General features: G+C 61.1%; 104 protein-coding genes, 1 tRNA gene and 1 pseudogene (2 of these 106 running past the window's edge). 51 read left to right on the top strand and 55 right to left on the bottom strand.

Going from position 1 to position 113774, the window contains the following annotated elements:
- From nuoE to HU773_RS16370, 13 genes are all read right to left on the bottom strand, one after another.
- Positions 1–389, bottom strand: the 5' portion of a protein-coding gene (nuoE, locus tag HU773_RS16430; RefSeq protein ID WP_057441399.1) for an NADH-quinone oxidoreductase subunit NuoE. 109 nt of this gene lie to the left of the window's left edge; the window shows 389 of its 498 coding nt (coding positions 1–389); its start codon is at positions 387–389; its stop codon lies beyond the left edge, outside the window.
- Between the two features lie 2 nt (positions 390–391).
- On the bottom strand, positions 392–2176 hold the full coding sequence (nuoC, locus tag HU773_RS16425; protein ID WP_033896875.1) for an NADH-quinone oxidoreductase subunit C/D: 1785 nt from the start codon (positions 2174–2176) through the stop codon (positions 392–394).
- Positions 2177–2248: 72 nt separating this feature from the next.
- A complete protein-coding gene (locus HU773_RS16420) occupies positions 2249–2923 on the bottom strand; it encodes a NuoB/complex I 20 kDa subunit family protein (RefSeq protein WP_012724951.1) in 675 nt (224 codons plus the stop codon).
- A gap of 10 nt (positions 2924–2933) precedes the next feature.
- On the bottom strand, positions 2934–3347 hold the full coding sequence (locus HU773_RS16415; protein ID WP_003219575.1) for an NADH-quinone oxidoreductase subunit A: 414 nt from the start codon (positions 3345–3347) through the stop codon (positions 2934–2936).
- Positions 3348–4018: 671 nt separating this feature from the next.
- Complete coding sequence (gene aceA, locus HU773_RS16410) at positions 4019–5344, bottom strand: isocitrate lyase (RefSeq protein WP_003219577.1); 1326 nt, start codon at positions 5342–5344, stop codon at positions 4019–4021.
- A 509-nt stretch (positions 5345–5853) separates the two neighbouring features.
- Positions 5854–6579 (bottom strand): secretin N-terminal domain-containing protein, encoded by a 726-nt coding sequence (locus tag HU773_RS16405; RefSeq protein WP_057960015.1) that lies wholly within the window; start codon positions 6577–6579, stop codon positions 5854–5856.
- Between the two features lie 240 nt (positions 6580–6819).
- Positions 6820–7242, bottom strand: coding sequence for a GNAT family N-acetyltransferase (locus HU773_RS16400; RefSeq protein WP_128593587.1), 423 nt, complete (start codon positions 7240–7242; stop codon positions 6820–6822).
- Positions 7235–8404, bottom strand: a complete 1170-nt coding sequence (locus HU773_RS16395; RefSeq protein ID WP_115128480.1) for a ribosomal protein uL16 3-hydroxylase — start codon at positions 8402–8404, stop codon at positions 7235–7237. The genes HU773_RS16400 and HU773_RS16395 overlap by 8 nt, the downstream gene beginning before the upstream one ends.
- Before the next feature lie 84 nt (positions 8405–8488).
- Positions 8489–9859 carry an adenylosuccinate lyase gene (gene purB, locus HU773_RS16390; protein WP_038441746.1) on the bottom strand — a complete coding sequence of 457 codons (1371 nt, stop codon included), beginning with the start codon at positions 9857–9859 and terminating at the stop codon, positions 8489–8491.
- 125 nt (positions 9860–9984) lie between these two features.
- Positions 9985–10608, bottom strand: coding sequence for a high frequency lysogenization protein HflD (hflD, locus tag HU773_RS16385; RefSeq protein WP_005789104.1), 624 nt, complete (start codon positions 10606–10608; stop codon positions 9985–9987).
- Entirely contained in the window at positions 10605–11729 is a 1125-nt protein-coding gene (gene mnmA / locus HU773_RS16380) for a tRNA 2-thiouridine(34) synthase MnmA (protein WP_169990596.1), read from the bottom strand. The genes hflD and mnmA overlap by 4 nt, the downstream gene beginning before the upstream one ends.
- Positions 11730–11788: 59 nt before the next feature.
- Positions 11789–12235, bottom strand: a complete 447-nt coding sequence (locus tag HU773_RS16375; protein WP_128593586.1) for an NUDIX hydrolase — start codon at positions 12233–12235, stop codon at positions 11789–11791.
- Between the two features lie 212 nt (positions 12236–12447).
- The gene (locus HU773_RS16370; protein WP_169990005.1) at positions 12448–14673 is read right to left on the bottom strand and encodes an NADP-dependent isocitrate dehydrogenase; all 2226 of its coding nucleotides are present in this window, start codon (positions 14671–14673) and stop codon (positions 12448–12450) included.
- A 495-nt stretch (positions 14674–15168) separates the two neighbouring features.
- Between HU773_RS16370 and icd the strand changes: the two genes are divergently transcribed.
- Positions 15169–16425 (top strand): NADP-dependent isocitrate dehydrogenase, encoded by a 1257-nt coding sequence (gene icd, locus HU773_RS16365; RefSeq protein WP_057441442.1) that lies wholly within the window; start codon positions 15169–15171, stop codon positions 16423–16425.
- Positions 16426–16504: 79 nt separating this feature from the next.
- Here icd and cspD read toward each other — a convergent pair whose 3' ends face one another.
- Positions 16505–16795 carry a cold shock domain-containing protein CspD gene (cspD, locus tag HU773_RS16360; RefSeq protein WP_057960026.1) on the bottom strand — a complete coding sequence of 97 codons (291 nt, stop codon included), beginning with the start codon at positions 16793–16795 and terminating at the stop codon, positions 16505–16507.
- A 223-nt stretch (positions 16796–17018) separates the two neighbouring features.
- On the opposite strand from cspD, the gene clpS reads away from it, so the two are divergent.
- Positions 17019–17387 carry an ATP-dependent Clp protease adapter ClpS gene (clpS, locus tag HU773_RS16355; RefSeq protein ID WP_029293391.1) on the top strand — a complete coding sequence of 123 codons (369 nt, stop codon included), beginning with the start codon at positions 17019–17021 and terminating at the stop codon, positions 17385–17387.
- A gap of 29 nt (positions 17388–17416) precedes the next feature.
- Positions 17417–19687 carry an ATP-dependent Clp protease ATP-binding subunit ClpA gene (gene clpA, locus HU773_RS16350; protein ID WP_057445275.1) on the top strand — a complete coding sequence of 757 codons (2271 nt, stop codon included), beginning with the start codon at positions 17417–17419 and terminating at the stop codon, positions 19685–19687.
- A gap of 211 nt (positions 19688–19898) precedes the next feature.
- On the opposite strand, the gene infA is transcribed toward clpA, so the two are convergent.
- From infA to aat, 3 genes are all read right to left on the bottom strand, one after another.
- Complete coding sequence (gene infA, locus HU773_RS16345; protein WP_002553999.1) at positions 19899–20117, bottom strand: translation initiation factor IF-1; 219 nt, start codon at positions 20115–20117, stop codon at positions 19899–19901.
- 100 nt (positions 20118–20217) lie between these two features.
- Positions 20218–20925, bottom strand: coding sequence for an arginyltransferase (locus HU773_RS16340; protein WP_120733463.1), 708 nt, complete (start codon positions 20923–20925; stop codon positions 20218–20220).
- A gap of 55 nt (positions 20926–20980) precedes the next feature.
- Positions 20981–21661 (bottom strand): leucyl/phenylalanyl-tRNA--protein transferase, encoded by a 681-nt coding sequence (aat, locus tag HU773_RS16335; RefSeq protein ID WP_057441414.1) that lies wholly within the window; start codon positions 21659–21661, stop codon positions 20981–20983.
- A gap of 521 nt (positions 21662–22182) precedes the next feature.
- On the opposite strand from aat, the gene HU773_RS16330 reads away from it, so the two are divergent.
- Genes HU773_RS16330 through cysG form a run of 6 tightly spaced genes read left to right on the top strand, consistent with a single transcriptional unit; the run spans position 22183 to position 29671 of the window.
- Entirely contained in the window at positions 22183–24591 is a 2409-nt protein-coding gene (locus HU773_RS16330) for a DNA translocase FtsK (protein WP_057441416.1), read from the top strand.
- Positions 24592–24648: 57 nt separating this feature from the next.
- A complete protein-coding gene (gene lolA, locus HU773_RS16325) occupies positions 24649–25272 on the top strand; it encodes an outer membrane lipoprotein periplasmic chaperone LolA (RefSeq protein WP_057960009.1) in 624 nt (207 codons plus the stop codon).
- Between the two features lie 10 nt (positions 25273–25282).
- Entirely contained in the window at positions 25283–26608 is a 1326-nt protein-coding gene (locus tag HU773_RS16320) for a replication-associated recombination protein A (RefSeq protein WP_186625902.1), read from the top strand.
- Positions 26605–26979, top strand: a complete 375-nt coding sequence (gene crcB / locus HU773_RS16315) for a fluoride efflux transporter CrcB (protein WP_057441422.1) — start codon at positions 26605–26607, stop codon at positions 26977–26979. The genes HU773_RS16320 and crcB overlap by 4 nt, the downstream gene beginning before the upstream one ends.
- A 16-nt stretch (positions 26980–26995) precedes the next feature.
- Complete coding sequence (serS, locus tag HU773_RS16310) at positions 26996–28276, top strand: serine--tRNA ligase (RefSeq protein ID WP_057441423.1); 1281 nt, start codon at positions 26996–26998, stop codon at positions 28274–28276.
- Complete coding sequence (cysG, locus tag HU773_RS16305) at positions 28277–29671, top strand: siroheme synthase CysG (protein WP_128593585.1); 1395 nt, start codon at positions 28277–28279, stop codon at positions 29669–29671.
- A gap of 66 nt (positions 29672–29737) precedes the next feature.
- On the opposite strand, the gene HU773_RS16300 is transcribed toward cysG, so the two are convergent.
- The 7 genes from HU773_RS16300 to HU773_RS16270 all read right to left on the bottom strand — a co-directional run bounded on the left by HU773_RS16300 (position 29738) and on the right by HU773_RS16270 (position 33948).
- Positions 29738–30733 (bottom strand): glutathione S-transferase family protein, encoded by a 996-nt coding sequence (locus HU773_RS16300; RefSeq protein WP_120733461.1) that lies wholly within the window; start codon positions 30731–30733, stop codon positions 29738–29740.
- Between the two features lie 88 nt (positions 30734–30821).
- The gene (locus HU773_RS16295; RefSeq protein ID WP_186625903.1) at positions 30822–31823 is read right to left on the bottom strand and encodes a glycosyl transferase family protein; all 1002 of its coding nucleotides are present in this window, start codon (positions 31821–31823) and stop codon (positions 30822–30824) included.
- A complete protein-coding gene (locus tag HU773_RS16290) occupies positions 31820–32155 on the bottom strand; it encodes a TusE/DsrC/DsvC family sulfur relay protein (protein ID WP_186625904.1) in 336 nt (111 codons plus the stop codon). Before HU773_RS16290 ends, HU773_RS16295 begins: the two co-directional genes overlap by 4 nt.
- Entirely contained in the window at positions 32152–32445 is a 294-nt protein-coding gene (gene tusB / locus HU773_RS16285) for a sulfurtransferase complex subunit TusB (protein WP_128593583.1), read from the bottom strand. Before tusB ends, HU773_RS16290 begins: the two co-directional genes overlap by 4 nt.
- Positions 32445–32795 (bottom strand): sulfurtransferase complex subunit TusC, encoded by a 351-nt coding sequence (gene tusC / locus HU773_RS16280; protein WP_057960003.1) that lies wholly within the window; start codon positions 32793–32795, stop codon positions 32445–32447. Before tusC ends, tusB begins: the two co-directional genes overlap by 1 nt.
- 1 nt (position 32796) lies before the next feature.
- Entirely contained in the window at positions 32797–33189 is a 393-nt protein-coding gene (gene tusD, locus HU773_RS16275) for a sulfurtransferase complex subunit TusD (RefSeq protein ID WP_057960002.1), read from the bottom strand.
- An 87-nt stretch (positions 33190–33276) separates the two neighbouring features.
- Positions 33277–33948 (bottom strand): Bax inhibitor-1/YccA family protein, encoded by a 672-nt coding sequence (locus tag HU773_RS16270; RefSeq protein ID WP_029293588.1) that lies wholly within the window; start codon positions 33946–33948, stop codon positions 33277–33279.
- Positions 33949–34100: 152 nt separating this feature from the next.
- On the opposite strand from HU773_RS16270, the gene HU773_RS16265 reads away from it, so the two are divergent.
- Positions 34101–34191 (top strand) — tRNA-Ser (locus HU773_RS16265).
- A 232-nt stretch (positions 34192–34423) separates the two neighbouring features.
- Here HU773_RS16265 and HU773_RS16260 read toward each other — a convergent pair.
- Positions 34424–34786 (bottom strand): SH3 domain-containing protein, encoded by a 363-nt coding sequence (locus HU773_RS16260; protein ID WP_128593582.1) that lies wholly within the window; start codon positions 34784–34786, stop codon positions 34424–34426.
- A gap of 350 nt (positions 34787–35136) precedes the next feature.
- On the opposite strand from HU773_RS16260, the gene HU773_RS16255 reads away from it, so the two are divergent.
- The gene (locus tag HU773_RS16255; RefSeq protein ID WP_186625905.1) at positions 35137–36390 is read left to right on the top strand and encodes a ferredoxin reductase family protein; all 1254 of its coding nucleotides are present in this window, start codon (positions 35137–35139) and stop codon (positions 36388–36390) included.
- Between the two features lie 142 nt (positions 36391–36532).
- Here HU773_RS16255 and HU773_RS16250 read toward each other — a convergent pair whose 3' ends face one another.
- The 4 genes from HU773_RS16250 to HU773_RS16235 all read right to left on the bottom strand — a co-directional run bounded on the left by HU773_RS16250 (position 36533) and on the right by HU773_RS16235 (position 38971).
- Positions 36533–37096 carry a histidine phosphatase family protein gene (locus HU773_RS16250; protein ID WP_057959918.1) on the bottom strand — a complete coding sequence of 188 codons (564 nt, stop codon included), beginning with the start codon at positions 37094–37096 and terminating at the stop codon, positions 36533–36535.
- Between the two features lie 256 nt (positions 37097–37352).
- Positions 37353–37535 carry a hypothetical protein gene (locus HU773_RS16245; protein ID WP_057441024.1) on the bottom strand — a complete coding sequence of 61 codons (183 nt, stop codon included), beginning with the start codon at positions 37533–37535 and terminating at the stop codon, positions 37353–37355.
- A gap of 60 nt (positions 37536–37595) precedes the next feature.
- Entirely contained in the window at positions 37596–38435 is an 840-nt protein-coding gene (locus tag HU773_RS16240; RefSeq protein WP_057959917.1) for an endonuclease, read from the bottom strand.
- Positions 38436–38503: 68 nt separating this feature from the next.
- Entirely contained in the window at positions 38504–38971 is a 468-nt protein-coding gene (locus tag HU773_RS16235) for a helix-turn-helix domain-containing protein (RefSeq protein ID WP_186625906.1), read from the bottom strand.
- 71 nt (positions 38972–39042) lie between these two features.
- Here HU773_RS16235 and HU773_RS16230 point away from each other — a divergent pair, with 71 nt between their 5' ends.
- Positions 39043–39564 carry a DUF2938 domain-containing protein gene (locus tag HU773_RS16230; protein WP_057959915.1) on the top strand — a complete coding sequence of 174 codons (522 nt, stop codon included), beginning with the start codon at positions 39043–39045 and terminating at the stop codon, positions 39562–39564.
- On the opposite strand, the gene HU773_RS27450 is transcribed toward HU773_RS16230, so the two are convergent.
- Genes HU773_RS27450 through HU773_RS16220 form a run of 3 tightly spaced genes read right to left on the bottom strand, consistent with a single transcriptional unit; the run spans position 39517 to position 40997 of the window.
- Entirely contained in the window at positions 39517–39765 is a 249-nt protein-coding gene (locus HU773_RS27450) for a DUF6434 domain-containing protein (RefSeq protein ID WP_057959914.1), read from the bottom strand. The genes HU773_RS16230 and HU773_RS27450 overlap by 48 nt on opposite strands.
- A gap of 54 nt (positions 39766–39819) precedes the next feature.
- The gene (locus HU773_RS16225; protein ID WP_057959913.1) at positions 39820–40341 is read right to left on the bottom strand and encodes a GNAT family N-acetyltransferase; all 522 of its coding nucleotides are present in this window, start codon (positions 40339–40341) and stop codon (positions 39820–39822) included.
- A 50-nt stretch (positions 40342–40391) separates the two neighbouring features.
- Positions 40392–40997 carry a hypothetical protein gene (locus HU773_RS16220; RefSeq protein ID WP_057959912.1) on the bottom strand — a complete coding sequence of 202 codons (606 nt, stop codon included), beginning with the start codon at positions 40995–40997 and terminating at the stop codon, positions 40392–40394.
- A gap of 145 nt (positions 40998–41142) precedes the next feature.
- Between HU773_RS16220 and HU773_RS16215 the strand changes: the two genes are divergently transcribed.
- On the top strand, positions 41143–41346 hold the full coding sequence (locus HU773_RS16215) for a hypothetical protein (RefSeq protein WP_186625907.1): 204 nt from the start codon (positions 41143–41145) through the stop codon (positions 41344–41346).
- A gap of 214 nt (positions 41347–41560) precedes the next feature.
- Complete coding sequence (locus tag HU773_RS16210) at positions 41561–41893, top strand: DUF2790 domain-containing protein (RefSeq protein ID WP_057959910.1); 333 nt, start codon at positions 41561–41563, stop codon at positions 41891–41893.
- Between the two features lie 314 nt (positions 41894–42207).
- On the opposite strand, the gene proP is transcribed toward HU773_RS16210, so the two are convergent.
- Positions 42208–43710, bottom strand: a complete 1503-nt coding sequence (proP, locus tag HU773_RS16205) for a glycine betaine/L-proline transporter ProP (protein WP_057959909.1) — start codon at positions 43708–43710, stop codon at positions 42208–42210.
- A 273-nt stretch (positions 43711–43983) separates the two neighbouring features.
- Here proP and HU773_RS16200 point away from each other — a divergent pair, with 273 nt between their 5' ends.
- The 5 genes from HU773_RS16200 to HU773_RS16180 all read left to right on the top strand — a co-directional run bounded on the left by HU773_RS16200 (position 43984) and on the right by HU773_RS16180 (position 51873).
- Complete coding sequence (locus HU773_RS16200) at positions 43984–45318, top strand: EAL domain-containing protein (RefSeq protein WP_057959908.1); 1335 nt, start codon at positions 43984–43986, stop codon at positions 45316–45318.
- A 381-nt stretch (positions 45319–45699) separates the two neighbouring features.
- The gene (locus tag HU773_RS16195) at positions 45700–46365 is read left to right on the top strand and encodes a response regulator transcription factor (protein ID WP_057959907.1); all 666 of its coding nucleotides are present in this window, start codon (positions 45700–45702) and stop codon (positions 46363–46365) included.
- A gap of 113 nt (positions 46366–46478) precedes the next feature.
- Positions 46479–47144, top strand: coding sequence for a response regulator transcription factor (locus HU773_RS16190; protein ID WP_057959906.1), 666 nt, complete (start codon positions 46479–46481; stop codon positions 47142–47144).
- Entirely contained in the window at positions 47141–49528 is a 2388-nt protein-coding gene (locus HU773_RS16185) for an ATP-binding protein (RefSeq protein ID WP_081044264.1), read from the top strand. Before HU773_RS16190 ends, HU773_RS16185 begins: the two co-directional genes overlap by 4 nt.
- Positions 49525–51873 (top strand): ATP-binding protein, encoded by a 2349-nt coding sequence (locus tag HU773_RS16180; protein ID WP_057959904.1) that lies wholly within the window; start codon positions 49525–49527, stop codon positions 51871–51873. The genes HU773_RS16185 and HU773_RS16180 overlap by 4 nt, the downstream gene beginning before the upstream one ends.
- 14 nt (positions 51874–51887) lie before the next feature.
- Here HU773_RS16180 and HU773_RS27570 read toward each other — a convergent pair whose 3' ends face one another.
- Positions 51888–52022: a hypothetical protein gene (locus HU773_RS27570; RefSeq protein ID WP_258571518.1), complete on the bottom strand. Its 135-nt coding sequence runs from the start codon at positions 52020–52022 to the stop codon at positions 51888–51890.
- A 252-nt stretch (positions 52023–52274) separates the two neighbouring features.
- Between HU773_RS27570 and HU773_RS16175 the strand changes: the two genes are divergently transcribed.
- From HU773_RS16175 to HU773_RS16160, 4 genes are all read left to right on the top strand, one after another.
- A complete protein-coding gene (locus HU773_RS16175; RefSeq protein ID WP_057959903.1) occupies positions 52275–52823 on the top strand; it encodes a fimbrial protein in 549 nt (182 codons plus the stop codon).
- Positions 52824–52976: 153 nt separating this feature from the next.
- Positions 52977–53642, top strand: a complete 666-nt coding sequence (locus HU773_RS16170; protein ID WP_307830297.1) for a fimbria/pilus periplasmic chaperone — start codon at positions 52977–52979, stop codon at positions 53640–53642.
- Between the two features lie 171 nt (positions 53643–53813).
- Positions 53814–56273 (top strand): fimbria/pilus outer membrane usher protein, encoded by a 2460-nt coding sequence (locus HU773_RS16165; RefSeq protein ID WP_367615855.1) that lies wholly within the window; start codon positions 53814–53816, stop codon positions 56271–56273.
- Positions 56270–57397 (top strand): fimbrial protein, encoded by a 1128-nt coding sequence (locus HU773_RS16160; protein ID WP_186625910.1) that lies wholly within the window; start codon positions 56270–56272, stop codon positions 57395–57397. The genes HU773_RS16165 and HU773_RS16160 overlap by 4 nt, the downstream gene beginning before the upstream one ends.
- A 20-nt stretch (positions 57398–57417) precedes the next feature.
- Here HU773_RS16160 and HU773_RS16155 read toward each other — a convergent pair whose 3' ends face one another.
- The 5 genes from HU773_RS16155 to HU773_RS16135 are packed head-to-tail and all read right to left on the bottom strand — an operon-like array spanning position 57418 to position 63880.
- Positions 57418–58689, bottom strand: a complete 1272-nt coding sequence (locus tag HU773_RS16155; RefSeq protein ID WP_128593577.1) for an NAD(P)/FAD-dependent oxidoreductase — start codon at positions 58687–58689, stop codon at positions 57418–57420.
- Positions 58690–58691: 2 nt separating this feature from the next.
- Complete coding sequence (locus tag HU773_RS16150) at positions 58692–60263, bottom strand: aldehyde dehydrogenase (NADP(+)) (protein WP_186625911.1); 1572 nt, start codon at positions 60261–60263, stop codon at positions 58692–58694.
- Between the two features lie 55 nt (positions 60264–60318).
- Positions 60319–61266, bottom strand: coding sequence for a dihydrodipicolinate synthase family protein (locus tag HU773_RS16145; RefSeq protein ID WP_057441006.1), 948 nt, complete (start codon positions 61264–61266; stop codon positions 60319–60321).
- A gap of 44 nt (positions 61267–61310) precedes the next feature.
- A complete protein-coding gene (locus HU773_RS16140; protein WP_186625912.1) occupies positions 61311–62237 on the bottom strand; it encodes a 4-hydroxyproline epimerase in 927 nt (308 codons plus the stop codon).
- Positions 62238–62263: 26 nt separating this feature from the next.
- Positions 62264–63880, bottom strand: coding sequence for an APC family permease (locus HU773_RS16135; RefSeq protein WP_120733440.1), 1617 nt, complete (start codon positions 63878–63880; stop codon positions 62264–62266).
- Between the two features lie 200 nt (positions 63881–64080).
- On the opposite strand from HU773_RS16135, the gene HU773_RS16130 reads away from it, so the two are divergent.
- A complete protein-coding gene (locus HU773_RS16130) occupies positions 64081–64851 on the top strand; it encodes an AraC family transcriptional regulator (RefSeq protein ID WP_169989992.1) in 771 nt (256 codons plus the stop codon).
- A 1059-nt stretch (positions 64852–65910) separates the two neighbouring features.
- Here the strand turns inward: HU773_RS16130 and HU773_RS16125 are convergent.
- Complete coding sequence (locus HU773_RS16125) at positions 65911–66747, bottom strand: 5'-nucleotidase, lipoprotein e(P4) family (RefSeq protein ID WP_186625629.1); 837 nt, start codon at positions 66745–66747, stop codon at positions 65911–65913.
- Between the two features lie 126 nt (positions 66748–66873).
- Between HU773_RS16125 and HU773_RS16120 the strand changes: the two genes are divergently transcribed.
- From HU773_RS16120 to HU773_RS16095, 6 genes are all read left to right on the top strand, one after another.
- On the top strand, positions 66874–69021 hold the full coding sequence (locus HU773_RS16120) for a TonB-dependent receptor family protein (RefSeq protein ID WP_186625631.1): 2148 nt from the start codon (positions 66874–66876) through the stop codon (positions 69019–69021).
- Between the two features lie 168 nt (positions 69022–69189).
- Complete coding sequence (locus HU773_RS16115) at positions 69190–69732, top strand: sigma-70 family RNA polymerase sigma factor (protein WP_057959224.1); 543 nt, start codon at positions 69190–69192, stop codon at positions 69730–69732.
- Positions 69732–70676, top strand: coding sequence for a FecR family protein (locus HU773_RS16110; RefSeq protein ID WP_186625633.1), 945 nt, complete (start codon positions 69732–69734; stop codon positions 70674–70676). Before HU773_RS16115 ends, HU773_RS16110 begins: the two co-directional genes overlap by 1 nt.
- Before the next feature lie 102 nt (positions 70677–70778).
- The gene (locus HU773_RS16105; RefSeq protein ID WP_186625635.1) at positions 70779–73256 is read left to right on the top strand and encodes a TonB-dependent siderophore receptor; all 2478 of its coding nucleotides are present in this window, start codon (positions 70779–70781) and stop codon (positions 73254–73256) included.
- A 162-nt stretch (positions 73257–73418) separates the two neighbouring features.
- On the top strand, positions 73419–73748 hold the full coding sequence (locus tag HU773_RS16100; protein WP_057959227.1) for a hypothetical protein: 330 nt from the start codon (positions 73419–73421) through the stop codon (positions 73746–73748).
- A gap of 462 nt (positions 73749–74210) precedes the next feature.
- A complete protein-coding gene (locus tag HU773_RS16095) occupies positions 74211–74459 on the top strand; it encodes a DUF1652 domain-containing protein (protein WP_057440802.1) in 249 nt (82 codons plus the stop codon).
- Between the two features lie 3 nt (positions 74460–74462).
- On the opposite strand, the gene HU773_RS16090 is transcribed toward HU773_RS16095, so the two are convergent.
- Positions 74463–74825 carry an NUDIX hydrolase gene (locus HU773_RS16090; RefSeq protein ID WP_057959228.1) on the bottom strand — a complete coding sequence of 121 codons (363 nt, stop codon included), beginning with the start codon at positions 74823–74825 and terminating at the stop codon, positions 74463–74465.
- 138 nt (positions 74826–74963) lie between these two features.
- On the opposite strand from HU773_RS16090, the gene HU773_RS16085 reads away from it, so the two are divergent.
- From HU773_RS16085 to HU773_RS16050, 8 genes are all read left to right on the top strand, one after another.
- A complete protein-coding gene (locus HU773_RS16085; protein ID WP_057440806.1) occupies positions 74964–75932 on the top strand; it encodes a Gfo/Idh/MocA family protein in 969 nt (322 codons plus the stop codon).
- A gap of 79 nt (positions 75933–76011) precedes the next feature.
- Positions 76012–76629, top strand: coding sequence for a transcriptional repressor LexA (gene lexA / locus HU773_RS16080; protein WP_120733433.1), 618 nt, complete (start codon positions 76012–76014; stop codon positions 76627–76629).
- Positions 76629–77240, top strand: a complete 612-nt coding sequence (gene imuA, locus HU773_RS16075) for a translesion DNA synthesis-associated protein ImuA (protein WP_120733431.1) — start codon at positions 76629–76631, stop codon at positions 77238–77240. Before lexA ends, imuA begins: the two co-directional genes overlap by 1 nt.
- Positions 77241–77247: 7 nt before the next feature.
- Entirely contained in the window at positions 77248–78663 is a 1416-nt protein-coding gene (locus HU773_RS16070) for a Y-family DNA polymerase (RefSeq protein WP_170044257.1), read from the top strand.
- Positions 78639–81737 (top strand): error-prone DNA polymerase, encoded by a 3099-nt coding sequence (locus HU773_RS16065; protein ID WP_217883905.1) that lies wholly within the window; start codon positions 78639–78641, stop codon positions 81735–81737. The genes HU773_RS16070 and HU773_RS16065 overlap by 25 nt, the downstream gene beginning before the upstream one ends.
- A gap of 135 nt (positions 81738–81872) precedes the next feature.
- Positions 81873–84002: a hybrid sensor histidine kinase/response regulator gene (locus HU773_RS16060; protein ID WP_115128452.1), complete on the top strand. Its 2130-nt coding sequence runs from the start codon at positions 81873–81875 to the stop codon at positions 84000–84002.
- 57 nt (positions 84003–84059) lie between these two features.
- Positions 84060–86597: an excinuclease ABC subunit UvrA gene (locus HU773_RS16055; RefSeq protein ID WP_186625639.1), complete on the top strand. Its 2538-nt coding sequence runs from the start codon at positions 84060–84062 to the stop codon at positions 86595–86597.
- Between the two features lie 78 nt (positions 86598–86675).
- Positions 86676–86915 (top strand): DUF465 domain-containing protein, encoded by a 240-nt coding sequence (locus tag HU773_RS16050; RefSeq protein WP_032857259.1) that lies wholly within the window; start codon positions 86676–86678, stop codon positions 86913–86915.
- Between the two features lie 146 nt (positions 86916–87061).
- Here HU773_RS16050 and hglS read toward each other — a convergent pair whose 3' ends face one another.
- From hglS to HU773_RS16035, 3 genes are all read right to left on the bottom strand, one after another.
- Positions 87062–88432: a 2-oxoadipate dioxygenase/decarboxylase HglS gene (gene hglS / locus HU773_RS16045; RefSeq protein WP_186625641.1), complete on the bottom strand. Its 1371-nt coding sequence runs from the start codon at positions 88430–88432 to the stop codon at positions 87062–87064.
- Between the two features lie 179 nt (positions 88433–88611).
- Entirely contained in the window at positions 88612–88926 is a 315-nt protein-coding gene (locus HU773_RS16040; RefSeq protein WP_057440819.1) for an SCP2 sterol-binding domain-containing protein, read from the bottom strand.
- 56 nt (positions 88927–88982) lie between these two features.
- Complete coding sequence (locus HU773_RS16035; RefSeq protein ID WP_057959236.1) at positions 88983–89693, bottom strand: histidine phosphatase family protein; 711 nt, start codon at positions 89691–89693, stop codon at positions 88983–88985.
- A 361-nt stretch (positions 89694–90054) separates the two neighbouring features.
- Here HU773_RS16035 and sohB point away from each other — a divergent pair, with 361 nt between their 5' ends.
- Positions 90055–91077, top strand: a complete 1023-nt coding sequence (gene sohB / locus HU773_RS16030) for a protease SohB (RefSeq protein WP_057959237.1) — start codon at positions 90055–90057, stop codon at positions 91075–91077.
- Between the two features lie 34 nt (positions 91078–91111).
- Here sohB and HU773_RS16025 read toward each other — a convergent pair whose 3' ends face one another.
- Positions 91112–92638: an MFS transporter gene (locus HU773_RS16025; protein WP_057440823.1), complete on the bottom strand. Its 1527-nt coding sequence runs from the start codon at positions 92636–92638 to the stop codon at positions 91112–91114.
- A 150-nt stretch (positions 92639–92788) separates the two neighbouring features.
- Between HU773_RS16025 and HU773_RS16020 the strand changes: the two genes are divergently transcribed.
- Positions 92789–93664: a LysR family transcriptional regulator gene (locus HU773_RS16020; RefSeq protein ID WP_186625643.1), complete on the top strand. Its 876-nt coding sequence runs from the start codon at positions 92789–92791 to the stop codon at positions 93662–93664.
- A 10-nt stretch (positions 93665–93674) separates the two neighbouring features.
- On the opposite strand, the gene dhaL is transcribed toward HU773_RS16020, so the two are convergent.
- From dhaL to HU773_RS15985, 7 genes are all read right to left on the bottom strand, one after another.
- Positions 93675–94322: a dihydroxyacetone kinase subunit DhaL gene (gene dhaL / locus HU773_RS16015; protein WP_186625645.1), complete on the bottom strand. Its 648-nt coding sequence runs from the start codon at positions 94320–94322 to the stop codon at positions 93675–93677.
- Positions 94323–94325: 3 nt separating this feature from the next.
- The gene (locus tag HU773_RS16010) at positions 94326–95327 is read right to left on the bottom strand and encodes a dihydroxyacetone kinase subunit DhaK (RefSeq protein ID WP_057440830.1); all 1002 of its coding nucleotides are present in this window, start codon (positions 95325–95327) and stop codon (positions 94326–94328) included.
- A 90-nt stretch (positions 95328–95417) separates the two neighbouring features.
- Positions 95418–96533 (bottom strand): MDR/zinc-dependent alcohol dehydrogenase-like family protein, encoded by a 1116-nt coding sequence (locus tag HU773_RS16005; protein ID WP_057959239.1) that lies wholly within the window; start codon positions 96531–96533, stop codon positions 95418–95420.
- Between the two features lie 26 nt (positions 96534–96559).
- Positions 96560–97315, bottom strand: coding sequence for an SDR family oxidoreductase (locus HU773_RS16000; RefSeq protein ID WP_057959240.1), 756 nt, complete (start codon positions 97313–97315; stop codon positions 96560–96562).
- Positions 97316–97451: 136 nt separating this feature from the next.
- Positions 97452–98459 (bottom strand): substrate-binding domain-containing protein, encoded by a 1008-nt coding sequence (locus HU773_RS15995; RefSeq protein WP_057959241.1) that lies wholly within the window; start codon positions 98457–98459, stop codon positions 97452–97454.
- A 55-nt stretch (positions 98460–98514) separates the two neighbouring features.
- Complete coding sequence (locus HU773_RS15990; RefSeq protein WP_057959242.1) at positions 98515–99492, bottom strand: ABC transporter permease; 978 nt, start codon at positions 99490–99492, stop codon at positions 98515–98517.
- A complete protein-coding gene (locus HU773_RS15985; RefSeq protein WP_057444030.1) occupies positions 99489–100976 on the bottom strand; it encodes a sugar ABC transporter ATP-binding protein in 1488 nt (495 codons plus the stop codon). The genes HU773_RS15990 and HU773_RS15985 overlap by 4 nt, the downstream gene beginning before the upstream one ends.
- Before the next feature lie 282 nt (positions 100977–101258).
- Between HU773_RS15985 and rpiB the strand changes: the two genes are divergently transcribed.
- From rpiB to HU773_RS15970, 3 genes are all read left to right on the top strand, one after another.
- Entirely contained in the window at positions 101259–101720 is a 462-nt protein-coding gene (rpiB, locus tag HU773_RS15980) for a ribose 5-phosphate isomerase B (RefSeq protein WP_057959243.1), read from the top strand.
- Between the two features lie 63 nt (positions 101721–101783).
- Complete coding sequence (locus HU773_RS15975) at positions 101784–102764, top strand: sugar-binding transcriptional regulator (RefSeq protein WP_029293725.1); 981 nt, start codon at positions 101784–101786, stop codon at positions 102762–102764.
- 436 nt (positions 102765–103200) lie between these two features.
- A complete protein-coding gene (locus HU773_RS15970; RefSeq protein ID WP_057959244.1) occupies positions 103201–104763 on the top strand; it encodes a TerC family protein in 1563 nt (520 codons plus the stop codon).
- Here the strand turns inward: HU773_RS15970 and HU773_RS15965 are convergent.
- On the bottom strand, positions 104760–105122 hold the full coding sequence (locus tag HU773_RS15965; RefSeq protein ID WP_057959245.1) for a thioredoxin family protein: 363 nt from the start codon (positions 105120–105122) through the stop codon (positions 104760–104762). The genes HU773_RS15970 and HU773_RS15965 overlap by 4 nt on opposite strands.
- A gap of 306 nt (positions 105123–105428) precedes the next feature.
- Here HU773_RS15965 and HU773_RS15960 point away from each other — a divergent pair.
- From HU773_RS15960 to HU773_RS15925, 8 genes and pseudogenes are all read left to right on the top strand, one after another.
- A pseudogene (locus HU773_RS15960) lies at positions 105429–106274 on the top strand (transporter substrate-binding protein).
- A 52-nt stretch (positions 106275–106326) separates the two neighbouring features.
- Positions 106327–106989: an amino acid ABC transporter permease gene (locus HU773_RS15955; protein WP_057440843.1), complete on the top strand. Its 663-nt coding sequence runs from the start codon at positions 106327–106329 to the stop codon at positions 106987–106989.
- Positions 106990–107001: 12 nt separating this feature from the next.
- The gene (locus tag HU773_RS15950; protein WP_057440845.1) at positions 107002–107652 is read left to right on the top strand and encodes an amino acid ABC transporter permease; all 651 of its coding nucleotides are present in this window, start codon (positions 107002–107004) and stop codon (positions 107650–107652) included.
- Positions 107649–108416: an amino acid ABC transporter ATP-binding protein gene (locus HU773_RS15945; protein ID WP_057440847.1), complete on the top strand. Its 768-nt coding sequence runs from the start codon at positions 107649–107651 to the stop codon at positions 108414–108416. The genes HU773_RS15950 and HU773_RS15945 overlap by 4 nt, the downstream gene beginning before the upstream one ends.
- A 15-nt stretch (positions 108417–108431) precedes the next feature.
- Positions 108432–108821 carry a RidA family protein gene (locus HU773_RS15940; protein WP_057959246.1) on the top strand — a complete coding sequence of 130 codons (390 nt, stop codon included), beginning with the start codon at positions 108432–108434 and terminating at the stop codon, positions 108819–108821.
- Between the two features lie 180 nt (positions 108822–109001).
- Positions 109002–109766 carry an IclR family transcriptional regulator gene (locus tag HU773_RS15935; RefSeq protein WP_057440989.1) on the top strand — a complete coding sequence of 255 codons (765 nt, stop codon included), beginning with the start codon at positions 109002–109004 and terminating at the stop codon, positions 109764–109766.
- Between the two features lie 17 nt (positions 109767–109783).
- Positions 109784–110992 carry an amino acid deaminase gene (locus tag HU773_RS15930; protein WP_057959247.1) on the top strand — a complete coding sequence of 403 codons (1209 nt, stop codon included), beginning with the start codon at positions 109784–109786 and terminating at the stop codon, positions 110990–110992.
- A gap of 117 nt (positions 110993–111109) precedes the next feature.
- On the top strand, positions 111110–112018 hold the full coding sequence (locus tag HU773_RS15925; RefSeq protein ID WP_057959248.1) for a sugar kinase: 909 nt from the start codon (positions 111110–111112) through the stop codon (positions 112016–112018).
- A gap of 37 nt (positions 112019–112055) precedes the next feature.
- On the opposite strand, the gene HU773_RS15920 is transcribed toward HU773_RS15925, so the two are convergent.
- Both HU773_RS15920 and HU773_RS15915 read right to left on the bottom strand, forming a co-directional pair.
- Positions 112056–112331: a peptidylprolyl isomerase gene (locus HU773_RS15920; RefSeq protein ID WP_057959249.1), complete on the bottom strand. Its 276-nt coding sequence runs from the start codon at positions 112329–112331 to the stop codon at positions 112056–112058.
- A 41-nt stretch (positions 112332–112372) separates the two neighbouring features.
- On the bottom strand, positions 112373–113774 hold the 3' portion of the coding sequence (locus HU773_RS15915) for a PAS domain-containing hybrid sensor histidine kinase/response regulator (RefSeq protein ID WP_057959250.1). It continues 1148 nt past the right edge of the window; 1402 of the gene's 2550 nt are visible here — the last part of the coding sequence; its start codon lies off the right edge, out of view; the stop codon is at positions 112373–112375.

The raw sequence follows: 113774 nt of genomic DNA, 5'->3' as shown, positions 1-113774 counted from the left end.
ACTGGCAGCAGCGTGAAGCGACCGTCTGCTGTGGTTTGGCCCAGGCCGATGCCCAGCTTGCTCTGGATCGCGTCGACCACCGACTCGTGGCCGCCGATGTAGCAGACCATGCTGTCGCACACGCGAATGATGTGGCGACCGACCGGCTGGCGGAAGATCTGGCTGTAGAACGTCGCCACGCCTTCCACATCGCTGGCCGGGATGCCGAGGATCTCGCCGATGGCGTAGAGGGCACCGTCGGGTACCCAGCCACGTTCCTTCTGGACGATCTTCAAGGCTTCGATCGACGCCGCGCGCGGGTCTTCGTAGTGATGCAGCTCGTGCTCGATGGCCGAGCGCTCGGTTTCACTCAAGGTGAAACGGTCTGTCTGGATAAGCGTGCTGTTCATGCTTAGCGGTCCACGTCGGCCATAACGAAATCGATACTACCCAGGTACGCAATCAAGTCCGCGACCATCTCGCCTTTGATCACCGAAGGGATCTGCTGCAAGTGGGCAAAGCTTGGGGTACGAATCCGGGTGCGGTAGCTCATGGTGCCGCCATCGCTCGTCAGGTAATAACTGTTGATACCCTTGGTCGCTTCAATCATCTGGAAGGACTCGTTGGCCGGCATGACCGGGCCCCACGAGACTTGCAGGAAGTGCGTGATCAGGGTTTCGATGTGCTGCAGGGTGCGCTCTTTAGGCGGCGGCGTGGTCAGCGGGTGATCCGCCTTGTACGGGCCGGCCGGCATGTTGCGCATGCACTGCTCGATGATTTTCAGGCTCTGGCGCATTTCTTCGACGCGCACGATGCAACGGTCGTAGGCATCGCCGTTGGCCGCCAGCGGGACTTCGAACTCGAAGTTCTCGTAGCCGGAGTACGGGCGCGCCTTGCGCAGGTCGAAATCGCAACCGGTGGAACGCAGGCCAGCACCGGTGACACCCCATTCCAGGGCCTCCTTGGTGTTGTACTGGGCGACGCCGATGGTCCGGCCCTTGAGGATGCTGTTATCCAGCGCAGCCTTTTGGTACTCGTCCAGACGCTTGGGCATCCAGTCGATGAATTCCTTGACCAGGCGCTCCCAGCCGTTCGGCAGGTCGTGGGCCACACCGCCGATGCGGTACCAGGCCGGGTGCAGGCGGAAGCCGGTGATGGCTTCGATGACCTTGTACGCACGCTGACGGTCGGTGAAGGTGAAGAACACCGGGGTCATGGCGCCGACGTCCTGGATATAGGTACCCAGGAACAGCAGGTGGCTGGTGATCCGGAAGAACTCGGCCATCATGATGCGGATGGTGTCGACGCGGTCCGGAACCTTGATGCCGGCCAGCTTCTCGACCGAGAGCACGTACGGCAGGTTGTTCATCACGCCGCCGAGGTAGTCGATACGGTCGGTGTACGGGATGAAGCTGTGCCAGGACTGGCGTTCGGCCATTTTCTCGGCACCACGGTGGTGGTAGCCGATGTCCGGTACGCAGTCGACGATTTCTTCGCCGTCCAGTTGCAGGATGATGCGGAAGGCACCGTGGGCCGAAGGGTGGTTCGGGCCCAGGTTGAGGAACATGTAGTCCTCGTTGGTGCCGGAGCGTTTCATGCCCCAGTCTTCCGGACGGAAGCGCGCCGCTTCTTCTTCAAGCTGCTGCTTGGCCAGGTTGAGGCTGAACGGATCGAATTCGGTGGCGCGGGCAGGGAAGTCCTTGCGCAGCGGGTGACCTTCCCAGGTTGGCGGCATCATGATGCGCGTCAAGTGCGGGTGGCCCGGGAAGTCGATGCCGAACATGTCCCAGACTTCGCGTTCGTACCAGCTGGCGTTCGGCCAGATACCGGTCACGGTCGGGATGCTCAGGTCGCTTTCCGACAGGGCGACCTTGATCATCACGTCGCTGTTACGTTCCAGCGACATCAGGTGATAGAACACGGTGAAATCAGCGCCGCTCGGCAGCCCCTGGCGCTTGGTGCGCAGACGCTCGTCCACGCCATGCAGGTCATAGAGCATGACGTACGGCTTGGGCAGGTTGCGCAGGAAGGTCAGGACTTCGACGAGCTTGGCACGCGCCACCCACAGCACCGGCATACCGGTGCGTGTGGCCTGGGCAGTGAAGGCGTCAGGGCCAAAACGGTTATTGAGTTCGACGACCACATCCTGGTCGTCTGCCTTATAAGGCGGGATGTACAGAGCACTGCCTGTAGTCATGGTTTTTTATCGCTTTCGGTCAACGTAAAGAATGAAGCCAGGTTTTCGTTCTATAAAAGAAGCGGTTCTGGATCAGACTTCGTCGGGGCTGCGCAGGTTGGTGACTGCGATTCGCTGTTCGCGGCGCTGTTCCTTTTGTGACGGCATCTCGGCGCGGTACACGCCTTGATCGCCGACAACCCAGGACAGTGGGCGACGCTCCTTGCCAATCGACTCCTGCAGCAGCATCAAGCCTTGCAGGAAAGCTTCAGGGCGGGGCGGGCAGCCAGGCACGTAGACGTCCACGGGCAGGAACTTGTCGACCCCCTGAACCACGGAGTAGATGTCGTACATGCCACCGGAGTTGGCGCACGAACCCATGGAGATAACCCACTTCGGCTCGAGCATTTGCTCGTAGAGACGCTGGATGATCGGCGCCATCTTGATAAAGCAGGTACCGGCGATAACCATGAAATCCGCCTGACGCGGCGATGCCCGGATAACCTCGGCGCCAAAGCGCGCGATGTCGTGGGGCGCCGTGAAGGCGGTGGTCATTTCCACGTAGCAGCACGAAAGGCCGAAGTTGTAAGGCCACAGGGAGTTCTTACGCCCCCAGTTGACCGCGCCACTCAGCACGTCTTCCAGCTTGCCCATGTAGATGTTTTTGTGGACTTGGTCTTCTAACGGATCGGAGACGGTTTCCCGCTCGCCGATGGGGTACTGATCGTTAGGAGCATCCGGGTCGATCCTGGTGAGATTGTATTGCATCGCCAAAGCCTCATTGTTTCAGCTTCGCTTGCCGCTTGCGACGAGCTTCCGGAGCCCAGTCAAGGGCGCCCACTCGGAACAGGTAGACAAGACCTGCCAACAGAATTGCTATGAAAACGAGAGCTTCGACGAATCCGGTCCAGCCGCTTTCGCGGACGGACACAGACCAGGCAAAGAGAAAGAGGGCTTCGATATCGAAGATCACGAACAGCATCGCGACCAGATAGAATTTGGCTGAGAGCCGCAAGCGGGCGCCACCTGTAGGTAGCATGCCGGACTCGAACGGTTCGTTTTTGCTGCGGCCCCAGGCTTTTGACCCGAGGAGGCTGGAAACACCGAGCATGAAGGCGCAGAGGCCGACAACACCGAGGAGGAAAATGGCAAAGCCCCAGTTGTGGGCCATGAGTCCTGTCGCTTCGGTCATGCTGGAAATCCTTAACAGAGAGCAAAGGTCTCTGAGCTCGAAAAAGTAACGACGCAGTGACGATATGTCGCAGCGCAATCAATCGCGGTGATTTTATGGCTAAACACCTAGCAAGTAAAATTCCTGTGGCTAAATTATTCGCTGAAATAAGGACATAGTGCACCTTTGTGGGGCTGTAGCCCAGACGCTGCGGGCATTAGCTTGATTTTAATCAATTGTGTTTTGTTTAGGGTGTAACGAAGTTTTATTGCTCTAAATGATAATGAATATTGTTTGCGAGAGTTTTAAGCGGGTGTTGAGTGCGTCGCGGGGAAAGTTGTTGTTACTTGCCCGTATGGCGCAAGTTGCCAGCGCGCAACTTTTAACTGATTTTTCCTAAGCCAATACCGCTCTGGATCAAGGTTTTGCTCAAAAAGTCGTTTTGACTCGGTTTCTGTGGGAGTCGGGCTTTTCGGATCGCCGCATCGCCGCGATGGCGGTGGGGCATTAGGCAAATGGGTGGCTGAAACGCCGCTACCGCAGGCAGGCCAGCTCCCACATCGGGTTTCGGGAGGGGGGCAGTAACCTTTCGCCCAGGCAAAAAAAACGCCCCGAACCAGTCGGGGCGTCAGATCGTGCGGCACTGCGGTTAGCTTTCTATCGGGCCCGCAATGGCCGTGTACTCAGGTCACTTAGTGAAACTGTTCTTCTTCGGTCGAGCCGGTCAGCGCGGTCACGGACGAGGTGCCGCCCTGGATCACGGTGGTCATGTCGTCGAAGTAGCCGGTGCCCACTTCCTGCTGGTGCGCCACGAAGGTGTAGCCTTTAGCGGCGTCAGCGAATTCCTGCTCTTGCAGCTTCACGTAGGCAGTCATGTCGTTGCGGGCGTAGTCGTGCGCCAGGTTGAACATGCTGTGCCACATGTTGTGAATGCCGGCCAGGGTGATGAACTGGTGCTTGTAGCCCATGGCGGACAGTTCGCGCTGGAACTTGGCGATGGTCGCGTCGTCCAGGTTCTTCTTCCAGTTGAAAGAAGGCGAGCAGTTGTAGGACAGCAGTTGGTCCGGGTATTCCTTCTTGATCGCCTCGGCGAAGCGACGGGCTTCGTCCAGGTCTGGCTTGGCGGTTTCGCACCAGATCAGGTCGGCGTACGGTGCGTAGGCCAGGCCGCGGGCAATTGCTTGATCCAGGCCAGCGCGTACCTTGTAGAAGCCTTCCTGGGTGCGCTCGCCAGTCACGAACGGCTGGTCGTACGGGTCGCAGTCCGAAGTCAGCAGGTCAGCAGCGTTGGCGTCGGTACGGGCCAGGATGATGGTCGGCGTGCCGGCAACGTCAGCTGCCAGACGGGCAGCGGTCAGCTTCTGTACGGCTTCCTGGGTCGGAACCAGTACCTTGCCGCCCATGTGGCCGCATTTTTTCACGGAAGCCAGTTGGTCTTCGAAGTGCACGCCGGCGGCGCCTGCTTCGATCATGCTTTTCATCAGCTCGTAGGCGTTCAGTACACCACCGAAACCGGCTTCGGCGTCAGCCACGATTGGCGCGAAGTAGTCGATGTAGCCTTCGTCGCCCGGACCTTTACCGGCTTTCCACTGGATCTGGTCGGCGCGGCGGAACGAGTTGTTGATGCGCTTGACCACGGTCGGCACGGAGTCCACCGGGTACAGCGATTGGTCAGGGTACATGGACTCGGCGGAGTTGTTGTCCGCAGCCACTTGCCAGCCGGACAGGTAGATCGCCTGGATACCGGCCTTGACTTGTTGCACAGCCTGGCCGCCGGTCAGGGCGCCCATGCAGTTGACGAAATCTTTCTCGGGGCGGAAGGACGGCTTGGCGCCCTGGGTAACCAGCTTCCACAGCTTCTCGGCGCCCAGTTTTGCAAAGGTGTGCTCGGGTTGAACCGAGCCGCGCAGGCGGACGACGTCAGCAGCGGAGTAAGCGCGAGTCACGCCTTTCCAGCGTGGGTTTTCAGCCCAGTCTTTTTCAAGGGCTGCAATTTGCTGTTCGCGTGTCAGTGCCATGGGGAAAAACCTCGTCGCGTCTTTTGTGGAAAAACTACTGGGTTGAAAATTCCGTTTTGCCAGCCACGCATTCAGTACGTGGTTATGGCTGCTCGCTGACCAGAAGCTTAGGCGGTCAAGTTGGGCTTGGCGGGGAAGGCGACGGGATGAACGATAGGCTCAAGGGAGAAAGTGAGCAGGTAGAGGCGAACCGAGAACAGTCTTCGGGCGTCGTGGGCCTTTGTACGATCCAACAGTGTGTTGCCGGGTTACCTGGTTAGCTTCCGTCCCTCGGGACAACTTCGTTCCAGTCGCAACCTCGTCAAACACGCCTTGTGGGCGGTACAGACACGAATCGGCTCAGGTGGGTAACTTGGAGCGACGATCCGAAGGCCCTTGCCAGGGCCCCTGATTAGCGGGAGCGAGGCCATCATGCCCATGCTTTTTTGGATCGTCAAATGTTTTGTAGTGCTTTTTTTATGGCACTACATCTTTGGTCTAATACGACTAATCAGTCAGTTTTTGGTGCTTCAGTTCAAGGTGTCGACTTTGACCCGCACTGTCAGGTCATCCCGGCCCTGGGTCGAGTAGGTGCGGGTCGCGCCCTGTTTGTCGGCCTGGGTCTGGCGATTGATGCCGGCCAGCGTGATCCACTCACCCAGGCGCCCGCTGACGGTTGTGTCGGTACTTTGCACGTTCACTACATCGGGACGCTCCTGGCTCATGCGGTCACGATTGGTGCTGATGCTCAGGTGCACGGTCTCGCCGGTGACGCTGGCGGTGACATAGAAGCCCTGGGTGACGTTGCGGTACTGGGTCTGGTTTTGCGGGCGGCCATAGGCGTCGGGCTGGGTGGTGGTCAGTGGCACGCTCTGGCCGACCTGGATCAGTGCGGGCACGCCTTCGCTGGCCTGGATCTGCTGGATCCCGCCGTCACGGCTTTCGGTGCTGTAGGTGATGACCTGGCGGTTGGCCTGCTGATTGTTTTCGTTGGTGTCGACGGTGATCAGCAAGCGTTTGGAGGGTGTATCCAGTTGTGCGAGCAGGGCGCGCAGGGCCTGGATCTTGTCGGGCTCGGCATTGACGATCAACTGATTGCCGTAGGCGCTGACAGTGCCGTCCTTGCCAATGAAATTCTGCGCCACGGGTAACAGGTCGGCGCTGGCGCGGTTGTTCAAGGGTACGACTTCGGTGGCTGCCATTGCCGAAAAGCTGACGGCCATGAGCAGGCTGGCGACTAGGGTGCGTAGGGACATGTCCGTTATCTCTGCAAGTCATTTGGGCTTGATGGTGCCAGTTTATCGGCCCGGCGGGGCGTAAGTTGAATCGTAGACGGCAAAAGGCCCTGGCATCGGTGGATGGCAGGGCCTTTTTGGGGGGCTGCTAATGACGCCTTCGCGAGCAAGCCCGCTCCCACTTTTGACCGCATTTCAGGGGTCGAGCTCGATCAAGTGTGGGAGCGGGCTTGCTCGCGAAGGGAGCGACTGGGTCTAAAGTCAGCCCTCGCGCTCCATATCAACATGGGGAATCCCGACTTCCAGGAATTCCCCGCTGACGGTCTTGAACCCCAACCGCTCATAGAACGGCGCGGCATACACCTGTGCACTGAGGAACTGCCGGCTCTGGCCGCGTTTCTCGGCCTCGCCAATCACCGCTTCCATCAGTTTGTCGCCGACCTTCAGCCCGCGCCAGTCCTTGAGGACTGACACGCGACCGATCTCGCCGCTGGGCAGCAGGCGCGCCGTGCCAATGGGGAAGTCGCCTTCGAACGCGAGGAAATGCATGGCCCCGGCGTCGTCTGCGTCCCATTCCAGCTCAGGTGGAACCGATTGTTCAGCGATAAATACCGCTTCACGAATGCGCCGAATCTCGGCGATATCCTTTTGCCAGTCCGCGACACTTACGTGAATTTTATTCATCGGCAAACCCCAGGCTTCCTTGCTTGACCAGTTCGCACAGCAGGTCGCGGCCATCTTCATCAACCAGCCACGGGCCCAGGTTGTCGACGTGCAGGGCGTCGGCCGCGCAGATCAACTTCAGCAGTTCGCGCAGTTTGCCCGGCAGGTAACGGCTCTGGCCGCTGGCGAACAGCAATACATCGTCGTCCACTTCCGACCAGGCCAGGCGCGCGCTCGGGTTGCGGATCAGGACTGCACCGTCTTCCAGGCTGCTGATCACTTCATCCTGCGCCAGCTCTTCGGGGCCGGCGACCAGTTCCGGGTAGCGCGGCTCGGTCATGAATTGGCCGAACCAGGTCAGCAGCATGCGCTCGTCGCTCATGTGCTCGGCCAGCAGGCTTTTCAGGCGGTCGAGGGCGTCGCTCTGGATCTGGTGCGGGTCACTGACGGGCTGGACATCGGCGTCGGTGTAGCGCTCTTCATCCGTCAGGTACTGGCTGAGGAAGTCGGTGAAGTGGGTCAGCACTTCGGCGGCGCTCGGTGCGCGGAAGCCGACCGAGTAGGTCATGCAGTCATCTTCGGCGATGCCGAAGTGCGCCAGGCGCGGCGGCAGGTAGAGCATGTCGCCAGGCTCCAGCACCCATTCGGCGCTCTCTTCGAATTCGGCGAGGATGCGCAGGTCGGCGTGTTGCAGCAGCGGGCTCTCCGAGTTGCACATCTGGCCGATCTTCCAGTTGCGCTTGCCTTGGGCCTGCAGCAGGAACACATCGTAGTTATCGAAGTGCGGGCCTACGCTGCCACCAGGGGCGGCAAAGCTGATCATCACGTCGTCGATGCGCCAGCTTGGCAGGAAGCGGAACTGCTCCAGCAGCTCGGCCACTTCCGGTACGAACTGGTCGACCGCCTGCACCAGCAGGGTCCACTCGCGCTCGGGCAGGGTGCTGAAGGCATCTTCGGCAAATGGGCCGCGACGCAGCTCCCACGGGCGCTCGCCGTGCTCGATCACCAGGCGCGACTCGACTTCTTCTTCCAGCGCCAGGCCGGCCAGTTCGTCGGCGTCGATCGGGCTTTCGAAATCAGGGATGGCCTGGCGGATCAGCAGTGGTTTTTTCTGCCAGTAGTCGCGCAGGAATTCCCGTGCCGTGATGCCGCCCAGAAGTTGAAGAGGAATATCAGGATTCATGTGTAACCTATTGAAAAAAAGCACTTTTCAGACGGGAATAAAAACGCCCGGCGCTGCCGGGCGTCTTAAGGGGTCAAGCCGCAATCAGATGCGTTTGGCTTGGTCTACAGCGTTGCCGATGTAGTTGGCCGGGGTCAGCAGTTTCAGCTCGGCCTTGGCCGCAGCTGGCATGTCCAGGCCGTCGATGAAAGTTTGCAGTGCTTCAGGGCTGATGCCCTTGCCGCGTGTCAACTCTTTCAGCTTCTCGTACGGGTTTTCGATGTTGTAGCGGCGCATCACGGTCTGGATCGGCTCGGCCAGGACTTCCCAGCAGGCGTCCAGGTCAGCGGCGATTTTCTGCGCGTTGAGCTCCAGCTTGCTGATGCCTTTGAGGCTGGCTTCGTACGCGATCACGCTATGGGCAAAGCCCACGCCGAGGTTGCGCAATACGGTGGAGTCGGTCAGGTCGCGCTGCCAGCGGGAGATCGGCAACTTGCTGGCGAGGTGCTGGAACAAGGCGTTGGCGATGCCCAGGTTGCCTTCGGAGTTTTCGAAGTCGATCGGGTTGACCTTGTGCGGCATGGTCGACGAGCCGATTTCGCCTGCGATGGTGCGCTGCTTGAAGTAGCCCAGGGAGATGTAGCCCCAGATATCGCGATCGAAGTCGATCAGGATGGTGTTGAAGCGCGCAATGGCGTCGAACAGCTCGGCGATGTAGTCGTGGGGTTCGATCTGCGTGGTGTACGGGTTGAAGCCCAGGCCCAGCTCGTCTTCGATGAAGGCGCGGGCGTTGGCTTCCCAGTCGATCTCAGGGTAGGCCGACAGGTGGGCGTTGTAGTTGCCTACGGCGCCGTTGATCTTGCCCAGCAATGGCACGGCAGCCACTTGCGCGATCTGGCGCTCCAGGCGGTACACCACGTTGGCCAGTTCTTTACCCAGGGTGGTCGGCGAGGCTGGCTGGCCGTGGGTGCGCGACAGCATCGGCACGTCGGCGAAGCGGATGGCCAGTTCGCGGATGGCGTTGGCGGTCTGGCGCATCAGTGGCAGCATCACGTCATCACGGCCTTCGCGCAGCATCAGGGCGTGGGACAGGTTGTTGATGTCCTCGCTGGTGCAGGCAAAGTGGATGAACTCGCTGACCTGGGCCAGTTCCGGCAGCTTGGCCGCTTGTTCTTTGAGCAGGTACTCGATGGCTTTGACGTCGTGGTTGGTGGTGCGCTCGATCTCTTTCACACGCTCGGCGTGCTCCAGGGAGAAGTTTTCCGCCAGGGTGTTGAGTACCGCGTTGGCTTGCGCAGAAAACGCCGGCACTTCGCTGATGGCGGGGTGAGCGGCCAGGCGCTGGAGCCAGCGCACTTCAACCAGTACACGAGCACGGATCAGGCCGTATTCGCTGAAAATAGGGCGCAGGGCCTGGGTTTTGCCGGCGTAGCGGCCGTCAACAGGGGAAACCGCAGTGAGCGAAGAGAGCTGCATGGGGTGTTCTCGGACAGTCGGGCAACGAAATGGGGCGCGTATCATACATGAAAAAATCCGCCGGTCCGTTGCCAACTGACCGGCGTATTACGCGTAACGGCTTGAAAATAGCCCGTGGCTGCGACTTATTCGTTGCGCATCAACGGGTAAAGCTCTTTGAGCAATTTGCGACGGCTGATGACCAACTGCCAACGATGACCGCCCAACTGCCGCCACAACCGCGCCGAACGGATACCGGCCAGCAGCAGGGCGCGGATTTTCGAGGCGTTGTTGGGCTGTTGCAGGTTGCGCATGTCGCCGTGGACCTGGATCCGCTGGCGCAAGGTGCTCAAGGTGTCCTGGTACAAAGCGCCACAGGCGGCGATCACGTTCTCGTGGGCCGGGCCGAAGTGCTCGACCTGGGACTGGATCTGCGGCAGGCGCTTGCCGATGGTTTCCAGCAGGTCGTCGCGCTTGGCCAGTTGCCGCTCAAGGCCGAGCATCGACAAGGCATAGCGCAGCGGCTCGCGTTGCAGGGTGCTGGGGTCGCGCTCGAGGGCGCCGATCAGCGCGCGATAACCTTCACGCAGGCTCAGGTCGTCGCCGCCGTACACATCCAGGGTGTCCTTCGGGTCGACCACCAGCAGGCTGCCGAGCATGCAGGTCAGGCCGGCCTCGGTGACCTGGCCGGTCTTGGCGATCTTGTCCACCAGCACTGCGGCGAGAAACACGCCGCCCAATGCCGTCAATTGCTCCTGGGTCGGGCTCATGCCGGGGTGCTCCAGGGTTCGGCGACTTCAATCACGCCGCCCCCCAGGCAGATCTCACCGTCGTAGAACACTACGGACTGGCCGGGCGTGACCGCACGTTGCGGGTCATCGAAGGTGGCACGGTAGCCATTGGTGGTTTTTTCCAGGGTGCAGGGCTGGTCGCTCTGGCGATAGCGCACCTTGGCGGTCAGGCGGCGCGGAGCGCTCAGGTCGATCGGGTTGACCCAATAGATCTCCGAGGCCAGCAGCGCGCCGGAGAACAGCAGGGGATGCTCGTTGCCCTGGCCGACGATCAGCACGTTATGTTGCAGATCCTTCACCAGCACGTACCACGGCTCTTCACCGGCGTCCTTCAAGCCGCCAATACCCAGGCCCTGGCGCTGGCCGATGGTGTGGTACATCAGGCCGTGGTGACGGCCGATGACTTCGCCTTCGGTGGTCTTGATCTCGCCCGGTTGCGCCGGCAGGTACTGCTTGAGGAAGTCACTGAAGCGGCGTTCGCCGATAAAGCAGATCCCGGTGGAATCCTTCTTCTTGGCGGTGGCCAGGCCGTGTTTCTCGGCAATCTTGCGTACTTCGGGCTTTTCCAGTTCGCCCACCGGGAACAGGGTCTTGGCGATCTGTTCACCGCCGACGGCGTGCAGGAAGTAGCTCTGGTCCTTGTTCGGGTCCAGGCCCTTGAGCAATTCGGTGCGGCCATCAACATCGCGACGGCGCACATAGTGGCCAGTGGCGATCAGGTCGGCGCCGAGGATCATGGCGTAGTCGAGGAACGCCTTGAACTTGATTTCGCGGTTGCACAAGATGTCCGGGTTCGGCGTGCGACCGGCCTTGTATTCGGCCAGGAAGTGCTCGAACACATTGTCCCAGTACTCGGCGGCGAAGTTGGCGGTGTGCAGCTTGATGCCAATCTTGTCGCACACGGCCTGGGCGTCCGCCAGGTCGTCCATGGCGGTGCAGTATTCCGTTCCATCGTCTTCTTCCCAGTTCTTCATGAACAGGCCTTCCACCTCATAACCCTGCTCCATGAGCAGAACGGCGGAAACGGAAGAATCCACGCCGCCGGACATACCGACGATGACGCGCTTCTTTTGTGTGTCAGAAGGGGCTGGATCACGCATAGGATTTCAACGGGTGTCTTTAAAAAGGACGCGATTCTAGCAGGCCCGAGCCCGCAAGGCTAAAGAGAAGGACGGATCAATTCGAGACTGTGGCAGTGGCCGGCCAGATAATCGTCAATACAACGCATGATCAGCTCGCTGCGCCAGTCATCGCGCAAGGCCATCAACTCGTCACGGGTCAGCCAGCGGGCGCGCACGATGCCTTCGTCCAGTTGATAGTCCGGGTGGTGTTGCAAGGCCTTGGCGACAAAGCACACGCGCTGGTAGGTCACGCCATTGCTGGGAGCGGTGTACAGATAGATGCCGACGATGCCGGTGGCTGCGACGTCCCAGCCGGTTTCCTCGAGGGTTTCGCGCACGGCGGCTTCGGTCAGGGTTTCGTGCGGGTCGAGATGGCCGGCAGGCTGGTTGAGCACGGTGCGGCCGCCCTTGAGCTCTTCGACCATGAGGAAGCGGCCATTGTCTTCGACGATGGTGGCGACGGTGATGTGGGGTTGCCAGGTCATAGCGGCCTCGAATTCGGTGGGGTTGGGCCTAATCAGTGTGGGAGCTGGCTTGCCTGCGATGGCGGTGGCTCGGCTACATCTGTACCGACTGGCAGACTGCTATCGCAGGCAAGCCAGCTCCCACATTTGCTCGGGTTTTTTCATTAAAGCGGTGTTGGACACAAAGACAAACCCCGGCACATGGCCGGGGTTTGTGATGTCGCCCTACAGCATTACTTCAATGCAGCAATCGCCGCATTGAGGGTAGCGCTCGGACGCATAGCCTTGCTGGTCAGCTCAGGATTCGGCGCGTAGTAGCCGCCGATGTCCACTGGCTTGCCCTGCACGGCGTTGAGTTCGGCAACGATGGTTGCCTCGTTCTCGGCCAGGGTTTTTGCCAGTTGAGCGAACTGCGCCTGCAGCGCGGTATCTTCAGTCTGGGCGGCCAGGGCTTGTGCCCAGTACAGCGCCAGGTAGAAGTGGCTGCCGCGGTTGTCGATGTTGCCGACTTTGCGCGATGGCGACTTGTTGTTGTCGAGGAACTGGCCGGTGGCCTGGTCCAGGGTCTTGGACAGTACCAGGGCTTTCGGGTTGTTGTAGTTCACACCCAAATGCTCAAGGGAGGCTGCCAGGGCCAGGAACTCGCCCAGGGAGTCCCAACGCAGGAAGTTTTCTTCCAGCAGTTGCTGCACGTGTTTTGGAGCCGAACCGCCAGCGCCGGTTTCGAACAGGCCGCCACCGTTCATCAGCGGCACGATCGACAGCATCTTGGCGCTGGTGCCCAGTTCCATGATCGGGAACAGGTCAGTCAGGTAGTCGCGCAGTACGTTGCCGGTCACCGAGATGGTGTCCAGGCCCTTGCGGGTGCGTTCCAGGGTGAACTTCATCGCGTCGACCGGCGACATGATGCGGATGTCCAGGCCTTCGGTGTTGTGGTCTTTCAGGTAGGCCTGAACTTTCTCGACCACGACGCCGTCGTGGGCGCGCAGCGGGTCCAGCCAGAAAATTGCTGGCGTGTTGCTGGCGCGGGCGCGGTTGACGGCCAGTTTGACCCAGTCCTGGATCGGCGCGTCTTTGGTCTGGCACATGCGGAAGATATCGCCGGCTTCAACCGACTGTTCCATCAGCAGCTTGCCCTTGCTGTCGGTGACGCGGACTACGCCGTCAGCCTTGATCTGGAAAGTCTTGTCGTGGGAACCGTACTCTTCGGCTTTCTTCGCCATCAGGCCAACGTTTGGCACGCTGCCCATGGTGGTTGGGTCGAAGGCGCCATTAGCCTTGCAGTCTTCGATGACCGCCTGGTAGATGGTGGCGTAGCAGCGATCCGGGATCACGGCCTTGGTGTCGTGCAGCTGGCCGTCGGTGCCCCACATTTTGCCGGAGTCACGGATCATGGCTGGCATCGAGGCGTCGACGATCACGTCGCTCGGCACGTGCAGGTTGGTGATGCCTTTGTCGGAGTTGACCATCGCCAGGGAAGGGCGAGCGGCGTAGACCGCCTGGATGTCGGCTTCGATCTGCGCTTGCTGGTCGGCCGGCAGGGCCTTGATGCGAGCGTACAGGTCGCCGATGCCGTTGTTCAGGTTGAAGCCGATCTGTTCCAGCACGGTAGCGTGCTTGGCCAGGGCGTCTTTATAGAACTCGGCAACGATCTGGCCGAACATGATCGGGTCGGAGACCTTCATCATGGTGGCTTTCAGGTGAACCGACAGCAGCACGCCTTGTCTCTTGGCGTCTTCGATTTCGGCGGCGATGAAGCTGCGCAGGGCGTTCTTGCTCAGCACGGCGCTGTCGAGGATCTCGCCGGCCAGTGCGGTGGTCTTTTCTTTCAGGACGGTGGTGCTGCCATCCTTGCCGACCAGTTCGATCTTGACCGCATCGGCGGCTTCGATCTGTACGGCTTTTTCGCTGCCGTAGAAGTCGCCGTTGCTCATGTGAGCGACGTGGGACTTGGAGTCAGCAGCCCAGGCACCCATTTTGTGCGGGTGCTTGCGCGCATAGTTCTTGACCGACAGTGGGGCGCGGCGGTCGGAGTTGCCTTCGCGCAGGACCGGGTTTACGGCGCTGCCCTTGACCTTGTCGTAACGTGCACGGGTTTCTTTTTCCGCGTCGGTGGTTACGGTTTCCGGGTAGTCCGGCAGGGCGTAGCCCTGGGCCTGCAGTTCCTTGATCGCGGCTTGCAGCTGCGGGGTCGAGGCGCTGATGTTAGGCAGCTTGATGATATTGGCTTCGGGGGTCACGGCCAGGGCGCCCAGTTCGGCGAGGTGGTCCGCAACGGCCTTGGTGCCCAGTTGCTCGGGGAAGCTTGCGAGGATGCGCCCTGCGAGGGAGATATCGCGGGTTTCCACTTCAATATCAGCGGAAGCGGTGAAGGCCTCTACGATAGGCAGCAGTGAATAGGTGGCGAGGGCTGGGGCTTCGTCGGTGAAGGTATAGATGATCTTCGAGCGGGTGGGCATATTCGGATTAACTCTCTTCTTTGCTAAAAGCGTGCGCGGAAACTCGAGATGCGCCGGGTAAAGCGCGTTCGTTCAAAGTCATCCATGAGCCGAATGTCGATGTTTCTTCGCGGTGATGTTGGGTTGCATCAGTCGAGCGTCAAGCGGGTGGGCTACGGTGGCAGCCCGGCTTTTTCAGGCGCAGGTGCTCGATATAGAGCGGTCGGCCGTCGTGACTCTTTGGTCAGCGGCGGCATTATACATAGGTCGCTATGCTTACGCCGAGCCTTCATACAAAAGGTGGATCGTCCATTGGTCTAAAGGTCGCATGGACCGGATTGCGCCTAAAGTCGCACGCAGTGCTCAAGTTTGGCGTTTTTCCCTTTTGTTTCAAGGTTGTAGGCGACTAAATCTACCGTTTTCGCAGCAAATGTACCGGGCGCAAGGTTCCAGTCCACATTCAACTGGAGTAGGCTCGGGCACAGCCAGATGTTCAATCCACAAACGGAGTTCAGCATGGGATACAAGAAGATTCAGGTTCCGGCAGTCGGCGACAAAATCACCGTCAACGCAGACCATTCTCTCAATGTTCCTGACAACCCGATCATTCCCTTCATCGAAGGTGACGGTATTGGCGTCGACATCAGCCCGGTGATGATCAAGGTGGTCGATGCAGCTGTTAACAAGGCTTACGGCGGCAAGCGCAAAATCTCCTGGATGGAGGTGTATGCCGGCGAGAAGGCGACTCAAGTTTACGACCAGGACACCTGGCTGCCCCAGGAAACCCTGGATGCGGTCAAGGACTACGTGGTTTCCATCAAGGGTCCGCTGACCACGCCGGTCGGTGGCGGTATCCGCTCGCTGAACGTTGCCCTGCGCCAGCAGCTGGACCTGTATGTCTGTCTGCGTCCGGTGCGTTGGTTCGAAGGTGTGCCAAGCCCGGTCAAGAAGCCAGGCGATGTGGACATGACTATCTTCCGTGAGAACTCCGAAGATATTTACGCCGGTATCGAGTGGAAGGCCGGTTCGCCCGAAGCAACCAAGGTCATCAAGTTCCTCAAAGAGGAAATGGGTGTCACCAAGATCCGTTTCGACCAGGATTGCGGGATTGGCATCAAGCCGGTTTCCAAAGAGGGCACCAAGCGCCTGGCGCGCAAGGCCCTGCAATATGTAGTGGATAACGACCGTGAGTCGCTGACCATCGTGCACAAAGGCAACATCATGAAGTTCACCGAAGGTGCCTTCAAGGAGTGGGCCTACGAAGTGGCGGCCGAAGAGTTCGGCGCGACCCTGCTCGATGGCGGGCCGTGGATGCAGTTCAAGAACCCGCGCACCGGCCGCAATGTGGTGGTCAAGGATGCGATTGCCGACGCCATGCTCCAGCAGATCCTGCTGCGCCCGGCCGAATATGACGTGATCGCCACCCTGAACCTCAATGGTGACTACCTCTCCGATGCCCTGGCGGCAGAAGTGGGCGGTATCGGTATTGCACCGGGTGCCAACCTGTCCGACACCGTGGCGATGTTTGAAGCCACCCACGGTACTGCGCCTAAATACGCGGGCAAGGACCAGGTCAACCCGGGCTCGCTGATTCTGTCGGCGGAAATGATGCTGCGCCATATGGGCTGGACCGAGGCGGCCGACTTGATCATCAAGGGCACCAACGGGGCGATTTCGGCCAAGACCGTGACCTATGACTTCGAGCGCCTGATGGACGGCGCCAAGCTGGTGTCGTCGTCGGGCTTCGGCGATGCGTTGATTTCGCATATGTAAGTCGAAGGCTATGAAAAACGGCCATCCTGATTGCTCGGGATGGCCGTTTTTTTATGCGTGGTATCTGCTCGGTGGCGGATCAGGCCGTTTGTTTCTTTTTCGAATGAGCGGATTTATCTGCCTTGTCGTGCCTGTCTTCGTTGGTTTTTCCAGGCTCGACTGCGCAGATGGCGACAGCATGCAGGCCCTTGGGCCCCTGGACGATTTCAAAGGATACTAATTGACCCGCTTTAAGGGTCTTGTATCCGTCCATCGTGATCGCCGAGTAATGCGCAAAAAGATCATCCTCTTTGCCGTCTTCGTTAATGAAGCCGTAGCCCTTGGCATTGTTGAACCATTTGACCTTGCCACTGATCTTGACGCCAGACATACCCATATCCCTCTGCACCAGACTCCATCACTGGAGTATCATCCAGTTTATCCGTCCTAACCCGAATAAATAAGGTTGACTGCGCGGACCTTTTTTACCCACTGTGGGTTCTATTGGTTGTAACACCGTTTTGCCGATAGTCAAGGTGACCAGTCGGTCGGAGTTGAATTTCTGACAGGTCGCCCCCATCACTGTAAATGCACAACAGACGAACCTTTCTTTCATGCATGCATTCAGCCAGATTCGACTAACATTCAATCAGGATCGCCCGGATCATCTAGAAGACGATGACGGTTCTGCAGGCATCGCTGTTCAAGAGGCCAAGCCTGCTTTACAGGCGCCGCCGATGTACAAGGTGGTTTTGTTCAATGATGACTACACGCCGATGGATTTCGTCGTCGAAGTACTCGAGGTGTTTTTTAATCTGAACCGCGAGTTGGCGACCAAGGTAATGCTGGCCGTTCACACAGAAGGACGGGCAGTATGTGGAGTGTTTACCCGCGACATCGCCGAGACCAAGGCCATGCAGGTCAACCAGTACGCCAGGGAAAGCCAGCATCCGCTACTCTGTGAAATCGAGAAGGACGGTTAACTCCGACCACTTGGGTATGAGGTGAAGCTATGTTAAACCGCGAGCTCGAAGTCACCCTCAATCTTGCCTTCAAGGAGGCCCGTTCGAAGCGTCATGAATTCATGACCGTCGAACACCTGCTGCTGGCACTTTTGGATAACGAAGCTGCCGCCACCGTTCTGCGTGCGTGCGGCGCCAACCTCGACAAACTCAAGCATGACCTGCAGGAGTTCATCGACTCCACCACGCCACTGATCCCTGTGCATGACGAGGACCGTGAGACCCAGCCAACCCTGGGCTTCCAGCGGGTGTTGCAGCGTGCTGTCTTCCACGTGCAGAGCTCCGGCAAGCGCGAAGTGACGGGCGCCAATGTCTTGGTTGCCATCTTCAGCGAACAGGAAAGCCAGGCCGTGTTCCTGCTCAAGCAGCAGAGCGTGGCGCGCATTGATGTCGTCAACTACATCGCCCATGGCATCTCGAAAGTGCCAGGGCATGGCGATCATTCCGAGGGTGAGCAGGATATGCAGGACGACGAGGGCGGTGAGTCTTCTTCTTCAAGCAACCCGCTGGATGCCTACGCCAGCAATCTCAACGAACTGGCGCGCCAGGGGCGGATTGATCCGCTGGTGGGGCGTGAGATGGAAGTTGAGCGTGTTGCGCAGATCCTCGCGCGTCGTCGCAAGAACAACCCTTTGCTGGTGGGCGAGGCGGGCGTGGGCAAGACCGCGATTGCCGAAGGCCTGGCCAAGCGCATTGTTGATAATCAGGTGCCTGACCTGCTGGCCAACAGCGTTGTCTACTCCCTGGACCTGGGCGCGCTGCTCGCCGGGACCAAGTACCGTGGCGACTTTGAAAAGCGTTTCAAGGCGTTGCTTGGCGAGCTGAAAAAGCGTCCGCAGGCGATCCTGTTCATTGATGAAATCCACACCATCATTGGCGCCGGTGCGGCTTCCGGTGGGGTGATGGATGCGTCCAACCTGCTCAAGCCGCTGCTGTCTTCGGGTGATATCCGTTGCATCGGTTCGACCACGTTCCAGGAGTTTCGCGGGATCTTCGAAAAAGACCGTGCTCTGGCGCGTCGCTTCCAGAAAGTCGACGTGTCCGAGCCTTCGGTCGAAGACACTATTGGCATCCTGCGGGGACTGAAAGGGCGTTTCGAAGCGCACCACGGCATCGAGTACAGTGATGAGGCGCTGCGTGCAGCCGCCGAGCTGGCCTCGCGCTACATCAATGACCGGCATATGCCCGACAAGGCCATCGACGTGATCGACGAAGCCGGGGCCTACCAGCGCCTGCAGCCGGTAGAGAAGCGTGTGAAGCGCATCGAAGTGCCGCAGGTCGAGGATATCGTGGCGAAAATCGCGCGAATTCCGCCAAAACACGTCACCAGCTCCGACAAAGAGCTGCTGCGTAACCTGGAGCGCGACCTCAAGTTGACAGTGTTTGGCCAGGATGCGGCGATTGACTCGCTGTCGACGGCGATCAAGCTGTCCCGGGCTGGCCTCAAGTCGCCGGACAAACCGGTGGGTTCGTTCCTGTTTGCCGGGCCTACCGGCGTCGGCAAGACCGAAGCGGCGCGGCAGTTGGCCAAGGCCATGGGCATTGAGCTGGTGCGGTTCGACATGTCCGAATACATGGAGCGGCACACCGTGTCGCGCCTGATCGGTGCGCCTCCGGGCTATGTCGGCTTCGATCAGGGCGGTCTGTTGACCGAGGCGATTACCAAGCAGCCGCACTGCGTACTGCTGCTCGATGAAATCGAAAAGGCCCACCCGGAAGTCTTCAACCTGCTGCTGCAGGTCATGGACCACGGGACCCTGACCGACAACAACGGGCGCAAGGCGGACTTCCGCAACGTGATCGTGATCATGACCACCAACGCCGGTGCCGAGACGGCCGCGCGGGCTTCCATTGGCTTTACTCATCAGGATCACTCTTCCGACGCCATGGAAGTGATCAAGAAGAGCTTCACGCCGGAATTCCGCAACCGCCTGGACACCATTATCCAGTTTGGTCGCCTCAGCCATGAGGTGATCAAGAGCGTGGTGGACAAGTTCCTTACCGAGCTTCAGGCGCAGTTGGAAGACAAGCGCGTGCAGCTGGAGGTGACGGAAGCGGCACGCAGCTGGATCGCCGAGGGCGGCTACGACGCGGCAATGGGCGCCCGCCCAATGGCGCGTCTGATCCAGGACAAGATCAAGCGGCCATTGGCCGAAGAGATCCTGTTCGGCGAGCTCTCCGACCATGGTGGCGTGGTGCATATCGACTTGAAGGATGGCGAGCTGACCTTCGACTTCGAGACCACTGCTGAAATGGCCTGATCGCAACACAACAAAAAGGCGCTTCGGCGCCTTTTTGCTATTTCTCAAGCGCTGCAATCAAAATGTGGGAGCGGGCTTGCCCGCGATAGCGGTGTATCGGTGCCAGATGTATTGCCTGACACACAGCTATCGCGAGCAAGCCCGTTCCCGCATTAATTTTATAGCGCGCACAAAAACGCCCGGCATAACCGGGCGTCTTGTATTGACTTGTTTAGCGAGCGCGGTAAGTGATGCGCCCTTTGCTCAAGTCATAGGGCGTCAGCTCGACGCGCACTTTGTCACCGGTAAGAATACGAATGTAGTTCTTGCGCATCTTGCCGGAGATATGCGCGGTTACGACGTGCCCATTTTCCAACTCCACACGAAACATGGTGTTGGGCAGGGTGTCGACGACAGTGCCTTCCATTTCGAAGCTGTCTTCTTTCGACATGCAGTAAAGCCCTCGGTATCCAGTGAATGGCCCGGTGCAACTGCGCCAGGCAAAAGCGGCGTGCATTGTGCCCGAAAAAGGGTGTTTAAGCCAAGGGGTTCTAGTTAAGCGTGACCCATCTTTGATTAATTAGCAGCTCAATGGGCCGATATTGGGTCTTGTAATTCATCTTTTTGCAGTTTTTTATCCAGTATCCGAGGTACACCGCGTCCAGGTTTTGCCGGGAGGCTTCACTGATTTGCCACAAAATCGCAAAGCGCCCGAGGCTGCGGCGCTCTTCGGCGGGTTCGTAAAAGGTGTAGACCGCCGATAAGCCATTGGGCAGCAGGTCGGTGACCGCGACCGCCAGCAGCTTTCCCTCAAGGCGGAATTCGTAAAAACGCGAGAACGGCAGGTCGCGCACCAGGAACGTGGAAAACTGATCACGACTGGGTGGGAACATGTCACCGTCGGCGTGGCGTTGTTCGATATAGCGCTGGTACAGGTCGAAGTACTCTTCGCTGAAGCCGGGCTTGGCGGGGGTCACGATCAGGTCGGCATTGCGCTTGAGGATGCGTTTTTGATTGCGATCGGCTAAAAATTGCGCCACGGGGATACGCGCCGGCACACAGGCGTTGCAGTTTTGGCAGTGCGGCCGGTACAGGTGGTCGCCACTGCGCCGAAAGCCCATCTCTGACAGGTCGGCATACACATGCACGTCCATCGGCTGGCTGGGGTCGAGGAACAGCGTAGTGGCCTGTTCTTCGGGCAGGTAGCTGCAAGAGTGGGGTTGAGTGGCATAAAACTTCAAGCGCGCCAACTCGGTCATGATCAACCCTCGGATAAGCTTTGAAATAAGTGTAAGCCAGGTGCGCGCATGTCGCCTAAGAAACCCACGGCCCACTGCTGGCTTGATCAAGATGGTCGCGCAGGTAACCGGCAAAGTCGCTGCGGGGAATGGCGCGGGCGCCGAGGCTGTGCAGGTGATCGGTGGGCATCTGGCAGTCGATCAGCACAAAACCCCAGGCCTGCAATTGCCTGACGAGCGTGGCAAAGCCATATTTCGAGGCATTGTCTGCGCGACTGAACATCGACTCGCCAAAAAACAACTGGCCCATGGCCAGGCCATACAGGCCGCCGACCAGTTCGCCCTGGTCCCAGACTTCAACGGAATGGGCGTAGCCCCGTTGGTGCAGTTGCAGATAGGCGTTCTGCATGGCTTCGGTGATCCAGGTGCCGTCTGCATAGCTGCGTGGCGCAGCACAGGCCTGTATGACAGCGGCGAAGTCCTGGTCGAAGGTGACCTCGTAGCGTTGCTGGCGCAGCAGCTTGGCGAGGCTGCGGGACACGTGCAGTTCGGCGGGGAACAGCACCGTGCGTGGGTCTGGCGACCACCATAGGATGGGCTGGCCTTCGGAGAACCAGGGGAAACAGCCGTGGCGATAGGCCTGGACCAGGCGGTCGGCGGACAGGTCGCCACCGGCAGCCAGCAGGCCGTTGGGTTCACGCATGGCTTTGGCCAGCGGTGGAAACGTCAAGGTGTTGCGTTGCAACCAGGTGAGCATGGTATTCAGGCTTACAGAAGGGGAGGGCGGTGACAGGCCGGGGCCCGCCGCGTTAAGCAGTGATTATTGTCGAGCCGGCGCCACTCGGCCAGCCCGATCATGTAATCCGTACCCTGATGCATGAGCGGGTGTTTCTGCAACTCTATAGCGGTGATGCGGTCGTAATCGCGTCATGTCGCCATCCGTTGAGCGGGAATGCTGGGTAAAGCTTGTCCAGTCTGATAAAAACAGCTCATAAGCCTTTGTCAGTAAAGACAATGCATGCTCAAATTGAAATGCATCGGCAATGCGCCGGATGATGCTCCATGAGCGAAGCCGGCAGCGTGGCAACGGGCACACAAACCCGTACAATGGCGGCACTATGTCCTTGTGGGCTGGCGTTAACGTCGGCGCATGATTCAATCTCGGAGTGTTAAAGGACGCTTGACGACGCTCATTCACTTTTCATCTGTCCGGATTGGGCAGTATTTTTATAGTCATTCAACTGTTGGACGCGCTTAAGGCGCAGGAAAAGACCCGTTTTGAAGAAATCCGCCGCAGCACCCAAAACAGCAGTAGTACCGGCCTGGCGCCAGCACCTGCACTATCGGCTCAAGGAAGGCGCGCTGATTGCCATCGGTGCTTTATGCCTGTTCCTGATGATGGCCTTGCTGACCTATGGCAAGGACGATCCGGGCTGGAGCCATAACAGCAAGATCGACGATGTGCAGAACTTCGGCGGGCCTGTGGGCTCCTACAGCGCCGATATCCTGTTCATGATCCTGGGCTATTTCGCCTATATCTTCCCGTTGTTGCTGGCGATCAAGACCTGGCAGATCTTCCGCCAGCGCCATGAGCCGTGGCAGTGGAGCGGCTGGCTGTTCTCCTGGCGCCTGATCGGCCTGGTGTTCCTGGTGCTGTCGGGCGCGGCCCTGGCGCATATTCACTTCCATGCACCGACCGGCCTGCCGGCTGGCGCGGGCGGTGCCTTGGGCGAAAGCCTGGGTGACCTGGCCCGCAGGACCCTGAATATCCAGGGCAGCACGCTGACGTTCATTGCCCTGTTCCTGTTTGGTCTGACGGTATTTACCGACTTGTCGTGGTTCAAGGTCATGGACGTGACCGGCAAGATCACCCTCGATCTGTTCGAGTTGTTCCAGGGTGCCGCCAACCGCTGGTGGGCCGCCCGTGTGGACCGCAAGCGCATGGTCGCGCAATTGCGTGAAGTCGACACCCGGGTCAACGAAGTGGTGGCCCCGAGTACGCCGGACCGCCGTGAGCAGGCCAAGGTCAAGGAGCGCCTGATCGAGCGCGAGCAGGCCCTGACCAAGCACATGTCCGACCGCGAGAAGCAAGTGCCGCCGGTTATCGCCCCGGCGCCGGTCAAGGCGCCCGAGCCAAGCCATCGCGTGCAAAAGGAAAAGCAGGCGCCGCTGTTTATCGACAGCGCCGTCGAGGGCACTTTGCCGCCGATCTCGATCCTCGATCCGGCGGAAAAGAAGCAACTCAACTATTCCCCGGAATCCCTGGCGGCCGTCGGCCATCTGCTGGAAATCAAACTCAAGGAGTTTGGCGTCGAAGTGTCGGTGGATTCGATCCACCCCGGCCCGGTGATTACCCGTTACGAAATCCAGCCGGCCGCAGGGGTCAAGGTCAGCCGTATCGCCAACCTGGCCAAAGACCTGGCGCGCTCCCTGGCGGTTACCAGCGTGCGGGTGGTGGAAGTGATCCCCGGCAAAACCACCGTGGGTATCGAGATTCCCAACGAAGACCGGCAGATCGTGCGCTTCTCCGAAGTGCTATCGACCCCGGAATACGACAACTTCAAGTCGCCGGTCACCCTGGCCCTGGGGCACGACATCGGCGGCAAGCCGGTGATCACTGACCTGGCGAAAATGCCCCACCTGCTGGTTGCCGGTACCACCGGTTCCGGTAAGTCGGTGGGTGTGAACGCGATGATCCTGTCGATCCTGTTCAAGTCCGGCCCGGAAGACGCCAAGCTGATCATGATCGACCCGAAGATGCTCGAACTGTCGATCTACGAAGGCATCCCGCACCTGCTGTGCCCGGTGGTGACCGACATGAAGGACGCCGCCAACGCCCTGCGCTGGAGCGTGGCCGAGATGGAGCGGCGCTACAAACTGATGGCGAAGATGGGCGTGCGTAACCTGTCCGGCTTCAACGCCAAGGTCAAGGAAGCCCAGGACGCCGGCACGCCGCTGACCGACCCGCTGTACAAGCGCGAAAGCATTCACGATGAAGCGCCGCTGCTGACCAAGTTGCCGACCATCGTGGTGGTGGTCGACGAATTTGCCGACATGATGATGATCGTCGGCAAGAAGGTTGAAGAACTGATCGCGCGTATCGCGCAGAAGGCCCGTGCGGCCGGGATCCACTTGATCCTCGCGACCCAGCGGCCGTCGGTGGATGTGATCACCGGCCTGATCAAGGCCAACATCCCGACCCGCATGGCGTTCCAGGTGTCGAGCAAGATCGACTCACGGACCATCATCGACCAGGGCGGTGCCGAGCAACTGCTGGGCCATGGTGACATGCTCTACATGCCGCCCGGCACCAGCCTGCCGATCCGCGTTCACGGTGCATTTGTGTCCGATGACGAGGTGCACCGCGTGGTCGAGGCGTGGAAACTGCGGGGTGCGCCGGAATACAACGACGATATCCTGGCGGGTGTCGAAGAAGCCGGCAGCGGTTTCGACGGTGGCAGCGGTGGCGGCGACGATGATGCCGAGACTGACGCGCTGTACGACGAAGCGGTGGCATTCGTGCTGGAAAGCCGTCGCGCCTCGATCTCGGCGGTGCAACGTAAACTGAAGATCGGCTACAACCGCGCCGCGCGTATGATCGAGTCCATGGAAATGGCCGGCGTCGTTACGGCCATGAACACCAACGGCTCGCGCGAAGTCATCGCGCCAGGGCCGATGCGCGACTGACCTCGCGCCGCGTGGCAGCACGCGGCGCGCCTTTCACATCATTCTATGAGGACTCCCATGCGTCTTATCCGCATGCTGTTGTTGCCGGCATTGGCCCTGACCGCGTTTTCGGCCCACGCCGACCAGGCATCCGTCGCGAGCCTGACCAACTTGCTGGACAAATCCAAGACCCTGACCGCGCGCTTCTCCCAGTTGACCCTGGACGGTGGCGGTACGCAGTTGCAGGAAACGGCCGGTGAAATGGCCGTGCAGCGTCCCGGCCTGTTCTTCTGGAAAACCGACGCGCCCAATGAGCAGACCATTGTCTCCGATGGCAAGAAAGTCACGCTGTGGGACCCGGACCTGGAGCAGGCGACCATCAAGACCCTCGACCCACGCCTGAGCCAGACCCCGGCCTTGCTGCTGTCGGGTGATGTGTCGCAGATCAGCGAGAGCTTCGAGATTACCTCCAAGCAACAAAGCAACGTGATCGACTTCACCCTCAAGCCCAAGTCCAAGGACACGCTGTTCGACAGCCTGCGCCTGTCGTTCCGCAATGGGGTGATCAACGATATGCAACTGATCGACAGTGTCGGCCAGCGCACCAATATCCTGTTCACCGGGGTCAAGGCCAATGAGTCGGTCCCGGCCAAGACGTTCAAGTTCGACATCCCCAAGGGTGCCGATGTGATCCAGGAGTAAAAAGCCGCCCATGGACCTGTTTCGCAGTGACCCGATTGCCCAGCCATTGGCCGCGCGCCTGCGCTCGACCAACCTGGATGAGTATGTCGGGCAGGAGCACTTGCTGGCTCGTGGCAAGCCGCTGCGCGAAGCTCTGGAGCAGGGTGCCCTGCACTCGATGATCTTCTGGGGGCCGCCGGGCGTGGGCAAGACCACCCTGGCGCGGCTGCTGGCGAAGGTCTCCGATGCACACTTTGAAACGGTCTCGGCGGTATTGGCCGGGGTCAAGGAAATCCGCCAGGCGGTGGAAGTCGCCAAGCAACAGGCCGGGCAATATGGCCGGCGCACTATCCTGTTTGTCGACGAAGTGCATCGCTTCAACAAGTCGCAGCAGGATGCGTTCCTGCCTTACGTGGAAGACGGCACGCTGATTTTTATCGGTGCGACCACGGAAAACCCCTCGTTTGAGCTGAACAACGCTTTGCTCTCGCGAGCGCGGGTGTATGTGCTCAAAAGTCTCGATGAAGCAGCGATGCAGAAGCTGTTGCAGCGGGCGCTGAGCGTGGACAAGGGGCTGGGCAAGCGCCACCTGAGTCTGGGTGACGAGGGTTTCAAGATCCTGTTGGCGGCGGCAGACGGCGATGGCCGGCGGTTTCTCAACCTGCTGGAAAACGCCTCCGACCTTGCCGAAGACAATAGTGAGATTGGCGTCGACCTGCTGCAAAGCCTGTTGGGCGATACCCGGCGGCGTTTCGACAAGGGCGGCGAAGCCTTTTACGATCAGATTTCCGCGTTGCACAAATCCGTGCGCGGCTCTAACCCGGACGGCGCGCTGTACTGGTTCGCCCGCATGATCGACGGCGGCTGCGACCCGCTGTACCTGGCCCGGCGCGTGGTGCGCATGGCCAGCGAGGACATCGGCAACGCCGACCCACGGGCCCTGAGCCTGTGCCTGGCGGCCTGGGAAGTCCAGGAGCGCCTGGGCAGCCCGGAAGGTGAGTTGGCGGTGGCGCAAGCCATCACCTACCTGGCCTGCGCGCCGAAAAGCAATGCGGTGTATATGGGCTTCAAATCGGCATTGCGCGCCGCGGCCGAGCACGGCTCGCTGGAAGTCCCTTTGCACCTGCGTAATGCACCGACCAAGCTGATGAAACAATTGGGTTATGGCGATGAGTACCGCTACGCCCACGATGAACCGGATGCCTATGCCGCCGGTGAAGACTACTTTCCCGACGAGCTTGCCCCGCAACCGTTCTACCAGCCGGTGCCCCGTGGCCTGGAGTTGAAGATCGGGGAAAAGCTCAACCACCTGGCGCAACTTGATCGCCTGAGCCCCAAACAACGGAGAAAACTATGATTCCCTTGGTGGTCGCAGTCTCTGTTGGCGGTGTGGCCGGTACCTTATTGCGCTTTGCCACCGGTAATTGGATTAACGCCAATTGGCCGAAACACTTCTATACCGCGACGCTGGCCGTTAATATCGTGGGCTGCCTGTTGATCGGCGTGTTGTACGGCCTGTTTCTGTTACGCCCGGAGGTGCCTGTTGAGGTGCGCGCCGGGTTGATGGTGGGCTTCCTTGGCGGCCTGACCACCTTTTCATCCTTTTCACTGGATACCGTGCGCCTGCTGGAAAGTGGGCAAGTGCCGCTGGCGATAGGCTATGCGGCCATCAGTGTATTCGGCGGGCTGCTCGCCACCTGGGCCGGCCTGTCCTTGACCAAACTTTGATAAACGAGAGACCGACATGCTCGATTCCAAACTGTTACGTAGCAACCTTCAGGACGTAGCGGACCGCCTGGCATCCCGTGGCTTTGCCTTGGATGTTGCGCGCATCGAAGCGCTGGAAGAACAGCGCAAGACCGTCCAGACCCGCACCGAAGCACTGCAGGCTGAACGCAATGCGCGCTCCAAATCCATCGGTCAGGCCAAGCAGCGTGGCGAAGACATCGCGCCGTTGATGGCGGACGTCGAGCGTATGGGCAGCGAGCTGTCTGACGGTAAGGTCGAGTTGGACAAGATTCAGTCCGAGTTGGATTCCATCCTGCTGGGCATTCCCAACCTGCCGCATGAGTCGGTACCGGTCGGCGAAGATGAAGACGGTAACGTCGAAGTGCGCCGCTGGGGTACGCCAAAAGCCTTTGATTTCGAGATCAAGGACCACGTCGCCCTGGGCGAATTGACCGGCGGCCTGGATTTCGAAACCGCCGCCAAGATGTCCGGTGCGCGCTTTGCTCTGCTGCGCGGTCCGATTGCGCGCATGCACCGGGCCCTGGCGCAGTTCATGCTCAACCTGCACACCGGCGAACACGGGTACGAAGAGGCTTATACCCCTTACCTGGTTCAGGCGCCGGCGCTGATGGGCACCAGCCAGCTGCCGAAGTTCGAGGAAGACCTGTTCAAGATCAGCCGCGATGGCGAAGCCGATCTGTACCTGATTCCGACTGCCGAAGTGTCGCTGACCAATATCGTGGCCGGCGAGATCCTCGACGCCAAACAGCTGCCGATCAAGTTCGTGGCCCACAGCCCGTGCTTTCGCAGTGAAGCCGGTGCCTCGGGGCGTGACACCCGCGGCATGATCCGCCAGCACCAGTTCGACAAGGTCGAGATGGTACAGGTGGTCGAGCCGTCGACCTCCATGGAAGCCCTGGAAGGCCTGACTGCCAACGCCGAGCGCGTCCTGCAACTGCTGGAGCTGCCGTATCGCGTATTGGCGCTGTGCACTGGCGACATGGGTTTCAGCGCGGTGAAGACCTACGACCTGGAAGTGTGGGTGCCGAGCCAGGATAAATACCGCGAGATTTCTTCGTGCTCCAACTGCGGTGATTTCCAGGCCCGACGCATGCAGGCGCGTTTCCGTAACCCGGAAACCGGCAAGCCGGAGCTGGTCCACACCCTTAACGGTTCGGGCTTGGCGGTAGGTCGCACCCTGGTTGCCGTTCTGGAGAACTACCAGCAGGCCGACGGTTCGATCCGTGTACCTGAAGTGCTCAAGCCGTACATGGCGGGCGTTGAGGTCATCGGCTAAATGGAATTTCTGCCACTGTTTCATAACCTGCGCGGCAGCCGTGTGTTGGTCGTCGGTGGTGGGGAGATTGCCTTGCGCAAGTCCCGGCTGCTGGCCGATGCCGGCGCGGTATTGCGGGTGGTTGCTCCCCTGATTGAAGATCAGTTGCGTGAACTGGTGCAGGGCAGTGGCGGTGAACTGATTGCGCGCGGTTATCAGGAGGCGGACCTTGATGGCTGCACCCTGATCATCGCTGCAACCGACGACGAGCCGCTGAACGCGCAAGTGTCCAGCGATGCCCGGCGGCGGTGTGTGCCGGTCAATGTGGTGGACGCGCCAGCCTTGTGCAGCGTGATCTTCCCGGCGATTGTCGACCGCTCGCCCTTGGTGATTGCGGTGTCCAGTGGCGGCGACGCGCCGGTGCTGGCGCGTTTGATCCGCGCCAAGCTGGAAACCTGGATTCCGTCTACCTATGGTCAATTGGCCGGGCTGGCCGCGCGCTTTCGCGCCCAGGTCAAGGGTTTGTATCCCGATGTTCAGCAACGCCGAGCTTTTTGGGAAGAGGTTTTCCAGGGCCCGATTGCCGATCGGCAACTGGCGGGGCAAGGTGATGAAGCCGAGCGGTTGCTGGTGGAAAAAGTCAACGGCAAGCCGCCCCATGCACCAGGTGAGGTGTATCTGGTGGGCGCAGGCCCCGGTGATCCGGACCTCCTGACCTTTCGCGCGCTGCGTTTGATGCAGCAAGCCGATGTGGTGCTGTATGACCGCCTGGTGGCCCCCGCGATTCTTGAGCTGTGCCGACGGGATGCCGAGCGGGTCTATGTCGGCAAGCGCCGCGCCGATCACGCGGTGCCGCAAGAGCAGATCAACCAGCAACTGGTGAACCTGGCCAAGCAAGGTAAGCGTGTGCTGCGCCTCAAGGGCGGCGACCCGTTTATTTTTGGGCGCGGCGGCGAAGAGATCGAAGAGCTGGCGGCCCATGGCATCCCGTTCCAGGTGGTGCCGGGCATTACCGCGGCCAGTGGATGCGCGGCTTACGCGGGCATCCCTTTGACCCATCGCGACTATGCGCAATCGGTACGCTTCATCACCGGCCACCTGAAAGATGGCACCTCGGATTTGCCCTGGAATGACCTGGTGGGGCCGTCGCAGACCCTGGTCTTCTATATGGGGTTGGTGGGCTTGCCGCTCATCTGCGAGCAACTGATTCGCCATGGTCGTTCGGCGGACACCCCGGCTGCGCTGATCCAGCAAGGCACCACGTCCAACCAGCGTGTGTTTACCGGCACCCTGGCCGACTTGCCGCGCCTGGTGGCGGAGCATGAAGTGCATGCGCCGACCCTGGTGATCGTAGGCGAAGTGGTGGTGTTGCGTGAGAAGTTGAAGTGGTTTGAAGGCGCCCAGTCCCAGGTATAACCTGGTCGCCCGGCTGCACACAGACCCACCGTGGGAGCCGGGCTTGCCCGCGATGAGGCTGGCGCATCAGCGCCAGATCTCTTTACCGCTCAATCCTTCTCGATCATGTTTGCTATCAAACGCCTGCAATGGCCCCTTCGGCACAATCCCTGTCGGATTGATCGTCCGGTGGCTGGCATAGTAATGCCCCTTGATATGCGCAAAATCCACGGTCTCGGCCACCCCCGGCCATTGATACAGCTCTCGCAACCAATTCGACAGATTCGGATAATCTGCTATCCGTCGTAGGTTGCATTTGAAGTGGCTGTAATACACCGCGTCAAACCGAATCAGCGTGGTAAACAGCCGCACATCGGCCTCTGTCAGGTATTCACCGGCCAGGTAGCGCTGCTGGCCCAGGTGTTGTTCCAACTGATCCAACTCGGCAAACACCTCATCAAATGCGCTTTCATACGCCTGCTGCGAGGTGGCGAAGCCTGCGCGATACACGCCATTGTTCACGGCGGGATAGATCCGCTCGTTCAACGCGTCGATGGTCGGGCGCAGCGGTTCGGGGTAGAAGTCCAGGGTGTTGCCGGTCAGCCCGTTGAACGCGCTGTTGAACATGCGGATGATCTCTGCCGACTCATTGCTGACGATGCGATTGAGCTTCTTATCCCATAGCACCGGCACGGTGACACGCCCGGTGTAGTCGGCGGTATCGGCGGTATAGCGCTGGTGCATGAAGGCAAAGTCGTCGAGCTTGTCGCCAGTGGAGCCGTGGGCCTTGTCGAAGGTCCAGCCATTCTCCAGCATCAACCAACTGACCACCGACACGTCAATCAGGCTTTCCAGGCCCTTGAGCTTGCGCAGGATCAGGGTGCGGTGCGCCCACGGGCAGGCGAGGGAAACATAGAGATGGTAGCGGCCAGCCTCGGCCTTGAAGCCGCCATCCCCGCTCGGGCCAGGTTGGCCATCGGCGGTGACCCAGTGCCGGCGTTGCGCCTGTTCCCGTTGGAAGGCTCCATCTGCGCTACTTTCGTACCACTGGTCGTGCCAGTGTCCTTCAATCAGCAAACCCATGACTGACTCCTTGGCTAGTAAGCGTTGGAGTGCAGTCTAATCGTCTGGGTTCGAACAAATAGCGCAAAGGGTCGGGGTTAATTATCGACTAGTTCGATGTGTTGCGCGCATCCCAATACTGTTGGGCCAGTTCGAAGGCCTGTTCCCGTGGGTGCCCCAGGCCGCGCAGGGCCAAGGCCATGGTGGCGATCAGCGCTAATTGCGGGTAGCTGTCTTGTACCTCACCACGCCACAGGGCCTTTAGATGTTCGGGGTCGAGACTGGCGGGCTTGACGTGGCGCTGGGCGGAGAGGGCAGGCCACTCCTCGTCCCAGCTTGTGCCGCCGGTGGTACCGTACAAGTGGCTGGTGGTGTCGGGATTGATCTCGATCTCGCCGCCATCGCCCTTGATCACAATGCTGTTGTCACCCAGCAGGCCACTGGCATCGCGGTGTACCCCCTGGTAGCCGGGATGGAAGATGCTTTGCAGGCCGCAGCGCGCGCCCAGCGGGTTGAGGATGCGGGCCAGGGAGTGAATGGGCGAGCGCAGGCCGAGGATATTGCGCAGGTCAATCATGCGTTGCAACTGCGGGGCCCAGTCGCCCAGTGGCATAAATGCCAGGTTGCCTTGTTCCAGAGCGGTCTCGACCTGTTGCCAGTTGCGGCACAGTGGAATCTGCAGCTCACCCAGCAACTGTTCGGTGTACAGCCGGCCGGCCGTATGGGCACCGCCGCCGTGCATGAAAATCCGCACGCCGTTCTGCGCCAGGCACTTGGCGGCCAGCAGGTACCACGGCAGGTGGCGTTTTTTCCCGGCATAGGTGGGCCAGTCGACATCCACCTTCAGTGCTGGCGGGCTGAGCCGCTCGCGCAGGGCCTCGGTGAAGCCGGCGAGCTCCTCCGGGCTTTCTTCCTTGTGGCGCAGCAGCATCAGGAACGCACCGAGCTGGGAGTCCTCGACTTTCTCGTCGAGCAGCATGCCCATGGCTTCCCGGGCTTCTTCGCGCGTCAGGCTGCGGGCGCCGCGCTTGCCTTTGCCGAGGATCCGCACAAACGGCGCAAAGGGGTGTTCGGCGGGAGTTTCGGTGATCAACGGGGCAAAGTCGGTCATAAGCAATTCGTCGGCCTGGGCAGGCCCGCCAGCTTGGCGGCAAGTTTGGCGGGAGTGCCTTTGAACAGTCGGTTGAGGTGCAGGCTGTTGCCCTTTTCCGGGCCCAGCTTCAAGGCGGTGTACTTGATCAGGGGGCGGGTGGCCGGGGACAACTGGAACTGCTGGTAAAAACCCCTGAGCAGCTTGAGGATTTCCCAGTGTTCGTCGGTCAGTTCCAGCGCTTCGGCGCTCGCCAGGGCATTGGCCACCTCGACTGACCAGGCATTCAGGTCAACCAGGTAGCCGTCCTTGTCCAGCTCAAGGGTGTGGGTGCCTACAGTCAGGGTGTTCATAGCCAGGTGTTGACCTTGTCATGGTCGATCGACAGCTGCACAAAACCTGGGTAGTCGACACTCCTGGCCCACTGCGGCAACGCCAGGCCGCGGGCCTGGGCATCTTCGGCAAGCACGAAGATGGCCAGGGCCTTGGCTTGCAGGGCCTGGAAGGGGGCGCTACCGGGTTGCAGGGCATAGATTGCATCGCCGCACAGCAGGATCGCATCTTGCGCGCCACACAGGCGTAGGCAACTGCCGAGGCGGCTGTCGGTAAACGGGGAGTGGGACAACACATGCAAGGTCGACATCAGAGGGTCATCACCTGATCGTAACGGTCAATCATCTGGGAAATCTGTTCGCTGCTCAGTGGCTGCGCGCTATCAGGGGCGGTCAACCCACGCTCCGCCAGGCTGTGGCTGCATGCGAACACGTCGTCGATGCCAAACAGCGAGAGGGCCTGCAGGTTGGCCGTCACATCCTTTTGTTGCACGGCCTTGGCATCCTGGGCGGTTGCCAGTTGAAACACCCCGTCATCGAGAAACAGCAGCCCGATCGGCAAGTCGAATGCGCCGCCGGCCAGCACCACATCCAGTGCTTCCCGCGCACTGGGCCCGGACCATGGCGCCTGGCGGCTGATGACTAACAAGGATCTGGACATTTCATGGCCCTCCAAAGCAGATCAGGCGGTCGGCGTCCTGAATGGCGTCGTGCAACTGCCCCAGGCCCGACAGCGCCCACGGCGCGTCCAGATTCACCGCACTGCGCTGGTAGCGCGCAGCTTCCTCGGCATTCAACACCCCTCGGCGCAGCGCCGCCGCAATGCAGACCACGCCGTCAAGCTGATGCTCGCTGACGAAGGCGCGCCATTGTTGGGCGATATCCTGCTCATCCTGGGGCGTGACCACCGAATTGGCAGCGCTGTAGACGCCATCCTGATAGAAAAACAGCCGCACAATCTCATGCCCGCCGGCCAACGCCGCCTGGGCAAACTGCAGGGCGCGGCGCGAGGAGGGCGCATGGGCGGCGGAAAAAAGCGCAATCGCGAACTTCATGGAACACTCTGTAGGCAAACCTTTGCCAATGATAAAGCCGCAGGCAACAAAAAGCCCGCCGAAGCGGGCTTTTTGATGAGGCTGGGATCAGTCGTCGCGGCTCATGATGCCGAAGATCTGCAACAGGCTGACAAACAGGTTGTAGATCGATACATACAGGCTGATGGTCGCCATGATGTAGTTACGCTCGCCGCCATGGATGATGGCGCTGGTCTGGAACAAAATGCAGACCGAGGAAAACAGCACAAAACCGGCGCTGATCGCCAATTGCAGGCCGCTGATCTGGAAGAACATGCTCGCCAGCACGGCCGCCAGCAACACGAAGAAGCCAGCCGTGATGAAACCGCCGAGGAAGCTCATGTCCTTACGGGTGATCAGCACATAGGCCGACAGGCCACCAAACACCAAGGCCGTCATGGCGAATGCCGAGCTGACCACTTCCGCGCCGCCCTGCATACCCAGGTAACGGTTCAGGATCGGGCCCAGCAGGAACCCCATGAAACCGGTCAGGGCAAACGCCGACACCAGGCCCCAGGCCGAGTCGCGCAGTTTGTTGGTGAGGAAAAACAGGCCGTAGAAGCCGATCAATACCACGAAGATATTCGGGTAGCCGACACGCATCTGCTGCGCCACATACGCCATCACGCCGCTAAATGCGAGGGTGAGGGCGAGCAAGCCGTATGTATTGCGCAGGACGCGGCTAACCTCTAGCTGCTCAGCCTGCACGTTGCTATTAACTGCGTAATCCTGTTCGCGCATGGCGACACTCCTTCAGTTTTGAAACGTTCAGTCGCAAAGATCATAACAGACGCTCTGTAACAAGCTATGCAGAGAGTTTGACAGTGTGTTTCATTCGGGTATTATGGCGCCCGCTGAGACAGGATGGGCTATTATAATCCTGTGTTGCGCAAGGGAAATTGGCAGAGTGGTTGAATGCACCGGTCTTGAAAACCGGCGAACGTTAATAGCGTTCCCAGGGTTCGAATCCCTGGTTTCCCGCCAAAATTCATACGAAAGCCCCGCGATTGCGGGGCTTTTGTGTTTCTGGGGGTTGGCCATGGCGGGCTTGTATTTGCTCGGTGTTCCATAACTATTATGGAACCGTTCCAGAACTTTTCTATGTTGACGGCTTCGTAGTGGCGCCGAGCCTTCTGTAAGCGCGCTTTGTGATTTCCTGATTGCTGAGCCCCAGCAGCAGGCTTGCGTCGCCGATATCCACGATTCCAGAGATGATTCAATCTTGCAGCCGGACCTTATCTAAGGGCACCCACCCAGTTGCACCGTCTGAAATCCGTACCGCCCATAACCAACCGTTCAATTGACGATTACCTTGCAGTACTTGTCCCTCGACAACATCCAACTCTCTGTTAGTGAAGTCCTCCAGCATCTTTGCGGAGCCGTCCACGTGGCGATCAAGGAGTTGCGCTGGTACAAAGCCAGGTTCTTGGGCCGGGGCAGTGCAAAAATACCAGTCAGGCCAGCCTTCGGGACCATCATATCGCTCCCCAACCAAAACGCCGTCCCCAGTTCGGAGGGTCATAGGTTCAGGAAATTCGCTGACATGTGAGTGAATTACCACATAGCTTGATTCGATCACTATCGCCTCCTTGGGTGGTGTTCGCACGGAGCAGCAGTTGCTCTCCATCGATACAGTTTCCACTCGCTCGACCAGTGCGCCAAGCTCGTTCAGGCAGCCTGGCTACGATAAGGCGAATCCAGAGATTGTTGCCGGTGAGCCCGACACTGGACGACTCACAGAAACCCTGCTCCCGAAGACCGCTGTGGCGAGCGACATCGTGCATAGCTGGGTTCATTCGCATGTTCTCCCTAGATATGACCTGGGTCATCCCCCTATTTCAGTAGCCTGCTAACGTATCAGGCCGCTGACGGTTTCAGGGAGGATGAGGTTCAGCCTACGACACCATATTCATAACGGGAGCGTTCACGGTGAAGAGCTGGCACTGCATACTCGGTATCTTAGTGATTACGACACTAACGCTGCTGATTGAAATACCTGTTGATACTTGGCTCACTTCGGCAACTCTCAGCCTGATACTTGGAGCTTGCGCACTGGTTTATATGGCGGCTTCCTGCCTGTTGGCCAGTCGCTGGAGGGTAGTTGAGAATCTATTCGGCGGCTTGGACCGGGTCTATGAGTCACACAAGTGGCTAGGTATCTGGGCGCTTGTATTCGCCACGTATCACTTTGTATTCAAGGCAAATCTGGATGCCTGGAACAGCGTGCCTATTCTGGAATTGCCAAAATACTGGACGCGGCTAGTGCGCCAGTTGAGCTATGTAGCACTAGGTCTGATCGTACTTCTTGCGTTGAATCGCAATATTCCTTACAGCCTGTGGCGGTGGTGGCACAAGCTCTCCGGGCCATTGTTTCTGGTCGTGATTTTACATTGGTTAAGCTTCAAGTCGCCGATCACTTTGTTCAGCCCTTCAGGCCTCTGGTTGGCGCTGTCCTGCGGGTTGGGTGTGCTGGCAGCCCTTTACAAACTGGTTCTTTACCCCTTTTTTGCCCGTGCTGGCGAGTACAAGGTGAAAACCGTCAATAGGGGCAACAGGGCGCTGCATTTGACGCTGGAGCCCATCCATAAAGCATTTGACTTCAGTGCCGGGCAGTTTGCGTTTCTGGCCATGCAGCAAAAAGGGTTGCGTGAGCCTCACCCTTTCACGATCGCTAGCGCCAACGGTCCGAATGGGCAAATTGAGTTCATTATCAGAGGGCTTGGGGATTACACCAAAAAGCTCTGCGAGTGCGCGAAAGCCGGAATGCTTGCCACGGTCTACGCCCCTTATGGGAGATTTAAACGGGCCTCTCACGCCGAGCGGGAAATCTGGATCGGCGCGGGAGTGGGGATTTCGCCTTTTATTTCCTGGTTGCAAGATCCGAATGCCAAAGACTTCGAAAAGGCAACGCTGGTCTATTGTTTCACCCCCTCGCGCGCCTTCCCTCCGTCCGAAGAGTTGGAAAGTATGGCCACCATGCGTGGTGCGCAATTTGTTCGTAATACGGGGGGGACTGAGCAGTTGGCTGAAACCTTGAGTGACGCGGTGGCTCAAACCAAACCGGACCAAATTCATGTCAGTTTTTGCGGCCCCAAAGGACTACTGAGCAAGGTGTATGAACTAATGGATCTCCATCGAATTCCGAAAGCTAATCTTCACTTCGAACTTTTCGACTTCCGTTGATTCGATAGACTGCCTACTGCAGGTCATGCCAGCTGGTCATCCAGCTCCTGGGAGAGCAGCTAGGCTGCAATCCCTGGAGGCTGTTAGATGATCCGTAAAAACCAGCCTCTACGAAGCGCGCGTGTTGTTCTCTCGACGGGCATTACTGCTGATTCATCTGATAGACCACTGTGCTCCAGTAGCGGTTTCCGTTACGAATCTGGCGAGTCCAGCCGTTAGCCTCGAGCTGCTTGCCGATCATTCGATTCATAAATCCATGACCGAGCAACAGGACTGGCCCGGCGCTGGAAAGGTCTTGAAGTTGTCGCGCTGCCTTGCCGGCCCGTAGCTTGGCCTGGCGGGCTGATTCGACCGTTCCCGAGAAACCGCACAACCAGGAAATACGCAGGATAAACGCCCACGTAAACCCAGAGAGCTTCGGCAGTCTCCAGCGGCCATGGGGCAGTTGTGCCTCACAGAACACCGGGTCTACCACTGTAGGCTGAAGACACAACGCCCGTACGGAGGAAAGCGCTCGAGGGGCACTACTCGATACGATTACTCGAGCGGTCGCCGCCAGTTGCATGCTCGCCTGCGGGGCGGGCTGGCGGGTGATTTCAGATAAGTTGTAGTGTTCGATCCAGTGTTTCATTTCGAATAATGAAACCTTGCCGAGCATGGTCAGATTCGGCTGGCCATGGCGCATCAGGATGATCTCCCTGTTCATTGTGTTCACGTCCTTGTCTTGCCGCACATTGAGCCGAAAAGGGTATCAGCTAGCCAGCAGGTATGTGGAGCCACAATCATTAAATCAGGCCATCGGATAAGGGCAATCAGCTGTTAGCCCATCTGTGCTAGTTCCTCCGCCAGGGGATCAATGCTGACTTTTTCTTTGTTTTTATTGTGAGAGAGGGTTTTTATGCCTGACCGCTTCTCTGATGCTTTATTGGTTTAATTAAATAAATCCGTCCCCCTAACATGGCTCACATGCCCAGAGTGGGAATGGTCACCTGGCCACACTCTATGAGTTGGCCAGCGGTCACTTGCAGCCCGTCATTGGGTTTTGCGGCGTACCCGGCAAGAAAGCCGGCGGCCACCAAGGCGATACAGAGCAGGGATCTTCTGAGAATCATCGGGAATTCGCTGAGTTGTTGGTATGAAAACATGCAGCACTGATTCCCGATTATGAAAAAGGTTCCTGGCGCACGGGCTCTGCAAGGCACCACCTACGACAGCACCACCACACGGGCGCTCTCGAACAGCACCGGACGGACAAGAATTTTGTAGCTGTCAGCATCGAAGGACTGCGGCGGGAGGGCCGGCGCCAATCGGGCTTCGGCCTCCGAGGCATAAGTCCCGATGTACCGCCAGTTGTCCACGACGTGGTATTGCTCCATCTGGCCATGGCGTTCGTGCAGCGCAATGGCCGCGGGGTATGGCCAGCGGTGGACGGCCCAGTGCGCCAATGCCTGCAGCAAACGTTCGGTATGGGCTGCATGGGTTTCGTCGCCCCGGCATGCCCCGGCGCATTTACGGATCTGCGCGCGGAAACAGCCCTTTGCGTTGGCTGGCTCTATACCCAACAGGCTATGACAGAGGCGATGCTCGTCGGCGAGCAGCATCAACGCTTCGATTGCCATGCGCCGGGTGCGGAACAGTCCGTACAACTGTGGCCCCTCAGCTAGCGCGGTGGTGTCGATGATCTCGAGTTTGCCTTGGTGCATGCGCAGCGAGCACAGGCGTCGCTGCCTGCGCAGGCGCTTGTTCTTCAGGGGCTGCAGCTCTTTGATCAGGCGCGACTCCAGCAACAGTGCACCGATTTCCCCAGCGGTCTGCTGGTACTCGATCCGCTGTGCCTGACGCAGCATGCGCGCTTCTTCGGGAGTGTGCAGGTGTGCCAGCAGACGGCTGCGGATATCGACACTTTTACCGATATACAGCGGCATCGAATCGCCTTGCGCGTAGAAAAAATACACGCCGGGCGCACGCGGCGCAGCTTCGGCCTGGGCGCGAAGGTGGGCAGGGTATTCGAAGGGCAGGGCAGGGGGCATCGGTCGTAGAGGCATGCCAAATATAGTGCGGCATCAACTGGCGAAACGGGGTGCCGCTGGTCGGGCACCTTGGTGGACACGCCTCAGGGGGTTCGACCCCCTTTGATCTTGGCGGTCTTGAGGTGTGATTGAGACCTGTTGCTGGTATTTCTCCTCACGCTGCCCGTCTTCACAGCGCTCAGGATTTTTTGAAAGTTCGCGCACTCGATATGCCGCGCCACAGGGCAGGCCGCAGCACGCCGCAGTCCATCACGTATGGCGCTGAGCTGCTGGATCGTACGGTCCAGCTCATCAGCCTTTTCGGCCAGCCGCTGGTGGTCAATGGCCGGCTGGCCATCCGCGTCCAGCATGGTGGCGATATCGTCCAGGGAAAACGCCGCAGACTGGCCGAGGGTGATCAATGACAGGCGTTCAAGTACATCCGCAGCAAATACCCGGCTCAGGCCACGGCGACCTATGGAGCGGATAAGGCCTTTTTCCTCGTAGTACCGCAGGGTCGAAGACGGTAGGCCGCAGCGGCGTGCCACTTCACCGATATCCATTTCTTTCATGCTTGACCTCAAGTCGACTTGAACTTGCAGACTGCCGGGATCAAAACCGGCCAAAGGCAAGAGGAAATAACATGGAAACCGCTGAGATGGTACTGCGTATGGTGCTGGTTGGGCTGGGGGCCACGTTGATCATGGACCTGTCAGCGTTGATTCAAGCACGGGTATTTGGCAGCGCATCGCTGGACTACAGGCTTGTCGGCCGTTGGCTGGGCCACATGCCCAAAGGACAGTTTCGCCACGCCTCGATTGTGGCTGCGCACCCTACCCGACATGAAAGCCTGATTGGCTGGGGGTTCCACTACGTCACCGGTGTTGTCTTCGCGATGGTGCTTCTGGCATTCCAAGGGCAGGCCTGGCTCTGCAGCCCCTCGCTGATGCCCGCGTTACTGACGGGCTTGATCAGCGTGCTTGCACCGTTCTGCATCATGCAGCCCGCCTTTGGTTTCGGCTTCGCCGCTTCCAAGACGCCGACACCGAACCGAGCCAGGCGCCGAAGCCTGCTTGCCCACCTCACGTTTGGTGCCGGGTTGTTTGTGGCGGGCTGGTTACTGATCCAACTCTTTCCCGGGTCGGTGTGCCTGGGGCAAGGATGATCGAGTCCGATTCCACTGATCCGCCACGTCCCCCATGGTCAAGGGCTCGCTACTCTTGATCCAGGCCATGAACGCCCGATCGAACTTGAATGACTCCCCGCACTCGCCGATCAGGAACTGGCGCACCTTCTGTGTATTCCTGTAGTGCTTGTCCAGTGGGGTGGTGCGGGTGATGGGGCCGGAGTGCCAGTCGAAGCTCATTGCCATTCCTTGGGTGATGTAACGCGTTGCGGGTATGAGAAGCGTGACCCTTGTCTACCGGGAAAGATCGCAGCGCATTACAACCATCCCGATGTCGGCCTTGTCGGTACTGAACGGGATTTCGCCGAGTGCCTCAAATCCGCAGTTTTCATAAAAGCGCTGTGCACTGGTATTGGACTTCAGCACATCCAACCAGATAGAGCCTTCCTTACGGTCTTTTGCGTACTGGTGGATAAGCTGCAAGAGTTGCTTTCCGTAGCCTTTGCCCGCCTGTGACTTGAGGAAGTAAATTTTCTGTAGCTCACTGCCAACCTGACCAGGCAGGGGCATAGGTTTGGACCAGTTGACCTTTGAAAAGCCTACGGCGTGGTTGGTTTCGTCAAATGCGATGAGCCAGCAGTGATGGGCAGGCGACTCGATGGATTTCTGCATTTCGCGGGTCGAGAAATCTTCGTTCAGGAAGTTCTGCATGCCCGCAGCGGTCCAGATTTCAGAGAAATGCTCTCGGTATGTCTTCATGCCGAGTTCCTGAAGGAGGGGGATGTCTTCTATGGTTGCTTCCCGAATGCTGATCACTGCACTGCTCCTTGCCTGAATTGTCGGACGCAGGTCCTGAATTTTTTCACTCAACAGTTAAATACCGGTGCATAGCGCTCTTCGCGTTTCTTGAAGTGAATCGGCGCCATCGGCACTTTTTCACCGTTCACAAATATAGCCGGGAAGGTGAGGGTGAAATCATCCATATCGCCCTTGCCCAGGGCCGTGCCCTTGCCGCTGCTGCTGGATTGCTTCTTGGGGTCAAAGCCGGTTTTCAGTTGTTCGATACTGACTTGATAGGTCTCGCCTGTCGCCAGCGTAACAGTGACCAACGGCGAATCGGCGCTGACCCACAGCGGCGGGTCAGTTTGTTTGTAAGCCGCCCGGCGTTGATCCGGGGTGTCCAGGTTGCGCAGGCGTGGGGGGATGTAAAGCCGGCCAAACAGGCGCAGTTCTGTGTCGGTTGAGCGCAGGTTGCCTGGCCAGCTGGATGTTCCGGGCGGTGCTACATAGACCAATACGTGCACCCAATCGAGTTCTTCCGAGAGCGGGGCGTAGCTCATTGCGGCTTTCGGGCCGGGGCAGGTACGTTCGAGTAACGCATGGGTGCCCACTGCCGATTGGGGATGCAGATACGGCCCGCTGCTGCATCCAGCGAGCAGCGCCAAGAGGGGGTAGAGGATGTATTGCTTCATCGGGGGCCTACTCCATTTGCTGTACGGGCGACTATGCCATTTCTGCGGTTGATTCTCATCAGCTCTGTGCAGCATTATTCTGGTGTTTTTCAGGATCGGCGGGTGTAAGTGTGCGGATGCCGTCACCATTTCCAGGGATAAACCAATGAAGTACCTGCGCACCTTGAATGCCGCAATGGAACGCTTTCTGAGCCGGTTTACCCCCACGCAATTCCTGTGCGCCGCCATTGCGTTGACCGCGCTCAACTTCTTATTGGACTACACCGTTGCTTCGTACACCCCTATCTACCTGTCCATGCTCAGTGGTTGGCTGTATGCCATGAGCTTTCTGAGGTTCCGGGCCCAGTGATGGCGCTGTTTGAGCCTTACCTGAACGGTGATGAGCCTGGAGTCACCCTCGGGGTAGCACAACTGGCCGCGTCGGCGCTTAGTCGGTGATGCTTGTTGCCGTTGCAGGCACTGTTTGGTTGCGGATAACAGAAAGGTAATCATCAAGCTACCTTGCTGACAGGGTCGGTTCGTTAATCTCAAGCCTGGAATGAGTGACTTGAGAGGTAAACCCGATGAACCTGTTGAAACTGAGTATTGCTGCATTGGCGTTGTCATTGTCTACGGTCGTGCTCGCCACGGGAGGCAGTGATCGTGCATTTGAGGCGTTGATGAGCGATAACCAGAAAGCCATGGAGGCTTACGCGTTAAAACATGGCAAGGACCGGCCAGTGGTCCAGGACTATCGCTACGGGATGAAACTGGACATCGCCAAGGTGGTCAGCGTGACCCCGCCGATCCGCTCCTGTGACATCGTACCGTCGCGGATGACCTACGAAGACTCGAGCGGCAAGCTCAATACCATCGAATATAAAGTCATGGGGCTGTGCCGTAACAATGGCCGCTGAAAGGACGCCGCGGCGGGCCCTGCGCCGCAGGGGAGTAACGCACCGTCTGCTCAAGAAAATGGCCCCACACGTCGGGTTTTTCTCATAGGGGCCGTCCAGTTCAGGCAAGCCAGCTCCCACATCGGATTTGTGGTGGGACCACAATTCTCTGCCCCAATGAGGTCCCCTGTGGGAGCGGGCTTGCCCGCGATGACGGTGTACCAATCACTATAGTGGGTGGCTGACCCGCCGACATCGCAGGCAAGCCAGCTCCCACATTGGATTTGTGGTGGGACCACAGTTCTCTGTCCCTATGAGATCCCCCGTGGGATCAGTCAGTCAATCCGCGGATGCTGTTGCGCCAGGTTCTTGCGCTTGGCCTCCAGCTCGGCGATCTGCTCGTCGAGGTCTTCGATTTTCTGTTCGATATTGTCGTGGTGTTCCTGCAACAGCTCCCGAGCTTCTTCAATATCCGACGCCGCCGGCGCCGCGCCGCGCAGGGGTTTGTTGGCGGTTTCCTTCATGGTCAGGCCGGTGACCAGGCCTACCACGGCAATGACCATCAGGTAGTAGGCGGGCATATACAGGTCGTTGGTGCTTTCCACCAGCCAGGCCACGGCAGTCGGGGTCAGGCCGGCGATCAGCACCGAGATGTTGAATGCACTGGCCAGGGCGCTATAGCGGATATGGGTGGGGAACATCGCCGGCAGGGTAGACGCCATCACGCCGATAAAGAAGTTCAGCACCACTGCCAGTATCAGCAAGCCTGCAAAGATCAGCCCCAGCTTGCCGCTGTTGATCAGCATAAAGGCCGGAATCGCCAGGGCCAGCAGGCCGATGCTGCCAGCGATGATAAAGGGCCGACGTCCGACCTTGTCGCTGATAAAGCCGATCAAGGGCTGCACGAACAGCATGCCCACCATGATCGCGATGATGATCAGCACGCCATGGTTTTCGCTGTAGTGCAGGTTGTGTGTCAGGTAGCTGGGCATGTAGGTGAGCAGCATGTAGTAGGTGACGTTGGTCACCGCCACCACGCCGACACAGGTCATCAGGCTGCGCCAGTGTTGGGTGGCGATTTCCTTGAACGACACGCGCGGGCCGCGTGCCAGGCCTTCGCGGTCACCTTGTTCGAGCTTCTCGACGTGCTGCTGGAAGGCCGGGGTTTCCTCCAGGGCGTGGCGCAGGTACAGGCCGATCATGCCCAGGGGCAGGGCGAGGAAAAACGGCAGGCGCCAGCCCCATTCCAGGAACTGTTCTTCACCCAGTACCGACGAGATCCCGACCACCACGCCGGCGCCGAGTACAAAGCCGGCAATGGAGCCGAAGTCCAGCCAGCTGCCGAGAAAGCCGCGCTTGCGGTCGGGTGCGTATTCGGCGACGAAGATCGAGGCACCGGTATATTCCCCGCCCACCGAGAAACCCTGGGCCATTTTGGCCAACAGCAACAGGATCGGCGCCCAGATGCCTATCGAGGCATAGGACGGGATCAGGCCGATGGCAAAGGTACTGAGGGACATGATCACGATGGTGGCCGCGAGGACTTTTTGCCGCCCGTATTTATCCCCCAACGCACCGAAGAACAGGCCCCCCAGGGGGCGGATCAGGAACGGCACGGAAAAGGTTGCCAACGCTGCGATCATCTGTACGCCAGGGTCGGCGCCGGGAAAGAACACCTTGCCCAGTACGAAGGCGACAAAGCCATACACGCCGAAGTCGAACCACTCCATGGCATTGCCCAGCGCCGCGGCGGTGATCGCCTTGCGCATCTTGGCGTCGTCGACAATGGTGATGTCTTTCAACCCGATAGGGCCGACACTTTTCTTGCGCGATTTCATACAGGTCACTCTGTTGCTGATCGGTGTCGATGCCATTGTTTTAATGGCATGGTCTATTGGGTCAGATACATGAGGACACTAAATAATTCATCGCTCGACGTTATTTTTCACTAGCGCGCCTATCAGCGCGCATTGGCCAGCTCTGATCCCTACCGATCAGCGCTTCGTTGTGGGTCTCCCCGCGAACAAGGGTACTTTTAGTCCCAGTCCTATTTGCATCTTTTTTGGTACTGCTAAGCTTTTTTTCTGGAAAAGTATCGGGAAATTTTTGTCATGATCGTAAATGCCGCCGTGTCTGAGGAGTTCAACGCCCTACGCGTTATCACGTTGGCAGCTGACGTCACCTGTGCCGATCGGTTAGCCGGCGCGCTGAGCAGTATGGGCGTTACAGCGCTGACCAATGCTCAATCGTTGAAGGACGTGGAGGCATGGCTGTTGGAACAGCCGGTGGACGTCATCGTCTGCGAAATTCTCCCGGGATGTGATGATGGGCTGATGCTGCCAAGCCTGCTCAAGGGGCTGCACGAAGCCGGTGCCGTGGCGCAGTTGCCGAGTATCTTCTGGACCGGCAAAGCCACCTTGAATGCCCAACTGCGCGATGTGAAAGGGGGCAGCGTGACTGCCCCGCATACTGGCACCCAGCAGTTCTGGATCAAGTACATGGGGGGGGTGGCCATCAGTGCGTTGGAGTCTCATGCACGATTGGCCCGGGCTGCAGGGATCCTGGTGGAAATTCTGCGTGAAGGCGCAACCCTGGAACTGGGCGATGCCTTGCGAGCCGTGGTGCTGACCCGGGCGAAACCGGACCCGCAGTTGTGCATGACCACATTCGACGCCTTGGCCGAAGATGAAGTGATCAACGCGCTGACCACGGGGGAGGGATTGCGTTTTGTGTTCCAGCCACAATTCGAGCTGTTGAGCCGGCGTGTAGTGGGGGCTGAGGCGCTGGTGCGCTGGAAGCACCCGCGCTTTGGTGAAATCCCGCCGTCGGTGCTGATGCCGTTGGTTAACCGACTGGGCCTGGACCTGTTGCTGTTCAGCCTGGTGGAAATGTGGAGCATCAGGGCGATGCTGGCGCTCAAGCGTGAAAACATCCTGATCCCCATCGCGGTGAATGCATCGGCAAAAACCATTTGCACCCCACATTTTGCCGATCGCCTTGCCACACGGATGCAGCAGGCCGGCTTACCGAACCGTTTGCTGAAAATCGAGCTTACCGAGGACGTACACGAACCGGATGAGCTTCATCTTTCGGCATCACTGACGGCGATCCGCGCCAAGGGTTTCCAGGTGTCCCTGGATGATTTTGGTACCGGCGCGGCTACGCTGAACCTGTTGGCGAACCTATCGTTCGATGAGATGAAAATCGACGGCTCATTCGTGCGTGCTGTAGAGCAGCATTCCTCATCACGCAAGGTGATTGCGGGCATCGTCAGTTGGGCCGGCCTGCTGAATCTGAACCTGGTGGCCGAGGGCATTGAGGATGAGTCCACGATCCCTTTACTGCATCGCCTGGGCTGCCGCGTCGGGCAGGGTTATGCGCTGGCGCGGCCGATGGAAATCGAGGCCTTCTTGAGCTTCCTGATTGAGCGGGGGAAACACCCGTAAAAATATTTCTGTCCGTCTGGCTCTGGGAGGAGGCGGTTTTTAGGAGTGCTCTTATTTCAATTGTTTCGTCATGGCCTTAAATTTCCATCATCGATTTTTTTATATTGTATGCCGCTGGAGTTAACTGCTCTGCCCATTCGATAACCACTGCTGGATGTCTTGAATCTCAAAAAGTCGACTACTTGCCTGGCAACTTAAAGTTTGCCGGTGGGTGTTGTATTGCCTGATCGAAAGTTCGCCTGTTTGTTTTTAATGTGCGATGGCTCAGTTGCACGGATGGAATTGATGTTGTAGGTCCGTCTTCCCTGGCGGCAACTTACCAATGATGAAATAGCGTTATTTTTCATCTTTTTGCTCGTTATACAGAGTGTCCTGTGATCTATGAAACGCTTACAAATTGCTTTGCTGGATGATCATGCAATCGTGCGACATGGCCTGGTCAATCGATTGCTGCAGGAACCTGATTTTGAAGTGGTCGGTGTCTACGCTCGGACGCGTGAACTGTTGGCAGGGTTGGCCAAGGACCCGGCGCAGGTGCTGTTGCTGGACTATGTCCTGGGGCCCAGCGAGTTGGACGGCGTGTTACTGATTCGAGCGTTACGGGTGAAGTTTCCACAATGCCGCATCCTGGTGTTCTCTACGCACCATGACGCCGCTACCGTGATCCTGGCCTTGCGTGCCGGTGCCCGGGGATTTCTCGGCAAGGGTGAAGACATGGGCCAGTTGGTCGACGCCGTCCGGCTGGTGGCGTCGGGGGCGGTTTACCTGAGCCCGGACATGGCCTACAGGGTTGCCGAAGCCACTGCGGTCAACTATGACGGCGAGGCGCGCAATCGCGAGGATGCGTTGCGCTTTGTCAGTCTCTCTGCCCGTGAGCAGGAAGTGATTCGCTGTTATCTGACGGGCATGACCATCACCGAAATTGCTGAGAAATTCAGCCGTAGCATCAAGACCATCAGCACCCAAAAGGCTTCGGCATTTCGCAAGTTGGGTGTGATATCGAACAACGAGCTATTCAAGATCAAGCACCTCATTGAAGGTATCTGAACCTGGCGGGCTGGCGCCGTGTCATTTGCCGGTTATTGCATATACTGTTCTATCGTTGGGTATCCCTGTTTTCGGCAGCGCGGTTTGCGCTGGGTTGAGTGGGCTCGATCATAATGAAATCTATACGTATTGCTTTGTTGGATGATCACGCGGTTGTTCGACATGGTCTGGCCAATACCCTGGCGGCCGAGGCGAACTTTGAAGTAGTAGGCATTTATGAGCGCAGCCGCGACCTGATTGCCGGTCTCGCCACAGCGCCTGCAGACTTGCTGCTACTGGATTTCTCCCTGAGTCCCGAGGAGTTGGACGGCGTGTCATTGATCCGTGCCTTGCGAGTCAAGTTTCCTGCTAGCCACATCCTTGTGTTGTCCACCCATCACGACCCGGCGACCGTGGGCCTGGCCATGCGTGTCGGAGCCCGCGGGTTTGTCGGCAAGGGTGAGGACATGGACCAGTTGGTCAAGGCCATTCGCAAAGTGGCGTCGGGGGCGGTGTACCTGAGTCCTGACATGACCTATCGCCTGGCCGAAACCGTCACCAGTGATACCCGCAAAGGCCCTGGCGAAGTGCCCGACGCCCTGATCCTGGCGGAGTTGACCAGTCGCGAGCAGGAGGTCATTCGTTGTTATCTGGCGGGCATGACCATCACTGAAATTGCCGAGAAGTTCAATCGCAGCATCAAGACCATCAGCACCCAGAAAACCACGGCGTTTCGCAAGCTGGGGGTTACGTCGAACAACGAACTGTTCAAGCTCAACAAAATCATTGGCTCGCCATGAGGCGGTGGTGGCTGGGGGGCGTGCTGTTGTGGTCGCTTGGAGGGACCGTCTTCGCTGCTGGCCCGGTTCAACTGAGCGAGCAGGAGCAGCGCTGGATACAGCAGCATCCGGTGTTGCGGGTGGGCGTGGTCGAAGACCTGATACCTTTTGAGTACATGCGTGATGGCACCCTGCAGGGACGCTCAGCGCATTACCTGCAATTGGTGACCGATGCCACCGGCCTTGAATTCACCTATGTCCCGGGAAAGACCATTGAGATACGCGAGCAAATGCTCCTCGATGGCCAGGTGGATCTGCTGTCCTCTTACTTGCGTTTCAGGACTGAGCCGGCCACCAAGGGCCTTGCCTTGCTGACCTACCAGACCACCTCGCCGATCATCGTGACGCGCTTCGAAGACCCGGATATTTTCGACCTCGACCAACTGCATGGCAAAACCGTGATGGTTCCCGACGTGGATCATTACGAAGAGATCGTCGGAGCATCAGGGATCGAGGTCACGCTGATCAAAAGCAAATCGGCCCTGGAGATGCTGACCCGCGTCCGGGACGGCAGTGCTGACGCGGTCGTTGCCACGGAAATCTTCCTGATGCCTTATCTGTACCGCCAGTTCCAGGGCATCCTGGAGGCTTCAGGTGTGGTCGGCAGCCAGATGCTGGATGTCAGCATGGCGGTTCGCTCGGACCAAGCGCTGCTGCATTCGATCCTCGAAAAAGTCCTGGGCTCGATCACTGCCGAGCAACGCAATGAGATGTACGAGCACTGGTATCACGACCTGGGTCTGGATGTTCCAACCCTGGTTGCCGTCTCCAGCCACTACTGGCATGTACTGATCATGGGGGCGTTGCTGCTGGCCAGCCTGTGTGTGCTGGTCTATCGCGGCCATCTCCGGTGGCGTCAGGCTGTGCGCAACGAGCAGGAAAAAACCATGTTTCTGGCGGTCATGGGCCATGAAATCCGTTCGCCTATGAATGCCGTGCTGGCGGCCATGGAGTTATTGGGGCACACCCGGCTCAATGAACAGCAGCGCCACTTTGTGCACCTTGCCAATGGCGGCGCCAATGCGTTGGTGCGTTTGCTGGATAACGTGCTGGACACGCCAGGCTCGGGTGCGCGGGCGTTGCGCCTGAGCATTGAACCGACCGATGTGACGGCGCTGGTGCAGGGTGTAGTTGGCTTGCACCGCCTGCGCGCCCGGGAAAAGCACCTGAGCCTGAATGTGAGCATCCACACCGCGCTGCCCTTGCTGTTACTCGACAGCTCCCGCCTGACGCAGATTCTTCATAACCTGCTTTCCAATGCCATCAAGTTCACCGATGTCGGCGGTGTCGACATCAAGCTGTACCTGTTGGCCCTACCGGCCGGTGGTCAACAGTTGCAAGTCAAGGTGCGCGACACCGGGATCGGTATCAGTGAAGCGGTACAGGCGTCGTTGTTCCGGCCATATGCCCAGGCCAGTCAATCCTACAAGCGCTCCGGTGGTACCGGGCTGGGCCTGGTGATCTGCCAGCAACTGGCGAACTTGATGCAGGGGTCGTTGACACTCAGCAGTGAGCCGGGGGTTGGCACGACCTTCATCCTCTGCGTGCCGGTAACGGTTGCCCCCCAGACTGCTGAACCACCGCAGGTTCAGCAGTCCGCGCCAGAGGCCGAGACGGACGGCCTGCAAATCCTGGTCGTGGAAGACACCCTGGCCAACCAGGAAGTGCTGCGGGCGCAGATCGGCGGCTTTGGCTGCGAGGCGGTGATCGCCGCCGATGCCGCCCAGGCCCACAGCTTGTTCGTGCAGCAGGCCTACCAATTGATTCTGATGGACTGTGACCTGCCGGACCAGGACGGTTACAGCCTGGTTCGCGAACTGCGTGAGTTCGAGCGCGGCTTGGGGCGTCCACGCTGCCCAATCATTGCCATTTCTGCCCTGACCGGTGAACAGCACCTCAAACGTTGCATGGATGCTGGGATGGACGCCGCATTGAGCAAGCCGATACGCCTTGGGCAACTGCGCGAAGTGATCGAGCGCTGGTGCGACGTCACCCTGGCTGCACCTCGTGCGAGCCTGATGGCCCCTCAACTGGATCAGGCGGCGATCAATCGGGAGATGGCCAGTGACCTGGGGAGCCTGATCAAGGCCATAGCGCTCTGTGACCGCCCCAGCGCCGTCCACGTTGCCCATCGTCTGCACGGTGCTGCGCTGATTATGGAGTGGCTGGCCCTGGGGCAGAGTGCCGAGCATCTGGAGCGCCTGCTGCGCGCGCAGGAGGGCTGGGATTGCCCGGCCTACGCCCAGGCCCTGCGGGCGTTGGTTGAGCATTGGCGGGCCTTGGGCGGGGATGCTCCCCTGGAAGTGCTGCCGCCCGCGCGTGCCTCGCGGGTGACCCAGCGATGAACGCCAAATTGCTACGCCTGCTGCTGATAGCGTTCGTGTTGGGAAACCTGGGCGTCGGGGTGCAGGCAGGCCCGACGCCGCTGGACTTGACCCAGCAGGAGCGTGATTGGATTGCCGCCCATCCGGTGCTGCGTGTTGGCGTATTCGATAACTTGCAGCCTTTTGAATACATCAGCAATGGCCAACTCAGAGGGTTGTCAGCCAAATACCTGGGGTTGATTGCATCGCGCACGGGCCTGTATTTCGAACCCGTCACCACCACTACGCGCAGCGCCCGCAAGGACATGCTGATCAGCGGCGAAGTCGATATCTTGTCCACCCGGCGCCGGGATGATGACCCGGCAAAGGATCTCGGGCTGCGTTACACCGCGCCCTACAACACCAGCTCGACCGTTATGGTCAGCCGTTTTGGCGATCAACCGTTTGCCGACTTGGAGCAACTCGCCGGCAAGCGGGTGGTGGTGCTGGGGCGTGAGGAGGATTACGTCGCTTTTTTGAAGCGTAAGGCCCCGGGGATAACCATTGTTTCAGCCCTGAATGCGCTGGACATGATGGCGATGGTCAAGGACGGCCGCACGGACGCGGCGATTGCTTCGGAATGGCTGCTGATTCCCTACCTGTCCCGCCAATATCATGGGGTACTGCAGATTTCTGGGGTGCTGCCGTCGCTGCATACCGGCGTGAGCATGGCAGTACGTGACAGCGATGTGCTCCTGCTGTCTATTTTGGACAAGGTGCTGGCGTCCATCAGCGGCGAAGAGCGCAAGGCGATCTATGACGCCTGGTTTGTGGATATGGACCTGGATATTCCCACCGTCAAGGCCATTGCCGAGCACTACCAAGGTGAGCTGTGGTTGCTGCTGGCCGTGGTGGCAGTGCTCGTCGGGCTGGTCGTGCAAAGTCGCCTGCAACGGCGCCAGGCCATGAACAGCGAACGGGAGAAGGCGATGTTCCTGGCGGTCATCAGCCATGAAGTGCGTTCGCCGATGAACGCAGTGTTGGCCGCCGTGGAACTGCTGGAGCACACCCCGCTCGATGAGCAGCAGCGACATTTCACCAGCTTGGCCAATAGCGGCGCCAATACCTTGCTGCGGCTGGTGGATGATGTGCTGGATATCTCCAAGATGGAAGCCGGGCAACTGGCCCTCAATCTTGAACCGGTGGACCTATGGGCGCTGGTCTTGCGGATAGTCGATGAGCATCGAGCGCAAGCACAGGAAAAGGGCATTGAGCTGCTCGTCACCGGCGAGCGTCCCGGCGCCCCATTGTTGCTGGACGAACTGCGTCTGGCGCAGGTGCTGCGCAACCTGATCTGCAACGCCGTCAAGTTCACCGATGTGGGCCGGGTAGAGGTGCAGTTGCAACAGCTGGAAAAGCCTGCGGTCGAGGTGCGACAGCTGGTGATCCGGGTCATCGATACGGGCATAGGCTTGTCCAAGCAGGCGCAAGCCTCGCTGTTCCGGCCGTATGCCCAGGCCAAGCAATCCTATCGGCGCACTGGCGGTACCGGCCTGGGCCTGGTGATCTGCCGGCGCCTGGTCAGCTTGATGCGCGGCAGGTTGGTGCTCAGCAGCTTGCAGGGGGTCGGTACCCAGGTCGAGGTGTGGTTGCCAGTTGAGCGGGCTGTTTCCCCGCAACTGCCGGCACCTGAGCCTGCGCCGAGCGCGGAATCGGCTAACGGTTTGCAGGTGTTGGTGGTGGACGACTCGCTACCCAGTCGGCAAGTGTTGCAGGCACAACTCGACAGCCTTGGTTGCGCGGCGCTGCTGGCGGCTGATGCCGACCAGGCGGTGGCGTTGTTCAGTGCGCACCGGGTCGATATGGTGCTGATCGACTGTGACTCGCCAGAGGGCGACGCCGAGGGCATGGTCAGCGCGTTTCGTGAGTCGCAGCTCCAACAGGAACGCTCATATTGCCCGATCATCGCGCTCTCGCAATTTAGCGGGAATGAATACCTGCAACGTTGTTTCGATGCCGGTATGGATGGTGTACTGAGCAAACCGGTCCAACAGGCCATGTTGCAGCAGATGATTGAACTCTGGTGCGAAGTAACCCCGGCGCCGCAAGTTGCAGAGTACCTGGAAACTCCAGGGTCGCCGGAGGCTGTGCGCCAGGAACTTAACCGCCTCATAGAACTACTTGCCCTGCGCGATCGCGGCATGGCGCTGGAGGCGCTACACAGACTGCGCACTGCCGCGTTGGACGTCGGCTGGGAGGACTTCGCGGCCACCGCGCAGCGTATCGAAGTGCTGTTGCAGGACGAAGTGAACTGGCCAGCAGAAGCGGTTGCGGGCCATGCCCGTAGCCTGCTTGAGCACAGGGCCGGGCTTCCCTGCGGAGCCTAGGTAGAGTAGGGGCTTCACAGCAGGACAGGCTGATCTGGGAATGAGGCAATCGCCGCGAATTGCATGCCCTGCCGCAACATCTGCCTCACCGCCTCGATAAAACTCGATGGCGGCCACCGGTTGTTCGCTGCTTCTGCATTGATAAACATTGCAGCGCCTGTTTTTAGGAGTGCTCCTATAGACGGGTTACTAATGTTTTTCCATTAAATAGTGCAGTGCGACAGTAAGTTTTATAGTGGTTTTAATTGTTGGGAATTTTCCGTGCTCAATTGTTTTTCAGAGCGCTCCTATATTGAGTTCGATGTGGGCTCCCTAAACTCAGCCCCGCAACAGCACAGAAGCTCTCCGATAAACGGAAGCTTTATAACTTACTGTAGAACATCGCTCTCTCGGAGTTACTCATGAATTACAAAGCTCGCGCCCTCGCTGTACTGGTCGCTGCCACCGCCTCTACCGTTGCTCTGGCTTCAGACGGCAAAATCGATTTCAACGGCGAACTGAAAGCCGAAACCTGCAAGGTTGCGGTTAACGGCGCGGCTGGTGCGAGCCCGTCGACTGTCACGCTGCCAACCGTCTCTACCGCTGCCCTGGGAGCAAAAGGCCAAGTGGCAGGCCAGACCGGTTTCAATATCGAGCTGAGCGATTGTTCTGCCGCGCTGAAAACAGCTGCTGCATTCTTTGAGTCGAGCGGCAGCGTTGATGCAACCAGCGGCAACCTGAAGAACGTGAGCGGTACTGCCACCCAGGTTCAGCTGCAATTGGTTGACGCAACCAATGGCAACGCGATCAAGGCCGGCAACACTGCGCAGGTCACTTCCACCAGCCGTATTGCCATCGATGCAACCTCCAAGGCCGCCATCCTGCCATACGCTGTCCAGTACTACGCTCAAGCCCCGACCACTCCGGGTACCGTAGTTGGCTCCGTGACTTACTCCATCAATTATCAGTAAGTCGCCGCTCATGGACACACGCCCTGTTCAGCGACAAAAGGGCGTGCTTCCAGGCAGCAACGGGATTACGTAATGCCTTGCATATCTGCCCTCAGACAATTGCTCCTGGCAAGCCTTGTGACACTGACGTGTTCCCAGGCTATCGGGGGTGTAGTGATTACCGGAACTCGCCTGCTCTACCCGGCGGACCAGAAAGAAATCACGGTAAAACTCAACAACAATGGCACGCAGCCAGCGCTGATCCAGTCGTGGATCGACACCGGCAGCGTCGAGTCGACTCCGACCAGCTCCAAGGCGCCGTTCCTGCTTTCACCGCCGGTGGCGCGCATCGATCCGACCAAGGGCCAAAGCCTGCGGGTGTTGTTTACCGGGGCTCCCATGGCCCAGGACAAAGAGTCGGTGTTCTGGCTCAACGTATTGGAAATTCCACCCAAGCCCGAGGCGGGTGCAGATATCAATACGCTGCAAATGGCATTCCGTTCGCGGATCAAATTGTTTTATCGCCCGACCGGCTTGCCAGGCACTGCCAGCGAGGCGATCGAGCAGGTGCAGTGGCAATTGGTGCCCGCACGCGATGGGCAAGGCTTGGCCTTGCAGGCCTTCAATCCGTCGGCGTTCCATGTTTCGCTGATCGAGTTGGAACTGGTGGCTGGCGCCCAGCGTGAGCGCAGTGAAGACGGCATGATCGCTCCGGGTGAAACCCGCCAATTTGTGCTCCCAACGCTCAAGGTCCGACCGGCTGCGGGGGCTCAGGTGGAGTTCAGCGCTATCAACGATTACGGCGCACTGATCCCGACCCGTAAAGCACTCAAGCCCTGATTAAACCTCAAGTTTTTTAGTCGCGAGTCATTTATGTCGACCTCTTCCAGCTGCAGGCTTTCTCTGCGGGCGCGGCCTTGCTTCGCCTTGAATCCGCTCTCTGCCTTGATCCTCAGGGTATTGGCCATCGCCCCTGGTGCATGGGGTATACAGGGTGCGCTGGCGCAAGAGGTGCAGTTCAACGATGCGTTCCTGCCTGAAGACTCGCGCAATCTCGACTTGGGCGCCTACCAGACCGGCAACCCGGTGATGCCCGGGCAATACCGTGCAGACGTAGTGCTTAACGGCCAGTTGAACAGCCGCCAGGACATTCGCATCGACGCCCAGGCCGACGGCAGTAAGCCGGTGGTCTGCATGACGCGTGGCTTGCTTGAGCGTCAGGGTGTGGAGATGAGCAAGCTGGCGCCTGAAAGCACTTTGGCGCTGGACAGCCTGGGCTGTGCCGCCGTGGGCAGTCTGATCCCGGGTGCAACCGCGAATTTTTCACCGGAAAACCAGGCCCTCGACCTGAGCATTCCCCAGGCGGCGCTGCGGCGCAATGCCCGAGGATACGTCAGCCCGGAACTGTGGGATCGCGGCGTGACCGCAGGCATGCTCAGCTACAGCTTCAATGGCAGCCGTAACCGTACCCGCAGTGGCAACTCTGACTCGGCATTCCTGGGCCTGCACACCGGCCTCAACCTGGGTGACTGGCGCCTGCGCCACAACGCGTCGATGAGCTGGCAGTCACGTCAGGGCAATAATTACCAAGCCCTGGACTCCTATGCGCAACGCGACATCACCGCGTTGAAAAGCCAACTGACGGTGGGTGAGTCCAACACCTCCGGCGAGATCTTCGACACCCTGTCCTACCGTGGTGTGCAACTGGCCAGTGACGACCGCATGCTGCCCGACTCCATGCGCGGCTATGCCCCGGTGATCCGTGGGATTGCCCGCACCAACGCCCGTGTGACCATTCGCCAGGCCGGCAACATCCTGCTGGAAACCACCGTGGCTCCCGGGGCATTTGTGATTGATGACCTGTATTCAACCGGCTATGGCGGCGACCTCAGTGTCAGCGTGGCGGAAGCCGACGGCACCGAGCAGAACTTCATCGTGCCCTATGCCTCGGTCAGCCAGTTGCTGCGCCCCGGTACCTCGCGCTTCAGCCTGACCGCAGGCGAGACCCGCAATAACTACGTCGACAAGCAATCGCGCCTGCTACAAGGCACTGTGCAATATGGCCTGAACAATACGTTCACCGGATTTGCCGGGATGCAGTCCAGCGATGACTACACCGCCGTGCTCACCGGCCTGGCGTTTGGCACGCCGATCGGTGCCATGGCCATCGACTTGACTCACGCCCAGACCGACCTGGCCACTGGTGCCGCCAAAGGGCAGAGCATGCGGGTGTCCTACAGCAAAAATGTGCTCAGCACGGGCAGTAACTTCACCGTTGCGGCTTATCGTTTTTCTACCAGCGAATACCTGGACTTCAGTAACGCCATGCAACTGCTCGATGCCGAGAAAACGGGGTGGGACACCAGCATGTTCGGGCGCCCGCGCAGTCGCTTTTCGGTCACCGCCGACCAGAGCCTGGGGGAGTGGGGGCAAGTGGCAATCAGCGGCTATGCGCAGAACTACTGGAACCTGCCGGGCAGTGATTTGCAGTACCAGTTCAGCTACAGCAAGCAGTTCAATCGCATCAGCTTCAGTGTGAACGCCAACCGCAGCCGCATGGGCCTGGGGGACATGGAAAACAGCTTTTTGCTGACCATGAGCATGCCTCTGGAATTTGGCGGTCCAGGCTTCAGCCCGCAAATGACCGCACAGGTAGGACGTGACTCCCAAGGCAACTACAGCGAGCAGGCCGGCATCAGCGGCACCGCTGGCGAGGACCGTCAATATGGCTACGGCGCGACGGTCGGCCATGACGGTGCCAGTAACAGCAAGAGCGCGGCCCTCAATGGCCAATACACCGGCGCGCGCGCCATGCTCAGCGCTGCCCTGGGACGCGGTGATGGCTACACCAGCGCCTCGGTGGGCGCGAGCGGCAGCGTGGTGGCGCATGCCGATGGGGTGACCATGACTCCTTATCGCGGTGAAACCATGGCGGTGGTCAGTGCCCCGGGTGCGCAGGGGGCCAAGGTGTCCGGCTACCCTGGCCTCAAGCTCGACAGCCGCGGCAATGCCGTGGTTCCGTACCTGCGGCCATATGAGTTGAACGAAGTGGCAATCGACCCTATTGGTAGCTCGCTGGACGTCGAACTCAGCGAAACCAGCCAACAGGTGGCCCCGCGCGCCGGTGCGGTGGTGCACCTCAAGTACACCACCAACCAGGGCCGCGCAGTGTTGCTCAACGTACGCCTCGACGATGGCAGCAGCCTGCCCTTTGGTGCTGGCGTGACAGATATCGACGGCACCTCGGTCGGCGTGGTCGGGCAGGGTGGCCAGCTCTACGCACGGATCAAGCCGCAAACCCGTCAGTTACTGATCAACTGGGGAAGCAAGACCCATCAACAGTGCGCACTGGTCATCCCGGCGGGCCCCGGCGAAGGGCAGCAATTGCAACAGGTAGACGCGGTTTGTGCGGCCGGTAAGCAAGTCGCTGGCAGCGTGCAGCCCAACATTCTTCAAAAGGTACAGTTATGAACATTGGCGCTTTGATCAAGGCGGGCCTGGCCGTCGCGGCATTGTGGGCGGCGGCGGGGACGGCCATGGCGGTCACTTGCACCTACATGGAGGGTATCCAGCCGGCCGTGGGCTCCATGCCATTGCAGATTTCGGCGATCACTATCGGGCGCGATCTGCCGGTGGGTACCGAGGTATATCGTCAGCGCTTCAGCATGGCTGCGGGCCAGGCGCCCAAGCTTGAATGCCTCTATGCCCCGTATCAGCAGTGGACTGAGATGACAGTCGACTCCCGTTATCCCATGGCCAATGTGTCCAGCGGGACCTACGCCAACAAGGTCTATAGAACCAGCATTCCGGGGCTGGGGGTTGCCTTCAACAGCTCGGGCGGCCTGCTGCCAAGGCAATCTGGCAAGGCATGGACCACATGCACATCTGGCTACAGGTGTGTGGTCCCATTTGACGGGCCTTCGAACTTTGAGCTGATCTTGATCAAACTGGGCGATGTAACGCCTGGTGTATTGGTGGGCAATACGTTGCCGGTCGTCAGTCTGTACGGCAACCTCGGCGATGCGAGAATGCGCGGCTTCAGTATGGGGATCTCCGGCAATATCCAGATTGTCTCGAGTACCTGCCGTACACCGGATGTCTCGGTGCCCATGGGCTCTCATCTGACCTCCAAGTTCACCGGGCTCAACAGCAGCACGGGCTGGACGGATTTTTCCATCGCTTTGAATGACTGCCCGGCGTTCAACGGGATCTATACGACAACGGGGCCGGCCTGGTCATCGCAAAGTGGAAATTTTCCTTCTGGTACGAACATCGGCAGTGGCTCTCTGGTGCGTAACACCCTGCAGTACCGCATCGACCCCGCGCGTACGGCGATCAACACGAATAACGGTGTACTGAGCCTCGACCCTGGCGCCACGGGCAGTGCGCCCGCCGCCACAGGGGTTGGCGTGCAGGTGCAGAACCGCAACGGCAACTCGGTCATCCTTGGAACCAACCAAAGCAGCGGCCTCACCCTGCGCCCCAACGAGGGGAGTTATACGATCCCCTTGCGCGCCCGCTACCTGCAGACGGCGAGCAAGGTAACCCCCGGCCCGGCGAATGCCTCGGCGACGTTTACGATTATTTACCAGTGATTGCTCCTGCTAGGTCTGCGTCAGAACCGATCCAGCCGATAGGCCGCCAATGCCGGCAATCCCTGGGGCTGAGGCACATAAATCGGCGATACCCACTGCGCGATCAGCTCGGCAGTGACGGCCGCTTGCGTCAACCCCAAATGTTGATGCCCGAAAGCAAGCAACACTCTGCCGTCGCACACCCGGTCGATGATCGGCAGCGAGTCCGGCAACGACGGCCGAAAGCCCATCCACGGCGTGGCGTCCTCAGCGCTCAGTTCGTCACGCAACAGGCCGCGGCTGAGCCTGTGCAACTGCCAGGCGCGCTGCATGTTTGGCGGGCGGTCGAGGCCGGCGAATTCCACGGTGCCGGCCAGCCGTAGCCCATCGCTCATGGGCGTCATGATGAACTTGCGTTCCAGTGAGGTGACGGCGAAGGGCAGGCGATCTTGTTCATGGGGCAGCATCAGGTGATAACCGCGCTCGGTGTCCAGGGGCACCTTTTTGCCGGTCAGCGCCTGGGTGAGCCTGGCCGAGTGGGCGCCGCAGGCGATCACCACCTGGCGTACGGCCAAGCGGCCCTGGTCGGTGATCAGTGCAACGCCCTGGGCCTGAAGCTGGCCGTCCCGGACCTGGCGCTTGAGAAAGGTCACGCCGCTGGCCTTGGCGGCCTCGACCAGTTCGCACACCACGCGATACGGATCGAGGAAATGCCCGGTGCGGGGAAAGAACAAGCCCCCCTGGATCCGCTCGCTTAATTGCGGTGCGGCCTGCTGCACGGCGTCGGCCGACCAGCAGTCCACCGGCACATTCTGCTGGGTCATGCGCGCTTGCAAACCCTCAATTGCTTGCCGCGATTCGGCACGCTCGAACACCAGCAGCGAGCCGTCCTCGCGCATCAACTGTGGCCGGTCGATGTTCGCCAACAAGCGCTGCCAGGCGCCCAGGCTGCTTTCGTTGAGGGCACGGATGCCGGCGACCGTGCGCTGGTAAGCTGCCGGGCGCAGGTTTAACAAGAGGCGAGCAAACCAGGGCAGCGCACGGGGCAGGTATTTCCAGTCCAGGCGCAGCGGCCCCATGGGATCCATGAGCATCGCGGGCAGGCGCATCAGGATCGACAGGTCGGCGATGGGGAACACCTGTTCGGTGGCCAAATGCCCGGCATTGCCGAACGAGGCGCCCATCCCCGGTTCCTGCTGGTCGATGACCACCACGCGCCGGCCCTGGTGCGCCAGTTGCAGCGCGCAGGCGACGCCGATGATGCCGGCGCCGACCACCGCGATGTCGATCTCGGGTTGACGATTGTCGAGCATGATCAGGCTTCTCTCTGGCCGTCGAGCAAGCGTCGCAGCCGCAGCGGATTGCCTTGTTTCAGTGCGTCGGGCAGCAGGCTGTCGGGGAAGTCCTGGTAGCACACCGGCCGCAGGAAGCGCAGGATCGCGGCGGTGCCGACCGAGGTCGAGCGCGAGTCCGAGGTCGCGGGGAAGGGCCCGCCATGCACCATGGCATCACACACCTCGACCCCGGTCGGCCAGCCGTTGACCAGCAGCCGGCCAGCCTTGCGCTCAAGTGCCGGCAGCAATGCCCGTGCCTGTTCAACATCGCCCTCATCCAGGTGCAGGGTGGCGGTCAACTGGCCTTCGAGGTGCTCAGTCACTTGGCGCATTTGCGCGTTGTCGGCGCACTGCACCAGGAGCGAGGCGGCGCCGAAGACTTCGGCCTGCAAATGCGGGTTGGTAAGGAAGTCTTGCGCGTGGGTAGTAAACAGCTGCGCCTGGCATTGGTTCGGCCCTTGCGCCGGCAACCCGCAGGCCAGGCAGTGGGCATGCTCAGCCAGTGCGCTGACGCCCGCCTCATAGGCCTGGAAGATGCCCGGTGTGAGCATGGTCTGCGCCGGGCTGCGTTGCAGCAAGTCGCTGGCGAGGCTGACAAACTGCTGCAGTTCCGGACCTTGAACCGCAATCACCAGGCCGGGGTTGGTGCAGAACTGCCCGGCGCCCTGGGTCAATGAGGCAACAAACCCTTGTGCCAGCGCTTCGCCGCGCGCCTTGAGGGCGCCCGGAAACAGGTACACCGGGTTGATGGCGCTCATTTCCGCGTACACCGGAATGGGCTCCGGCCGTGCCTGGGCCGCCTGGCACAAGGCGATACCGCCACTTTGCGAACCGGTGAATCCCACTGCCTTGATCCTTGGGTCGCTGACCAGGGCAATCCCCACTTCGCGTCCGGAACCGTACAGCAGGGAAAACACGCCCTCGGGCAGACCACACTGCTTCACGGCACGTGCCAGCGCGCGGGCCACCAGTTCGCTGGTGCCGGGGTGGGCGCCGTGGGCCTTGACGATCACCGGGCAACCGGCGGCGAGGGCTGAAGCGGTATCACCGCCGGCCACCGAGAACGCCAGCGGGAAGTTACTGGCGCCGAATACGGCCACCGGGCCCAGCGGCACCTGGCGTTGGCGCAGGTCGGCACGGGGCAGGGGCTGGCGGCCTGGTTGGGCGCCATCGACCCGCACGTCCAGCCATTCGCCAGCGCGTACGGTGCGGGCGAAGGTGCGCAGTTGCTGGCAGGTGCGGCCCCGTTCGCCCTGAATCCGCGCGTGGGGCAAGCCGGTTTCGGCCACGGCACGCTCGATCAGTTCATCGCCGAGGGCTTCGATTTCGCTGGCGATGGTTTCGAGGAATTCAGCACGCGCCGCCAGGGATGTCTCGCGGTAGCTGTCGAAGGCTGACCACGCCAACGCGCAAGCCTGGGCCACCTGCTCGGTGGAACCGCCGGGATAGGCCGGCTCCAGCGCAGCATCGGTGGCTGGGTTGATCGCACGGATGGCTGTGCGGGTGCCGGGAATGGAGTGCTGACCGATCAGCATATTGCCTGTCAGAGTCATGGCCTGTTCCTGAAAAAAGAAGGGACGCCGCTGTGTAGCAGCGGCGTACGAGCAGTCAGTCGACGTTCTGTTCTGCCGACCAGTTGGCGTACCACTGGCGGAACAGCGCGTACTGGTGCTCGGCATACCGGCGTTGGGCATCGCTGAGCACATCGCTGTCGTTGAAGTGCAGGCTGTATTCCAGGTCGCCATTGAGCACCATCAGGTGCTTGTAATAGAGCACCAGGTCGCAGCCTTCATCGAAGGACGACAGCACCGCCAGCGCCGCTTCCAGCTCCCGGGCCTGGCGCCGGGCCTTGGCATCGCCCTTGGCAGCCTTCTTACTCAGGGCCACCAGTTGCAGGACTTCCCGTGGCAGGGCGTTGCCGATGCCAGTGATCGCGCCGGTGGCGTTGCAGTTGACGAAACCGTGCACCACCTGGGTATCGACACCGACCATCAGGGTCACGTCATCGTCTTTGGAAGTGATGTGTTCGGCCGCATAGCGCAGGTCGGCGCCGCCGCCGAACTCCTTGAAGCCGATCAGGTTCGGGTACTCGCGACGCAGTTCAAAGAACAGGTCTGCGCGGGTGGCGAAGCCGTAGTAGGGGCTGTTGTAGATCACCGACGGCAGGTTCGGTGCGGCGCTGAGGATCGCCGCGAAGTGGGCCTTTTGCGCAGTGGCCGAAGCGCCACGGGACAGCACCCGTGGGATGACCATCAAACCGTGGGCGCCGACCTTGGCGGCGTGGGCGGCATGGGATATTGCTTCACGGCTGTTGACCGCCCCGGTGCCGACAATGGTCGGGATGCCCGCAGCCACCAGGCGCGCCACGCCTTCCTGGCGCTGGGCTTCGGTGAGCAACGGCCAGTCGCCCATGGAGCCGCAATACACCACGGCGCTCATGCCGATGTCGATCAGTTCGCGGCCCTTGGCGACCAGGGCGTCGAAGTCCGGCTGACGCTCGGCGGTGCACGGGGTCATCAGGGCAGGGATGCAGCCGGTGAAAATGTTATCGCTCATGGTTCTATCTCCTTGGAAGGGTCTGTTGTAACGCTGCCGGGTGCTCAAATGCCCCAGGCGAAGGGGTCCTGTTCGTCGATCAGCAAGGTGCTGTCGGCGGTCATATAGGCGCGGCCGGTGATGAAGGGGCGGATGCGTTCGCCCTCCCATTCAAAACGGCCTTCGAATTGGCTGGCGGTGATGCTGGCTTGTACCCAGGGCTCACCGGCCTGAAGCTTTCCATCGGCGGCCAGGCACGCCAGCTTGGCGCTGGTACCCGTGCCGCAGGGCGAGCGGTCGTAGGCCTTGCCGGGGCACATGACGAAGTTGCGGCTGTCGGCCTGGTCGTCATCGGCGAACAGTTCGATATGGTCGATCAACGCGCCGTCTGCGCCATGGATGCCTTGGGCTTCGAGGGCCTTGAGCATGGCCCAGGTGAAGTCGGTAAGGACCTCGACATTGGCCATGTGCAAATCCTGGCCGTGCTCGGACACCAGGAAAAACCAGTTGCCGCCCCAGGCGATATCGCCGTAGATCCGGCCATGCCCCGGTACATCCACGGGCACCTGCTGGCGATAGCGATAGGCGGGCACGTTGCGCAGGGTGACCGCGCCGTCCTCATGCAGGGTGGCGCTGACTTGGCCCACCGGCGTGTCGATGCTGTGCACCCCTGGCGCGATGCGGCCCAAGTAGTGCAACGAGGCAATCAGGCCGATGGTGCCGTGGCCACACATGCCGAGGTAGCCGGCGTTGTTGAAAAAAATCACCCCGCAGGTGGCCCCCGGCGAGACCGGCTCGCAGTACAGAGCGCCGACCAGTACATCGTTGCCACGGGGCTCCAGCAGGCAGGCGCGGCGCCATGGGTCGTGCTCAGTGCGCAGGCTCTCGAGCTGCTCGGCGATGGTCTGGCCGGCCAGTTGCGGGAAGCCATTGATGATCAGGCGCGTCGGTTCGCCGCCGGTGTGGGAGTCAATCACATGCAGTCGTTTCATCCAGCTATTCCTTGGTGATTGGCCAATTACGCGTTCGCCGGGTGCATGCCGGTAGTGGGCAGCACGGCTTCGCTTTCGTCGTCTTCGTGTTCCAGTTCTACCAAGTGCGCCGGCACGCCGGTGGCCGCACCCCAGTAGTAGATGCCCATGGCGCAGGCGGCGACGACCAGGGTGTCGAAGGGATGGCTGAGCACGCCCAGGCCGCCGAAACTACCGAGTTTCGACAGCACCATGGTCACGGCGTAGAAGCCGATCAGCCACGCGCTGGAGCGCACTTGCTGGGCGATGCTCAGGTGCTGGGTCGGCACCAGGCGGCGGCACAGCAGGTACACCACAAACATCACGATTTGCAGGCCCAGCAGCCAGGACACGGTGTTCCAGCCCGACCAGTAGACGATCAGCGCGGCGATGATGAACGACAGCGGGCCCAGCACACTCATCCACTTGACCCGGAACGGGCGCGGCATGTCCGGTGCATTGCGTCGCAACGCAGCCACGCACACCGGGGCCACGGCGTAGCTCAACACCAGGGCGGCGGACACCACATTGATCAGCGCTTCCCAGGACGGGAACGGCAGGGTCCAGAACACCGACAAGCCAAAGGTCAGCCACAACGCCGGGCGCGGGATGCCGGATTTCTCATCAATACGCGTGAAAATCTTGAAGAAGGTGCCGGTCTGCGCCCAGCCATAGATCACCCGTGGCGTGGCGTTCATATAGATATTGCCGCAGCCGCTGGGGGAGATCACCGCGTCGGCCACCACCAGGTAGGCCAGCCAGCCCACGCCCAGGGCCAGGGCGATATCGCGATAGGGCAGGGCCAGTTCCTTGCTGATGCCGGCCCAGCCATTGGCGAGCATTTCGGTGGGCACGCCGCCGAGGAAGGCCACTTGCAGCAGCACATAAATTGCCGTGGACAGCAGCACCGAAAGGATCAGGGCAATGGGAATGGTGCGTTGTGGGTTTTTCACTTCGCTGGCCACCGAGATGATCGGCGTCAGCCCCAGATAGGCAAAAATCACCCCGCCGGCGGACACCGCCATTTCAATCCCCGACAGGCCGAACGGCGCGAACCCCTGGGAGTGGAAGTTGGCCGGTTTGAAGAAGGTGAACAGCACGCCGATCACCAGCAGCGGCACGATGAACTTGAAAATGCTGACCAGGTTATTGGCGATGGCGAAGGTCTTGACGCTGCGGTAATTGAGCACGAAAAACAGGCAGAGCAGGCCGAACTGCACCAACCAGCCGAGGGGGGTGGGGTCGCTGGAGCCAGCCTTGGTCAACTCGGGAAACCAGGCGGCGGCATATTGCCTTGCGGCAACCACTTCAATCGCCACCAGGCTGGAAAACGCGATCAGCGTGATAAAGCCCATCAGGTAGCCCAGCAGCGGGCCGTGGGAATACACCGGGTAGCGCACCACGCCCCCGGCACGGGGCAGGGCGGCGCCCAATTCGCAATACACAATGCCCAGCAACAGCACGGCAAAACCGCCGAGCAACCAGGAAAAAATCCCCGCGGGGCCGGCAATGGACGACACGTGACTGGCGGCAAACAACCAACCGGAACCGAAGATGGCTCCCAGGCCGATAAAGGTGAGGTCGATCAGAGACAGCTGTTTCTTGAACTTGCCTTGGGCTGACATAGCGGCGCCTTCTTGTGGGTTATTGGATAGGCATGCAGTGGCGCTACAGTGAACCCATCGGCGCGCTGGCGATTGATGTTTTGCGCGGCTATCAATGACGAATTCAGCACAATTGCCAGGTGGGCAACGGCGCTCGACAGGGCCCCGGCCATCGGGCAATCTGCTGGCCCGGCGAGGCGATAAACGAGGCGGTGAGCGGCATGATGCACAACGCGTTTGCAACCCTGTGCCAGGGCGATGAGCAGCGCCCCCACAGCCTCGAACAGCTGCTGGCGGGCGTGGCCATGCTGTTGCCGATGCTCGACGTGATCCCCAATGCGACGATGTTTATAAAGGATGTGCAGGCGCGCTATGTCATGGCCAACCACACCCTGGTGCAGCGCTGTGGCTTGAAAGACCGGCGCCCGTTACTGGGCAAGACCAGCGCCGAAGTGTTCCCCGCGCAGTTGGGGCCGGGCTATACCGAACAGGATCGGCGCGTACTGGAACAGGGCCTGGTACTGGAGGACCAACTGGAGTTGCACCTGTACGGCAGCCGCGAACCCGGTTGGTGCCTGACCCACAAATGGCCGTTGTATAACCGCGAGGGGGCGATCATCGGCTTGGCTGGGATTTCGGTCGACCTGCAATCCGCCAGCGAGACCCACCCGGCCTATCAGCGCCTGGCGGCGGTGGACGAACACATCCGCGCCCATTTCAACCAGCGCGTGACCCTCGGCGAACTGACACGCATCGCCGGCATCTCGGTGGCGCAACTGGAGCGTTACTGCAAGCGCGTATTCCATCTGACACCCCGGCAGATGATCCAGAAAGTGCGCCTGGAACATGCCCATCGCCTGTTGCACACCGAGTTGCCGATCACCGAAGTGGCCCTGCAATGCGGCTACACCGACCACAGTGCATTCACCCGCCAGTTCAAGGCATTGACTGGCTTTACGCCGCGTCAGTATCGGCAGGCCACCAGCCAATGAGTGGACGCAAGTCCATGTGACAGATGGCTTGCCAGCGATAGCGGTGGGTCAGCCAACATCAATCCCAGCAATGCCGCCGCCATCGCAGCCTCGCTGGGGCTCGACAGCTCCCACCTCGATCTTCAGGGGGTGGAGGATTGCGTTTCAGCTGCCATTGCAGGATGCATCCGGTACTCAATGTACTGAGGAACCAAGGTGGGAGCTGGCTTGCCTGCGATAGCGGTGGGTCAGCCAACATCAACCCCAGCAATGCCGCCGCCATCGCAGCCTCGCCGGGGCTCGACAGCTCCCACCTCGATCTTCAGGGTTTGGAAGATTGCATTTCAGCTGCCACCGCAGGATGCATACGGTACTCAATGTACTGAAGATCCAAGGTGGGAGCTGGCTTGCCTGCGATAGCGGCGGGTCAGCCAACATCAATCCCAGCAATGCCGCCGCCATCGCAGCCTCGCTGGGGCTCGACAGCTCCCACCTCGATCTTCAGGGTTTGGAGGATTGCGTTTCAGCTGCCATTGCAGGATGCATCCGGTACTCAATGTACTGAGGATCCAAGGTGGGAGCTGGCTTGCCTGCGATAGCGGTAGTTCAGCCAACATCAACCCCAGCAATGCCGCCGGCATCGCAGCCTCGCCGGGGCTCGACAGCTCCCACCTCGATCTTCAGGGTTTGGAGGATTGCGTTTCAGCTGCCATTGCAGGATGCATCCGGTACTCAATGTACTGAGGATCCAAGGTGGGAGCTGGCTTGCCTGCGATAGCGGCGGGTCAGCCAACATCAATCCCAGCAATGCCGCCGGCATCGCAGCCTCGCCGGGGCTCGACAGCTCCCACCTCGATCTTCAGGGTCTGGAGGATTGCGTTTCAGCTGCCATTGCAGGATGCATCCGGTACTCAATGTACTGAGGATCCAAGGTGGGAGCTGGCTTGCCTGCGATAGCGGTAGTTCAGCCAACATCAACCCCCGCAATGCTGCCGCCATCGCAGCCTCGCCGGGGCTCGACAGCTCCCACCTCGATCTTCAGGGGGTGGAGGATTGCATTTCAGCTGCCACCTTGGATCTTCATTGCTGCAACTGAAGGGCCTCACGCTTGAAAAAGCGCTTCTGCTCAAATGGAATCTCTTCGCGGTCGGCGTAGGGTGCGCTGTACCAGTTGCCGTAGGTGGGATTCGGCAGCAGGAACCAGCGCTGGCCGAACCAGCCTGCATAGGGCTCGACCGCCCGGCGTTGGGCGGCCAGGGTGTTGTGTTCGGCCTGGACGAAATCCCCCAGGGAATCCCCGACCATCAACAGCACCCGCGCCTGGCTGGCGACCCACTGGCGGCGGCAGTTTTTGCCGTAGCCGGCCTGTTCGCAATGGCCGGTCGGGGTGGCGGCCGCCAGTATTTGTTGGTTGCTGTCCACCGGGAAACCACGCAGGCGCAGGTTAGCGACCGTGGCCTGGACCTGGCTGTGTTCGCGGTTGGTCAGGTAATACACTTTGATCCCGCGTTGCTGCGCCGCCTGCACAAACGCCATGGCGCCGGGCAGGGCCTTGGCCTTGGCCTGGTCGACCCAGGTGTTCCAGCGATCATAGGAGTAGACCTGGTTGTTGATGATGTCCCGCGCGTTGAGTGGCACGTTGTCCAGCAGGGTTTCGTCGATATCGACGATCACCGCCGGCGGCAGGCCGCTGAGGTTGCGTGGGGCAAAGGGCAGGGCGTCCCAGTCCTTGCTGGCCAGGGCCACGTCGAGCTGGCGGGTGGCGTTGGCAAACACCTGGCGATAGATCAACTCATGCTCGATGGAGGTTTGGGTCCAGAGCACCGCATCCAGTTGGTCGTTGGCCGGTGGATGCTGTTGGCAACCGACCAATAGTGAAGAGAACAGGCAGATGCTGGCGAAGGTGAGATTGCGCATGAAAGGCTCGGCCTCAAGAGTGAAGGGGCGCTCAGGGCCAGCACATTAGCCTAATCGACGAGGTTTGTGCGTGACCTGCGTATGATCCGCGGCTTCCAACCGCAGACCTCTTCAAGGATACGGCCCATGCGCCTGCGACAACCTCTGCTTGTTCTTTCCCCGCGCTGGCTTGGCTTGGGGGCTGCCCTGACGTTCAGTCACCTGGCCCAGGCCGAGGAGGCGCTGCAGTTGGCGCCGCTGCAAGTCACCAGCACCGAACTGAGCGAAGGCGAAGCGGCCCAGGCGCAACTCAAGCAGGTACCCGGTGGGACCAACTACGTTGACATGGCCAGCGTCGAGCAGGGGCGGGTCAGCAGCAATGAAGACGTGTTCAAGTACCAGGCCGGCATCTATGCCAAGGCGGCGAATAACGAAGGGGTGAAAATCTCCATTCGCGGCTCGGGCATCAACCGTGGCCCCGGCAGCCATGCGTCCGGCCTGTATGAAACCATCGACGGCCTGCCACTCACCGGCCCCGGCGGCACGCCTTATGAACTCAAGGACCCGCTGTGGCTCAGCCGCGTCGAAGTGCTGCGCGGTGCCAACGGTTTCGACCGGGGCGCACTGGCCCTGGGCGGGGCGGTCAACTATGTCACCCGCACCGGCTACGATGCGCCCAAGTTGCGCGTGCGCTACGAGGCCGGCAGCCACGGGTATGCCCAGCGGGAAATCAGCTCCGGGCAAGTGCTGGGCGATGCCGACTATTACATCAGCCTGACCGACACTGACTACGATGGCTTCCAGCAACAAAGCGCCGGCAGTGGCAAGGGCGTGGCGGCCAACTTCGGCTACCGGTTCAACCCGGACCTGGAAACCCGCTTCTATTTGCGTTACCGCGAAACCGCCAACGACAGCCCCGGCAAACTCACGCGCCAGCAGATCGAGCACAGCCCGCGTGCGGCCAATGCGCTCAATTTGACGCGCGACTCCAAGCGCTTGCAGCCGGGTTCTACCTGGATCGCCAACAAGACCACGCTGCAGTTGGACGATAACTCCCGCATCGAAGCGGGGCTGGTGTACCACGACTACCCCATGGACCTGCGCGAAGGCACCAACCGGCTCAAGGTGGCGTATACCGATATCAGCGGCACCTTGAACTACATCCGCCAGGACACCCTGCTGGGACGCGACAGCAAGACCACGGTCGGCCTGCGCACCACCCAGGGCCTGCCCAATAACGGTGTGTCGGAGTACGTGCGGGTGCCTACCGGTACCACCGCCACCTTCGCCCCGGGCACCAAGACCCGTGACTACAGCTACCTGGGGTCGGATACGGTGCTGCACGTGAGCAACGACCTGGAGCTGCTGCCCGATCTGTGGCTGACCACCGGGCTGGCGGCGATCTATACCCGTCGCGAAACCGAAGTCACCTATCCCGAGACCCATGCCCCCTTGAGCACTCATGCCTGGGACTATGCCCCGCGCGTGGGCCTGCGCTATGACTTCAACCCGCAATTGCAGGTGTATGGCAACCTGAGCCGCTCGGTGGAACCGCCGCATGCCTGGTCGATGATCTGGGGTTCCAACAAGTTCTTTGCCGAAGATGTTAATAATCCGGCTTCAGGCTTGGCCCGCGAAGGCGTTAAGCTGCAAAACCAGACCGCCACCACCCTGGAAGTGGGCGGACGCGGCGAAGCCTGGTTCGGCCAATGGGATCTGGCGCTGTATCACTCGCTGGTGCGCCATGAGTTGCTCAGCGTCGAGACCCAGGCGGCTACGCCCAACCTGTCGCAGGTGGTCGCCGAATCCAACGCCAGCCCGACCATTCACCAAGGCCTGGAACTGAGCCTCACCAGCCCGTTGTGGGAGGGCGGCAACACTGGCCGCCTGGCCCTGCGCCAGGCCTACACCTACAGCAACTTCCACTACCGCGACGACCCGCGCTTTGGCGACAACACATTGCCCGGTATCCCCAAGCACTATTACCAGGCGCAGGTGCGCTACGGCCATCCCAGTGGCTTTTTCAGCAGCCTCAATGGCGAGTACTCCTCGCGGGTGGCGGTGGACTACGCCAACTCCTACTACGCGCGAGCCTATGGCTTATTGGGCGCCACCGTTGGCTATGACGCGCCGAAGCACGACTGGCAAGCCTGGGTCGACCTGCGCAACCTGACCAACCAGCGCTATGCCAATACCGTGACCCCGGGCTATGACGATCATGGCAAGGATATGGCGCGCTCGACGCCGGGCGATGGCATGGGCGTGTATGCCGGGGTGTCCTGGAGCTTGCGCTAAGCAGGCCATTGCCGGCGAACCCCTCGCCATAAGTCGGGCCTCCTGCACCCGTGGGGGACAGCTGGTCTGGATGTGCCTGGGGTTCGTTGCCGAGCCCTTGCCCTGCCATCGTTTTACTGTCATCGTTTGCGCGATTGGTAATCTTTCTTGTTTGAGAAACTTTTGCGCATGCATGACTTTCCTGTGGCCGATTGTGATATAGCCCGCCGCCAGCAGACACTCACCGCGCTCTACAGCGACCACCATTCCTGGTTGCAGGGTTGGTTGCGCAAGAAACTCGGCTGTTCGCAGCATGCGGCGGACCTGGCCCAGGATGCATTCGTGCGGGTGTTGCTGCTGGCCGAGCCCCACAATATTCAGGAGCCTCGGGCATTTCTCGCGACCACTGCCGGGCGCTTGCTGATTGACGGTGCGCGGCGACGCAAGATCGAGAAAGCCTATATGCAAGCCCTGGCGATCCAGTACGAAGACGCTGGCATGCCCGATCCGGCGACCATTCATGTCGCGCTGCAGGCCCTGGAACGCATTGCGCTGATGCTCGCCGGCCTGCCGGACAAGGCCCGCGAAGCGTTTCTGCTCAGTCGCCTGGACGGCCTGACCTACAGTGAAATCGCGGCCCAGCTCCAGGTCTCCTCCAGCACAGTAAAAAACTACATCTCCAGCGCGCTGGTGCATTGCTACCAGACGCTGCATGGCGCGGATCCGCTTTGATGTCCGCCGAACAGATTGTCAGCGAGGCAGCGCAATGGTTGGCGCTGCTCAATGATGAGAAAGTCAGCGCCGCTGACCGCCAGGCATTTGAAGAGTGGTGTGAGGCTGACCCACGCCATCGGGTGGCTTTCGAGCGCATGGGGGCATTGTGGGGCAGCCTCGATGAACTGCCTGCCGAACCGGCACGGCTGGCATTGAATCAAGCCTTCATCCCACGCAAGCCCGGGTACGCCGTGCGCGGCGGGCAGGTCCTGGGGCTGTTGGGTGTGTTGGTGCTCGGCTGGGCGAGCGTCGAGCAACTGCCACTGTGGATGGCCGACCAACGTACCGGCGTCGGCGAACGGAGCCAAGTGGTCCTGGCCGATGGCAGCCGGGTGCAGCTCAACAGCAACTCGGCACTGGACGTGAAATTCGACGGCCAGCAGCGTGTAATCGAGTTGCTCAAGGGCGAGATGTGGGTCGAGGTGGCCAAGGATGCGCAGCGGCCATTTGTGGTGCGCACCGACCAGGGCACGGCGACCGCGTTGGGCACGCGTTTCCTGGTCCAGCGTGCGGTGGATGGCTCGACCGTGGTCACGGTGATCGAATCAACGGTGGCCGCCAAAGGCAATCACAGCGAGGCGGTGAAGGTCACGGCAGGCCAGCGCGCGATCCTCAAGCAGGGCCACGCCCAGCCGGCGCAAGCGGTCGGCAGCGGCGACCCGGCGGCCTGGACCCGGGGCTTGCTCACGGTGGATGACCGGCCGTTGAGCGAGGTCCTGCAAACCCTGGCCAGCTATCGCCATGGCGTGGTGCGTTTTGATCCTCAGGCGTTGCAAAGCATGCGCGTGTCAGGGGTGTTCAAGCTCGATGACAGCGATGCAGCGCTGGCGACCCTGGCGGATAACCTGCCGATCAAAGTGGAGCATTTCACCGACCTGCTGGTGGTGATCAAACCCCTCTGATCTGCCTGAAGACACCCGTTCAAATAAAAACCGGTCTCATTCATACCCGATTTCCCGACATGGCCGTCATGGAATATAGAACCCTCTTTTCCAGGACCTCTCATGTCACGCTTTGCTCGTCCGTTGCACCCGCTGGCGCTGTCAGTGGCGATGGCTTTTGCCGCTGTGCCCCTGACCATTCACACCGCATGGGCTGATGAAAGCAGCCATTTCTCGATCCCTGCCGGTGACCTGAGCCAGGCCCTCAACCGCTTTGCCGAACAGGCCGGGCTGGTCCTGGCCTTTGATCCGGCCTTGACCCGCGGCAAGCGCAGCAGCGGTTTGAACGGGCAGTTGAGCAGCGACGCGGCACTCGCCCAGTTGCTGGCGGGCAGCGGTTTGCGGGCCCAGGCGCTGTCTGCCCAGCGCTATCGCATCGAGCCGATCCCCCAGGCGGATGGCTCGGTGGAGTTGCAAGCCACCACCATCAGCGGCGCCGCTCAAAGTGAAAGCCCCATCGGCCCGGTGTCCGGCTATGTAGCCACGCGCAGCCTGTCCGGTACCAAGACCGACACCGCGCTGATCGAGACCCCACAGTCGATCTCGGTGGTCACCAAAGACCAGATGCGCGCGCAGAATGCCGAGAGCCTCAACCAGATCCTGCGCTACAGCGCCGCGGTCGTCCCGGAAACCCGTGGCGCCACTGCCTCGCGCCTGGACCAGTTGACCATTCGCGGCTTCTCGCCGGTGACTTACCTCGACGGCCTGCGCGTGGCGTCGAGCCGCGATGCCTCGCCGCAAAAGGATGCCTTCGACCTGGAGCGCGTGGAGGTCCTGCGCGGCCCGGCCTCGGTGTTGTATGGCCAGGGCAGCCCCAGCGGCGTGATCAATATGGTCACCAAGCGCCCGCTGGATACGCCTTTTCACGAAGTGGGCGTGGAGTACGGCACCTTCAACAAAAAGCGCACCACCTTCGATCTCAGCGGCCCGCTGGATGAGCAAGGGGTGTACTCCTACCGCGTCGCCGGCTTGTTCGATGATGCCGACGGCCAGGTCGAGCACACCGAGACCCGCCGCCAATCCCTGTCTTCTGCCTTCACCTGGCGCCCGAACGAGGACACCTCGCTGACCCTGCTCGGGCATTTCCAGAAGGATCCCAAGGGCGCTTCCTACGGTTCGATGCCGGCCTGGGGCTCGGTGTTGCATAGCCCGCTGGGGCGCAAGATTGATGTCGATTTCTACGACGGCGAGAAGAACTTCGAGAAGAGTGACCGCGCGCATTACTCCATCGGTTATGCCTTCGAGCATCACCTCGACGACGTCTGGACCGTACGCCAGAACGCTCGCTATATGCGCAGCGAAGGGATCTACCGCAGTATCTACAGCAGCAACCTGCAGGCCGATTACCGCACCTTGAACCGCTCGACCATCGCCACCGATGTCGACATGGATGCCTACAACCTGGATAACCAGTTGCAGGGCAAGTTCGACACCGGCCCGGTCCAGCACACGCTGTTGATGGGGCTTGATTACCAGAACACCAGCGTCGATACCAAGGCCGGTTACGGCAAGGGACCGGACCTGGATATTTTCGATCCGGTATATGGCGCGCCGGTCACCACCCCGGCATTTTCCAGCGACGCGACCCAGCGCAGCGAGCAGACTGGCGTGTACCTGCAGGAGCAGGCGAAGTGGGATAAGTGGGTGCTGTTGATGGGCGGTCGTTATGACTGGGCCAGCACGGATAACAGCTCATTGAGTTTGACCGACGGCAAGAAAACCAAATCCTCCCTGGACAGCAAAGCCTTCACCGGCCGCCTGGGGGTGGTCTACCTCTTCGATAACGGCCTGGCGCCATACGCCAGCTATTCCGAATCCTTCTCCCCGCAATCGGGCACCGGCTACGGTGGTTCGGTGTTCAAGCCCACCGAAGGCAAACAGTACGAAATCGGCATCAAGTACCAGCCTCCAGGCAGCAACAGCTTTATCACCGCGGCCATCTTCGACCTGCGCCAGAACAACGTACCGACCATGGACCCGGACCCAACCCACTTGTGCGGCAATGGTCGCTGCCAGGTCCAGGACGGTGAAGTGCGCTCCCGTGGCTTTGAACTCGAAGGCAAGGCCAGTCTCAACGACAACCTGGATATCACGGCGGCCTATGCCTACCTCGATAACCGCATCAGCAAATCCAACAGCACCGTGCGCTATGCGCCGATCACCGACATTGGCGTCGGCCCGGCCGTGCCGACCCAGGGCACCACGACCTATGCTGTGCCGCGCCACACCGCCTCGGTGTGGGCCGACTACACCTTGCATGACGGTAACCTCAAAGGCTTCGGCGTGGGCGCAGGCGCGCGGTATGTCGGCTCGTCCTGGGGCGATACCGCCAACACCCTGAAGGTTCCGGGCTATACCTTGTTCGATGCGTCGGTGCACTACGACATCCCGCACATCAATACCCAGGGCGACAACCTGCGCCTGGCGCTGAACGCCACCAACCTGGCGGATAAAGAGTACGTGGCGTCCTGCTATTCGTACTCGTGGTGCTGGTACGGCTCGCAACGGACGGTGCAGGCCAGTGCGACGTATCAGTGGTAAGTTGAAAAACCGTTCTGCATAGCAGTATCGGAACAGGTCAGTTCGTTTCGAGCTGACCTTTTTATTTCGCTCAGATGCATCGAGAAGGCATTTTAATGGCCCCCAACTGGCCGATGTTTCGCCAAAATCACTTTTATTTTCAGGTGGTTAGGTGGGATGCCAATGCGTAACGTAAAAATCACGCTGATTGCCTTGGCCCTGGCGAGCGGGGCGGCGGCGGCCCAGGGCAAGACGCTGCGCGAAGGGGATCGGTACATGTGCAGTTGGGGCGCGGGCACGGCGGCCAGGGCCCAGGAGCTGAAGTTGGCCGGTGTTTCGCTGTATGCCGCGCGGCAGAAAATCCAGCGGTACAAGTTCGACAAGTCCTGGATGCGCATGATGGCCATGGGGATCACCGAGCAGACCTATGACAGCCCCTCGCGGCTCAAACCGACGGCTGTTCGTTCGAGCTTTTATGAAGAGTGCGTGCGCTACAAACGGGCGCGTAAATAGACACGCTACATACTCGGTTATTAACCTGATAGTTATTAGGGTTTTAACCCGGTAAGTTTGGAAGTTGCACCAAAAAGTGGCACGAAAGATATCGCGAACCCTGAAAAATGTGTGGTTATTGAATGACTTAGCGCTGTTTCAATCCGACGAAAGGCTAATAATCAACTTGTTACAGGTTGTCTCGATGGTTATTATGACCGGGCGTTCACCTCCCACGGTTTATGCATTTTTAAATCCCAAGTTTCCATCAGCTACTTGGGATTTTTTTTGTCCGCGATTTGACCTTCATACCTGCCTGGCAGATAAACGTCCGTGGTTTTTCTGGCGCCAGTGCACCAACGCTTTCGCAGAAAAGTGTGGGGTAGCTAACACTTTCGTAGGATTGCCTACACGCGTTGCACAACCTGATCTACCCTGCATGGATCACGTCCACCGCGTCATGTGCGAGCAAGGGTGCCCAGGATGATTCCGATCGCTGAGTTGAGCCGCATCATGGCGTCCGGTTTCGTCCCGCTGTCGTGCGACTGTAGCGTCAACCCCCAGGGTTTCTTGACCATCCGAGTCTTCGAACCGGAGTCCGGTCGCGTCGAACTGCTGTTGACCGGCGTGTCGCCCCAGGGTCTGGACAGCATCCGTGCCATCTCCAACCTGATTGGCGAACTGCGCACCGAACTCAAGGCCGGGCGCCGTGGGTTTGCGGCATTCGGCTAGGCGTCAGAGCCGGCGCAGAAACGAGCGGACAATGCGCTTGGTGGCGTCGGTGGTGTCCAGTTGCTCCAGGGCACTATAGGCATGCCACTGGCAGTCGGTGATTTCATTGCAGGGCCGGGCCTGGTCGATGTTCACCACCGAGGCTTCAAACACGTGATGCAGCGTGTCACTGGCCTTCAACTCCTGCAGATACAGCAAACCATCCACGTTCAGCCCGGTTTCCTCTTGCAGTTCCCGCTCGGCCGCGCCGACTGGGCGCTCATCGCGCTCGACCTTGCCACCGGGCAATGCCCATTTCGACCTGGCCTTGCGCACGAACAGAATGTGCCCCTCACTTTCGCAAATCACCGTTGCGCGTATTTTCATCGTCTGTGCCCCCGCAAGATGATCGTCATAAAAGTGTAATGCAATTGTCATGCTGGGTCTTTATGGGCGGAGGCTGGAGACCGCGAAGGAAAACGCTGATACTGCCCGACTGAAAAAGTACCGATGAAGGAAAGTCATATGAGCACCATCCGCTGGGGCATGATCGGTTGTGGCAGTGTTACTGAAATCAAGAGTGGACCCGCTTTCTACAAAGCGCCAGGCTCAGCCCTGGTGGCCGTGATGGGGCGCCGTGAGGAAGCCGTGCGCGATTATGCGGCACGCCATGGGATTGCCCGGTTTTACACAGATGCCCAGGCGCTGATTGATGACCCCGAAGTGGATGCGGTGTACATCGCTACGCCCCCCGACAGCCACCTGGAATACAGCCTGCTGGTGGCGGCGGCGGGCAAGCATTGCTGTGTCGAAAAGCCGATGGCGCTGAATGCCGAGCAGAGCGCCTTGATGCAGCGCACCTTCGAGCGGGCCGGGCTGCATCTGTTTGTTTCCTATTACCGCCGCTCCCTGCCGCGCTTCCAGCAGGTGCGTGCCTGGCTGCAAGAGGGGCGCATCGGCGAGTTACGGCAGCTGAACTGGACGTTGTGCAAGCCGCCATCGCCCACGGACACCAACGCGAGCAACTGGCGTACCGATCCGGCGATTGCCGGCGGTGGTTATTTTGCCGACCTCGCCAGCCATGGCTTCGACCTGTTCCAGTACCTGGCAGGGGATATTGTCGAGGTCACGGGTTATACCGCGCGCCAGGCCGGGCGCTATGCGGCGGAAGATGCGGTCACCGCCTGCTGGAGCTTCAGCTCGGGCGCGCTGGGGATGGGCTGCTGGAACTTTGTGGCTGACCGACGCGAGGATCGGGTCGAGTTGATCGGCAGCACAGGGCGCATCAGTTTTTCCGTGTTCGACGAGCAGCCGTTGCAACTTGCAGCCGAGGTCAGCGAAACCCTGCATATTGCCCATCACCCCCATATCCAGTGGCACCACGTGCTGGGCATGAACGCGCATATTCGCGGCGAGAGTGTGCACCCGGCACTGGCGATCGAGGCCTTGAAGACCGACCGCATCATGGATCGGGTGTTGCAGCGCAAGCCCTGACGCCGCCCACCCTTGTCGGAGCCGGCAAGGTGTTGGTCTGACTGGCGGCTATTGTCAGGAATTTCCCATAGGAGTACAAATGTACTCCATGACGACTCTCACTCCCCGCCGTTCCGCCATCCTGAACTTCATCCGCGAACGTATCGCGAAGCAAGGTCAGCCCCCCAGCCTCGCCGAGATCGCCGAGGCCTTTGGTTTTGCTTCGCGCAGTGTGGCGCGCAAACACGTGCTGGCGCTGACCGAAGCCGGGTTTATCGAGGTCAACCCGAACCAGGCCCGGGGGATTCGCCTGCTCAATCAACCGGCGCGGCCTGAGTGGCTGGAGGTCCCGGTGCTGGGCCGCGTGGCCGCTGGCCTGCCCATCGGCGCCGACGCCGAAGTGCACACGCGGCTGATGCTCGATCCGGCGACCTTCGCCCGGGTCCCGGATTACCTGCTGCGGGTCCAGGGGGACTCGATGATCGAGGACGGCATTCTCGATGGCGACCTGGTGGGCGTGCGGCGCAGTGCCGAGGCGCTGAACGGGCAGATCGTGGTCGCGCGCCTGGACGGCGAAGTCACCATCAAGCGTTTCGAGCGAGTGGGCCACAGTGTGCGCCTGTTGCCGCGCAACCCTGCCTATCAACCTATTGTGGTTCGTGCCGACCAGGACTTGGCCATCGAAGGCGTGTTCTGTGGCTTGGTGAGGCAAGGTTGATGGGCGCGGTGGTTGCGCTGGACTCGCTGTTCAATGGCGGGCGGGTGTGGAAGGGGCGGCCGGCCGCGCCGCCGGCCAGTGTGCACCCCACCGGGCTGGCGGCCCTGGATGCGGTGTTGCCCAGCGGTGGCTGGCCGGAGGCGGCCTTGAGTGAAATCCTTGTGGCCCAGCAGGGGGTGGGCGAGCTGCGACTGGTCTGGCCAACCCTGGCGCGGCTGTCGGCGGCCGGCGAGCGGATTGTGCTGGTGGCGCCGCCGTATACCCCATACCCCCACGCCTGGCAGAACGCCGGGGTGGACCTGCGCCAGCTCTCGGTGATCCAGGCCGATGAACGCGATGCCTTGTGGGCGGCCGAGCAATGCCTGCGCTCCGGCAGTTGCGGCGCGGTGCTGTGCTGGCCGCACAAGGCCGATGACCGGGCCTTGCGCCGTTTGCAGGTGGCCGCCGAAACCGGCCAGACCCTGGCGTTCGCCTGGCGGGCCCTGAGCGAGGCGATCAACCCGTCACCGGCCGCCCTGCGCCTGGTCGTCGAACCGAGCCAGGTGCGGGTGCTCAAGTGTCGGGGCGGCCTCGCCCATCCCGCGCCGATTGCCCTGGCCAGCGGGCACTGAGGTTGGTATGCGCTGGGTGTGCATTGTCTTCCCGCAATTGGCGTTGGACGGGGTCTTGCGTCAGCGTCCCGAACCCGACCAACCCTTGGCGTTGTTGGCCGGCCCGCCGCAACGCCGGGTGTTGCAAACCGTCAATGCCGCTGCACGTGCCCTGGGCTTGCGGCCCGGCCAATCCCTGACGGCGGCCCATGCCCTGACCAAGGCTTTTACCTGCGTCGAATACGACCCGGTGGATATCGAGCGCTGCCAGCAATTGCTCGCGGCCTGGGCCTACCGTTTCAGTTCCCAGGTCAGCGTGTTCTATCCGCGGGCCTTGTTGTTTGAAATCGAATCGAGCCTGGGCCTGTTCGGGCCGTGGCCGCTGCTGGAAGCACGCTTGCGCGAGGAACTGACCGCCCTGGGTTTTCGCCACCGTATCGTCGCCGCCCCCAACCCGGCCGCTGCGCGGGTGTTGGCCAATGCCTACGATGGCCTGGCGGTGGCCGATGTCGAGGGTTTACAGCACGCCCTTGGGTCGATGCCGATTGATCGCGTCGGCCTCGACCCGCAAGCCGCCACGGCCTTGTCGCGCATGGGCCTGCGGACCCTGGCCCAGCTGCAGGCGTTGCCCCGGCATACCCTGGCCAGGCGCTTCGACGCGGGGGTGCTCAAGCACCTGGATGCCTTGACCGGGCAACGGCCACTGGCCCTGGATTTTTATCAGCCGCCGGATCGTTTTGATCTGCGCATCGAGTTGAATTTCGATGTGCAGTCCCACCAGGCGCTGCTGTTTCCCTTGCGGCGCCTGACCGGCGACCTTGCGGCGTTCCTTTGTGGCCGCGACAGTGGCGTGCAGCGTTTTGCCCTGCACCTGGAGCATGCCGAGGCGCCCGACAGCGTGATCCAGGTGGGCCTGCTCAGTGCCGAGCGCGAACCCTCGATGCTGTTTGAACTGGCCCGTGGCCGCCTGGAGCAGGTGCAAGTGGCGGCGCCGGTGCGTGGCCTGCGCCTGCTGGCCGAAGACTTGCCGGTGTTTGTACCGCAGCGCCAGGACCTGTTCGACGAGCGCCCGCAGCAAACCCTGCCCTGGGTGCAATTGCGCGAGCGTCTGCGCGCGCGCCTGGGGGATGAGGCGGTGCAGGGCTTGCGTTTTCATGCCGACCATCGTCCCGAGTGCGCCTGGCTGCCGGGCGCCGACAGCCGTGCCTGCCCGGCCTTGAGCCCGGTGCAACGCCCTGGCTGGCTGCTCCATGAACCGACTCTGCTCGCCGAGCAGGGCCTGCAGATCCTGCTGGGCCCGGAGCGCATCGAGTCCGGTTGGTGGGATGGCGCGGATATCCGCCGCGATTACTACCTGGTGCGCACTCGCAGCGGGCAGCAAGGCTGGGCCTATCGCACCGTGGGTGACAGCGCCGGGCTGTGGCTGCAAGGCTGGTTTGCATGATGGAGGGCTACGCCGAGCTGCACTGCCTGTCGAACTTCAGCTTCCAGCGCGGCGCGTCCAGTGCCCGCGAGTTGTTCGAGCGCGCCAAACAGCAGGGGTATCAGGCCCTGGCAATCACCGACGAATGCACCCTGGCCGGCATCGTGCGGGCCTGGCAGGCGGCCAAGGAGGTTGGGCTGGGGTTGATCGTCGGCAGTGAGGTGCGCCTGGAAAACGGCCCGAAACTGGTGCTGCTGGTGGAAAACCTGCAGGGCTACCAACACCTGTGCCGACTGATCACCCAGGCCCGGCGCCGTGCCGCAAAAGGCCAGTACCGCCTGTTACGCGAAGACTTTGCCGAGCCGGTACCGGGGCTGCTGGTGCTGTGGCTGGCCGAGGAGGGCGACACACCTGCCGACGGCCAATGGTTGTGCGAAACCTTCAGCGGGCGGCTATGGCTGGCGGTAGAGCTGCATTGCGCCCAGGACGATGCCCGCCGCCTGGCGCAACGCCTGCAACTGGCCGCCGACCTGCACCTGCCGGCCGTGGCCTGTGGCGATGTGCATATGCATGTGCGCAGCCGGCGTGCCTTGCAGGACACCATGACCGCGATCCGCCACCACCTGCCGGTGGCGCAAGCTGGCCAGCGCCTGCACCCCAATGGCGAGCGGCACCTGCGCAGCCTGGAGGCCCTGGGTGCGTTGTACCCGGCGCACTTGCTCGAAGAATCGCTGCACATCGCCCGCCGTTGCAGCTTCGACCTGAGCCAGTTGCGCTATCAATACCCCAGGGAGCTGGTGCCAGAAGGGCAGAGCCCAAAATCCTGGCTGCGTGCCTTGACCGAAGAAGGCATTGCCCGGCGCTGGCCCGAGGGGGTAGCAGCCAAGACTCTGGAGCAGATCAATAATGAGCTGGAGTTGATCAGCGAGCTGGGCTACGAAAGCTACTTTTTGACGGTGCACGACATCGTGCGCTTCGCCCGCAGCCGTTCGATCCTCTGCCAGGGCCGTGGCTCGGCGGCCAACTCGGCAGTGTGCTTTGCCCTGGGCATCACCGAAATCGACCCCAGCCGCATGAACATGCTGTTCGAGCGCTTCCTGTCCCGGGAACGCAACGAGCCACCGGACATCGACGTGGATTTCGAACACGAGCGTCGTGAAGAGGTGCTGCAATACGTGTTCCAGCGCTATGGCCGGCGCCGCGCGGCCTTGACCGCAGTAGTCAGCAGCTACCACGGTGCCGGCGCGGTGCGTGATGTGGCCAAGGCCCTGGGCCTGCCACCGGATCAGGTCAATGCCCTGGCCGATTGCTGTGGGCGCTGGAGCGATGAAGCGCCGCCATTGGAGCGCCTGCGCGAAGGCGGTTTCGACCCGGACAGCCCGGTATTGCGGCGGGTGTTGGGCCTGACCCAGCAACTGATCGGCTTCCCGCGTCACCTGTCCCAGCACCCCGGCGGTTTCGTGATTTCCGAGCAGCCGCTGGACACCCTGGTGCCCGTGGAAAACGCCGCCATGGCCGAGCGCACCATCATCCAGTGGGACAAGGACGACCTGGACGCCGTGGGCCTGCTCAAGGTGGATATCCTCGCCCTCGGTATGCTCAGCGCGATCCGCCGCTGTTTTGACCTGCTGCGCCGCCATCGTCACCTCGACCTGACGCTGGCGACGGTGCCCTCGGAGGATGCGGCGACCTACGCAATGATCAGCCGCGCCGACACCATCGGCGTGTTCCAGATCGAATCCCGGGCGCAAATGTCCATGCTGCCCCGACTCAAACCCAAGACGTTCTATGACCTGGTGATCGAGGTGGCCATCGTGCGCCCAGGGCCGATCCAGGGCGGCATGGTGCATCCGTACCTGCGCCGGCGGAACAAGGAAGAGCCCACGACCTATCCATCGCCCGAGCTGGAGGCGGTACTCAAGCGCACCCTGGGTATCCCGCTGTTCCAGGAGCAAGTGATGCAGATCGCCATTGTCGCGGCGCACTACACACCCGGCGAAGCTGACCAGTTGCGCCGCTCGATGGCCGCCTGGAAGCGCCATGGCGGTCTGGAGCCCCATCGCCAGCGGCTGCGCGACGGCATGCTCAAGAACGGTTACAGCGAAACCTTCGCCGCCCAGGTGTTCGAGCAGATCAAGGGCTTTGGCAGCTATGGTTTTCCTGAGTCCCATGCGGCCAGTTTCGCCTTGCTGACCTATGCCAGTTGCTGGCTCAAATGCCATGAACCGGCGGCGTTCGCCTGTGCCCTGATCAACAGCTGGCCCATGGGCTTCTACAGCCCGGATCAGATCCTGCAGGATGCGCGTCGCCATCATTTGCAGATTCGCCCGGTGGACGTGACCGCCAGTGACTGGGATTGCAGCCTGGAACCCATTGACGGCCAGCAGCCGGCGATTCGCATGGGCTTGCGCATGATCAGCGGCTTTCGCGAAGAGGATGGCCGGCGTATCGAAACCGCCCGCCAGGCCGCTGGGTTTTGCGGGATCGCCGACCTGGGCGAGCGCGCCCAGTTGGACAGCCGTGCCCAGGAACTGCTGGCCGATGCCGGGGCCTTGCGCCAGTTGGCCGGGCACCGGCACCGGGCACGCTGGGACGTGGCCGGGGTGGAGCAACAGTTGGGGTTGTTTGCCGGGGTGTCGAGCCCGCGGGAGGAGGCGGTGCAACTACCGGCTCCCAGTGTCGGTGAGGACCTGTATGCCGACTATGCCAGTGTGGGCACCACCCTGGGGCCCCATCCCCTGGCGCTGTTGCGTGATCAACTGCGTGCGCGGCGCTGCCGCAGTTCACAGGAATTGCAGGCGGTGGAGCACGGACGCAATGTCAGCGTTGCCGGCCTGGTCACCGGGCGCCAGCGCCCGGGCACGGCCAGTGGCGTGACCTTCGTGACCCTGGAAGATGAGTTTGGCAACCTCAACGTGGTGGTCTGGCGTGAGCTGGCCGAGCGTCAGCGCCAGGTGCTGGTGGGCTCACGGCTGCTCAAGGTGGATGGGCGCTGGGAGGCGGTGGGCGAAGTCCGCCATTTGATCGCCGGCCGCCTGAGCGACCTGACGCCGCTGTTGGCGGGGATCAGCGTGCGTAGCCGGGATTTCCACTGACGGGTAGGGCGCACCGACCTAATCGTCCCTCCTGTGGGGGCCGGCTCCTGCAATGGTTCTTCTACACAGTGAAACCATCGCGCCCGGCTATGCTCCAACATTGGCGACTGTCCTCTCTCTGCACTGAGCTGATCCATGCAATTTCTATCCAATACCTACGGCTGTGACGGTTGGGGCGGTGAAATGGCCCAAAGGATTCGTGCCTTTGACTGGTCCACCACTGACCTGGGCCCCATTGATACCTGGTCCACCAGCCTGACCTGCGCGGTGCAGATGCTCCTCGCTTCGCCAGTGCCGATGGTGATGCTCTGGGGCCGCGCCGGGTACATGATCTACAACGACAGCTATTCGGTGTTTGCCGGCGGGCGCCACCCGTTTTTGCTGGGGGTGCCGGTCGAGCAGGGCTGGCCGGAAGTGGCCGAGTTCAACCGGCATGTCATGGACACCTGCCTGGCCGGTGGCACCTTGTCCTATCGCAACAAGGCCTTGATGCTGCTGCGCAATGGCCGCCCCGAGGATTTGTGGCTGGACCTCTATTACAGCCCGGTGGCCGGCGACGACCAGCATCCGGCCGGCGTGTTGGCGATCGTTGTGGAGACCACCGAGCATGTGCTGTCCGAGCGTTTGCGCCAGGAAGCCGAGGGGGCTTACCGGGTGGCGGACGAACGCTTGCAACTGGCCCTCAATGCCGGGGCGTTGCTGGGGTCGTTTGTCTGGGATGTGCTGCCGGATCGCCTCTCGGGCGACGAGCGTTTCGCCCGTACCCTGGGCCTGTCCATGGACGACGTGGAGCGGGGTGTTTCCATTGCAGTCGCCACCCAGGCCATCCACCCCGACGACCTGGCGCGGGTCAACCGCCTGATTGCCCAGACCCTGGCGACGGGTGGGCCATATAACGTCGAGTTTCGCGTGCGACGCCCGGACGCCAGCTATCTGTGGGTACTGGCCAGCGGGCGCTGCGAGCTGGACGCGGGCGGCCAGCCGTTGCGCTTTCCCGGGGTGATCATTGATATCCATGTGCGCAAGATCGCTGAAGAGTCTCTGCTCAAGCTCACCCATAACCTGGAGCAGCGCGTCGCCGCCGAAGTCCAGGCGCGCTCGGCCGCCGAGGAGCAGTTACGCCAGTCGCAAAAGCTCGAGGCCATTGGCGGGCTGACGGGGGGCGTGGCCCATGACTTCAATAATCTGCTGCAGGTGATTGCCGGCAACCTGCACCTGCTGGCCCGCCATGAGCGCGATAACGCCCAGGTCCAACGGCGCGTCGGTGCTGCCCTGGCGGCCGTCGAGCGCGGTGCCAAGCTGTCCTCGCAACTGCTGGCCTTTGCCCGGCGCCAGCCACTGTCACCGGCGGTGTTCAACCCGCGGCGCATTTATGAAGGCCTGGGTGAGTTGCTGCAGCGGGCCCTGGGGGAAACCATCCAGATTGATGTGCAGTTGCCGCAAGACCCGTGGTGCATCCATGTCGATCGCAATCAACTGGAAAACGCCGTGCTCAACCTGGCGATCAACGCCCGGGATGCGATGAAGGGCGAGGGGGTGATCCGCATCACCGGTGAAAACATCACTTTGTCGCCCGAAGATGGCAGCCGCAACGGGATTGCCCCCGGCGAATATGTGCGCCTGTCGGTCAGCGACACGGGGGCCGGCATGTCGCCGGCGGTGCTGCAGCGGGTCTTCGAGCCGTTCTTTACCACCAAGCCTGACGGTCACGGCACCGGCCTGGGCTTGAGCATGGTGTTTGGCTTCGTCAAGCAAAGTGGCGGGCATGTGCAGATCAGCAGCGAGCCAGGCCAGGGCACCCTGGTGCAGATGTACTTCCCCCACAGCCTTGAGCCGGAAAGCCAGGAAGCGCCCGACCAGGTGGAGCAGCAGGAAGGCGGCCGGGAAACCATCCTGGTGGTGGAGGACAACGAAGGCGTCCGCGGCGCCGCGGTGGAACTGCTGCAACAGGCCGGCTACACGGTACTCACTGCCACCGATGGCGATGACGCCATGCTGATGCTGCGCACCGGCTTGCGGCCGGACCTGATCTTCACCGATGTGGTCATGCCGGGGCGGATCAAAAGTACCGACCTGGCCACCTGGGCCAAGGCGCAACAGCCGCCCATTGCAGTACTGTTCACCTCCGGGCATACCCGTGACATTCTTTCCAGCGACCACCTGCTGGGCAACGACATTCATCTGCTGGGCAAGCCCTACAGCCCCGAGGAACTGGCGCGACAGGTACGCTCGGTATTGACCACGCAGGTGAGCTACTGCGATTGAACGTTTACCCCTGTTGCCGGATCCACCCCTGGACCGCTGACTCTTATAAGGTTGACCATGACTTCATCGCGCCACTTGCCGCCTGCCACTGATCTTCTGGCCGCGCGCCCCGGTTTTGTCCGGGTGCGCGGCGCCCGGGAACATAACCTGCGCAATGTCGATGTGGACATCCCACGGGATGCTCTGGTGGTGTTCACCGGGGTGTCGGGGTCGGGCAAATCATCCCTGGCGTTTTCCACGTTGTACGCCGAGGCGCAGCGGCGTTACTTCGAGTCGGTCGCGCCTTATGCCCGGCGCCTGATTGACCAGGTGGGCGTGCCGGATGTGGATTCCATCGAGGGGCTGCCGCCGGCCGTGGCCCTGCAACAGCAGCGGGGCACGCCGAGCACGCGCTCGTCGGTGGGCAGCGTGACCACCTTGTCCAGCCTGATCCGTATGCTCTATTCCCGTGCCGGCAGTTATCCGCCGGGGCAGCCGATGCTGTATGCCGAAGACTTTTCGCCGAACCTGCCCCAGGGCGCCTGCCCGCAGTGCCACGGCCTGGGCCGCGTGTATGAAGTGACCGAGGCACTGATGGTGCCCGATCCGTCCCTGACCATCCGCCAGCGGGCGGTCGCCGCCTGGCCGCTGGCCTGGCAGGGGCAAAACCTGCGGGACATCCTTGTGACCCTGGGCTACGACGTCGATATCCCCTGGCGCGAGCTGCCGAAAAAACAGCGCGACTGGATCCTCTTCACCGAGGACACGCCCACGGTGCCGGTGTATGCCGGCTTGACCCCGGAGCAGACCCGCGACGCCCTCAAGCGCAAACTCGAACCCAGCTACCAGGGGACTTTCAGCGGCGCCCGTCGCTACATTCTGCATACCTTCACCCACACCCAGAGCGCGCTGATGAAAAAGCGTGTCGCGCAATTTATGCAAGGCAGCCCGTGCCCCTTGTGCGAGGGCAAGCGCCTGACCAAGGCCGCGTTGTCGGTGAAGTTTGCCGGGGTGGATATTGGCGAGCTGTCGCAACTGACATTGTTGCAACTGGCGCAGCTCCTGCGCCCGGTGGCCGAGGGCAAGGGCCGGGTAAAACTCTCGGTGGAAAAACGCCTGGCCGCCCAGCGCATCGCCCAGGATTTGCTGGAGCGGGTCAGCACCCTGACCGACCTGGGCCTGGGCTATCTGTCCCTGGAGCGCAGCACGCCAACCCTGTCCTCTGGCGAATTGCAGCGCTTGCGCCTGGCGACGCAATTGGGCTCGCAACTGTTCGGCGTGATCTATGTGCTGGACGAACCGTCGGCCGGCTTGCATCCGGCGGATGGCGAAGCCCTGTTCACGGCGTTGGAGCGCCTGAAAGCCGCCGGCAATTCACTGTTTGTGGTGGAACACGACCTGGAAACCATGCGCCGTGCCGACTGGTTGATCGACGTCGGCCCGGCGGCGGGCGAGCAGGGTGGCCAGGTGCTGTACAGCGGCCCACCGGCAGGCCTGGCACAGATTGCAGCGTCACAGACCCGCGAATACCTGTTTGCCGAGCCGCGCCCGCTGAACACCTCGCGCCGTGCGCCGAGCGGCTGGCTCAGCCTGGAAGGGGTCAGCCGCAATAACCTCGACGAGGTGAGCGTGGACTTTCCCCTGGGCTGTTTTACTGCTGTGACGGGGATTTCCGGCTCGGGTAAATCCAGCCTGGTCAGCCAGGCCCTGCTGGACCTGGTGGGTGAGGGGCTGGGTCGGGTGGTGGTCAGCGACGACGAGCCCGACCTCGAAGACCCGGCGCCGCAAACCAGCAGTGGCCGCATCCGCGCGGGCCTGGAGCAGATCCGCCGCCTGGTGCAGGTGGACCAGAAGCCCATCGGCCGCACCCCGCGCTCCAACCTCGCGACCTACACTGGCCTGTTCGATAACGTGCGCAAGCTGTTCGCCGCCACCCCAGCGGCGAAAAAACACCACTACGATGCCGGGCAGTTCTCCTTCAACGTCGCCAAGGGTCGTTGCCCGAAGTGCGAGGGTGAGGGGTTTGTCAGCGTCGAATTGTTGTTTATGCCCAGCGTCTACGCACCTTGCCCGACCTGTCACGGCGCGCGCTACAACCCCCAGACCCTGGCGATTACCTGGCAGGGCCTGAACATTGCCCAGGTGCTGGGCTTGACCGTTGAGCAGGCGGTGGACGTCTTCGCCGAACAACCCAGCGTGCTGCGCGCGCTGCGGGTCCTGCGCGACATCGGCCTGGGCTACCTGCGCCTGGGCCAGCCGGCCAACGAGCTGTCCGGTGGCGAGGCCCAGCGGATCAAACTGGCCACCGAACTGCAACGTACCGCACGGGGCGCAACCCTGTATGTCCTCGACGAGCCCACCACCGGCCTGCACCCCCGTGATGTCGACCGCCTGCTGCTGCAACTCAACCACCTGGTGGATGCCGGTCACACAGTGATCGTGGTCGAACACGAAATGCGCGTGGTGGCCCAGAGCGACTGGGTCATCGACATCGGCCCAGGCGCCGGCGACCAGGGCGGCAACGTCGTCGCCAGCGGCACGCCCCAGCACCTCGCCCAGAACCAAACCAGCCGCACTGCCCCCTTCCTCGCACGCGAGCTGGGCCAAGGGAATTGACCTTGGGCATGACAAGAGGCCCCTGGATGGGCTAGCTTCAAGGTGGACCAGTCATTGATTAACTTGCGGAGGTACTTCATGCCAGTGAAACATGATCTTTATCAGGATTTGGGGTTGAGCAAGGAGGATGTCCAGCAGCGTCGGGCAAGCCACCATCGGTTGGATGTATTGCTCACCCAGTATGACGTTGCCGACAAGGAGGTGCTGGAGGCTGAATCTGCAAGTGCCAATGACGATGATGTGGAGAACCTGAAGAAGAAACGCCTGTTGATCAAAGATAAAATCGTCGAACAACTGGAGCAGACCAAGGGGCATTAGCCAACGCTGGGGGAAGGGTCCATATTTGTTCAGAATTGCCCCAAGGACAACAACCCCGCCACTGCCTATTATCCCAACCGTTCGCCCGACCCTGGGGCACGTTGACTGCGCATGGAATGCGTTGTGGTGTCGGGCGAACTCTTTTTCTAGGTGCGCAGCACCTGCAGGCAGGCGTCGATCGAGCGCTGCTGGGTGTCTGCATACAGCTGCAACTCATCAAGAGTCTGGCGGCCCAGGGCCTGTTCAAACTCAGCCTGGTTGGCGTTGGCCGCGTAGTGACTCTGCGCCGCATCGCCCAGGTTCGACTGGAAAATCCCCGCCGCGCTGACCGGCAGAAAATCTTCATACACCAACGGTTCGATATCGACGTAACCCGCCTCGATCAACGCGTCCAGACTCTGTGGCGCGTCCTTCTCGGCGGCACGGCCCTTGTCGGTCACTCGGTAGCGAAAGTACGCCAAACCTTGCTCGCGCATGGCCCGATGGTTATCCGGGAAGGCCTGGAAGTGCTGTGCCATCAGTTCGGTATAGCGCTGGGCGTTGGCTTCATTGGGAAAGGCACCCAGTTCGTCCCGCGCGGCGTTGAGCAGTTGGTCATAGAGCGCCCGGCCCTTGGGCGTCAGGGCCACGCCACGTTGTTCGATTTCGCCAAAGCGTGCGCTGTGGCTGCCCTTGGCATCGGTAAAGGCAATGGCTTCGTCGAGGGCCTTGAAACTGGTCTGGCGTAGCAGGATCGGGCATTGGCGGCGGGGTGGGCCTTCGATCACGGCTTTGGGGGTGATGCCTTTGCCGGGCATGTCGGCTTGTACGCGGTCGATGTCCAGGGTGCGTGGGGTCAGGTGATTGATATGCGGGCCCTTGAAGGCCACCACGTCGGCAATCAGCCGGTGCTGGTCGCTGAGTTGCTGGTACTGGGCCGCGCTGACCGTGGCGGTGTGGTGCCAGCGAAAGGTTTCCAGGGCTTGCTGGATAAAGGCCTGGGCATCGCTGGCATTCAGGCCGCCGTCGGCTTCGGCCTGTTCGATCAGGGCCAGGGCCCGTGGGGTGAAGATGGAGCGCTTGGCCAGGGCTGATTCGGCAAAGGCCCGCAGTTCAAGGTTTTCGATCAGCTCCAGGCGCAGCAGCGAGGTGAAGACCCGGAACGGGCTGGTCTGCAAGGCGCTTTCATGCACGGCGCGAAAGGCTGTGGAATGCACCGGCACGCCGGCCGGGGTGAGGTCGTAGTAACCCACCGGGTGCATGCCCATTACTGCAAACAGGCGGCTGATGGTTGCCAGCTCATAGGCGCTGCCCAGGCGGATGGCGCCGTGGCGCTCCATGTCCAGGCGCTGGATTTCGCCGGTGTGCTGCAGTTGCTGCGCCAGGTCTGGATCGCTCGCCAGCACCCGGGCATTGGTTTCGGCCACCAACTCCAGCAGCGCGCCATACAGCGGCACTTCCTCGCGGTACATGTCGGACATGGCCTTGGAGAAGTCTTTGCGGATGGCATCGGGGCTGATAAAACGCGGGTTAGGCATAGAAAAATTCCTGGCTGCGGTAACGGTGGTGTGGGCCGTAAGCCAGATTTTGTTGGGCGCTGCCCGAGGGCGCAAACGAAGATTCCTCTGGACTTCATTCTGCAAATGAATGAGCGCCACAGGCACACACAAAAATCCCGCCTGGGTAGGCGGGATTGGTCAACCCAGGTTGCCCTGGATCAGGCTGGGAACAGTTCGCTCAGTTTCATCGCCAGCATCATGTCGCCTTCGGCGCGCAGTTTGCCGCCCATGAAGGCCTGCATGCCGTCGGTTTCGCCGCTGACGATACCTTTCATGGTTTCAGCGTCCATCACCAGAGTTACCTGGGCGTCAGGGTTCACGCCTTCTTGCAGTTCGCAGGTGTTGTCCTTGACGATCAGGGAGAAGTTCTGGCTCTCGTCGATACGGAAACCGAACACCAGGTCCAGGCCGTCGGCAGCGGCTGGGTTGAATTTGGCTTTCATTGCTTCTACGGCTTTAGCTACGTCAGTCATGGTTCGATCCTTTTATGGGTGGTGCCAGTGACCTTGGGGTCACGGTTGGCCGCAATTCATCGGAAGGTGATGAGCTGCGGCGCCTTCAACAGTTGCAAGTGGGTATGGCTGTTGAAGGAAGCCAGTGCCACTTCGCGTCCACGGAACTTCAAGTGGTTGAGCGAAGTGTTGACAATCTGCCAGTTCAGCTCGAAAGCCTGGGTGGCAGGTATGCGGGTAATCAGGTGGAGCAGGGCGGTGATGGTGCCGCCAGAAGTAAATACGGCGATCTTGTGGGAACTGTCGGCAGTCTCCAGCAGGCGCTGCAGGCCACCCTGGACGCGCTCGACAAACCCCAGCCAGCTTTCCAGGCCGGGGGTGTCGTAGGTGCCGCTCAGCCAGCGTTCGATGATCAGGGCAAAGATACGCTGGAACTCGCCACGGTTTTGCTGGGCGTTGCGCAGGATATCCAGGGCTTCGGGCTCGCTGTCGAGCAGGTCCGGAAGCAGGGCGCGGATGATCGCGTCGGCGTCGAATTCGTTGAAGGCACTGTCGATTTCCAGGGGCGGCACCGGCAAGCCCTGGGCGCCGATGGACTCGAGCGTGGCATTGGCCGTGTGCTGCTGGCGCCGCAGGTCGCCCGACACACAGCGGTCGAACGTCAGGCCCAGGTCTGCCAGATGGCTGCCCAGTATCTGCGCCTGCTGCACACCCACGGGCGACAGGACATCATAGTCGTCTGCACCGAAGGAGGCCTGGCCATGTCGAATCAAATAGATGCTGCCCACGTCCGTCACCCGGTACGTTGAAAGTCTGGCGAGGTTATGAGGATGCCGGGAAGCTGTCAATGAAAAAACATACGCTTGTTTTAAAAGCCCGTTAGAGGCCGATATCCGTGTGGGAGCTGTCGAGCCTTGGCGAGGCTGCGATGGCAGCGGCACTGTCAGCAGAGATGTTGCCTGGCCCACCGCTATCGCAGCCTCGCCAAGGCTCGACAGCTCCCACAGGGTTTAGCGGTGTTTGTTGGATCCTTTCACGAGCATGAGCCTTGAGAGGCCCGTTTCAAGGGGTTTCAGCTCTGGCTCACCGGCCGTCCCATCGGTATGCTGGGGCAATCGCGCCTGGCGCACCGTTTCTGTAAGGAGTCCCATGGAGTTTTTGGCTGAGTATGCAAGTTTTCTGGCTAAAACCGTCACGTTGGTCGTCGCCATCCTGGTGGTGCTGATCAGTTTTGCGGCGTTGCGCAGCAAGGGCCGGCGCAAGAATGCCGGGCAGTTGCAGGTCAGCAAGCTCAATGACTTTTACAAAGGCCTGCGCGAGCGCCTGGAGCAGACCCTGCTCGACAAGGATCAGCTCAAGGCCCTGCGCAAGTCCCAGGGCAAGGCCGAGAAAAAACAGAAGAAAACCCCCGAAGCCAAGCCACGGGTGTTTGTGCTGGATTTTGACGGGGACATCAAGGCGTCGGCCACCGACAGCCTGCGCCACGAAATCACTGCGCTGCTGAGCCTGGCCACGCCCAAGGATGAAGTGGTACTGCGCCTGGAAAGCGGCGGTGGCATGGTCCACAGCTATGGCCTGGCGTCCTCGCAATTGGCGCGGATCCGCGAGGCGGGCGTGCCGTTGACGGTGTGCATCGACAAGGTCGCGGCCAGCGGCGGCTACATGATGGCGTGCATCGGCGAGAAGATCATCAGCGCACCGTTTGCCATCCTCGGCTCGATTGGCGTGGTGGCCCAGTTGCCCAACGTCAACCGCCTGCTGAAAAAGCACGATATCGACTTTGAAGTACTCACCGCTGGCGAATACAAGCGCACCCTGACGGTGTTTGGCGAAAACACCGAGAAGGGCCGGGAGAAGTTCCAGGAAGACCTGGATATCACCCATCAACTGTTCAAGAACTTCGTGTCGCGCTATCGCCCGCAACTGGCGATTGATGAAGTGGCTACCGGCGAAGTCTGGTTGGGCGTCGCGGCGCTGGACAAGCAGTTGGTAGACGCGCTGCAGACCAGTGACGAATACCTGGCCACCAAGGCCAAGACCGCCGAGTTGTTCCACCTGCACTATGCCGAGCGTAAAAGCCTGCAGGAGCGGGTGGGCCTGGCGGCCAGCGGCTCGGTGGACCGGGTGCTGCTGACCTGGTGGAGCCGCCTGACTCAACAGCGTTTCTGGTAACTCACCCACCCTGTAGGCGCCGGCAAGCCGGCACCTACAGGGGATCGCGTCGATCCTGCAGCAGTGGAATCGGATGCCTCATCAGCAGGCCCACCACCAGCGCCCCCAGCAGCCCCAATAGCCCCGCCACCCACAACACCCTGGCAAACCCGCCGACAAACGCTTGCCACGCCAAGGGTTGCACCCATCCCTGCGCCGACTCCGGCAGCAGTGCCATGGCCGCTGGCATATCCCCGGCCACCACCCGCGAGGCAATCCCCGGTACCTGGGCCTGCCATTGCGTACCAAGGCTGGTTTGCAGCAGATACTCGCTATGACTGGCCAATAGCGCGCCATACACCCCAATCGCCAACATAATCGCGCTGAAACGCATCGTGGTGCTCATGCCCGATGCCATGCCCGCGCGGTCCCTTGGCACGCAGGCCATGATGTTTTTCTGGGTGTCGCCATTGAGCAGGCCGGCCCCGGCGCCAGTCACTGCAATCGCCAGGGCGAACGGCAGATAACCGCCGACATTCACCGCCCAGGCGCTGAGCAGGTTGCCGCTGCCCACCAGGGCCAGGCCGGCCGCCATCATGGTCGCGGGGGCAAAGCGGCTGGCCAGGCGTGCGCCGATCCGCGGGCAGATCAGCATGGTCAGGGCAAACGGCAACATCCCCAAGCCCGAGGCAATCGCGGAAAACCCCAGGCCGTTTTGCAGGTAGAACGGCAGCAGCGTCATCATCACCTGGGCACACCCGGCATAGGCAAACATCCCCAGCAAGGCCCCGATAAACCGTGGGTACTGGAACAGTTGCAGGTCCACCATGGGCCGGCGCTGCAAGCGCTCCACCCACACAAACAGGCCCAGCAGCAACGCGCCGCCGAGCAGCCGCGCATAGGTCAGCGGGTTGTCCCAGCCGATGCGATTGGCTTCGATCAGGCCCCAGATCAGGCACAGCAGGCTGGCGCTGAAGGTCAGGCTGCCCCAGGGGTCGAGGCGCGCCGATTGGCTGTCGCGCGATTCCGGGATGGCGTGCAGGACCAGTGCGAGCAAGGCCAGGCCCACCGGCAGGTTGAGGTAGAAAATCCAGCGCCAGCCCATGTAGTGGGTAATCAGGCCGCCAAGGGTCGGCGCCGCGGTCATCGCCACGCCCATGCAGGCGCCCCAGAATGCCCAGGCCTTGGCCCGTTCCAGGTCATCGTGAAAGGCATGGCCGATGGAGGCCAGGGCTGAGGTCAGCAGCAACGCTGCACCGACACCCTTCACGGCGCGGGCGATATCCAGCAGCAGCACGCTGGGCGCGGCGCCACAGCCCAGGGAGGCGAGAATAAAAATCCCCAGGCCCCACACCAGGGTTTTCTTGCGGCCGAAGCGGTCGGCAATGCTCCCGGCTGGCAGCAGCAGGGCGGCGAATGCCAGCATATAGGCGCTGACTACCCATTCGATATCGGCGAAATTGGCGCCCAGGTCGCGGGCAATGGTCGGCAGGGTCACGGCGACGATGTTGGTGTCGAGGACAATCAACGAACAGACCCCGGAGGCGGTCAACAGGGTAAGGCGGGGGCTGACCCGGCTCATGGCAGGATTACCTGACAGGCAACAGGCAAGACGGATTTGACGGGCATCAGGTGGACTCTCTACTGTGGATGTCCTGTGAGCTTATCGTCGGCGCCCAGTGATTCTGTTAGCCGAGGCGAAGCACATCATTACCTTTGAGCTAATCCTGCAATGGAAATACGTCATTTCCGCTACTTCCTGGCCGTTGCCCGGCACCGCAACTTCACGCGGGCCGCCGAGCAACTGGATATTGCCCCACCCACCTTGAGCCGACAGATCCAGGATATGGAGCGCGCCCTGGGTACCCGCCTGTTTATCCGGCGTCAGCGGGATGTCAGCCTGACCGAGGCGGGCAGCGCGTTGCTGGGTGAAGCTGAAGCCACCGTGCGCCAGTTCGAGTTCGCCCAGCGCAATGCTCAGCGCGCCGGGCGTGGCGAGATCGGCCATATCGAGTTGGGCTATGTGGCGTCGGCGGTGTATTCCGGCGTGTTGCAACGCCAGGTGCAGGGGTTTTGTGCGGAGTTTGCCGATGTCAGCCTCAGCGTGCGGGAAAGCCCCATGGCCTTGTTGCCGGGGCTGGTGGCCGAAGGGCGCTACGACATTGGCTACATTCGCTCACCCATGACCCTGCCCGACGGCGTGGAGGCGCTGCGCCTGGGCAGTGAGGGTTTTGTCCTGGCGCTGCCACAGGGCTCGTGGCTGCTGGGCTTGAAGGCGATCACCTGCGAGCATTTGCAGAACGAGACCTTCATCCTGCCCGAGCAAATCAGCGGCACCTTGCAGGTGGCCGCGCAAGGCGGGTATGCCCCGCGCCTGGGGCCGCAGCCGGGAGGCCTGGTGGCGGTGATTGCCCTGGTGTCCCTGGGGCAGGGCGTGGCGGTGGTGCCGGAGTCGGTGGTGGGGCATGTCAGCTTGCCGGGTGTGCACTACCGCACCCTCCAGGGCAGCGATGCGTCGTCGTGGCTGTCGCTGATCTACCGGCGCTTTGAAAAAGCCCCGGCGGTGGTGCGTTATATCCAGCACATCAAACACAGCCCCACCCCGTAGCAACTAGCCCCTACCGGGTCAGGCGGGGCTGTATCGAGTCTGCCAGCTGCGTGAGGATCAGGCAGCATGACACCGCCCCCGCATCCAGCACCCCCAGCGAGCGTTCGCCCAAACGGCTGGCCCGGCCGATCTTGGCCACCAGGTCCTTGGTCGAGTCGCGGCCCTGGGAGGCGGCGCTTTTCATCGTGTCCAAGGCGTCGCTGAAGGACGCACCCGCTGCCTGTGCCTGCTCAAACGCCTCCACCGCCGGGATCAGGGTGTCCATCAGGCACTTATCGCCGACGCCGGCTTCGGTGATGTCCTGCAGGGAGGTGAGGCCGCCGCGCAGTAGATGGGCGAAGGTCGCGGCGTCGATATTTTCGCTGCCACGCACTTCATCGGCCATGCCGATAAACAGGCTGCCATACAGCGGGCCCATGGAGCCGCCGATGCCTTCCATCAGGCTCAGGGTCAGTTCATCCAGGGCCTCGGCCAGGGTCAGTTGCCGGCCTTCGAGGGTGCGGCCGCAATGGGCGAAGCCCTTGGCCATGTTGATGCCGTGGTCGCCATCGCCAATCGCGCCATCGACTTCGCTGAGGTATTCACGGTTGGCGACGATCACGCTGACCAGGTCGGTGACAATCGCACTGCCGTCGTGGGTAGAAAAATGCTGGCTCATGGTCTATTCCGCCTGGGTCATGCCGATGGAGCGGCAAGGTTGGTCGATCAGGGTTTTCAGCTCGGCATCCAGGCCCAGCAGGGTCAGGGTCACGCCCATCATTTCCAGGGAAGTGAAGTAGTTGCCGACGTAGCAGCGATGGATCTTCAGGCCCTTGGCCTTGAGCTGGCTTTCGACTTCGGCGTAGAAGATGTACAGCTCCATCACCGGCGTCGCGCCCAGGCCCGAGACCAGCACCACCACGCTGTCATCCTGGCTGAAATCGCGGTCGGCGAGAATCGGTGCCAGCATGCGTTCAGCCATGGCCGCTGCAGACTCGATCGGGATCACCTCGATCCCGGGTTCGCCGTGGTGGCCGATCCCCAACTCCATCTGGCCGTCCGGGATCTGGAAGTTCGGCTTGCCCACCGCGGCAATGGTGCAGGGCGTCAGGCCGATGCCGATGGAGCGGCAGTGATCGACCGCCTTCTGTGCGACGCGGATCACTCCATCCAGGTCATAGTGCTGCGCGGCGGCGGCCCCGCCGATCTTCCACATGAAGATTTCCCCGGCGACCCCGCGGCGCTTGGCGATATCGGCCTTGGGTGCCGACGCCACGTCATCGTTGGCGACCACGGTGCGGATCTGCATGTCCTTGCTGGCGGCCATTTTCATCGCCAGCTTCACGTTCATATTGTCGCCGGCATAGTTGCCGTACAGACAGGCCACGCCGGCGCCGTGATCGGCGACACGAAACGCGTCGAAGAAACTCTTGGCGGTGGGCGACGAGAAAATTTCGCCGACGGCCACCGCGTCCACCAGGCCGGGGCCGACGTAGCCGAGAAACGCCGGCTCATGGCCGGAACCGCCGCCGGTGACGATGCCCACGCGGCCTGGGCCGGAGGGCTTGGCCTTGCTGATCACGCGGGGGTTGCTGTCGCATTGGCGCAGCTCGGGATGGGCGACCAGAATGCCGCGCAGCATGTCCTCGACCACTTGGTCCGGATCGTTGATGACTCGATTCATAACGCGGGTTCCTGTTCTTGTTGTCTTGGGCGCAGTCGTTCAAGTGTGGGAGCGGGCAGGCCCGCTTCCACATTTGGATATGTGTTGGGTTCAGGGCTCGAGCACGACCTTCAAGGACTTGTCCCCGCGCTCCATTACCGCAAACGCCTCCTTGAAATCCGCCAGCGCAAACTTGTGGGTCACCACGTCGCGCATGTCGATTTTGCGCTTGCCGATAAAGTCGATGGCCCGTGGGTACATGTACGGGCCCAGGTGCGAGCCGAGTACGTCCAGCTCCTTGCGGTCGCCGATGATCGACCAATCTACCGTGGCCTCGTCGTTGAACACGCTGAATTCGACGAAACGCCCCAGCTTGCGCAGCATCGCCAGGCCCTGGTTCACCGCTTTGTGGTGCCCGGTGGCTTCGATATAGATATCGCAGCCATAGCCGTCGGTGATTTCGCGGATTTTCGCCAGTACATCAACTTCGGCCGGGTTCCAGACTTCGTCGGCGCCCATGCGCAGGGCCAGTTCGGCGCGTTCGGGTTTCATGTCGAGCACGATCAGGCGTTTGGGGTTGCGCATGCGCACCGCGCCGATGATCCCCAGGCCGAGGGTGCCGGCGCCGGCCACGACCACCACATCGTCGAAATCCACATTGGCCCGTTCCGCCGCGTGCAGCGAGCAGGCCAGCGGCTCGATCAGGATCGCTTCGTCCGGCGCGATGGAGTCCGGCACCTGGTGGATGATGCCTTCCTTGGTGAAAATCATGTACTGGGCCATGGCGCCCTGTACGTTGTTCTGGAAGCCATAGAGGTCGTGCTTCTGGCACATCCAGTACTGGCCGTGGTTGCAGAAACGGCAGCCCCAGCAGGGCACGATCTGCTCGGAAATCACCCGGTCGCCGACCTTCACCCCGCGCTTTTCAGCGCCTGGGCCCAGGGCGACCACGCGGCACACAAACTCATGCCCGGGAATCATCGGCGGCTTGACGTAGCGCGGCTGCTCGGCGTCGCCCCAGAACGACGGCGCGCCGCGATAGGTCTTGATATCGCCCATGCAGATGCCGCACAGCTCGACCTTGGTCAGGATCTCGTCGGGGCCTGGCGTCGGTACATCGACGGTTTCCAGGCGATAGTCTTCCGGGCCATGGCAGACCACGGCCTGCATGGTCTTGGGGATCACTGGGTGGAGGTGTTCGGCGGTACGTTCGGTAGCGATGGACATGACAAACCTCACGACGAATAGAAGGATTACTGAATGCTGTAGCCGCCGTCGATCACCATATTGGCGCCGGTGATCATCTGGGCTGCGTCGCTGAGCAGGTACAACGCCAGCCCGGCGATTTCATCCGGCTGGGCAAAACGGCCCGCCGGGATCTGCAATTTGGCCCGTTCGCCCACTTCGCCGGCCCAGGCTTTTTTGCCCAGGGCGGTCTCGACGATGGTGGGGGAGATGGCATTTACATTAATGTGCGGCGCCCATTCCATGGCCAGGACCTTGGTCATGCCGACAATCGCGGCCTTGCTCGCGCAATAGGCCACATGCCGATCCAGGCCGATCACCGCCGCCTGGGACGCCAGGTTGACGATGCGCCCGCTGCCCTGGGCGAGCATGTGCCGGGCGCAGGCCTGGGCCACGAAAAAACTGGCCTTGAGGTTGATATCCAGGGTGATGTCCCAGGCGTTTTCGCTGACGTCGATGGCCTTGTCCAGCATCACCACGCCGGCGCTGTTGATCAGATAATCCAGACGTTTGAAGTGCGCGAACACGTAGTCGATGCTGCTCTGCACCTGATCGAGCTGGCGCAGGTCGACGGCCAGGCCAAGATGCCCGGCACCGAGGCTGGCGGCTACTTCCACCACGGCCGGATCGCGGTCGAGCAGCGCCACACGCGCGCCACGCTCCACCAGCAGGCTGGCACATGCCAGACCAATCCCCGCAGCCCCACCGGTGATCACGGCGCAGCGGCCGCTGAGGTCGAAGGCTTGGTTCCAGAATCCAGACATTGGTTTAACTCCATTCTCAAAAACAGTGGAGATCGGATGTGGGAGCTGGCTTGCCTGCGATGCGCGCATCTCGGTCTGTCAGGGATTCCGAGGTGAGGCAATCGCAGGCAAGCCAGCTTCCACATTGACCGCGTTGCTATTTAGTGCCGCTGACCTGCTGGTACAGCGCATCCGCATTGGCATTGGTGACCGGCACCCACGGCAGGATGTAGTTCTTCGCGGTGCCGTCGGCCCATTTCACGTCCTTGGCATAGCGCTCCCAAATCACCGACTTGGGCTTGTAGTCTTCGCCCGCCAGTTGCCGCAGGGCTACGTCCAGTGCGCCCTGGGACTGGGCCTGGGCGTCTTGCAGGAAGGTGGTGACTTCATCTCGTTTCGCTGCCTGAATCGCGTCCGGCATGCCGTCGATGGAGGTGACAGGCACCTCCTTGGAGGTCAGGCCATGGGACTTGAGGGCCTGCACGGCGCCGAGGGCCATGTCGTCGTTTTGCGCGATCACCCCATTGATGCCCTTGGGGTGGGCGTTCAGCCAGTCTTCAGTCAGGGTCAGGGCCTGGGCGCGGTCCCAGTTGGCAGTCTTCTTCTCGATGATCTTGATCCCGGGGTGTTTGCCCAGCACTTCCAGCTCGCCTTTTTCCCGGTCGATCTGCGCCGACTGGCCAATCGGGCCCTGGATGATCACCACATTGCCCTTGCCCTGGAGTTTGTCGACCATGGCCTGGGCCTGCAGGCGACCACCCTCGACATCGTCGTTGCCCACGTACGGCACGCTGGCGTCGGCGACCTTGGTGTTGGAGGCGATCACCACCACATCATTGGACATTGCCTGCTTCACCGTGCCGACACCGGCCTTGGTGTCGATGGGCACGAAGAGGATCGCGTCGTAGCGCTGGGTGACCATGTTTTCGATCTGGTTGTTCTGGGTCAGCGCGTCATAGTTGCCGTCGAAGACAGTCAACTGCACGGTGCCATCCTTGACCGCCGGATGCTCCTTCAGCTCGCGCACCCAGTTCTGCATGAACTGGCCCTTGAGGCCGTACACGGCGGCGCCGATTTTGTAGGTCTTGCCATCGGCGGCCAGGGTGATGCTGCTGGCGAGCAGGGAGAGGGCCGCCACGGCGGCAAACGATGTAGCGAATTTCATAATGAGAACCCCGTTTATTGTTGTGGTCGTTCAGTTCGGTTCAGAGCAAAAGCGACTAGCGTTTTTTCTTGCGCCACACGTCAATCAACACCGCGAGTACGATGATCAAGCCCTTGGCGACCTGCTGGTAATAGGAGGACACGCCAAGCAGGTTCAGGCCGTTGTTGATCACCCCGATCAGCAGGGCGCCGAACAGCGTGCCGACGATGGTGCCGACGCCGCCGGACAGGCTGGTGCCGCCGATCACCACGGCGGCAATCGCATCCAGCTCATAGGACATGCCGGCCTGGGGCAGGGCGGAGGTGGTGCGCGCGGACAGCACCACGCCCGCCAGGCCGGCGAGCAAGCCCGAGACCACGTACACCGAGAACGTCACCTTGCGCACGCCGATCCCCGAGGTGCGTGCGCTTTTTTCGTTGCCGCCCACCGCGTACACATAGCGCCCGTAGGTGGTGTAGCGCAGCACCATCCAGAAGATCAGCGCGACCACCGCAAAGATAATGACCGGTATGCCAATCGGCCCGAGCTTGCCAATGCCCAGGGCCAGGTAGGCGTCCGGCAGGTCGGTGACCGGGCTGCCATCGTTGAGGATAAAGGTCATGCCCCGGGCCACACTCAGCATGCCCAGCGTGGCAACAAAAGGCGGGATCGACAGATTGGCCACCATGAAGCCGTTGACCATCCCCAGCATCGCTCCGGCGAACATCCCGGCACTGACGGCGGCGAGCAGTCCGTAGCCCTGGGTCGCGACCAGGGCGCTGCACAGCCCGGCGAAGGCGAGGATCGAACCTACCGACAGGTCGATGCCCTTGGTCAGGATCACGTAGGTCATGCCCACCGCCAGGATGCCGTTGATCGAGGTCTGGCGCAGGATGTCCATCCAGTTGCGCCAGGTCATGAAGTATTCGCTGGAAAACGCCATGACCACGCACAGCAGGATAAACACCAGTGGCAGGCCAAAGCGGTCGAGGGAAAGGCGCAGGCGGCTGCGCGCAGGGGGGGTCAATGGCGTGGCAAGGGTTTTGGCATTCATGAGGCAAGACTCAACAAGGCTTCCTGGGAAAGAGCGGTGTCGCTGCTGATAGTCACCAGCCGGCCGCCCTTGAAGACCGCGATACGGTCACTCAGGTGCAGCAGTTCCGGGGCTTCGGACGACACCACGATGGCCGCGCCACCGGCGCGCACGAACTGGTCGAGCAAGTGATAGATCTCCTGCTTGGCACCTTCGTCGATGCCCCGGGTCGGTTCATCGCACAGCAGGCACACCGGTTGGGTCGACAGGCATTTGGCGAGCACTACCTTTTGCTGGTTGCCGCCGCTCATGGACGCCACTGGCAGATCGAGGGAGGTGGTCTTGATCTGCAGGCGCTTGACCATGTCCTCGGCCAGTTGGGTTTCCTTGCGCGCATTGATCAACGACCAACTCGACAGTTGCTTGTACGCCGACAGCGCGATGTTCGAGAGGATGCTGGAGCTGAGTACCAGGCCGCTTTCCTTGCGGTCTTCGGTGACCAGGGACATGCCGGCGCGGATGGTCGCCTTGGGCAGGCCGATGGGCATCGGCTTGCCTTGCAGGGTGACGCTGCCAGCGTCCGGGGTGGTCAGGCCATAGATGCAGTTGAGGAACTCGCTGCGCCCCGAGCCCATCAGCCCGTAGATGCCGAGGATTTCGCCCTGGCGCACTTGCAGGCTGATGTCCTGGAACTCGCCGCTGCGGCTCAGGCCCTGGACGTCCAGGCAGCAGTCGGCGGCGCTTTCGCGGCCGACCTTGTGGTCGATGCGCGTCAATTCCTGGCCGACGATGCCGCGCACCAGGTGGGCGCGGTCGATATCGGCCATGCGCCCGCTTTCGACGAAGGCGCCATCGCGGAAGATGCTGTAGTCGTCGGCTATCTGCGCAAGCTCGCTGAGGCGATGGGACACATACACGATCCCGGCGCCACGGGCGGTGAGGCGGCGGATGGCCTTGAACAGGGTTTCGGCTTCGCGCTCGCCGATGGCGGACGTGGGCTCGTCCATGATCATCACCTGGCAGTCATGGCTGAACGCCTTGGCGATCTCCACCAGTTGGATCTGCGCCACGCTCAGGCGATGCATGGGGGCGCTGGCGTCGACCTCGAACTCCAGGCTTTCCAGGAGCTCGCGGGTACGCCGGTGCAGTTCCTTGCTGTCGACGATGCAGCCGGCGCGCCGTGGTTCGCGGCCCAGCCAGATGTTTTCGGCGACGCTCATGTAGGGGATCGGTTCCAGCTCCTGGGTGATCATCGCGACCCCCGCCGCCAGCGCTTCGCTGGGACGATTGAAATGTACGGGAGCGCCATTGAGCAGGATGTTGCCGGCATCACGCTGGGTGATGCCCATCAAGATACTGAGGAAGGTGGATTTGCCCGCGCCATTGCCGCCGCACAGGGCGTGCACGCTACCGGCCCGCAGCGAGAGGCGGCCGTCACGCAGGGCAGGGATGCCGGCGTAGGCCTTGGCGACGTGTTCAGCCTGGAGCAGTAATGGCGTGGCCATCGGCGTGTCCTCGTGCTGTGAATTCTTATTAGGTACACAGTCGTGTTGCTGCGTGATCATATGTGTACCAAATGAAATTCTGATCAGTCAATCTCTTTCACTGGAAACTTGTAATCGCCGGCAATTTCTTAATGTTTGGCGTTTTAGAGGGGTTTGACTGGAAGGTCAGTTAAAACGTGCTTGACAGTTGCGAGGGAATATCCGAGAAATGCCTGATCGAAATTTCACTGAGTGATCATATGATCAGTCTTAAGTTTCACCACGGCAGCGGAGCCTAATGCCATGAACACACCTTTTCCGGTGGCTATCGGATGTGACGAAGCGGGTTTTGAGCTCAAGGAGCTGTTGAAGCGCCATATCGAGACGCTGGGGTATCCGGTGACCGACTTTGGTACCCATTCCACGGCGCCGGTGCTGTACCCGGATATTGCGCTGGCGGTGGCCACGGCCATCAACGGCGGGCAGCAGCGCCTGGGAGTGCTGGTGTGTGGCACGGGCATCGGCATGGCCATCTCGGCCAATAAAGTCTTGGGTATTCGCGCGGCTCAGGCCCATGACACCTATTCGGCGGAGCGGGCGCGCAAGAGCAACGATGCGCAGATCCTGTCCATCGGTGCACGGGTGGTGGGGGCGGAGCTGGCCAAGAGCATCGTCACCGCGTTTCTGGCCTCGGAGTTCGAGGCGGCGCGTTCCGGGGCCAAGGTCGAGCGCATCAACGCCATTGAGCGTGATGGGCATCAGTAGTGGACGTAGCGGGGCAAGAGTCGGGAGAATGCGCCTTTGACGCCGAAACGGAAGCCCGTCCCCATGAGTGACAGTACCCTGCGCACCGCCAGCGATATCGATCTGATGACCGAAGTGGCGATGCTCTATTACCTTGAGAACGTCACTCAGGAAGCCATCGCCAAGCGCTTTGACCTGTCCCGGGCCAAAGTCAGCCGGCTGCTCAAGCGTGCGCGCGATGAAGGGATTGTCGAGGTGCGGGTACTGCAGCATCCGGCGATGAACAACGAATTGGAACAGGCGTTGGTGGAGCGCTTCCAGCTGGACCGTGCGTTGATCGCGGTCGATCACAGTGACGCCGACACCCAGCGCTCCGCCGTGGCCAGCCTGGTGGCCAACTACCTGAACAAGACCCTGGGCGACGGCATGATTGTCGCTGTGGGCATGGGGCGCAATGTGGGGGCGGTAGCCGATAACGTGTTTTTGCCGGTGACGCGCAACTGCACATTTGTCTGCGCCATTGGCGGTTCGCTCAAGGCGGGCGAATACATGAACCCCGACCATATCTGCCGACGCCTGGCCCTGCGTTTTGGCGGCGAGAGCGAAAGCCTGTACGCCCCGGCGCTGGTGGCCAACCCGGAACTGCGCAGCGTGTTGATCAGCAACGACACCGTACGCTCCACCCTCGACCGCGCACGGCGCGCCGATATGGCGCTGATCGGCATCGGCGACATGAGCGAGAACAGCAATATGGTGCGCATGGGCTGGTTCTCACCCCAGGAAATCGCCCAGGCGCGCTTGTCCGGCACGGTGGGTGACATGATGGGTTACGACTTTATCGACATTCATGGCCAGCCGGCGGTCAACGCCATCCAGGGGCGGGTGATCGGCTTGACGGTGCAGGAGTTATTCCGCATTCCCGATGTGGTGGCGATTGCCAGTGAAAACACCAAGGCGGCGGCGACCCTGGGGGCGTTGCGCTCGGGGGTGATCAATACGCTGGCGACCACGGTAACCAATGCCCACACCATCCTGGCGCTGGACGACGCTACCCGCAAAACCTGACCTGTCGCCTCTCAAAATATGGGCACTGGCGTGTGGGGGGGGGGCTGGCTTGTGTGGGAGCTGGCTTGCCTGCGATAGCATCGCCTCGATCTAACTGATACACCGAGGTGCCTGCATCGCAGGCAAGCCAGCTCCCACACAAGCCACCACGCAAGACCACGGCACAGGCTTTCGAGGGGCGGCTTTTACAGATCTTGTAATGGTTTTAAATTGTAGGGAATTTGTATTTTTCATGTAGGATTAACGTCCTTTTCTCACTGCAGGATTTGCATGAACACCCTCTCGGAGCCCCCCAGTCGTCTTTCTCCAAGACCGCTACTGCCGACGTTCCCGCTGAAACATCCTCTATTTAGGCTGCTAACCTTTTCCCGGTCATCGGACCGCGTTTTGTTGTGCCCGGCATTCTGAAAATCAATAAAGAGACAGAGACTTCTATATGGAATGGTTAGCGGATCCAACGGCCTGGCTCGGCCTGTTGACCTTGATTGTGTTGGAACTGGTACTGGGTATAGACAACCTGGTGTTTATCGCGATCCTGGCGGACAAGCTGCCACCGGAGCAGCGTGACCGTGCGCGGTTGATCGGCCTGTCCCTGGCGTTGATCATGCGCCTGGGCCTGTTGGCGAGTATTTCCTGGTTGGTGACCCTGACCCAGCCGTTGTTCGAGGTGTTCGACAAGAGCTTCTCCGGACGTGACCTGATCATGCTGTTTGGTGGTGTGTTCCTGTTGTTCAAGGCCACCATGGAGTTGCATGAGCGGCTCGAAGGGCATGTCACCGAGCGCACCGGCAATGCCGCCTACGCGATGTTCTGGCCGATTGTGGCGCAGATCGTGGTGCTGGACGCTGTGTTCTCCCTCGACGCGGTGATTACTGCGGTCGGCATGGTTGACGAGCTGGCGGTGATGATGATCGCGGTAATCGTGTCCATCGGCGTAATGATCGTGGCCAGCAAGCCGCTGACTCGCTTCGTCAATGCGCACCCGACGGTGATCATGCTGTGCCTGGGCTTCTTGATGATGATCGGTTTCGCCCTGACCGCCGAAGGTCTGGGCTTCCACATCCCGAAAGGCTACCTGTACGCGGCCATCGGCTTCTCGATCCTGATCGAGGTGTTCAACCAGATCGCCCGGGCGCGCCGCAAGAAGTCGGCGCAAGGCCTGCGGCCGATCCGTGAGCGCACTGCTCATGCGGTGATGCGTCTGCTGGGCGGTCGCAGCCTGGCGGTGGAAGAAGTGGGTGAGGACGTTACGGACCTGTTGGGCGACTCGCAGGACCATCAAGGCCCGCTGTTCGACCGTCGCGAACGGATCATGATCAGTGGTGTGCTGCAACTGGCCGAGCGGCCGATCCGCACCTTGATGACCCCGCGGGCGAATGTCGACTACATCGACTTGGCCGACGACCCTGAGACGATCCGCCTGAAACTGATGCACTCGTCCTACTCGCGCTTGCCGTTGATCCGTAACGGCGCGGTGGATGAGCCCCTGGGCTTCGTGCATAAGAAGGAGTTACTCAAGGAGTACCTGGCCGGCAATGAGCCGAACCTGGAACACCTGGCGCGGCGGGCGATCAACCTGCTGGACAGCTTCTCGATCCTCAACGCCCTGGAGCAGATGCGCCAGGAGTCGACGCACATTGCCTTTGTGATCAACGAATTTGGCGATTTCATGGGGGTGTTGAGCATGACCGACATCCTTGAGTCCATCGCCGGTGAGTTGCCCGATGCCAGTGAAGTCGAAGGTCCGGACATCGTCGAAGAGCAGGGCGGTTATCGCGCCAATGGTGCGTTGAACCTGAACCTGATTCGCCAGCGCACCGGGTTCAAGGCTGTGGCCACCGAGGATTACCAGACCCTCGCCGGCCTGGTCATGAGCCTGTTGGATCGCCTGCCAGTGGTCGGTGACAGCCTGGAATACGAAGGCTGGCGCCTGACCGTGGCGGCGGTGGAGGAGCGGCGGGTGACGCAGGTACTGCTGATCCCTGTCGCGCTGGGTTAACGGGGCTTTGCCCGTTTGGTCGGCACACCCCGGGTGTGCCGCTCGAAGGTTCTTTTCAGGGTCTGCTCCTGGGTCTCCCAGGGGCCGAACCCCTTGAGCTTCTCTACCAGCCTGCCGTTTTTCAAGATCAGCAGCGTCGGCGTGCCGGTCACCTCGGGATGCCGTGGGGTCTGGCTGGTGTCCAGTACATAAAGCGCCGCCTGGCGTCGATAGCGACCGGCCACTTTGCTGAACAGTGGCTTGGCCGCGCCGCACGCCGCGCACTGGGGCGATACAAACAGCATAAACACCGTGCGGGGCGTCTGCAGCGCACGTCTATACGCCTGTGCGTCGTCGATCACCGTGTTGATCGGTCCCATGACAGTCTCCTTGTAGGCACTTGGCCAAACCCTAAGTCGGGTGGGCCGGACGGTCTACTGTGAGAATTCACAGGTAACGCACCCAAATGGGATGGACCGCAACGGATTGTGGCGCACGGTAGCAGTGTGTCTGCCGGCGCTGGCGGCGCGGTGATTCGTCGGTGCCTTCTTATCTCTCTGATTTAAAAACACTTGCGCGCTTCAATAGGCTTCTGCTGCTGGCTGTGGCACACTTTCTGCTGTCTATTCCGTTGTTACATACCTGATTCCGGTATAGCGGAATACACAACTTCTGGAGTGCTTGCCATGCATCGCCGACCTTCCGTGTTTAAAGCCTGTGTTTTTCTCTTCGCCGCATCGGCTTGCCTCGCCAGCCAAGTGCAGGCGGACAGCAAGCTCGATGAAGTGCTCAAACGTGGGCATCTGCTCGTCGGTACAGGCAGTACCAATGCGCCGTGGCACTTCCAGGGAGCGGATGGCAAGTTGCAGGGGTTTGATATTGATATCGGGCGCATCGTCGCCAAAGGCCTGTTCAACGACCCGAGCAAGGTCGAGTTTGTGGTGCAGTCGTCCGATGCGCGGATTCCCAACCTGTTGACCAACAAAGTCGACATGAGCTGCCAGTTCATCACCGTCACCGCCAGCCGCGCGCAGCAGGTGGCGTTCACCCTGCCGTACTACCGCGAAGGTGTGGGCCTGTTGTTGCCGGCCAACAGCAAATACCAGCAAATCGAAGACCTGCAGGCAGCGGGGGATGACGTCACTGTGGCGGTGCTGCAAAACGTCTACGCCGAAGAGCTGGTGCACCAGGCGCTGCCCAAGGCCAAGGTGGATCAATAAGACAGCGTCGACCTGATGTACCAGGCGGTGAACTCCGGGCGTGCCGACGCGGCGGCCACCGACCAGTCCTCGGTCAAGTACCTGATGGTGCAGAACCCCGGCCGCTACCGCAGCCCGAGCTACGCCTGGAGCCCGCAAACCTATGCGTGCGCGGTCAAACGTGGCGATCAGGACTGGCTGAACTTCGTCAACACCGCCCTGCACGAGGCGATGACCGGCGTCGAGTTTCCGACCTATGCAGCCTCGTTCAAGCAGTGGTTTGGCGTTGATCTGCCGACCCCGGCGATTGGTTTTCCGGTGGAATTCAAATGATTGTTGAGCGCGGGGCGTCGCAGCGGGCGCCCCAATCAAGGTAGTGCCGACCATGAACTATCAGCTGAATTTTGCCGCAGTCTGGCGCGATTTCGACACCTTGCTGGCGGGCCTCGGCCTGGGCCTGCAACTGGCCTTGCTGTCGATTGCCATCGGCTGCGTGATCGGCCTTTTGATGGCTTTTGCCATGCTGTCCAGGCACCGTGCGCTGCGGATTCTGGCCTCGGTGTATGTGACGGTGGTGCGCAACACGCCGATCCTGGTGCTGATCCTGTTGATCTACTTTGCCTTGCCCAGCCTGGGCATCCGCCTGGACAAGATCCCCTCGTTCATCATCACCCTGTCGTTGTACGCCGGGGCCTACTTGACCGAAGTGTTCCGTGCCGGCCTGTTGAATATTCCCAAGGGCCTGCGCGAAGCCGGCCTGGCGATTGGCCTGGGGGAGTGGCAGATCCGCGCCTACATCACGGTGCCGGTGATGCTGCGCAACGTGCTGCCGGCGCTGTCGAACAACTTTATCTCGCTGTTCAAGGACACCTCTCTGGCGGCGGCGATTGCCGTGCCGGAACTGACCTATTACGCCCGCAAGATCAACGTCGAAAGCTACCGGGTGATTGAAACCTGGCTGGTGACGACCGCGCTCTACGTGGCGGCCTGCTACCTCATCGCCATGCTGCTGCGTTACCTGGAGCAGCGCCTGGCGATTCGTCGATAAGAGGGGTTTTCCATGTATTGGCTGCATGAGTTGTGGATCGCCCGGGCAACCCTGTGGGCAGGGTTCCAGACCAGCGTGTATTGCTCGGTGCTGGCGATTATCTTCGGCACCCTGATCGGCATCGTCGCCGGGTTGGTGCTGACCTACGGCAAGTTCTGGATGCGCGCGCCGTTTCGTCTGTACGTTGACCTGATCCGTGGCACCCCGGTGTTTGTGCTGGTACTGGCCTGCTTCTACATGGCCCCGGCGCTGGGTTGGCAGATCAGTGCGTTCCAGGCCGGTGCCCTGGGCCTCACGCTGTTTTGCGGCTCTCATGTCGCCGAGATTGTGCGCGGTGCGTTGCAAGCCATTCCCCGTGGGCAACTGGAAGCGGGCAAGGCCATCGGCCTGACCTTCTATCAGTCCCTGGGCTATGTGTTGCTGCCCCAGGCACTGCGGCAGATTTTGCCGACCTGGGTCAATTCCTCCACCGAGATCGTCAAGGCCTCGACCCTGCTGTCGGTGATTGGTGTTGCCGAGTTGCTGTTGAGCACCCAGCAAGTGATCGCCCGGACCTTTATGACCCTGGAGTTCTACCTGTTTGCCGGCTTTCTGTTCTTTGTCATCAACTACGCCATCGAGTTATTCGGGCGCTACATTGAAAAGCGGGTGGCCTTGCCATGAATCAACCATTGCTCAACATCAGCGGCCTGCGCAAGCAATACGGTGCGGTGGAAGTCCTCAAGGGCGTTGACCTGTCGCTGCAGCGCGGCAACGTGGTGACCTTGATCGGCTCCAGCGGCTCGGGCAAGACCACGCTACTGCGCTGCGTCAACCTGCTGGAAGAGTTCCAGGGCGGGCAGATCACCCTCGACGGCGAGTCCATTGGCTATGCCGATGTTGCCGGCAAGCGCGTGCGTCACCCGGAAAAACTCATTGCCCAACACCGCGCCATGACTGGCATGGCGTTCCAGCAATTCAACCTGTTCCCCCATCTGACGGCGTTGCAGAACATCACCCTGGGCCTGCTCAAGGTCAAGCATATGGGCAAGGACGAGGCGGTAGCCCTCGCGGAAAAATGGCTGGAGCGCGTCGGCCTGCTGGAACGGCGCAACCACTTCCCCGGTCAGTTGTCCGGCGGCCAGCAACAGCGGGTGGCGATTGCCCGGGCGATTGCGATGAACCCCAGCCTGATGCTGTTCGACGAAGTGACCTCAGCGCTGGACCCGGAGTTGGTCGGCGAGGTGCTCAGTGTGATCAAGGGCCTGGCGCAAGAGGGCATGACCATGTTGCTGGTGACCCACGAAATGCGCTTTGCCTACGAGGTTTCGGACAACATCGTGTTTATGAACCAGGGGCGGATTGAAGAGCAGGGCCCGCCCAAAGCGGTCTTTGAGCGCCCGCAATCGCCACGCCTGGCGGAATTTCTGAAAAATATTCGTTTTTAATCAAGGAGCAACTTTATGAGCATTACTCGTTACGGCGCCGGCAGCACTGCCGGCGGTGGCCAACCCCGCCCATTTGCCCGTGCGGTGGAGGCCGATGGCTGGTTGTACGTGTCGGGCCAGGTGCCGGCGGTGGATGGCGAGATTATCAACGGCGGGATTGTCGAGCAGACCCACCAGACCATGAAGAACGTGGTGGCGATCCTTGAAGAGGCCGGCTACGGGCTTGAAGACGTGGTCCGGGTCGGCGTATGGCTGGAAGACCCGCGGGACTTCTGGAGTTTCAACAAAGTCTTCGGCGAATACTTCACCCCCGAACACGCCCCGGCGCGTGCCTGTGTGCAGGCGAATATGATGGTCGATTGCAAGGTTGAGATTGATTGCGTGGCCTACAAGAAAAAAGGCTAAATGCCCGATCTCAAGACCACTAAAAATTCAATGTGAGAGTGAATTCGGGGGGGAGCGGGCTTGCTCGCGAAAGCGGTGTATCAGTGCCAGATTTGTTGGCTGACACGCCGCTTTCGCGAGCAAGCCCGCTCCCACACAAAGCGACTCTTACATGGACCTCTTACGCTGATGAAGACCGCCATGACCGAAGACACCATCAAGCGCCGCGCAAAAGGCCTGGACCGAGCGTTCGATATCCTCGATTTTCTCAAGGAAGTCGGCCAGCCCCTGCGCCCCAATGATATTGCCAGTGGCATCGGCAGCCCTAAGTCCACGGTCTATGAACTGGTCGCCTCCCTGCTGGAGCGGCGGATTCTCGAAACCGTGGGCAAGGATGGGCACGTGTACCTGGGGCGCCAGCTGTACTTCCTCGGCCAGGCCCACTTGCGCCATTTCGACCTGACCCGCGAGGCCGATCACGCCTTGCAGGAGATCGTCAGCCAAACCCACGAGACGGCGCAGATGTGCCTGCTCAACGGGCGCAAGTACACGGTGGCGCTGATGCGCGAGGGCGAGCGGCACTTCCGGATTTCTTCGGATATCGGTGAAAACGCGCCCATCCCCTGGACTGCGTCCGGGCGCCTGTTGCTGGGGCATTTGAGCGACCAGCAGATCATCGACCTGATCGACCACGACGACTTTATCCTGCCGGACGGCCAGCGTTTACCCCTGGACACCTTCCTCGGGCAGATCCGCCAGGCCAGCGTCGATGGCTTCTTTTCCTTCGACAGTGTTGCCGACACCTTTACCCACTGCTTTGCCGCCCCGGTGCGTGACGCCCAGGGTGTCGCCATTGCGACCCTGTGCATCGTCGCCCCACGGGCCGACGCCAAGAACAATTACGACGACTACCGCCGGGTGCTGATCGAAAGCGCCAATAACCTGGCCCGTCGCATCAATGAATAGCGAAACGGAGTAACCCCATGTCTGCCTTCAATGCCGTTGAAAAAGGCGCCGCCGCCAGCGGTGCCCACCTGGTACGCGACGTCAGCCTGCCCGCCCTGGTGCTGCACCGCGCGGCCCTGGAACACAACATCCGCTGGATGCAGGACTTTGTCAGCAACAGCGGCGCGCAACTGGCGCCCCATGGCAAGACCAGCATGATGCCGGCGCTGTTTCAGCGTCAGTTGGCGCAGGGCGCCTGGGGCATCACCCTGGCTACCGCGGTGCAGACCCGCGCGGCCTATGCCGGTGGCGTGCGCCGGGTATTGATGGCCAACCAACTGGTGGGCGCGCCGAACATGGCGCTGATCGCCGAGCTGCTGGCTGACCCCGACTTTGACTTCCATTGCCTGGTCGATCACCCGGACAACGTCGCTGACCTGGGCGCATTCTTCGCCGCCCGTGGCCTGCGCCTGAACGTGATGATCGAATACGGCGTGGTCGGCGGCCGCTGCGGTTGCCGCAGCGAGCAAGAGGTGCTGGACCTGGCGCGGGCAATCAAGGCCCAGCCGGCCCTGGCACTTACCGGGATCGAAGGTTATGAAGGGGTGATCCACGGCGAGCATGCCATCAGCGGAATCCGCGAGTTTGCTGCGTCCCTGGTGCGCCTGGCGGTGGATATGCAGAACAGCGGGGCCTTTGACCTGGGCAAGCCGATCATCACCGCGTCGGGTTCGGCCTGGTATGACCTGATCGCCGAGTCTTTCGCCGCGCAAAACGCCGAAGGGCGCTTCCTCAGCGTGCTGCGCCCCGGCAGCTATGTGGCCCACGACCACGGCATCTACAAGGAGGCGCAATGCTGCGTGCTGGACCGGCGCAGCGACCTCACGGAGGGCCTGCGCCCGGCCCTGGAAGTCTGGGCCCATGTGCAGTCGTTGCCGCAGCCGGGGTTTGCAGTGATCGCCCTGGGCAAGCGCGACGTGGCCTACGACGCCGGCCTGCCGGTGCCCCTCAAGCGCTACAAGGCCGGCGTGCTGCCGGCGGTGGGCGATGACGTGAGTGCCTGCAAGGTCACGGCGGTGATGGACCAGCACGCCTTCATGAGCGTGGCGGCGGGGGTTGAACTGCGTATTGGCGACATCATCTCGTTTGGCACCTCGCACCCGTGCCTGACCTTTGATAAGTGGCAGGTGGGGTGTTTGGTGGATGAGCAGTTGCAGGTGATCGAGACATTGCACACCTGTTTCTAGACCGCGTCGCGGCCATCGCGGGCAAGCCAGCTCCCACATTGGGATTTGTGAACACATTCAAATGTGGGAGCTGGCGGGCCTGGGATGAGGCCCCAAAACCCAGCCGAGAATCCAAATATGACCCCACACCCGCGCATCGCCCTGATCGGCGAATGCATGATCGAACTACAACACCGCGCCGACGGCAGCCTGCAACAGAGCTTCGGTGGCGACACCCTGAACACCGCCGTCTACCTGCGCCGCGAGCTGGGGGCCAGCAGCACGGTGGATTACGTCACCGCCCTGGGCGATGACAGTTTCAGCGATGCCATGTGCCAGCAATGGGCCGCCGAAGGCCTTGGCCTGGACCGGGTCCAGCGCTTGCCGGGGCGTCTGCCGGGTCTGTATTGCATCCAGACCGATGCCAACGGCGAGCGCAAATTCCTCTATTGGCGCAACGAAGCGGCGGTGCGCGATTGCTTCACCACGCCAGGGGCCGAGCCGGTCCTGGCGGCCTTGCCGTGTTATGACGTGCTGTATTTCAGCGGTATCACCCTGGCTGTATTGGGCGAAGTGGGGCGCGTGCGCCTGTTGGCCGCGTTGCTGGAAGCCCGCCAGCGTGGCGCCCGGGTGGTGTTCGACAACAACTACCGGCCGCGTCTGTGGGCCAGTGTCGAAGCCGCTCGTGAGGCCTATCAGCAGGTGTTGGCGCAGGTGGATATGGCCTTGCTCACCGAAGACGACGAGCGTGCCCTGTTTGGCTATGCCGACAGTGAGCAGGTGTTCGCCGCTTATCCAGGGATCGAGGAAGTGGTGCTCAAGCGCGGCGCGGATGACTGCCTGATTCGCCAGGGCGGCGAGCGTTTTGCGGTGCCGGCGCAGGTAGTCGAAAAGGTGGTGGACACCACGGCGGCGGGGGATTCGTTCAGCGCGGCGTATCTGGCCAGTCGGCTCAGGGGTGGTTCACCGCAAGAGGCGGCTTTGGCGGGGCATCGGTTGGCCAGCCGGGTGATCCAGATTCCGGGTGCGCTGATTCCCAGGGACTGATCGTTCCCACGCGGAGCGTGGGAACGATCAGGGTGCTCTAGTCGCGGTAGAACACCTGCACCAGGTGATACCCAAACTTGCTCTTGATCGGCCCATGCACCACCCGCAGCGGTTTCTTGAAAATCACCGCATCAATCACCCCGACCATCTGCCCCGGCCGCACTTCACCCAGATCGCCGCCGCGCTTGCCGGACGGGCAGATGGAGAACTTCTTGGCCAGCACATCAAAGGCTTCGCCCTTGGCAATACGCTGCTTGAGTTGTTCGGCTTCTTCGCTGGTCTTGACCAGGATATGGCGGGCTTGGGCTTTCATCGGGCAGTTACCTTGCAACGGTCGGGCTTGAAGGCGCGGGATTATGCATCAACTTGGCCTTTGACGCCGATCATGCTGCGGATTTTCGTGGCCAACTGGTCGATGGAAAACGGCTTGGCCACCATGTCCATGCCGTCCTCCAGAAAACCCTGGCGCTCGGCGGCGGTCTCGGCGTAGCCGGTCATGAACAGCACCTTGAGTGTAGGGCGGTGCTGGCGGGCGATTTCCGCCAGTTGTCGGCCGTTCATGCCGGGCAGGCCGACATCGGTCACCAGCAAGTCCACCCGCAGGTCAGACTCCAGCAATGGCAGGGCTGCGCGTGCGTCGGCCGCCTGGTGGGCGGTGTAGCCCAATTCATCCAGCAGGTTGACCACCAGCATGCGCACCGCCGCATCGTCCTCGACCACCACCACGGCTTCGCCGTCCAGCGCCACAGGGGCTTCCACGGGGACCTGCGGCGGGACTTTTTCCAGGGCGGTGCCATGCAGGCGCGGCAGGTACAGGCGCACGCAGGTGCCCCGGCCCGGTTCACTGTGGATCGTGACGTGGCCGCCCGATTGCTGGGCAAAACCATAGATCATCGACAACCCCAGGCCGGTGCCCTGGCCGATGGGCTTGGTGGTAAAGAACGGGTCGAAGGCCTTGGCCAGGATTTTCGGGGTCATGCCGGCGCCGTTGTCGCACACGCCGAGCATCACGTAGTCGCCGGCCTTGACCGGCTCCAGGGTGGTGATGTCGGTGCCGTCGAGGTAGCTGTTGGCGGTCTCGATGCTCAGTAGCCCACCATCAGGCATGGCATCGCGGGCGTTGATCACCAGGTTGAGCAGGGCGTTTTCCAGTTGGCTGGCGTCGGTGTTTACCGGCCAGATATCGCTGCCCAGCTGCACCTTCAGTTCGATATGGGCGCCTTTGGTACGGCGGAACAGGTCTTCCAGGGACGCGACCAACTGGTTCGGGTCCAGGGGCCGGCGGTCCAGGGACTGGCGCCGGGAGAAGGCCAGCAGGCGATGGGTCAGGGCGGCGGCGCGATGGGCCGAGGACACGGCGGCGTCGGTGAAGCGGCCGATCTCATCGCTACGGCCGGCGGCGATGTAGCGCTGCATCAGGTCCAGGCTGCCGATGATCCCGGTGAGCATATTGTTGAAGTCATGGGCGATCCCACCGGTAAGCTGGCCGACCGCTTCCATTTTTTGCGCATGGCGCAGCGCGTCTTCGGCACGTTCGCGCTCGAACATCTCGTTTTGCAGGCGCTGGTTGGCTTCGGCCAGGGCCTGGGTACGCTGGGCCACGCGTTCTTCGAGGTTGTCGTTGAGGTGGCGCAGGGCTTCCTCGGTGAGTTTGCGCTCGGTCTCATCAATCACAAAGATGTAGAAACCATTGACCGAGCCATCGGCGCTGAAGCGTGGCAGGTACTTCATCAGCGCATGCCGGGGCCGGCCATCG

It is taken from the genome of Pseudomonas shahriarae (assembly GCF_014268455.2).
In the GTDB taxonomy this organism is placed as follows: domain Bacteria; phylum Pseudomonadota; class Gammaproteobacteria; order Pseudomonadales; family Pseudomonadaceae; genus Aquipseudomonas; species Aquipseudomonas shahriarae.
The sequence above is the reverse complement of the archived record's forward strand: the minus strand, read 5'-3'. Positions and strand labels throughout refer to the sequence as shown.

What these genes read in the sequence shown, in the direction of transcription:
- nuoC (WP_033896875.1), bottom strand. Translation starts at nt 2,176, where the DNA reads ATGACTACAGGCAGTGCTCTGTACATCCCGCCTTATAAGGCAGACGAC.
- HU773_RS16420 (WP_012724951.1), bottom strand. Translation starts at nt 2,923, where the DNA reads ATGCAATACAATCTCACCAGGATCGACCCGGATGCTCCTAACGATCAG.
- HU773_RS16415 (WP_003219575.1), bottom strand. Translation starts at nt 3,347, where the DNA reads ATGACCGAAGCGACAGGACTCATGGCCCACAACTGGGGCTTTGCCATT.
- aceA (WP_003219577.1), bottom strand. Translation starts at nt 5,344, where the DNA reads ATGGCACTGACACGCGAACAGCAAATTGCAGCCCTTGAAAAAGACTGG.
- HU773_RS16405 (WP_057960015.1), bottom strand. Translation starts at nt 6,579, where the DNA reads ATGTCCCTACGCACCCTAGTCGCCAGCCTGCTCATGGCCGTCAGCTTT.
- HU773_RS16400 (WP_128593587.1), bottom strand. Translation starts at nt 7,242, where the DNA reads ATGAATAAAATTCACGTAAGTGTCGCGGACTGGCAAAAGGATATCGCC.
- HU773_RS16395 (WP_115128480.1), bottom strand. Translation starts at nt 8,404, where the DNA reads ATGAATCCTGATATTCCTCTTCAACTTCTGGGCGGCATCACGGCACGG.
- purB (WP_038441746.1), bottom strand. Translation starts at nt 9,859, where the DNA reads ATGCAGCTCTCTTCGCTCACTGCGGTTTCCCCTGTTGACGGCCGCTAC.
- hflD (WP_005789104.1), bottom strand. Translation starts at nt 10,608, where the DNA reads ATGAGCCCGACCCAGGAGCAATTGACGGCATTGGGCGGCGTGTTTCTC.
- mnmA (WP_169990596.1), bottom strand. Translation starts at nt 11,729, where the DNA reads ATGCGTGATCCAGCCCCTTCTGACACACAAAAGAAGCGCGTCATCGTC.
- HU773_RS16375 (WP_128593586.1), bottom strand. Translation starts at nt 12,235, where the DNA reads ATGACCTGGCAACCCCACATCACCGTCGCCACCATCGTCGAAGACAAT.
- HU773_RS16370 (WP_169990005.1), bottom strand. Translation starts at nt 14,673, where the DNA reads ATGCCCACCCGCTCGAAGATCATCTATACCTTCACCGACGAAGCCCCA.
- icd (WP_057441442.1), top strand. Translation starts at nt 15,169, where the DNA reads ATGGGATACAAGAAGATTCAGGTTCCGGCAGTCGGCGACAAAATCACC.
- cspD (WP_057960026.1), bottom strand. Translation starts at nt 16,795, where the DNA reads ATGTCTGGCGTCAAGATCAGTGGCAAGGTCAAATGGTTCAACAATGCC.
- clpS (WP_029293391.1), top strand. Translation starts at nt 17,019, where the DNA reads ATGCATGCATTCAGCCAGATTCGACTAACATTCAATCAGGATCGCCCG.
- clpA (WP_057445275.1), top strand. Translation starts at nt 17,417, where the DNA reads ATGTTAAACCGCGAGCTCGAAGTCACCCTCAATCTTGCCTTCAAGGAG.
- infA (WP_002553999.1), bottom strand. Translation starts at nt 20,117, where the DNA reads ATGTCGAAAGAAGACAGCTTCGAAATGGAAGGCACTGTCGTCGACACC.
- HU773_RS16340 (WP_120733463.1), bottom strand. Translation starts at nt 20,925, where the DNA reads ATGACCGAGTTGGCGCGCTTGAAGTTTTATGCCACTCAACCCCACTCT.
- aat (WP_057441414.1), bottom strand. Translation starts at nt 21,661, where the DNA reads ATGCTCACCTGGTTGCAACGCAACACCTTGACGTTTCCACCGCTGGCC.
- lolA (WP_057960009.1), top strand. Translation starts at nt 24,649, where the DNA reads ATGCGTCTTATCCGCATGCTGTTGTTGCCGGCATTGGCCCTGACCGCG.
- HU773_RS16320 (WP_186625902.1), top strand. Translation starts at nt 25,283, where the DNA reads ATGGACCTGTTTCGCAGTGACCCGATTGCCCAGCCATTGGCCGCGCGC.
- crcB (WP_057441422.1), top strand. Translation starts at nt 26,605, where the DNA reads ATGATTCCCTTGGTGGTCGCAGTCTCTGTTGGCGGTGTGGCCGGTACC.
- serS (WP_057441423.1), top strand. Translation starts at nt 26,996, where the DNA reads ATGCTCGATTCCAAACTGTTACGTAGCAACCTTCAGGACGTAGCGGAC.
- cysG (WP_128593585.1), top strand. Translation starts at nt 28,277, where the DNA reads ATGGAATTTCTGCCACTGTTTCATAACCTGCGCGGCAGCCGTGTGTTG.
- HU773_RS16300 (WP_120733461.1), bottom strand. Translation starts at nt 30,733, where the DNA reads ATGGGTTTGCTGATTGAAGGACACTGGCACGACCAGTGGTACGAAAGT.
- HU773_RS16295 (WP_186625903.1), bottom strand. Translation starts at nt 31,823, where the DNA reads ATGACCGACTTTGCCCCGTTGATCACCGAAACTCCCGCCGAACACCCC.
- HU773_RS16290 (WP_186625904.1), bottom strand. Translation starts at nt 32,155, where the DNA reads ATGAACACCCTGACTGTAGGCACCCACACCCTTGAGCTGGACAAGGAC.
- tusB (WP_128593583.1), bottom strand. Translation starts at nt 32,445, where the DNA reads ATGTCGACCTTGCATGTGTTGTCCCACTCCCCGTTTACCGACAGCCGC.
- tusC (WP_057960003.1), bottom strand. Translation starts at nt 32,795, where the DNA reads ATGTCCAGATCCTTGTTAGTCATCAGCCGCCAGGCGCCATGGTCCGGG.
- tusD (WP_057960002.1), bottom strand. Translation starts at nt 33,189, where the DNA reads ATGAAGTTCGCGATTGCGCTTTTTTCCGCCGCCCATGCGCCCTCCTCG.
- HU773_RS16270 (WP_029293588.1), bottom strand. Translation starts at nt 33,948, where the DNA reads ATGCGCGAACAGGATTACGCAGTTAATAGCAACGTGCAGGCTGAGCAG.
- HU773_RS16250 (WP_057959918.1), bottom strand. Translation starts at nt 37,096, where the DNA reads ATGAACAGGGAGATCATCCTGATGCGCCATGGCCAGCCGAATCTGACC.
- HU773_RS16245 (WP_057441024.1), bottom strand. Translation starts at nt 37,535, where the DNA reads ATGTTTTCATACCAACAACTCAGCGAATTCCCGATGATTCTCAGAAGA.
- HU773_RS16240 (WP_057959917.1), bottom strand. Translation starts at nt 38,435, where the DNA reads ATGCCTCTACGACCGATGCCCCCTGCCCTGCCCTTCGAATACCCTGCC.
- HU773_RS16235 (WP_186625906.1), bottom strand. Translation starts at nt 38,971, where the DNA reads ATGAAAGAAATGGATATCGGTGAAGTGGCACGCCGCTGCGGCCTACCG.
- HU773_RS16230 (WP_057959915.1), top strand. Translation starts at nt 39,043, where the DNA reads ATGGAAACCGCTGAGATGGTACTGCGTATGGTGCTGGTTGGGCTGGGG.
- HU773_RS27450 (WP_057959914.1), bottom strand. Translation starts at nt 39,765, where the DNA reads ATGAGCTTCGACTGGCACTCCGGCCCCATCACCCGCACCACCCCACTG.
- HU773_RS16220 (WP_057959912.1), bottom strand. Translation starts at nt 40,997, where the DNA reads ATGAAGCAATACATCCTCTACCCCCTCTTGGCGCTGCTCGCTGGATGC.
- HU773_RS16215 (WP_186625907.1), top strand. Translation starts at nt 41,143, where the DNA reads ATGAAGTACCTGCGCACCTTGAATGCCGCAATGGAACGCTTTCTGAGC.
- HU773_RS16210 (WP_057959910.1), top strand. Translation starts at nt 41,561, where the DNA reads ATGAACCTGTTGAAACTGAGTATTGCTGCATTGGCGTTGTCATTGTCT.
- proP (WP_057959909.1), bottom strand. Translation starts at nt 43,710, where the DNA reads ATGAAATCGCGCAAGAAAAGTGTCGGCCCTATCGGGTTGAAAGACATC.
- HU773_RS16200 (WP_057959908.1), top strand. Translation starts at nt 43,984, where the DNA reads ATGATCGTAAATGCCGCCGTGTCTGAGGAGTTCAACGCCCTACGCGTT.
- HU773_RS16195 (WP_057959907.1), top strand. Translation starts at nt 45,700, where the DNA reads ATGAAACGCTTACAAATTGCTTTGCTGGATGATCATGCAATCGTGCGA.
- HU773_RS16190 (WP_057959906.1), top strand. Translation starts at nt 46,479, where the DNA reads ATGAAATCTATACGTATTGCTTTGTTGGATGATCACGCGGTTGTTCGA.
- HU773_RS16185 (WP_081044264.1), top strand. Translation starts at nt 47,141, where the DNA reads ATGAGGCGGTGGTGGCTGGGGGGCGTGCTGTTGTGGTCGCTTGGAGGG.
- HU773_RS16180 (WP_057959904.1), top strand. Translation starts at nt 49,525, where the DNA reads ATGAACGCCAAATTGCTACGCCTGCTGCTGATAGCGTTCGTGTTGGGA.
- HU773_RS27570 (WP_258571518.1), bottom strand. Translation starts at nt 52,022, where the DNA reads ATGTTTATCAATGCAGAAGCAGCGAACAACCGGTGGCCGCCATCGAGT.
- HU773_RS16175 (WP_057959903.1), top strand. Translation starts at nt 52,275, where the DNA reads ATGAATTACAAAGCTCGCGCCCTCGCTGTACTGGTCGCTGCCACCGCC.
- HU773_RS16160 (WP_186625910.1), top strand. Translation starts at nt 56,270, where the DNA reads ATGAACATTGGCGCTTTGATCAAGGCGGGCCTGGCCGTCGCGGCATTG.
- HU773_RS16155 (WP_128593577.1), bottom strand. Translation starts at nt 58,689, where the DNA reads ATGCTCGACAATCGTCAACCCGAGATCGACATCGCGGTGGTCGGCGCC.
- HU773_RS16150 (WP_186625911.1), bottom strand. Translation starts at nt 60,263, where the DNA reads ATGACTCTGACAGGCAATATGCTGATCGGTCAGCACTCCATTCCCGGC.
- HU773_RS16145 (WP_057441006.1), bottom strand. Translation starts at nt 61,266, where the DNA reads ATGAGCGATAACATTTTCACCGGCTGCATCCCTGCCCTGATGACCCCG.
- HU773_RS16140 (WP_186625912.1), bottom strand. Translation starts at nt 62,237, where the DNA reads ATGAAACGACTGCATGTGATTGACTCCCACACCGGCGGCGAACCGACG.
- HU773_RS16135 (WP_120733440.1), bottom strand. Translation starts at nt 63,880, where the DNA reads ATGTCAGCCCAAGGCAAGTTCAAGAAACAGCTGTCTCTGATCGACCTC.
- HU773_RS16130 (WP_169989992.1), top strand. Translation starts at nt 64,081, where the DNA reads ATGATGCACAACGCGTTTGCAACCCTGTGCCAGGGCGATGAGCAGCGC.
- HU773_RS16125 (WP_186625629.1), bottom strand. Translation starts at nt 66,747, where the DNA reads ATGCGCAATCTCACCTTCGCCAGCATCTGCCTGTTCTCTTCACTATTG.
- HU773_RS16120 (WP_186625631.1), top strand. Translation starts at nt 66,874, where the DNA reads ATGCGCCTGCGACAACCTCTGCTTGTTCTTTCCCCGCGCTGGCTTGGC.
- HU773_RS16115 (WP_057959224.1), top strand. Translation starts at nt 69,190, where the DNA reads ATGCATGACTTTCCTGTGGCCGATTGTGATATAGCCCGCCGCCAGCAG.
- HU773_RS16110 (WP_186625633.1), top strand. Translation starts at nt 69,732, where the DNA reads ATGTCCGCCGAACAGATTGTCAGCGAGGCAGCGCAATGGTTGGCGCTG.
- HU773_RS16105 (WP_186625635.1), top strand. Translation starts at nt 70,779, where the DNA reads ATGTCACGCTTTGCTCGTCCGTTGCACCCGCTGGCGCTGTCAGTGGCG.
- HU773_RS16100 (WP_057959227.1), top strand. Translation starts at nt 73,419, where the DNA reads ATGCGTAACGTAAAAATCACGCTGATTGCCTTGGCCCTGGCGAGCGGG.
- HU773_RS16095 (WP_057440802.1), top strand. Translation starts at nt 74,211, where the DNA reads ATGATTCCGATCGCTGAGTTGAGCCGCATCATGGCGTCCGGTTTCGTC.
- HU773_RS16090 (WP_057959228.1), bottom strand. Translation starts at nt 74,825, where the DNA reads ATGAAAATACGCGCAACGGTGATTTGCGAAAGTGAGGGGCACATTCTG.
- HU773_RS16085 (WP_057440806.1), top strand. Translation starts at nt 74,964, where the DNA reads ATGAGCACCATCCGCTGGGGCATGATCGGTTGTGGCAGTGTTACTGAA.
- lexA (WP_120733433.1), top strand. Translation starts at nt 76,012, where the DNA reads ATGTACTCCATGACGACTCTCACTCCCCGCCGTTCCGCCATCCTGAAC.
- imuA (WP_120733431.1), top strand. Translation starts at nt 76,629, where the DNA reads ATGGGCGCGGTGGTTGCGCTGGACTCGCTGTTCAATGGCGGGCGGGTG.
- HU773_RS16070 (WP_170044257.1), top strand. Translation starts at nt 77,248, where the DNA reads ATGCGCTGGGTGTGCATTGTCTTCCCGCAATTGGCGTTGGACGGGGTC.
- HU773_RS16060 (WP_115128452.1), top strand. Translation starts at nt 81,873, where the DNA reads ATGCAATTTCTATCCAATACCTACGGCTGTGACGGTTGGGGCGGTGAA.
- HU773_RS16055 (WP_186625639.1), top strand. Translation starts at nt 84,060, where the DNA reads ATGACTTCATCGCGCCACTTGCCGCCTGCCACTGATCTTCTGGCCGCG.
- HU773_RS16050 (WP_032857259.1), top strand. Translation starts at nt 86,676, where the DNA reads ATGCCAGTGAAACATGATCTTTATCAGGATTTGGGGTTGAGCAAGGAG.
- hglS (WP_186625641.1), bottom strand. Translation starts at nt 88,432, where the DNA reads ATGCCTAACCCGCGTTTTATCAGCCCCGATGCCATCCGCAAAGACTTC.
- HU773_RS16040 (WP_057440819.1), bottom strand. Translation starts at nt 88,926, where the DNA reads ATGACTGACGTAGCTAAAGCCGTAGAAGCAATGAAAGCCAAATTCAAC.
- sohB (WP_057959237.1), top strand. Translation starts at nt 90,055, where the DNA reads ATGGAGTTTTTGGCTGAGTATGCAAGTTTTCTGGCTAAAACCGTCACG.
- HU773_RS16025 (WP_057440823.1), bottom strand. Translation starts at nt 92,638, where the DNA reads ATGAGCCGGGTCAGCCCCCGCCTTACCCTGTTGACCGCCTCCGGGGTC.
- HU773_RS16020 (WP_186625643.1), top strand. Translation starts at nt 92,789, where the DNA reads ATGGAAATACGTCATTTCCGCTACTTCCTGGCCGTTGCCCGGCACCGC.
- dhaL (WP_186625645.1), bottom strand. Translation starts at nt 94,322, where the DNA reads ATGAGCCAGCATTTTTCTACCCACGACGGCAGTGCGATTGTCACCGAC.
- HU773_RS16010 (WP_057440830.1), bottom strand. Translation starts at nt 95,327, where the DNA reads ATGAATCGAGTCATCAACGATCCGGACCAAGTGGTCGAGGACATGCTG.
- HU773_RS16005 (WP_057959239.1), bottom strand. Translation starts at nt 96,533, where the DNA reads ATGTCCATCGCTACCGAACGTACCGCCGAACACCTCCACCCAGTGATC.
- HU773_RS16000 (WP_057959240.1), bottom strand. Translation starts at nt 97,315, where the DNA reads ATGTCTGGATTCTGGAACCAAGCCTTCGACCTCAGCGGCCGCTGCGCC.
- HU773_RS15995 (WP_057959241.1), bottom strand. Translation starts at nt 98,459, where the DNA reads ATGAAATTCGCTACATCGTTTGCCGCCGTGGCGGCCCTCTCCCTGCTC.
- HU773_RS15990 (WP_057959242.1), bottom strand. Translation starts at nt 99,492, where the DNA reads ATGAATGCCAAAACCCTTGCCACGCCATTGACCCCCCCTGCGCGCAGC.
- HU773_RS15985 (WP_057444030.1), bottom strand. Translation starts at nt 100,976, where the DNA reads ATGGCCACGCCATTACTGCTCCAGGCTGAACACGTCGCCAAGGCCTAC.
- rpiB (WP_057959243.1), top strand. Translation starts at nt 101,259, where the DNA reads ATGAACACACCTTTTCCGGTGGCTATCGGATGTGACGAAGCGGGTTTT.
- HU773_RS15975 (WP_029293725.1), top strand. Translation starts at nt 101,784, where the DNA reads ATGAGTGACAGTACCCTGCGCACCGCCAGCGATATCGATCTGATGACC.
- HU773_RS15970 (WP_057959244.1), top strand. Translation starts at nt 103,201, where the DNA reads ATGGAATGGTTAGCGGATCCAACGGCCTGGCTCGGCCTGTTGACCTTG.
- HU773_RS15965 (WP_057959245.1), bottom strand. Translation starts at nt 105,122, where the DNA reads ATGGGACCGATCAACACGGTGATCGACGACGCACAGGCGTATAGACGT.
- HU773_RS15955 (WP_057440843.1), top strand. Translation starts at nt 106,327, where the DNA reads ATGAACTATCAGCTGAATTTTGCCGCAGTCTGGCGCGATTTCGACACC.
- HU773_RS15950 (WP_057440845.1), top strand. Translation starts at nt 107,002, where the DNA reads ATGTATTGGCTGCATGAGTTGTGGATCGCCCGGGCAACCCTGTGGGCA.
- HU773_RS15945 (WP_057440847.1), top strand. Translation starts at nt 107,649, where the DNA reads ATGAATCAACCATTGCTCAACATCAGCGGCCTGCGCAAGCAATACGGT.
- HU773_RS15940 (WP_057959246.1), top strand. Translation starts at nt 108,432, where the DNA reads ATGAGCATTACTCGTTACGGCGCCGGCAGCACTGCCGGCGGTGGCCAA.
- HU773_RS15935 (WP_057440989.1), top strand. Translation starts at nt 109,002, where the DNA reads ATGACCGAAGACACCATCAAGCGCCGCGCAAAAGGCCTGGACCGAGCG.
- HU773_RS15930 (WP_057959247.1), top strand. Translation starts at nt 109,784, where the DNA reads ATGTCTGCCTTCAATGCCGTTGAAAAAGGCGCCGCCGCCAGCGGTGCC.
- HU773_RS15925 (WP_057959248.1), top strand. Translation starts at nt 111,110, where the DNA reads ATGACCCCACACCCGCGCATCGCCCTGATCGGCGAATGCATGATCGAA.
- HU773_RS15920 (WP_057959249.1), bottom strand. Translation starts at nt 112,331, where the DNA reads ATGAAAGCCCAAGCCCGCCATATCCTGGTCAAGACCAGCGAAGAAGCC.